The 109,780-nt window shown below is 74.3% G+C and carries 104 protein-coding genes, 4 tRNA genes and 1 riboswitch (1 of these 109 cut by a window edge); of the genes, 54 read left to right on the top strand and 54 right to left on the bottom strand.

Features of this window, described 5'->3' with window-relative positions; translation table 11 throughout:
• The 4 genes from ACFQ8E_RS19420 to purD form a co-directional block, all read left to right on the top strand.
• On the top strand, positions 1 to 1,216 hold the 3' portion of the coding sequence (locus ACFQ8E_RS19420; RefSeq protein ID WP_430552204.1) for an adenylosuccinate synthase. 80 nt of this gene lie to the left of the window's left edge; 1,216 of the gene's 1,296 nt are visible here — the last part of the coding sequence; the start codon falls outside the window, past its left edge; its stop codon occupies positions 1,214 to 1,216.
• The gene (locus ACFQ8E_RS19415) at positions 1,213 to 1,935 is read left to right on the top strand and encodes a transporter substrate-binding domain-containing protein (RefSeq protein WP_430552203.1); all 723 of its coding nucleotides are present in this window, start codon (positions 1,213 to 1,215) and stop codon (positions 1,933 to 1,935) included. The genes ACFQ8E_RS19420 and ACFQ8E_RS19415 overlap by 4 nt, the downstream gene beginning before the upstream one ends.
• Positions 1,936 to 1,954: 19 nt before the next feature.
• Positions 1,955 to 2,419, top strand: a complete 465-nt coding sequence (locus tag ACFQ8E_RS19410; protein ID WP_430552202.1) for a PPOX class F420-dependent oxidoreductase — start codon at positions 1,955 to 1,957, stop codon at positions 2,417 to 2,419.
• An 85-nt stretch (positions 2,420 to 2,504) separates the two neighbouring features.
• Positions 2,505 to 3,800 carry a phosphoribosylamine--glycine ligase gene (gene purD, locus ACFQ8E_RS19405; RefSeq protein ID WP_430552201.1) on the top strand — a complete coding sequence of 432 codons (1,296 nt, stop codon included), beginning with the start codon at positions 2,505 to 2,507 and terminating at the stop codon, positions 3,798 to 3,800.
• A 102-nt stretch (positions 3,801 to 3,902) separates the two neighbouring features.
• On the opposite strand, the gene ACFQ8E_RS19400 is transcribed toward purD, so the two are convergent.
• On the bottom strand, positions 3,903 to 5,024 hold the full coding sequence (locus ACFQ8E_RS19400) for a tyrosine-protein phosphatase (RefSeq protein WP_430552200.1): 1,122 nt from the start codon (positions 5,022 to 5,024) through the stop codon (positions 3,903 to 3,905).
• Between the two features lie 127 nt (positions 5,025 to 5,151).
• Between ACFQ8E_RS19400 and ACFQ8E_RS19395 the strand changes: the two genes are divergently transcribed.
• Positions 5,152 to 6,147, top strand: coding sequence for a phosphoribosylaminoimidazolesuccinocarboxamide synthase (locus tag ACFQ8E_RS19395; RefSeq protein WP_430552211.1), 996 nt, complete (start codon positions 5,152 to 5,154; stop codon positions 6,145 to 6,147).
• 31 nt (positions 6,148 to 6,178) lie between these two features.
• On the opposite strand, the gene ACFQ8E_RS19390 is transcribed toward ACFQ8E_RS19395, so the two are convergent.
• Entirely contained in the window at positions 6,179 to 7,069 is an 891-nt protein-coding gene (locus tag ACFQ8E_RS19390) for a DUF4190 domain-containing protein (protein WP_430552199.1), read from the bottom strand.
• Between the two features lie 232 nt (positions 7,070 to 7,301).
• Between ACFQ8E_RS19390 and purS the strand changes: the two genes are divergently transcribed.
• Genes purS through ACFQ8E_RS19375 form a run of 3 tightly spaced genes read left to right on the top strand, consistent with a single transcriptional unit; the run spans position 7,302 to position 8,829 of the window.
• Positions 7,302 to 7,589, top strand: coding sequence for a phosphoribosylformylglycinamidine synthase subunit PurS (gene purS, locus ACFQ8E_RS19385; RefSeq protein ID WP_429766102.1), 288 nt, complete (start codon positions 7,302 to 7,304; stop codon positions 7,587 to 7,589).
• Positions 7,589 to 8,308, top strand: coding sequence for a phosphoribosylformylglycinamidine synthase subunit PurQ (gene purQ, locus ACFQ8E_RS19380; RefSeq protein ID WP_430552198.1), 720 nt, complete (start codon positions 7,589 to 7,591; stop codon positions 8,306 to 8,308). Before purS ends, purQ begins: the two co-directional genes overlap by 1 nt.
• Entirely contained in the window at positions 8,305 to 8,829 is a 525-nt protein-coding gene (locus ACFQ8E_RS19375; RefSeq protein WP_430552197.1) for a GNAT family N-acetyltransferase, read from the top strand. The genes purQ and ACFQ8E_RS19375 overlap by 4 nt, the downstream gene beginning before the upstream one ends.
• A 25-nt stretch (positions 8,830 to 8,854) precedes the next feature.
• Here ACFQ8E_RS19375 and ACFQ8E_RS19370 read toward each other — a convergent pair whose 3' ends face one another.
• The 10 genes from ACFQ8E_RS19370 to ACFQ8E_RS19325 form a co-directional block, all read right to left on the bottom strand.
• Positions 8,855 to 9,241, bottom strand: coding sequence for a VOC family protein (locus ACFQ8E_RS19370; RefSeq protein ID WP_430552196.1), 387 nt, complete (start codon positions 9,239 to 9,241; stop codon positions 8,855 to 8,857).
• A 38-nt stretch (positions 9,242 to 9,279) separates the two neighbouring features.
• Positions 9,280 to 10,185, bottom strand: coding sequence for an LLM class flavin-dependent oxidoreductase (locus ACFQ8E_RS19365; RefSeq protein ID WP_430552195.1), 906 nt, complete (start codon positions 10,183 to 10,185; stop codon positions 9,280 to 9,282).
• A gap of 64 nt (positions 10,186 to 10,249) precedes the next feature.
• A complete protein-coding gene (locus ACFQ8E_RS19360) occupies positions 10,250 to 11,020 on the bottom strand; it encodes an MBL fold metallo-hydrolase (protein WP_430552194.1) in 771 nt (256 codons plus the stop codon).
• Positions 11,021 to 11,046: 26 nt separating this feature from the next.
• The gene (locus ACFQ8E_RS19355) at positions 11,047 to 11,445 is read right to left on the bottom strand and encodes a type II toxin-antitoxin system VapC family toxin (protein WP_430552193.1); all 399 of its coding nucleotides are present in this window, start codon (positions 11,443 to 11,445) and stop codon (positions 11,047 to 11,049) included.
• Positions 11,442 to 11,699, bottom strand: coding sequence for a type II toxin-antitoxin system Phd/YefM family antitoxin (locus ACFQ8E_RS19350; RefSeq protein ID WP_430552192.1), 258 nt, complete (start codon positions 11,697 to 11,699; stop codon positions 11,442 to 11,444). Before ACFQ8E_RS19350 ends, ACFQ8E_RS19355 begins: the two co-directional genes overlap by 4 nt.
• 97 nt (positions 11,700 to 11,796) lie before the next feature.
• Entirely contained in the window at positions 11,797 to 12,870 is a 1,074-nt protein-coding gene (locus ACFQ8E_RS19345) for an LLM class flavin-dependent oxidoreductase (RefSeq protein WP_430552191.1), read from the bottom strand.
• Between the two features lie 51 nt (positions 12,871 to 12,921).
• Entirely contained in the window at positions 12,922 to 14,886 is a 1,965-nt protein-coding gene (gene recD / locus ACFQ8E_RS19340) for an exodeoxyribonuclease V subunit alpha (protein ID WP_430552190.1), read from the bottom strand.
• The gene (locus tag ACFQ8E_RS19335; protein WP_430552189.1) at positions 14,883 to 18,425 is read right to left on the bottom strand and encodes a UvrD-helicase domain-containing protein; all 3,543 of its coding nucleotides are present in this window, start codon (positions 18,423 to 18,425) and stop codon (positions 14,883 to 14,885) included. Before ACFQ8E_RS19335 ends, recD begins: the two co-directional genes overlap by 4 nt.
• Entirely contained in the window at positions 18,422 to 21,835 is a 3,414-nt protein-coding gene (gene recC, locus ACFQ8E_RS19330; RefSeq protein WP_430552188.1) for an exodeoxyribonuclease V subunit gamma, read from the bottom strand. Before recC ends, ACFQ8E_RS19335 begins: the two co-directional genes overlap by 4 nt.
• A gap of 85 nt (positions 21,836 to 21,920) precedes the next feature.
• Complete coding sequence (locus ACFQ8E_RS19325; protein WP_430552187.1) at positions 21,921 to 22,454, bottom strand: DUF1992 domain-containing protein; 534 nt, start codon at positions 22,452 to 22,454, stop codon at positions 21,921 to 21,923.
• A 77-nt stretch (positions 22,455 to 22,531) separates the two neighbouring features.
• On the opposite strand from ACFQ8E_RS19325, the gene ACFQ8E_RS19320 reads away from it, so the two are divergent.
• From ACFQ8E_RS19320 to ACFQ8E_RS19300, 5 genes are all read left to right on the top strand, one after another.
• Complete coding sequence (locus ACFQ8E_RS19320; RefSeq protein WP_430552186.1) at positions 22,532 to 23,134, top strand: TetR/AcrR family transcriptional regulator; 603 nt, start codon at positions 22,532 to 22,534, stop codon at positions 23,132 to 23,134.
• Between the two features lie 168 nt (positions 23,135 to 23,302).
• Positions 23,303 to 24,019 (top strand): ABC transporter ATP-binding protein, encoded by a 717-nt coding sequence (locus ACFQ8E_RS19315; RefSeq protein WP_430552185.1) that lies wholly within the window; start codon positions 23,303 to 23,305, stop codon positions 24,017 to 24,019.
• Positions 24,019 to 24,942, top strand: a complete 924-nt coding sequence (locus ACFQ8E_RS19310) for a hypothetical protein (protein WP_430552184.1) — start codon at positions 24,019 to 24,021, stop codon at positions 24,940 to 24,942. The genes ACFQ8E_RS19315 and ACFQ8E_RS19310 overlap by 1 nt, the downstream gene beginning before the upstream one ends.
• 140 nt (positions 24,943 to 25,082) lie before the next feature.
• A complete protein-coding gene (locus ACFQ8E_RS19305) occupies positions 25,083 to 26,405 on the top strand; it encodes a sensor histidine kinase (RefSeq protein ID WP_430552183.1) in 1,323 nt (440 codons plus the stop codon).
• Positions 26,402 to 27,061 carry a response regulator gene (locus ACFQ8E_RS19300; protein ID WP_430552182.1) on the top strand — a complete coding sequence of 220 codons (660 nt, stop codon included), beginning with the start codon at positions 26,402 to 26,404 and terminating at the stop codon, positions 27,059 to 27,061. The genes ACFQ8E_RS19305 and ACFQ8E_RS19300 overlap by 4 nt, the downstream gene beginning before the upstream one ends.
• Positions 27,062 to 27,070: 9 nt before the next feature.
• Here the strand turns inward: ACFQ8E_RS19300 and ACFQ8E_RS19295 are convergent, their stop codons facing one another.
• On the bottom strand, positions 27,071 to 27,526 hold the full coding sequence (locus tag ACFQ8E_RS19295; protein ID WP_430552181.1) for a hypothetical protein: 456 nt from the start codon (positions 27,524 to 27,526) through the stop codon (positions 27,071 to 27,073).
• A gap of 210 nt (positions 27,527 to 27,736) precedes the next feature.
• On the opposite strand from ACFQ8E_RS19295, the gene ACFQ8E_RS19290 reads away from it, so the two are divergent.
• Positions 27,737 to 29,215, top strand: a complete 1,479-nt coding sequence (locus ACFQ8E_RS19290) for an alpha-amylase family protein (protein WP_430552180.1) — start codon at positions 27,737 to 27,739, stop codon at positions 29,213 to 29,215.
• A 71-nt stretch (positions 29,216 to 29,286) separates the two neighbouring features.
• Here the strand turns inward: ACFQ8E_RS19290 and ACFQ8E_RS19285 are convergent, their stop codons facing one another.
• Complete coding sequence (locus tag ACFQ8E_RS19285; protein WP_430552179.1) at positions 29,287 to 29,865, bottom strand: TetR/AcrR family transcriptional regulator; 579 nt, start codon at positions 29,863 to 29,865, stop codon at positions 29,287 to 29,289.
• A 101-nt stretch (positions 29,866 to 29,966) separates the two neighbouring features.
• Here ACFQ8E_RS19285 and ACFQ8E_RS19280 point away from each other — a divergent pair, with 101 nt between their 5' ends.
• The gene (locus tag ACFQ8E_RS19280; protein ID WP_430552178.1) at positions 29,967 to 30,353 is read left to right on the top strand and encodes a DUF1304 domain-containing protein; all 387 of its coding nucleotides are present in this window, start codon (positions 29,967 to 29,969) and stop codon (positions 30,351 to 30,353) included.
• A 32-nt stretch (positions 30,354 to 30,385) separates the two neighbouring features.
• Complete coding sequence (locus ACFQ8E_RS19275; RefSeq protein WP_430552177.1) at positions 30,386 to 31,402, top strand: NADP-dependent oxidoreductase; 1,017 nt, start codon at positions 30,386 to 30,388, stop codon at positions 31,400 to 31,402.
• Between the two features lie 16 nt (positions 31,403 to 31,418).
• Here the strand turns inward: ACFQ8E_RS19275 and ACFQ8E_RS19270 are convergent, their stop codons facing one another.
• The 4 genes from ACFQ8E_RS19270 to ACFQ8E_RS19255 all read right to left on the bottom strand — a co-directional run bounded on the left by ACFQ8E_RS19270 (position 31,419) and on the right by ACFQ8E_RS19255 (position 34,512).
• Positions 31,419 to 32,150 (bottom strand): class I SAM-dependent methyltransferase, encoded by a 732-nt coding sequence (locus tag ACFQ8E_RS19270; protein WP_430552176.1) that lies wholly within the window; start codon positions 32,148 to 32,150, stop codon positions 31,419 to 31,421.
• Between the two features lie 72 nt (positions 32,151 to 32,222).
• A complete protein-coding gene (locus tag ACFQ8E_RS19265; RefSeq protein WP_430552175.1) occupies positions 32,223 to 32,708 on the bottom strand; it encodes a hypothetical protein in 486 nt (161 codons plus the stop codon).
• Between the two features lie 65 nt (positions 32,709 to 32,773).
• Positions 32,774 to 34,039, bottom strand: a complete 1,266-nt coding sequence (locus ACFQ8E_RS19260; RefSeq protein WP_430552174.1) for an O-succinylhomoserine sulfhydrylase — start codon at positions 34,037 to 34,039, stop codon at positions 32,774 to 32,776.
• Entirely contained in the window at positions 34,036 to 34,512 is a 477-nt protein-coding gene (locus tag ACFQ8E_RS19255; protein WP_430552173.1) for a rhodanese-like domain-containing protein, read from the bottom strand. The genes ACFQ8E_RS19260 and ACFQ8E_RS19255 overlap by 4 nt, the downstream gene beginning before the upstream one ends.
• Before the next feature lie 266 nt (positions 34,513 to 34,778).
• On the opposite strand from ACFQ8E_RS19255, the gene ACFQ8E_RS19250 reads away from it, so the two are divergent.
• Positions 34,779 to 34,949 carry a hypothetical protein gene (locus ACFQ8E_RS19250; RefSeq protein WP_430552172.1) on the top strand — a complete coding sequence of 57 codons (171 nt, stop codon included), beginning with the start codon at positions 34,779 to 34,781 and terminating at the stop codon, positions 34,947 to 34,949.
• 19 nt (positions 34,950 to 34,968) lie between these two features.
• On the opposite strand, the gene ACFQ8E_RS19245 is transcribed toward ACFQ8E_RS19250, so the two are convergent.
• The 3 genes from ACFQ8E_RS19245 to ACFQ8E_RS19235 all read right to left on the bottom strand — a co-directional run bounded on the left by ACFQ8E_RS19245 (position 34,969) and on the right by ACFQ8E_RS19235 (position 37,476).
• Entirely contained in the window at positions 34,969 to 35,505 is a 537-nt protein-coding gene (locus ACFQ8E_RS19245) for a hypothetical protein (RefSeq protein WP_430552171.1), read from the bottom strand.
• Between the two features lie 103 nt (positions 35,506 to 35,608).
• Positions 35,609 to 36,796, bottom strand: a complete 1,188-nt coding sequence (locus ACFQ8E_RS19240) for a protein kinase (protein ID WP_430552170.1) — start codon at positions 36,794 to 36,796, stop codon at positions 35,609 to 35,611.
• Entirely contained in the window at positions 36,796 to 37,476 is a 681-nt protein-coding gene (locus ACFQ8E_RS19235; protein WP_430552169.1) for an RNA polymerase sigma factor, read from the bottom strand. Before ACFQ8E_RS19235 ends, ACFQ8E_RS19240 begins: the two co-directional genes overlap by 1 nt.
• 86 nt (positions 37,477 to 37,562) lie before the next feature.
• Positions 37,563 to 37,679: riboswitch (SAM riboswitch) on the top strand.
• 34 nt (positions 37,680 to 37,713) lie between these two features.
• On the opposite strand from ACFQ8E_RS19235, the gene ACFQ8E_RS19230 reads away from it, so the two are divergent.
• Positions 37,714 to 39,156, top strand: a complete 1,443-nt coding sequence (locus tag ACFQ8E_RS19230; protein WP_430552168.1) for an aminotransferase class V-fold PLP-dependent enzyme — start codon at positions 37,714 to 37,716, stop codon at positions 39,154 to 39,156.
• A gap of 73 nt (positions 39,157 to 39,229) precedes the next feature.
• Here the strand turns inward: ACFQ8E_RS19230 and ACFQ8E_RS19225 are convergent, their stop codons facing one another.
• Entirely contained in the window at positions 39,230 to 39,403 is a 174-nt protein-coding gene (locus ACFQ8E_RS19225; RefSeq protein ID WP_429766061.1) for a CsbD family protein, read from the bottom strand.
• 110 nt (positions 39,404 to 39,513) lie between these two features.
• Positions 39,514 to 40,410, bottom strand: a complete 897-nt coding sequence (locus tag ACFQ8E_RS19220; RefSeq protein WP_430552167.1) for an NAD(P)-dependent oxidoreductase — start codon at positions 40,408 to 40,410, stop codon at positions 39,514 to 39,516.
• Between the two features lie 49 nt (positions 40,411 to 40,459).
• Here ACFQ8E_RS19220 and ACFQ8E_RS19215 point away from each other — a divergent pair, with 49 nt between their 5' ends.
• Entirely contained in the window at positions 40,460 to 40,867 is a 408-nt protein-coding gene (locus tag ACFQ8E_RS19215; RefSeq protein WP_430552166.1) for a MerR family transcriptional regulator, read from the top strand.
• Here ACFQ8E_RS19215 and ACFQ8E_RS19210 read toward each other — a convergent pair whose 3' ends face one another.
• Entirely contained in the window at positions 40,868 to 42,346 is a 1,479-nt protein-coding gene (locus ACFQ8E_RS19210; RefSeq protein ID WP_430552165.1) for an amidase, read from the bottom strand.
• An 85-nt stretch (positions 42,347 to 42,431) separates the two neighbouring features.
• Here ACFQ8E_RS19210 and ACFQ8E_RS19205 point away from each other — a divergent pair, with 85 nt between their 5' ends.
• The 3 genes from ACFQ8E_RS19205 to ACFQ8E_RS19195 are packed head-to-tail and all read left to right on the top strand — an operon-like array spanning position 42,432 to position 46,717.
• A complete protein-coding gene (locus ACFQ8E_RS19205; RefSeq protein ID WP_430552164.1) occupies positions 42,432 to 43,004 on the top strand; it encodes a GNAT family N-acetyltransferase in 573 nt (190 codons plus the stop codon).
• A gap of 57 nt (positions 43,005 to 43,061) precedes the next feature.
• Positions 43,062 to 44,564: a peptide MFS transporter gene (locus ACFQ8E_RS19200; protein ID WP_430552163.1), complete on the top strand. Its 1,503-nt coding sequence runs from the start codon at positions 43,062 to 43,064 to the stop codon at positions 44,562 to 44,564.
• Positions 44,565 to 44,602: 38 nt separating this feature from the next.
• Positions 44,603 to 46,717 (top strand): CocE/NonD family hydrolase, encoded by a 2,115-nt coding sequence (locus tag ACFQ8E_RS19195; RefSeq protein WP_430552162.1) that lies wholly within the window; start codon positions 44,603 to 44,605, stop codon positions 46,715 to 46,717.
• A 3-nt stretch (positions 46,718 to 46,720) separates the two neighbouring features.
• Here the strand turns inward: ACFQ8E_RS19195 and ACFQ8E_RS19190 are convergent, their stop codons facing one another.
• The 4 genes from ACFQ8E_RS19190 to ACFQ8E_RS19175 all read right to left on the bottom strand — a co-directional run bounded on the left by ACFQ8E_RS19190 (position 46,721) and on the right by ACFQ8E_RS19175 (position 51,462).
• Positions 46,721 to 47,641, bottom strand: a complete 921-nt coding sequence (locus ACFQ8E_RS19190; protein WP_430552161.1) for an LLM class flavin-dependent oxidoreductase — start codon at positions 47,639 to 47,641, stop codon at positions 46,721 to 46,723.
• Positions 47,642 to 47,783: 142 nt separating this feature from the next.
• The gene (locus ACFQ8E_RS19185; RefSeq protein ID WP_430552160.1) at positions 47,784 to 48,800 is read right to left on the bottom strand and encodes a MaoC family dehydratase; all 1,017 of its coding nucleotides are present in this window, start codon (positions 48,798 to 48,800) and stop codon (positions 47,784 to 47,786) included.
• Complete coding sequence (locus tag ACFQ8E_RS19180; protein WP_430552159.1) at positions 48,797 to 50,152, bottom strand: 3-oxoacyl-ACP reductase; 1,356 nt, start codon at positions 50,150 to 50,152, stop codon at positions 48,797 to 48,799. Before ACFQ8E_RS19180 ends, ACFQ8E_RS19185 begins: the two co-directional genes overlap by 4 nt.
• An 11-nt stretch (positions 50,153 to 50,163) precedes the next feature.
• Positions 50,164 to 51,462, bottom strand: a complete 1,299-nt coding sequence (locus ACFQ8E_RS19175; RefSeq protein ID WP_430552210.1) for an acetyl-CoA C-acetyltransferase — start codon at positions 51,460 to 51,462, stop codon at positions 50,164 to 50,166.
• Between the two features lie 175 nt (positions 51,463 to 51,637).
• Here ACFQ8E_RS19175 and ACFQ8E_RS19170 point away from each other — a divergent pair, with 175 nt between their 5' ends.
• Both ACFQ8E_RS19170 and ACFQ8E_RS19165 read left to right on the top strand, forming a co-directional pair.
• The gene (locus tag ACFQ8E_RS19170) at positions 51,638 to 52,384 is read left to right on the top strand and encodes a TetR/AcrR family transcriptional regulator (protein ID WP_430552158.1); all 747 of its coding nucleotides are present in this window, start codon (positions 51,638 to 51,640) and stop codon (positions 52,382 to 52,384) included.
• The gene (locus ACFQ8E_RS19165; RefSeq protein ID WP_430552157.1) at positions 52,381 to 54,477 is read left to right on the top strand and encodes an acyl-CoA dehydrogenase; all 2,097 of its coding nucleotides are present in this window, start codon (positions 52,381 to 52,383) and stop codon (positions 54,475 to 54,477) included. Before ACFQ8E_RS19170 ends, ACFQ8E_RS19165 begins: the two co-directional genes overlap by 4 nt.
• A 102-nt stretch (positions 54,478 to 54,579) precedes the next feature.
• Here ACFQ8E_RS19165 and ACFQ8E_RS19160 read toward each other — a convergent pair whose 3' ends face one another.
• Positions 54,580 to 54,924 (bottom strand): hypothetical protein, encoded by a 345-nt coding sequence (locus ACFQ8E_RS19160; RefSeq protein WP_430552156.1) that lies wholly within the window; start codon positions 54,922 to 54,924, stop codon positions 54,580 to 54,582.
• Positions 54,925 to 55,022: 98 nt separating this feature from the next.
• Positions 55,023 to 55,538, bottom strand: coding sequence for a hypothetical protein (locus ACFQ8E_RS19155; protein WP_430552155.1), 516 nt, complete (start codon positions 55,536 to 55,538; stop codon positions 55,023 to 55,025).
• Between the two features lie 266 nt (positions 55,539 to 55,804).
• On the opposite strand from ACFQ8E_RS19155, the gene ACFQ8E_RS19150 reads away from it, so the two are divergent.
• On the top strand, positions 55,805 to 56,413 hold the full coding sequence (locus ACFQ8E_RS19150) for a hypothetical protein (protein WP_430552154.1): 609 nt from the start codon (positions 55,805 to 55,807) through the stop codon (positions 56,411 to 56,413).
• 13 nt (positions 56,414 to 56,426) lie between these two features.
• Here the strand turns inward: ACFQ8E_RS19150 and ACFQ8E_RS19145 are convergent, their stop codons facing one another.
• Positions 56,427 to 57,449, bottom strand: a complete 1,023-nt coding sequence (locus ACFQ8E_RS19145) for a LacI family DNA-binding transcriptional regulator (protein WP_430552153.1) — start codon at positions 57,447 to 57,449, stop codon at positions 56,427 to 56,429.
• Positions 57,450 to 57,605: 156 nt separating this feature from the next.
• Between ACFQ8E_RS19145 and ACFQ8E_RS19140 the strand changes: the two genes are divergently transcribed.
• The 4 genes from ACFQ8E_RS19140 to ACFQ8E_RS19125 all read left to right on the top strand — a co-directional run bounded on the left by ACFQ8E_RS19140 (position 57,606) and on the right by ACFQ8E_RS19125 (position 62,829).
• A complete protein-coding gene (locus ACFQ8E_RS19140) occupies positions 57,606 to 59,528 on the top strand; it encodes a glycoside hydrolase family 127 protein (protein ID WP_430552152.1) in 1,923 nt (640 codons plus the stop codon).
• Between the two features lie 115 nt (positions 59,529 to 59,643).
• Positions 59,644 to 60,969: an extracellular solute-binding protein gene (locus ACFQ8E_RS19135; RefSeq protein ID WP_430552151.1), complete on the top strand. Its 1,326-nt coding sequence runs from the start codon at positions 59,644 to 59,646 to the stop codon at positions 60,967 to 60,969.
• Positions 60,966 to 61,874 (top strand): carbohydrate ABC transporter permease, encoded by a 909-nt coding sequence (locus tag ACFQ8E_RS19130; RefSeq protein WP_430552150.1) that lies wholly within the window; start codon positions 60,966 to 60,968, stop codon positions 61,872 to 61,874. The genes ACFQ8E_RS19135 and ACFQ8E_RS19130 overlap by 4 nt, the downstream gene beginning before the upstream one ends.
• 1 nt (position 61,875) lies before the next feature.
• Complete coding sequence (locus ACFQ8E_RS19125; RefSeq protein WP_430552149.1) at positions 61,876 to 62,829, top strand: carbohydrate ABC transporter permease; 954 nt, start codon at positions 61,876 to 61,878, stop codon at positions 62,827 to 62,829.
• Between the two features lie 25 nt (positions 62,830 to 62,854).
• On the opposite strand, the gene ACFQ8E_RS19120 is transcribed toward ACFQ8E_RS19125, so the two are convergent.
• Together ACFQ8E_RS19120 and ACFQ8E_RS19115 are read right to left on the bottom strand one after the other, a co-directional pair.
• Complete coding sequence (locus tag ACFQ8E_RS19120) at positions 62,855 to 63,373, bottom strand: putative immunity protein (protein WP_430552148.1); 519 nt, start codon at positions 63,371 to 63,373, stop codon at positions 62,855 to 62,857.
• A 37-nt stretch (positions 63,374 to 63,410) separates the two neighbouring features.
• A complete protein-coding gene (locus ACFQ8E_RS19115) occupies positions 63,411 to 63,803 on the bottom strand; it encodes a YrdB family protein (RefSeq protein ID WP_430552147.1) in 393 nt (130 codons plus the stop codon).
• 170 nt (positions 63,804 to 63,973) lie between these two features.
• On the opposite strand from ACFQ8E_RS19115, the gene purL reads away from it, so the two are divergent.
• Positions 63,974 to 66,325, top strand: a complete 2,352-nt coding sequence (gene purL / locus ACFQ8E_RS19110; protein WP_430552146.1) for a phosphoribosylformylglycinamidine synthase subunit PurL — start codon at positions 63,974 to 63,976, stop codon at positions 66,323 to 66,325.
• Positions 66,326 to 66,535: 210 nt separating this feature from the next.
• The gene (gdhA, locus tag ACFQ8E_RS19105; protein ID WP_430552145.1) at positions 66,536 to 67,873 is read left to right on the top strand and encodes an NADP-specific glutamate dehydrogenase; all 1,338 of its coding nucleotides are present in this window, start codon (positions 66,536 to 66,538) and stop codon (positions 67,871 to 67,873) included.
• A 92-nt stretch (positions 67,874 to 67,965) separates the two neighbouring features.
• On the opposite strand, the gene ACFQ8E_RS19100 is transcribed toward gdhA, so the two are convergent.
• Complete coding sequence (locus ACFQ8E_RS19100) at positions 67,966 to 68,451, bottom strand: Dps family protein (protein WP_430552144.1); 486 nt, start codon at positions 68,449 to 68,451, stop codon at positions 67,966 to 67,968.
• Between the two features lie 103 nt (positions 68,452 to 68,554).
• Positions 68,555 to 69,490 (bottom strand): alpha/beta hydrolase family esterase, encoded by a 936-nt coding sequence (locus tag ACFQ8E_RS19095; RefSeq protein WP_430552143.1) that lies wholly within the window; start codon positions 69,488 to 69,490, stop codon positions 68,555 to 68,557.
• A 66-nt stretch (positions 69,491 to 69,556) separates the two neighbouring features.
• On the opposite strand from ACFQ8E_RS19095, the gene ACFQ8E_RS19090 reads away from it, so the two are divergent.
• Positions 69,557 to 69,955 carry a hypothetical protein gene (locus tag ACFQ8E_RS19090; RefSeq protein ID WP_430552142.1) on the top strand — a complete coding sequence of 133 codons (399 nt, stop codon included), beginning with the start codon at positions 69,557 to 69,559 and terminating at the stop codon, positions 69,953 to 69,955.
• A gap of 79 nt (positions 69,956 to 70,034) precedes the next feature.
• On the opposite strand, the gene ACFQ8E_RS19085 is transcribed toward ACFQ8E_RS19090, so the two are convergent.
• Positions 70,035 to 72,266, bottom strand: coding sequence for an NADP-dependent isocitrate dehydrogenase (locus tag ACFQ8E_RS19085; RefSeq protein ID WP_430552141.1), 2,232 nt, complete (start codon positions 72,264 to 72,266; stop codon positions 70,035 to 70,037).
• A 170-nt stretch (positions 72,267 to 72,436) separates the two neighbouring features.
• Here ACFQ8E_RS19085 and ACFQ8E_RS19080 point away from each other — a divergent pair, with 170 nt between their 5' ends.
• Positions 72,437 to 73,933 carry an RNB domain-containing ribonuclease gene (locus tag ACFQ8E_RS19080; RefSeq protein WP_430552140.1) on the top strand — a complete coding sequence of 499 codons (1,497 nt, stop codon included), beginning with the start codon at positions 72,437 to 72,439 and terminating at the stop codon, positions 73,931 to 73,933.
• A gap of 28 nt (positions 73,934 to 73,961) precedes the next feature.
• Here the strand turns inward: ACFQ8E_RS19080 and ACFQ8E_RS19075 are convergent, their stop codons facing one another.
• On the bottom strand, positions 73,962 to 74,399 hold the full coding sequence (locus tag ACFQ8E_RS19075) for a YybH family protein (RefSeq protein WP_430552139.1): 438 nt from the start codon (positions 74,397 to 74,399) through the stop codon (positions 73,962 to 73,964).
• Positions 74,400 to 74,683: 284 nt separating this feature from the next.
• On the opposite strand from ACFQ8E_RS19075, the gene ACFQ8E_RS19070 reads away from it, so the two are divergent.
• The 10 genes from ACFQ8E_RS19070 to purM all read left to right on the top strand — a co-directional run bounded on the left by ACFQ8E_RS19070 (position 74,684) and on the right by purM (position 87,023).
• The gene (locus ACFQ8E_RS19070) at positions 74,684 to 76,432 is read left to right on the top strand and encodes an ABC transporter substrate-binding protein (RefSeq protein ID WP_430552138.1); all 1,749 of its coding nucleotides are present in this window, start codon (positions 74,684 to 74,686) and stop codon (positions 76,430 to 76,432) included.
• 74 nt (positions 76,433 to 76,506) lie between these two features.
• On the top strand, positions 76,507 to 77,502 hold the full coding sequence (locus tag ACFQ8E_RS19065) for an ABC transporter permease (RefSeq protein WP_430552137.1): 996 nt from the start codon (positions 76,507 to 76,509) through the stop codon (positions 77,500 to 77,502).
• Positions 77,495 to 78,499 (top strand): ABC transporter permease, encoded by a 1,005-nt coding sequence (locus tag ACFQ8E_RS19060; RefSeq protein WP_430552136.1) that lies wholly within the window; start codon positions 77,495 to 77,497, stop codon positions 78,497 to 78,499. The genes ACFQ8E_RS19065 and ACFQ8E_RS19060 overlap by 8 nt, the downstream gene beginning before the upstream one ends.
• Positions 78,496 to 79,422: an ABC transporter ATP-binding protein gene (locus tag ACFQ8E_RS19055; RefSeq protein ID WP_430552135.1), complete on the top strand. Its 927-nt coding sequence runs from the start codon at positions 78,496 to 78,498 to the stop codon at positions 79,420 to 79,422. The genes ACFQ8E_RS19060 and ACFQ8E_RS19055 overlap by 4 nt, the downstream gene beginning before the upstream one ends.
• Complete coding sequence (locus tag ACFQ8E_RS19050) at positions 79,419 to 80,234, top strand: ABC transporter ATP-binding protein (protein ID WP_430552134.1); 816 nt, start codon at positions 79,419 to 79,421, stop codon at positions 80,232 to 80,234. Before ACFQ8E_RS19055 ends, ACFQ8E_RS19050 begins: the two co-directional genes overlap by 4 nt.
• Before the next feature lie 193 nt (positions 80,235 to 80,427).
• A complete protein-coding gene (locus ACFQ8E_RS19045; RefSeq protein WP_430552133.1) occupies positions 80,428 to 80,802 on the top strand; it encodes a sterol carrier family protein in 375 nt (124 codons plus the stop codon).
• A 193-nt stretch (positions 80,803 to 80,995) separates the two neighbouring features.
• The gene (locus tag ACFQ8E_RS19040) at positions 80,996 to 83,806 is read left to right on the top strand and encodes an ExeM/NucH family extracellular endonuclease (RefSeq protein ID WP_430552132.1); all 2,811 of its coding nucleotides are present in this window, start codon (positions 80,996 to 80,998) and stop codon (positions 83,804 to 83,806) included.
• A 42-nt stretch (positions 83,807 to 83,848) separates the two neighbouring features.
• Positions 83,849 to 84,262, top strand: coding sequence for a hypothetical protein (locus ACFQ8E_RS19035; RefSeq protein ID WP_430552131.1), 414 nt, complete (start codon positions 83,849 to 83,851; stop codon positions 84,260 to 84,262).
• 48 nt (positions 84,263 to 84,310) lie between these two features.
• Positions 84,311 to 85,858, top strand: a complete 1,548-nt coding sequence (purF, locus tag ACFQ8E_RS19030; RefSeq protein WP_430552130.1) for an amidophosphoribosyltransferase — start codon at positions 84,311 to 84,313, stop codon at positions 85,856 to 85,858.
• 58 nt (positions 85,859 to 85,916) lie between these two features.
• Positions 85,917 to 87,023 (top strand): phosphoribosylformylglycinamidine cyclo-ligase, encoded by a 1,107-nt coding sequence (purM, locus tag ACFQ8E_RS19025; protein WP_430552129.1) that lies wholly within the window; start codon positions 85,917 to 85,919, stop codon positions 87,021 to 87,023.
• A 120-nt stretch (positions 87,024 to 87,143) separates the two neighbouring features.
• On the opposite strand, the gene ACFQ8E_RS19020 is transcribed toward purM, so the two are convergent.
• Positions 87,144 to 87,344, bottom strand: coding sequence for a DUF3073 domain-containing protein (locus ACFQ8E_RS19020; protein ID WP_430552128.1), 201 nt, complete (start codon positions 87,342 to 87,344; stop codon positions 87,144 to 87,146).
• A gap of 396 nt (positions 87,345 to 87,740) precedes the next feature.
• On the opposite strand from ACFQ8E_RS19020, the gene ACFQ8E_RS19015 reads away from it, so the two are divergent.
• Positions 87,741 to 87,947 carry a BldC family transcriptional regulator gene (locus tag ACFQ8E_RS19015; protein WP_079575713.1) on the top strand — a complete coding sequence of 69 codons (207 nt, stop codon included), beginning with the start codon at positions 87,741 to 87,743 and terminating at the stop codon, positions 87,945 to 87,947.
• Positions 87,948 to 87,992: 45 nt separating this feature from the next.
• Here ACFQ8E_RS19015 and ACFQ8E_RS19010 read toward each other — a convergent pair whose 3' ends face one another.
• From ACFQ8E_RS19010 to ACFQ8E_RS18990, 5 genes are all read right to left on the bottom strand, one after another.
• Positions 87,993 to 88,310: a DUF3618 domain-containing protein gene (locus tag ACFQ8E_RS19010; RefSeq protein WP_430552127.1), complete on the bottom strand. Its 318-nt coding sequence runs from the start codon at positions 88,308 to 88,310 to the stop codon at positions 87,993 to 87,995.
• The gene (locus ACFQ8E_RS19005; RefSeq protein ID WP_430552126.1) at positions 88,307 to 88,723 is read right to left on the bottom strand and encodes a phage holin family protein; all 417 of its coding nucleotides are present in this window, start codon (positions 88,721 to 88,723) and stop codon (positions 88,307 to 88,309) included. The genes ACFQ8E_RS19010 and ACFQ8E_RS19005 overlap by 4 nt, the downstream gene beginning before the upstream one ends.
• A 123-nt stretch (positions 88,724 to 88,846) precedes the next feature.
• Positions 88,847 to 88,922, bottom strand: a tRNA-Phe gene (locus ACFQ8E_RS19000).
• Positions 88,923 to 88,973: 51 nt separating this feature from the next.
• Positions 88,974 to 89,047, bottom strand: a tRNA-Asp gene (locus ACFQ8E_RS18995).
• A gap of 149 nt (positions 89,048 to 89,196) precedes the next feature.
• A tRNA-Glu gene (locus ACFQ8E_RS18990) sits at positions 89,197 to 89,269 on the bottom strand.
• A 58-nt stretch (positions 89,270 to 89,327) separates the two neighbouring features.
• Between ACFQ8E_RS18990 and ACFQ8E_RS18985 the strand changes: the two genes are divergently transcribed.
• A complete protein-coding gene (locus tag ACFQ8E_RS18985; protein WP_430552125.1) occupies positions 89,328 to 89,690 on the top strand; it encodes a metallopeptidase family protein in 363 nt (120 codons plus the stop codon).
• 86 nt (positions 89,691 to 89,776) lie between these two features.
• Here the strand turns inward: ACFQ8E_RS18985 and ACFQ8E_RS18980 are convergent, their stop codons facing one another.
• Entirely contained in the window at positions 89,777 to 91,009 is a 1,233-nt protein-coding gene (locus ACFQ8E_RS18980; RefSeq protein WP_430552124.1) for a M15 family metallopeptidase, read from the bottom strand.
• A gap of 275 nt (positions 91,010 to 91,284) precedes the next feature.
• Between ACFQ8E_RS18980 and ACFQ8E_RS18975 the strand changes: the two genes are divergently transcribed.
• Positions 91,285 to 91,860, top strand: a complete 576-nt coding sequence (locus tag ACFQ8E_RS18975) for an antibiotic biosynthesis monooxygenase (protein WP_430552123.1) — start codon at positions 91,285 to 91,287, stop codon at positions 91,858 to 91,860.
• A gap of 15 nt (positions 91,861 to 91,875) precedes the next feature.
• Here the strand turns inward: ACFQ8E_RS18975 and ACFQ8E_RS18970 are convergent, their stop codons facing one another.
• Together ACFQ8E_RS18970 and ACFQ8E_RS18965 are read right to left on the bottom strand one after the other, a co-directional pair.
• The gene (locus tag ACFQ8E_RS18970; RefSeq protein ID WP_430552122.1) at positions 91,876 to 92,640 is read right to left on the bottom strand and encodes a glycerophosphodiester phosphodiesterase; all 765 of its coding nucleotides are present in this window, start codon (positions 92,638 to 92,640) and stop codon (positions 91,876 to 91,878) included.
• 46 nt (positions 92,641 to 92,686) lie between these two features.
• Positions 92,687 to 92,759: transfer RNA gene (locus ACFQ8E_RS18965), tRNA-Lys, on the bottom strand.
• Positions 92,760 to 93,043: 284 nt separating this feature from the next.
• Here ACFQ8E_RS18965 and ACFQ8E_RS18960 point away from each other — a divergent pair.
• A complete protein-coding gene (locus ACFQ8E_RS18960) occupies positions 93,044 to 93,328 on the top strand; it encodes an iron-sulfur cluster biosynthesis family protein (protein WP_430552121.1) in 285 nt (94 codons plus the stop codon).
• A gap of 196 nt (positions 93,329 to 93,524) precedes the next feature.
• Entirely contained in the window at positions 93,525 to 94,340 is an 816-nt protein-coding gene (locus ACFQ8E_RS18955) for a DUF1206 domain-containing protein (RefSeq protein ID WP_430552120.1), read from the top strand.
• A 21-nt stretch (positions 94,341 to 94,361) separates the two neighbouring features.
• On the opposite strand, the gene ACFQ8E_RS18950 is transcribed toward ACFQ8E_RS18955, so the two are convergent.
• Positions 94,362 to 95,108, bottom strand: coding sequence for a M50 family metallopeptidase (locus ACFQ8E_RS18950; RefSeq protein WP_430552119.1), 747 nt, complete (start codon positions 95,106 to 95,108; stop codon positions 94,362 to 94,364).
• A 171-nt stretch (positions 95,109 to 95,279) separates the two neighbouring features.
• Between ACFQ8E_RS18950 and ACFQ8E_RS18945 the strand changes: the two genes are divergently transcribed.
• The 3 genes from ACFQ8E_RS18945 to ACFQ8E_RS18935 all read left to right on the top strand — a co-directional run bounded on the left by ACFQ8E_RS18945 (position 95,280) and on the right by ACFQ8E_RS18935 (position 98,058).
• Positions 95,280 to 96,761 (top strand): DEAD/DEAH box helicase, encoded by a 1,482-nt coding sequence (locus tag ACFQ8E_RS18945; protein ID WP_430552118.1) that lies wholly within the window; start codon positions 95,280 to 95,282, stop codon positions 96,759 to 96,761.
• Positions 96,762 to 96,827: 66 nt separating this feature from the next.
• Complete coding sequence (gene msrB / locus ACFQ8E_RS18940) at positions 96,828 to 97,232, top strand: peptide-methionine (R)-S-oxide reductase MsrB (RefSeq protein WP_430552117.1); 405 nt, start codon at positions 96,828 to 96,830, stop codon at positions 97,230 to 97,232.
• 49 nt (positions 97,233 to 97,281) lie between these two features.
• A complete protein-coding gene (locus ACFQ8E_RS18935) occupies positions 97,282 to 98,058 on the top strand; it encodes a tyrosine-protein phosphatase (RefSeq protein ID WP_430552116.1) in 777 nt (258 codons plus the stop codon).
• A 79-nt stretch (positions 98,059 to 98,137) separates the two neighbouring features.
• On the opposite strand, the gene ACFQ8E_RS18930 is transcribed toward ACFQ8E_RS18935, so the two are convergent.
• The 4 genes from ACFQ8E_RS18930 to ACFQ8E_RS18915 all read right to left on the bottom strand — a co-directional run bounded on the left by ACFQ8E_RS18930 (position 98,138) and on the right by ACFQ8E_RS18915 (position 102,516).
• On the bottom strand, positions 98,138 to 98,623 hold the full coding sequence (locus ACFQ8E_RS18930; protein ID WP_430552115.1) for a MarR family winged helix-turn-helix transcriptional regulator: 486 nt from the start codon (positions 98,621 to 98,623) through the stop codon (positions 98,138 to 98,140).
• A 112-nt stretch (positions 98,624 to 98,735) separates the two neighbouring features.
• Positions 98,736 to 100,361: an MDR family MFS transporter gene (locus ACFQ8E_RS18925; protein ID WP_430552114.1), complete on the bottom strand. Its 1,626-nt coding sequence runs from the start codon at positions 100,359 to 100,361 to the stop codon at positions 98,736 to 98,738.
• Complete coding sequence (locus ACFQ8E_RS18920; protein WP_429765971.1) at positions 100,358 to 100,834, bottom strand: MarR family winged helix-turn-helix transcriptional regulator; 477 nt, start codon at positions 100,832 to 100,834, stop codon at positions 100,358 to 100,360. The genes ACFQ8E_RS18925 and ACFQ8E_RS18920 overlap by 4 nt, the downstream gene beginning before the upstream one ends.
• Positions 100,835 to 101,079: 245 nt before the next feature.
• Complete coding sequence (locus tag ACFQ8E_RS18915) at positions 101,080 to 102,516, bottom strand: sugar porter family MFS transporter (RefSeq protein WP_430552113.1); 1,437 nt, start codon at positions 102,514 to 102,516, stop codon at positions 101,080 to 101,082.
• A 179-nt stretch (positions 102,517 to 102,695) separates the two neighbouring features.
• Here ACFQ8E_RS18915 and ACFQ8E_RS18910 point away from each other — a divergent pair, with 179 nt between their 5' ends.
• From ACFQ8E_RS18910 to ACFQ8E_RS18900, 3 genes are all read left to right on the top strand, one after another.
• On the top strand, positions 102,696 to 103,295 hold the full coding sequence (locus ACFQ8E_RS18910; protein ID WP_430552209.1) for a hypothetical protein: 600 nt from the start codon (positions 102,696 to 102,698) through the stop codon (positions 103,293 to 103,295).
• Between the two features lie 281 nt (positions 103,296 to 103,576).
• Entirely contained in the window at positions 103,577 to 104,197 is a 621-nt protein-coding gene (locus ACFQ8E_RS18905; RefSeq protein WP_430552112.1) for a DUF47 domain-containing protein, read from the top strand.
• A gap of 2 nt (positions 104,198 to 104,199) precedes the next feature.
• Positions 104,200 to 105,204, top strand: a complete 1,005-nt coding sequence (locus ACFQ8E_RS18900; RefSeq protein ID WP_430552111.1) for an anion permease — start codon at positions 104,200 to 104,202, stop codon at positions 105,202 to 105,204.
• 15 nt (positions 105,205 to 105,219) lie between these two features.
• Here ACFQ8E_RS18900 and ACFQ8E_RS18895 read toward each other — a convergent pair whose 3' ends face one another.
• The 3 genes from ACFQ8E_RS18895 to mshD all read right to left on the bottom strand — a co-directional run bounded on the left by ACFQ8E_RS18895 (position 105,220) and on the right by mshD (position 109,682).
• On the bottom strand, positions 105,220 to 106,191 hold the full coding sequence (locus tag ACFQ8E_RS18895; RefSeq protein WP_430552110.1) for an NUDIX domain-containing protein: 972 nt from the start codon (positions 106,189 to 106,191) through the stop codon (positions 105,220 to 105,222).
• Positions 106,192 to 106,273: 82 nt separating this feature from the next.
• On the bottom strand, positions 106,274 to 108,652 hold the full coding sequence (locus ACFQ8E_RS18890) for an RNA degradosome polyphosphate kinase (protein ID WP_430552109.1): 2,379 nt from the start codon (positions 108,650 to 108,652) through the stop codon (positions 106,274 to 106,276).
• A 49-nt stretch (positions 108,653 to 108,701) separates the two neighbouring features.
• Positions 108,702 to 109,682, bottom strand: a complete 981-nt coding sequence (mshD, locus tag ACFQ8E_RS18885; protein WP_430552208.1) for a mycothiol synthase — start codon at positions 109,680 to 109,682, stop codon at positions 108,702 to 108,704.
• Positions 109,683 to 109,780 lie beyond the last annotated feature (98 nt).

The following is a 109,780-nucleotide window of genomic DNA, read 5'->3' as shown; positions in this document are numbered from 1 at the left end:
CGACTACGTCGTGAAGTTCAACGGCGGCAACAACGCGGGTCACACCGTCGTCATCGGCGACGAGAAGTACGCGCTGCACCTGCTGCCCTCCGGCATCCTGTCGCCCGGCGTCGTCCCCGTCATCGGCAACGGCGTGGTCGTCGACATCGACGTGCTGTTCGAGGAGCTCGACGACCTGATCGCGCGGGGCGTGGACGTCTCCCGCCTGCTGGTCTCGAGCCAGGCGCACGTCATCGCCGGCTACCACCGCACGCTCGACAAGGTCACCGAGCGCTTCCTCGGCAAGCGCCGCATCGGGACCACGGGCCGCGGCATCGGGCCGGCGTACGCCGACAAGATCAACCGCGTCGGCATCCGCATCGCCGACCTGTTCGACCCCAAGATCCTGCGGGAGAAGGTCGAGGGCTCCCTCGACCAGAAGAACCACCTGCTGGTGAAGGTCTACAACCGCCGTGCCGTCGACATCGACGAGACGGTCGACGAGCTGCTCGCGCACGCCGAGCGCCTGCGCCCGATGGTCGCGAACACGCCGCTCGTGCTCAACGAGGCGCTCGACCAGGGCAAGAACGTGCTGTTCGAGGCCGGCCAGGCCACCATGCTCGACATCGACCACGGCACGTACCCGTTCGTCACGTCGTCGAGCGCCACGGCCGGCGGCGCGGTGACCGGCTCCGGCATCGGGCCCACCCGGGTGGACTCCGTCATCGGCGTCATCAAGGCGTACACGACGCGGGTCGGCGAGGGCCCGTTCCCCACCGAGCTGTTCGACGACATGGGCGAGTACCTGCTCAAGACGGGCGGCGAGTACGGCGTCACGACCGGCCGTGCGCGCCGCTGCGGCTGGTACGACTCCGTCATCGCGCGCTACGCGTCGCGCATCAACGGCCTCACGGACCTCGTGGTGACCAAGCTGGACGTGCTCACGGGCCTGGAGAAGGTGCCGGTCTGCGTGGCCTACGACGTGGACGGCACCCGGTACGACGAGATGCCCGACGACCAGTCGGCGTTCCACCACGCGAAGCCGATCTACGAGGAGATGCCGGGCTGGTGGGAGGACATCTCCGGTGCCCGCACCATCGAGGACCTGCCCGCCAACGCGCAGGCGTACCTCGCGCGCCTGGAGGAGCTGTCCGGCTGCCGCATCTCCGCGGTGGGCGTCGGCCCGCGGCGCGACGAGATCATCCCGGTGCACGACCTGATCCACGCGCGGGCATGACGGCGACGGGCCAGGTCGTCGACGCGCTCGCCCCCACGGGGGTGCTGCGTGCGGTGGTCAACCTCGGCAACCCGGTGCTCGCGCAGGGCACCCGGCACGACCCGTCCGGGGTGACCGTCGACCTCGCCCGCGAGCTGGCCCGGCGCCTCGGCGTCGAGGGCGTGCTGGAGTGCGTCGACGCCGCGCGGCACTCGTTCGCGGCCGTGGCCGACGGGCGGGCCGACGTCGGCTTCCTCGCCGTGGAGCCGGAGCGGGCCGAGCAGGTCGCGTTCACCACGCCGTACGTGCTGATCGAGGGCGTGTTCGCCGTTCCCGAGGGCTCGCCCGTCCGCACGGCCGACGACGTCGACCGGCCGGGCGTGCGCGTCGGGGTGAAGGAGGGCTCCGCGTACGACCTGTTCCTCAGCCGCACCCTGACCCGGGCCGAGGTGGTGCGCGGCGCCGACGGCACGGTCGCGTTCGAGGAGCACGGCCTGGAGGTGGCGGCCGGCATCCGGCAGCCGCTGACCCGGTACGTCGCCGAGCACCCCGGCCTGCGCGTCGTCGAGCCGCGGTTCACCGAGATCCGGCAGGCCGTCGCCACCGGTCGCGACCGCGACCCCGTCGCCGTGACCTGGCTGCGCGACGCCGTCGCCGAGCTCACGGCCGACGGCTTCGTGGCGGAGGCGCTCGCCCGGTCGGGGCAGGACGCCACCGTGCCCGGGGGAACAACGGCCTGACCTGGCGGGTTGTCCCGTCATGACGACGACGGGGACGACCGAGACGGACGACCAGCGGGCCCTGCTCGCCCTGGTGGCGGAGGGCAACAAGGGGGTCCTCACGACCCTGCGGAGGGCCGGCCGGCCCCAGCTGTCCAACGTGCTCTACGCGTGGGACGAGGAGACGCGGACGGCGCGCGTGTCCGTCACCGCGGACCGCGCCAAGACCCGCAACGCGGCGCGCGACCCCCGCGTGTCGCTGCACGTGAGCGCCCCGGACTTCTGGAGCTACGCCGTCCTCGACGGCACGGCGGAGCTGAGCGACGTGGCGACCGACGTCCACGACGCCGCCGCCGACGAGCTCGTCGAGACCTTCCGCGTCGCGGCCCGGCAGGAGCACCCCGACTGGGAGGAGTTCCGGCGGGCGATGGTGGCCGACCGGCGCCAGGTGCTGCGCCTGCGCGTCGACCGCGTCTACGGGATGGCTCGCCTGCCGCAGCCCTGAGCGGACCGGCGCGGTCGCGGGCCCCGGGGCGGCCGCCGCGGACGCCGCGACCCTCCCGCCGCGAGGGTCGTTAGCATGGTCGCCCGTGAAGATCCTCGTCGTCGGGACCGGTGCCCGCGAGCACGCCATCGTCCACGCCCTCGCGTCCGAGGCCGCCGAGGGCGCGCAGCCGGCGCACGAGCTGCACGCCGCCCCCGGCAACCCGGGCATGGCCGCGCAGGCCGACCTCCACCCGGTGGACGCGAACGACGGCCGTGCCGTCGCCGCCCTCGCCCGCACGCTCGGCGTCGACCTGGTCGTCGTCGGGCCCGAGGCACCCCTGGTGGCAGGGGTCGCCGACGCCGTCCGGGAGGCCGGGATCCCCGTCTTCGGGCCGTCGGCCGAGGCCGCCCGGCTCGAGGGGTCGAAGGCGTTCGCGAAGGACGTCATGGCCGCCGCGGCCGTCCCGACGGCGATGGCCCACGTGTGCACCACGGTGGAGCAGGTCGCCGACGCGCTCGACGCCTTCGGCGCCCCCTACGTCGTCAAGGACGACGGTCTCGCCGCCGGCAAGGGCGTGGTCGTGACCTCCGACCGCGACGCCGCCCTCGCGCACGCCCGCGAGGCGCTCGATACGCGCGGCGACGAGGGCCGCGTGGTGATCGAGGAGTACCTCGACGGGCCCGAGGTGTCGCTGTTCTGCCTGTGCGACGGCGCCAGCGTGGTGCCGATGGTGCCCGCGCAGGACTTCAAGCGCGTCGGCGACGACGACGCCGGCCCGAACACCGGTGGCATGGGCGCGTACACGCCGCTCGACTGGGTGCCGTCCGGCCTGGTCGCCGAGGTGGTGGACCGCATCGCGCAGCCCACCGTGGACGAGATGGCCCGCCGCGGCACCCCGTTCTCCGGCGTCCTCTACGTGGGGCTGGCGCTGACCAGCCGCGGCACTCGCGTCGTGGAGTTCAACGCCCGCTTCGGCGACCCGGAGATCCAGGCCGTCCTCGCGCGACTGCGCACCCCGCTGTCCGGCGTGCTGCTCGCCGCCGCCACCGGCCGCCTCGACGCCATCGAGCCGCTGCGCTGGTCGGACGACGCCGTGGTCAACGTCGTCGTCGCCTCCCAGGGCTACCCCGAGTCGCCGCGCAAGGGCGACCCGATCACCGGCATCGCCGACGCCGAGGCGCTGGACGACGTGCACGTGCTGCACGCCGGCACCGCCGTCGTCGACGGCGCGCTGGTGTCCGCCGGCGGGCGCGTGCTGTCCGTCGTCGGCCGTGGCGCGGACCTCGCCGCCGCACGGGCGGCGTCCTATGCCGGGGTCGAGAAGATCGCGCTGGACGGCTCCCACCACCGCAGCGACATCGCGCTGAAGGCCGAGCGGGGCGAGGTCGCCGTCCCCTGACGCTGGTCTGTTCGGCAGGAGGTCGATCTCTTCGGCACCGACCCATGCCGAAGAGATCGACCTCATACCGAACAGATCGGACGGGTGTGGTGGGTCAGCCGGTCAGCCGACGAGCAGCTCGTCCCGCACGTCGCGCACCTCGCGAGCGCTGAGGCCGAGGCCCTGGCGGAGGTACCGGTCGAACGAGCGGTACTCGTCGTGCACCTCGTCGAACCCGGCGGCCAGGTACTCCGGCCGCACGTCGAGCAGCGGCCGGTAGATCGCGGCCTGCTCGGCTGGCATCGATGCGAGCGCGGCGGCGTTCGCCTCGGCGCGGTAGTCGTTGCTCAGCAGGTAGTCGTCCTCGACGACGTCGCGCGGCACGCCCGCCGTGGTGAGCAGGGCGGCCGCCGCCCAGCCCGTGCGGTCCTTGCCCGCGGTGCAGTGGAACAGCACCGCGCCGTCGTCCGCGACCGCGTCGAACAACGTCGCGTACGCGGCCCGGCCCGTGTCGCTGGAGACCATGGAGCGCTCCCCGTCGACCATCATCTGCGCGGCCGCGGCCGGTGACGACAGGTCCGGGATCGTCGCGGTGCCGCCGCCGAGCACGTCAGCCACCTCGTACCGGGCGCCGTCGGGCACGCGGTCGGGTGCGGTGGCGCGCTCCGACCTCGTGCGCAGGTCGACGACGGTGCGCACGTCGAGTCCCTCGAGGGTGTCGAGGTCCGCCTCGCTCAGCCGGTCGAGGGCGTCGGACCGGTAGGCCTCGCCCATGGCGACCCAGTCGCCGTCGGTGGTGCGGTAGCCGCCCAGGTCGCGGAGGTTCACCGTGCCGTCGAGCCGCACCAGGCGGTCGGCGATCGTCAGGCCCGCGCCGCGGTCGGGGACGAGCCGGAACCAGCGGCGGTCGGCGTCGGACAGGTCGGTGACCGTCACCGTCCCGGAGGACCCGCCGCGCGCCACGACGTGGCGCGTGTCGATGCGGTCCCGGTCGGTGCCCGCGTAGAGGCGCACGTCGCCGGCTCCGCGCGGCGCCGACCAGGTGACGGTGAACGAACCGTCGTCGTGGGTCGTCACCGTCGCCGCGGTGAAGGGGATGTGCCCCGTGGCGGCGCCGTGCTGAGGGGCGGACGGGTGTCCGGCCGCCGCGTGGGGCGGGCGCGGGGCCGCGACGGACGCGGCGGCGGGAGCGGCGACGAGGGCCGCGACGAGCAGGGCGGCGGTGTGCCGGGTGCGGAGTCTCATGGGCTGCACGGTGGACGCCGCCGGCGAACGGGCGGTGAACGGACGGGGCTGTCCGGTAGGGGACCCGATGAACTCCGCGCGGCGGGACCGCGGACGCGTGCGGCCCGGCCCGACGCCGGATGCGAGACTGAGCATCGTGACCGAGACGCACGATGTCGACCAGCCCGGTGCCGACCAGGACGACGCCTTCGCCGGGGGACCGCTCGACCTGCCGGGGTGGCGCCACGTCTACTCCGGCAAGGTGCGCGACCTGTACGCGCCGGACCTGCCCGCCCTGGGCGGCGTGCACCCGCTGGGCGACGTCGTCCTCGTGGTCGCCTCGGACCGCCTCTCGGCGCACGACCACGTGCTCACCCCCGGCATCCCCGACAAGGGCGTGGTGCTCACCCAGCTGAGCCTGTGGTGGTTCGAGCAGCTCGCCGACGTGGTGGACAACCACGTCGTGTCCACCGAGGCGAGCGCCGAGCCGGGCGACGGCCTGGTGCCCGACGTCGTCGCGGGCCGCGCGATGATCTGCCGCCGGCTGGAGATGTTCCCCGTCGAGTGCGTGGCCCGCGGCTACCTCACCGGCTCCGGCCTGGCCGAGTACCGTGCGTCCGGCGAGGTCACGGGCATCCCGCTGCCGGCCGGCCTGGTCGACGGGTCGCGCCTGCCGGAGCCGATCTTCACCCCCGCGACGAAGGCCGAGGTGGGGGAGCACGACGAGAACGTGCCGTTCGAGGAGGTGGCGCGCCGGATCGGCGACGACGCCGCCACGCGCCTGCGGGACCTCACCCTCGCCGTCTACGCCCGCGCCGAGGAGATCGCGCGCGAGCGCGGCGTGATCCTCGCGGACACCAAGCTGGAGTTCGGCGTCGACCCGGCGACCGGGGCCACGGTGCTCGGCGACGAGGTGCTCACGCCCGACTCGTCGCGGTTCTGGCCCGCGGACGAGTGGGAGCCGGGCCGTGCCCAGCCGAGCTTCGACAAGCAGATCGTGCGCGACTGGCTGACGTCGCCGGCCTCCGGCTGGGACCGGGCGTCCGACGTGCCGCCGCCCGTGCTGCCGCCCGAGGTGGTCGAGCGCACCCGCGACCGGTACCTCGAGGCGTACGAGCGGCTGACGGGGGCGCCCCTGCGCTGAGGGCGCCCCCGCGTGCCGGCGGGCCGGCAGGTCAGAGGCCGGAGCCCTGGACGCTGGCCTCGAGCGGCGAGCCGTCCGGGTTCTGCGCCCAGCACATGAGGCGCCGGTCGCCGAACGCCCACGACGCCTGGGTGGGGTAGAGGTACATCATGTCGAGGCTGGACGCGTCGTAGTCCGTGCCGACGTACGCGGCGAACTCCTCGAAGCAGAAGTCCTCCGTGGTGGCGACCACGGAGGACTCGCCCGGGTACTCGGCGTCCGTGAGCTCGTCGACGCCCACCATCTCCGCCCCGTGCGCCGACGCGCAGTCGGTCGCGACGATGCCGGTGAGGTCGGTGGCGTCGTCCGGCAGCTCGAAGCAGTCGCCCAGGTCGAGGTTCGCGCCCGTGCGGTCGGCGTAGGACTCCTCGAAGCCCTGGCTGAACCCCTCCTGGACCTCGTCGTTCGTCGCGAGCAGGGCGAGCAGCCCGACCACCAGGAGCCAGCCGAGGATCCCCAGGGCACCGAGCACGACGCCGGCGATCGCCATGCCGCGGCCGCTCTGTCCCGTGCGCCGGGTGCGCCGCATCCCCGCGATGCCGAGCCCGAGCGCCACGGGGCTGATGCCGAGGATGCCCGTGATCAGCGCGGCGATCGAGAACCCGTCCGTCCCGGGCGCCGGCTGCCCGTACGGGGACGGCGCGCCGTACGGCGCGGGCTGGTCGTACGGCGTCGGCCGGCCCCCGTACGGGGCCTGCTGGTCGTACGGCGTCGCGGGGGACGGGGTGCCGGGCGCGGTGTACGGCGCGGGCGGTCCGTTCGGTGCGGTCCCGTTCGGTGCGGTCCTGTTCGGTGCGGTCCCGGTCGGGGGCGTCGCGCCCGCCTCGGGCGTGGCGTACGGGTCGGGCGTGCCGCCGGAGGGCGGAGAGGTGGGTGCGGACATGCTTCCTCGGGGTCGGTGCGATGGTGGACGACGCGGCGTCGGCGGCGCCGTCGACCGGCTGCGCTCCGCGGCGTCAGAAGGCTAGCGCGCGGGCGGTAGACTCGTCGCGGAATCCCGCCGTCGTGCTCCCGCCCCCACGCGCGCGCCTCCGTTGCGCCGCCCGTGCCGGGACCTCGGAGCCGCGGCCGCTGGACCACCCGGCCAGCTACCGGTCACGATCCAAGGAGCACCCGTGGGACGCGTCGTCGTCGAGGTCATGCCCAAGCCCGAGATCCTGGACCCCCAGGGCAAGGCCGTCGTCGGGGCGCTGCCCCGCCTCGGCTTCACCCAGTTCAGCGGGGTGCGCCAGGGCAAGCGGTTCGAGCTCGAGGTGGACGGCGACGTCACGCCCGAGGTGCTCGCCGCCGCGCAGCAGGCCGCGGAGACGCTGCTGTCCAACCCCGTCATCGAGGACGTCGTGCGCGTCGCGGACGCCGCGACCGACGCCGCCGGGACGATCACCTCCGAGGGCGTGGCCTGATGACCGCCGGCACCCTCGCGTCGGCGCGGATCGGCGTCGTCACGTTCCCCGGCACCCTCGACGACCGGGACGCGGCTCGCGCGGTCCGGCTCGCGGGCGGGGAGCCCGTGTCGCTGTGGCACGCCGACGGCGACCTCCAGGGCGTCGACGCCGTCGTCCTGCCGGGCGGGTTCTCGTACGGCGACTACCTGCGCGCCGGCGCCATCTCGCGCTTCGCGCCCGCCATGGACGCCCTGGTGGACGCGGCGAAGGGCGGCATGCCCGTGCTCGGCATCTGCAACGGTTTCCAGGTGCTGACCGAGGCGCACCTGCTGCCCGGCTCGATGGTGAAGAACGACCACCTGCACTTCGTGTGCCGCGAGCAGGTGCTGTCGGTCGAGAACGCGTCGACGGCGTGGACCAACCGGTACCGGCCCGGCCAGCACATCACCATCCCGCTGAAGAACCAGGACGGCCAGTTCGTGGCCGACGACCGCACCCTCGACGAGCTCGAGGGCGAGGGCCGCGTCGTGTTCCGCTACCAGGGCTGGAACCCGAACGGCTCCCGTCGCGACATCGCGGGCATCAGCAACGCGCGCGGCAACGTGGTCGGCCTCATGCCGCACCCGGAGCACGCCGTCGAGGCGGGCTTCGGCCCGGACGGCGAGGACGGCCCGCGCACCGGCACGGACGGCCTCGGATTCTTCACGTCGGTGCTGGCGTCGCTCGTCTCGGCATGACCGCCACCACCGTCCTCCCGTCGACCGTCGGGCCCGAGGGCCTGGCGGTCGACGTCGTGGCGTGGGACGACCCCGTCGCGGCGACCCTGCGTGCCGCCCAGGAGGCCGAGATGGCCGTGCGGTACGGCGGGGACGACGAGGCACCCACGATCGACCCGCGGACGATCGTCGTCACGCTCGTCGCGCGCCTGGACGGCCGCCCCGTCGGCACCGCCGCCGTGCGCGACGTCTCCGGCACCGACGACCGGCGCGGCCGCGGCACCACCCACCCGGCCGCGACCGGCGAGGTCAAGCGCCTGTACGTGGACGGCGACGTGCGCGGGCGCGGCGTCGCACGGCGGCTGATGGCCGAGCTCGAGCGTGCCGCCCGCCAGGTCGGCTTCCGCCGGTTCGTGCTCGAGACCGGCACCGCGCAGCCCGAGGCGATCGCGCTGTACGAGGCCATCGGCTACGAGCCGATCGAGTCGTTCGGCGACCACGCCGGGTTGGAGCAGCAGCGCTGCTACGGCAAGCGGCTCTGACGTCGAGGGCTTCGTCCTCGCGGGCTCAGCCCCCGGCGCCCGCGGACCACGCGGGCAGCTGCTGCAGGGTCCAGGCGTTGCCGTCGGGGTCGGCGAACGTGACGAACCGGCCCCACGCCTGGTCGTCCACCCCGTCGGCCTCGACGCCCACGCCGCGCAGGTGCGCCAGCGCCTCGTCCGCGTCGGGCACCACCACCTGGATCGCGTCCAGCTGCCCCGGCTGCAGCGTGCCGCCCAGGCCCGTCCCGAACGCGATCGAGCAGGCCGAGCCCGGCGGTGTCATCTGGACGAACCGCAGGTCGTCGTTCACCTGCTGGTCGTGGTCGGGGTGGAAGCCGACGCGCTCGTAGAACTCCTTCGCCCGGTCCACGTCGCTCACGGGCACGTGGATCAGCTCGATCTTCCAGTCCATCGTGTGCTCCTCGGTGCTGTGCGGCGGGACCCGGGTGGTCACGCCTGGTCGAGCAGGGGCCGTACCTCGCGGCCGAGCAGCTCGACGAACCCGGCGAGGTCGGGCTCGTCGGCGGTGGGCTGCACCGCGACGGCGGAAGCACCGGCGGCCGCCAGGCGGAGCACGGCGTCGGCGATGGCGCGGGCGTCGCCGGCCGCACCGATGCCGCTCCCGGCCTCCGCACCCCACAGCGGGAGCTCGGCGTCGAGCCGCTGCTGCGCGCCGTCGCCGGTCGCTGCGATGAGGGTGGCGTACACGCCCGGTGCGGGCCGGCCCGCGGCCTGCGCGGCCGTCCCGGCCGTCTCCGCGGCGGCACGCACGTCGTCGGGGGTGAGCGCGTTGGCGAGGATGACGCCGTCGCCCAGCTCGCCCGCCAGCGCGAGAGAGCGGGGGCCGACGCCGCCGAGCAGCAGCGGCACCTGCGGCGCGGGCCAGTCGAGGCGGACGTGGTCGAGGGTGACGTAGCGGCCCGAGACGGTCACCTCGTCGCCGGCGAGCAGGGCGCGCAGCGCCTCGGTGTGCTCGCGCAGCAGGGTGAGGGGCGACTTCGCGCGCACCCCGGCCTGGTCCATCCAGGCCTGCACGCCGTGGCCGACCGCCGGCACGAACCGGCCCGGGAACATGCGGCCGAGCGTGGCGACCTCCATCGCCGTCACCGCCGTGCTGCGCAGCGGCGCGGGCATGAGGCCGATCCCGACGCGCACTCGCTCGGTCCAGGCCAGCGCGGCGGCGGCCGACGCGACACCGCTCTGCTTGAAGCAGTCCTCCCACACCCACAGGTCGTCGAGGCCAGCGGCCTCGACGGCGGTGGCGAGCGACCGCAGGGACTCCGGCGGCATCGTCGGGACGAAGGCGACGCCGAGGTGCACGGCAGGGCGGACTTCCGGAGCGGGGGTGACGGTCATCACGCCATCGTGCCGCGGGACACCGACACCTGCCCGGGAGCCGGCCGTGGGCCGCGGCGGCCGGTCAGGCGGTCTCGTCGCGCAGGTAGGCGAGCTGCGCGACGACGGACTGCCGCGCCGCGCGCCGCACCGACGGGTCCACGTCGGCGTAGACGTGCGCGACGACGGCGTCGGCGTCCGCCGCCGGGCCGAGCGTCGCGAGCACCGACCGCACCTGGTCGAGACGCTCCAGACGGTGGGCCCGGTAGGCGCGGACCGCCGTGCCGAGGTCGTCCAGCGCGGGGCCGTGACCCGGCAGCCCGACCCGCCCGGCGCCCACGCGTTCCAGCAGGTCGAGGCTGGCGAGGTAGTCGCGCAGCGAACCGTCCGGCTCGGCGATGACGGTGGTGCCCTGCCCGAGCACCGTGTCGCCCGTGAGCACGACCGGCTCGCCGGACCCGGCGCCGTCGGGCACGGTCACGACGAACGACACCGAGTCGGCGGTGTGCCCCGGCGTCGCGAGGACGTCGACCCGGAGGCCGCTGGCGTCGATCGTCTCGCCGCCGCGCAGCGGCTCGCCGCCGTGGCAGTGCTCCGGGTCGGCGGCGCGGACCGGGGCGCCCGTGAGCGCGTGCAGGCGCGCCGAGCCGGCGGTGTGGTCCGCGTGCCGGTGCGTGACCAGCACGAGCTCCACGGGACCCGCCTCGGCCAGGGTCGCCAGGTGCCGTTCGTCGTCGGGGCCCGGGTCCACGACCACGCACGACGACGAGCCCGGCGCGCGCAGCACGTACGAGCGCGTCCCGTCCAGCGTCATCGGGCCGGGGTTGTCCGCACGGACGACGGTGACGTGGGGCATCGTGCAGGTCCTCTCTCGGTCGTGCATCAGCCGCGGCGACCGACGTGGCGGATGGGGCCCTGATACGCGGCGACGGTGGCGTCGCTGGTGAGCAGGGTCGAGCCCGTCATGATCGCCTGCGCCACCAGCATCCTGTCGAACGGGTCTCGGTGGACGGGGGGCAGGCGTGTCGCCGTCACGGCGTGGGCGCCGTCGACGGCCAGCTCCACGAAGCCGAGGGCCAGGGTGGTCGCGCGGGCGACGTGGGGGTCGAGGTCGAAGTCGGCGCGGCCCAGAGCGGACTTGATGCCGATCTCCCAGATGTTGACGGCGCTGAACCAGATCTCGGGTTCGGGGTCGGCAAGGATCTCTGCGACGTCGTCGGGCAGTCGCTCGGGGAACCCGAGCGTCCACACGAGGACGTTCGTGTCGAGGAGATACCTCACCGGGCGTCCGCCGGCTCGTCGTTCTCGAACAGGGAGGCCACCTCGTCCTGCGCCCAGTGGTCGAAGTCGTCGGGCATCGTGAACCGGCCGCGCAGCGGGCCGAGCTCTCGCCGCGGCCGGGCGGCGGGGTCGATCCCGACCAGGCGAGCGACCGGGCGGCCCGCACGCGCGATCACGACGTCCTCTCCCGCCTCGGCCTCCGCGAGGAGGCGGGAGAGATGGGTCTTGGCCTCGTGCACGTTGACGGTCTTCACGGGGGGCCTCCTGGACCAGGCTGGACTAAGTCGAGGCTAGTCCGACGTGCCCTCGGTGGCAACGGCGGCTCGGTGGTTCCGTGGCCGTCTCCCGGTGTCAGGCGGCGAGCGCCTCGGCGAGGAGCTCGAGGGTGCGGACCCGGCCGGGCGTGGCGTCCAGCGGCTCGGACTCGTAGGACCCGGCCACCGGTACCACCATGACCTCGTCCACGCCGTGCCGGGTGGCGAGGTCGCGCAGCTGGGCGGCGGCCTGGTGCGGCTCGCCGACCACCCAGCGCGACCGCATGTCCGCGACGATCTGCTCGGCCATCGGGTCCAGCGGCTCGGCGGCGGCCTGCTCGACCGTCTCCGCGCGGCCCATCGGCTTGCCGGTGCGCAGCCGCGCCATCGACCGCAGCTGCGGCAGCGCACGCTCGTGCGCCTCGACCGCGGTCGGCGCGACGACGACGTTCGCGGTGAGGAACGTCCGCGGCTCCGGGTGGTCGGGGCTCGGGCGGTAGCCGTCGCGGTACAGCGCGAGCACCTGGTCGACACCCGCGCCGGAGAAGTGGTTGGCGAACACGTACGGCAGGCCCAGCTCCGCGGCGAGGCGGGCCGAGTAGTCGCTGGAGCCGAGCAGCCACACGGTCGGGGTGCCGTCGGCGGCGGGGGTGGCGTGCACGTCGTAGAGGTTGCCGTCGCCGAGGCGCAGGGCCGCGCCGTCGGGGCTCATGAGCGACAGGATGTCGCGCACGTGCTGCGGGAACCGCTCGACGTCCGACGTCGGGCCGGACTGCCGCAGCAGCGCCGTGACGACCGGGTCGGAGCCGGGCGCGCGACCGAGGCCGAGGTCCACCCGCCCGGGCGCGAGCGCCTCCAGCGCGGCGAACTGCTCCGCCACCACGAGCGGCGCGTGGTTGGGCAGCATGACCCCGCCCGAGCCGACGCGGATGCGTTCCGTGACGGCGGCGGCCGCCGCGATCATCACCGGAGGCGTCGACGCCGCGACCGCGGGCATGTTGTGGTGCTCGGCGAACCAGTACCGCTCGAAGCCCAGCTCGTCCGCCCGGCGCACCAGCGCGAGCGAGGCGGCCAGCGCCTGGGGGCTGGACTGGCCCGTGCGGACCGGGACGAGGTCCAGCACGGACAGGCGGGGGGACGTGGGCGCGGGGGTGGGGGCGTCGGCATTCATCGCCTGGGACAACCCGCAGGAGCGCGACTCCTATTCCGTGGTGGGCGGGCGTCAGGGGAGCGGCTCGCGGAGGCCGCTCGCCCGGCGGACGGGATGTGCGACGGCGGCGCGCACGGCGTCGGCGGTGCCCACCACGCGCACGAACTCCTGCGCGCGGGTGACGGCCGTGTACAGCAGCTCGCGGGTGAGCAGGGGCGACGTCGGCGGGGGCAGCACGAGCGAGACGCGGCGGAACTGGCTGCCCTGCGCGCGGTGCACGGTCATCGCGTGCACGGTCTCGACCGGGGGCAGCCGGTGGGTGCGCACCCGCAGCGGGGCGCGCGGGTCGCCGAACACCGCGACGACCGCGACCGCCTCGTCCTGAGCGTGTGCCGGGTCGCCCTCCGCGACGAGCACGCCGGTGTCGCCGTTGTACAGGCCGACGTCGGCGTCGTTGCTCGTGACCAGCAGCGGACGGCCCACGACCCACGGCGACCCGGGGACGGCCGGGGCGAGGGTGCCGTCGGCGGTCGCCTCCTCCACCCAGGCCTCGACCTGTGCGGCCCAGCGGGCCACGCCGACCGGGCCCCGCCGGTGCGCCACCATGACGCGGTGCGCGTTGAGCGCCTCGAGGGCGCCGGCCGCGTCGCCCTCCCGCGCCGCGGCCACGAGCCGTCGGCCGGCGTCGACCGCGTCGTCGTGCAGTCCCTGCACGGCGTGCTCGTCGAGGCGCTCGGTGTCCGCCTCGACGAGCTCGACGCCACCGACCCCGGCACGCAGGACGTCGAGCACGGCGTCCGCGTCCCCGTCGCGGATGGCGGCCGCGAGCGGCAGGATCGCGGAGTCCTCGCCCTGTCGGTGCACCGTGACGAGCCGCACGACGCCGTTGGCCAGGGCCGTGTCGTCGTCCCCCGCGGGCTCGTCGGGCGGCGTGGTGGTGACGTGCGCGGCGAGGCTCCCGACCACCGGCGGCCTGGCGACGAGGTCGCCCAGCACCGCCCCGGCCTCGACCGACGCGAGCTGGTCCGGGTCGCCGACCAGCACCAGCCGCGCGTCCGGGCGCAGCGCCTCGAGCAGCCGCGCCATGAGCGACAGCGGCACCATCGAGGTCTCGTCCACCACGACGACGTCGTGCGGCAGGTGGTGGCCGGCGTGGTGCCGGAAGCGGGTCGCGCTGCGGTAGCCGAGCAGCCGGTGGACGGTCGTGGCCTCCGGTCGGCCGGTGCGCTCGCGGTCCTCGGGCGGCAGGGCGCCGACGACGTCGCGGACCGCCTCCTGCAGCCGGGCGGCCGCCTTGCCCGTCGGCGCGGCGAGCGCGACCCGCAGGGCGGGCTCCCCGGCGACGTCCTGCAGCACGGCGAGCAGCCGCGCGACCGTCGTCGTCTTGCCCGTGCCCGGCCCGCCCGTGAGCACCGTGAGCCTGCGGCCGGCGGCGTGCGCGGCCGCGAGCCGTTGCCGTACGTCGCCGGCCTCGGGGAACAGCCGGGCGAGCGCCGCGTCCAGCCGGTCGGCGCCGGTGGGCACGAGCGGCGGGGCCTGGAGCCGGGCGTCGACCAGCCGTCGCACCGTGAGCTCGTCCCTCCAGTACCGGTCGAGGTACAGCCGCCCGCCGACCCAGCGGGCCGGCCGGTCCTCGGGGCCGTCCGCGCCGACCGTCACGAGCGGGCTGGCCTCGATCGCCCGCACCCAGGCCTCGTGCTCCGGCCAGGGCGGGGGAGCGGCGGCGTCGGGACCGTCGGCGGCGTCGCCCCGGTCGGCGTCCTCGGGCAGCGCGAGCGCCGCGAGCTCGTCCGGGTCGTCGAGCCGCACGCACACCGACCCGCCCCGCAGCGCCCGGACGGCGAGCGCGACGGCGAGCAGCACCGTCGCGTCGTCCTCGCCCGTCAGCCGCCCGAGCCGCGTCGCGACGTGCACGTCCGTCGCGGCGACGAGTCCGGCCGCGTTGAACTCCCGCAGCAGCCCGGGCGCCGCGGCGGCGAGGCGGACGTCGCCGGAGGCCTCGACCGGGCCGCCCGGGAGCGTGGAGGTGTCGGTCATGCGTCGTCTCCGTCCAGCAGCGCGGACAGCGCGGGCACCAGGCCCCGCGGCGGCACCCACGACACCACGCCGTGCGGCGCGCCGTCGGGCCCCGTGGGCGTGGCCGGGCCGCACATGCCGCGCACGAACAGGTAGAGCCCGCCGCCGAGGTGCACGTCCGGGTCGTAGCCCGGCAGCCGCCACGCCAGGTAGCGGTGCAGCGCCACGAGGTAGAGCACGAGCTGCAGCGGGTAGTGGGCGTGCAGCATCGCGTCGACGGTGGCCTCGGGCCGGTAGTCGTGCGCCGTGAGCGGGGCGTCGAACGCGCCGAGGCGGTTCGTCTTGTAGTCGACGACGAGGAAGCGTGGCGCACCGTCGTCCGCGGGCACCCGCAGCACCGCGTCGATCGACCCGGTCAGGTAGCCGCGCAGGGGGCGGGCCGTGGGGTCGGCCGCCGCCAGCTCGGCGAGCACGGCGGGGTACGCGGCGAACGCGTCGTCCGCACCCAGGTAGCGGCCCAGCAGCGCCGCGATCCCGGCCAGGGTGGCGCCCTCGGCCGGGGGACCGCCCACGTCGCCGTCGCCCCCGGCGAGCGGGAGCTCGAACTCCAGCTCCGCCAGGCGGTCGCGCGGCGTGAGGTCGGCGAGCGTGCGTCCGCCCGCGAGGGGCCCGAGCGGCGTGCGTGCGACGACGCCCAGCGCGGCGGCGAGCTCGGCAGGGTCCGTGCCCGGCACCCGCGTGGTCGCCGCCGCGGCGCACCGCGCGAGCAGCTCCGCGTCGAGGTCGGGGGCCGCCGTATCGGCGTACTCCAGCACCTCGTGCACGAGGGTGCCGAAGCCCGTGCCGGCCGGCAGGCCCGACATCGGGGACGGCAGATCGGCGCCGGGCGCCTCCCCGGGTTCGCCGACGGCGCCGACGGGACGGACCGCCGTCGGCGCGGCCTCGGCCGGCTCGTCCTGCAGGCCGCCGCCCTCCGGCTCGGACTCGACTCCCCCCGTCGCGGGTTCGGCCGGGCCTGGCGCGGGCGAGAGGCCGCCCGGGCGACCGACGTGCGCCGCGGCGGTGAGCGCGGAGTACGACGCGCGCCGCCACGTCGGGTCGGGTACCCGGTCGAGGTGCGCGACGCCGAGCGTGGGCACGTCGTCCACGGGCGGGCGCCAACGCTCGGTGGACGGCGTGGCGGGCGCCTCCTCGACGGCGATCGTGCCGCCCGAGCCCTGGGCGAGGGCACCGAGCGCCGTCCGTACCGCGTCGTCGCGCATGGCCTGCTGGGGCGCGTGCGGCGCGGGCTCGCCGCCGAGCGTGCGGTCGCCCAGGACGACGCGCGTCAGGCCCGCCTTCGCGGAGTTCGCTTTCGACGGCGCCCAGTGCGCCACCACCTGGTGCCGGGCGCGGGTCAGCGCCACGTACAGCAGCCGCAGGTCCTCGCCGCCCTCCTCGCGGCGGTGGCGCTCCAGGGCGGCGTCGTACCCGAACGAGCCCGGGCCGCCCACGTGGAGGATGCGGCGCCCGTCGCCGGCGTGGAAACGCAGCACCTCGGGCTGGCGCGGCTCGAACCGGTCCCACGCGAACGGCACGTACACGACGCCGAACTCCAGGCCCTTGCTGGCGTGCACCGTGACGACCTGCACCGCCGCGGCGTCCGTCTCCAGGCGGCGGCTGCGCTCCTCGTCGTAGTCCTGGGCGGCTTCGCGGATGCGCCGCCGCAGCCATGCAGTGAGCGCGGAGGCGCCCAACCCCTCCGTGACCGCTGCGGCGTGCAGCACCTCGCCCACGTGCCGCAGGTCGGTGAGGTGGCGCTCGCCGGTGCTGGTGCGCATCAGCCGCTCCGCCAGGCCGTCGCGGGTCACCGCCTCCTGCAGCGCGGCGATCCCCCGCGACCACAGCAGCCGCGACCAGCGCCGCACCGTGTCGGCGAGCGCGTCGTGCGCGGCGTCGTCCGCCGTGGCGAGCCGCTCGGCGTCCCAGCCGACGAACGGCGTCAGCGCCAGGGCCGCGGCCCGCCCGTGAGCGCCCGGCTGCTCCAGCGCGGCGAGCAGGGTGAGCCAGTCGCGGGCCGACGGCGTCGCGAACACGCTCGACAACCCCGAGACGACGGCGGGCACCCCGCGCTTCGTCAGCTCCGACCGGACCGCCTCGGCCTGCGCGTTGGTGCGGGTGAGCACGGCGACGTCGCGCGGCTCGAGCGGTCGCCACGCGCCGGTGTCGCTGCCGTCGCCGCTCGTGTCGTCCGGGTCCACCAGCCGGTCGCGGCCCAGGCGCGCGGCGATGTCGGCCGCGACGTCCGCGGCGACGAGCTGGCGCGGCGGACCGACCGGCGGCGTCTCGCCGGGCGACATCCCGAGCGCGGCACGCGTCACCTGCCGCAGCCGCAGCGGCGCGCCGCCGTCGAAGCGCGACCCGCGGTGCGCGGCGTCCACCGGCCGCACGACGATGCGCTCGTCGCCCAGCGCCGCCCCGCCCAGCAGGGTGTCGAGGGCCCGCAGCAGCGGCTCGTCGCTGCGCCAGCTGGTGCCGAGCGTGGCGACGGCGGTCGCGTCCTGCTGTGCGTCGAGGTACGCGACGACGTCGGCGCCGCGGAAGGCGTAGATCGCCTGCTTGGGGTCGCCGATGAGCACCAGGGTGCGGTGCCCGTGGAACGCGGTGCGCAGGATCTCCCACTGCACGGGGTCGGTGTCCTGGAACTCGTCGACCATGACCACACGGAACCGGGAGCGCACCCGCTCGGCGGCGACGGGGCCGTGCACCGGGTCGGCGAGCGCGTCGCGCAGCATGACGAGCAGGTCGTCGTAGTCCAGGAGGTGCTGCGCGCGCTTGCGGCGCAGCGTCTCGTCGCGCGTCTCCTGGGCCACGGCCCGCCGCAGCGCGCCCGGTGTGGACGGGGGTGGCGTGGACGGCGCGCCCCCGCCCGGCTCGGCGGGTTCGACACAGGCCTGGTGGTCGCTGACGGCGGCCCGGCCCAGGTCGGCGGCCATCGTCGGGGTGAGTGCGGGGTGCGCCTCGCCGGAGAAGCGGCGCACGTACAGGTCGTCGGACACCTCCCGCACGAGGTCGGCGACGTCGGCGACGAACGTCGCCGCGGGGTCGACGTCGGCCGCGATGCCGAGCGACGTGAGCATCTGCTGGCAGAAGCCGTGCGTCGTCGTGATGGTCGCGGCGTCGAGCTGCGACAGGGCGGCGGCGAGCCGGGCGCGCCGGCGGTCCAGCTCCTCGCCGTCGACGTCGGCGAGCAGCGCCACGACCGGGTCGTCGCTGGAGGCAGGGTCCGGGCCGCGCAGCGCGCGCTCGGCGCTCACCAGCCGCTCGCGCACGCGGTCACGCAGCTCGGACGTGGCCGCCCGGCCGAACGTCACGAGCATGAGCTCGCGCAGCTCGGCGCGGCCCTCGGCGACGAACCGTGTGGCGAGCGCAGCGATGGTGAACGTCTTGCCCGTACCGGCGCTGGCCTCGAGCACCGTGGTGCCCTCCGGCAGCGGGCCGCAGACGTCGAAGACCGGACGGTCCGGGACGCCCGCCAGACCGCCGGTCGCGTCGGTGTCGAAGCCCGCCCCGGCCGTCATTTGGTGCCCTTCTGCTCGTGCGCCAGCAACGGGTCCCAGACGCGGCGGGCGAGCGCCCCCAGCCGCGAGGGCTCGTCGGGGAACCTGCGCCGGTCGTCGTCGTCCGGCACACCAGCCATCGCGTCGAACGACCCAGGTCCGCTCGGGTCACCCCAGACCATCAGGTGATACGCGTCGGACTTCTCGAAGCCGCCGTTCCAGGTGAAGCGGGCCTCGCTCGTCGCCTGGCCGGGGTCGCCCGTGCCGCCTCCGCGGGAGACGGCGTACGCGTGCGACGCGTCCGGGGGCAGGGGGAGAGGAGCGCGGGCGGCCTGGGCGCGCAGGGCGACGAGGTCGTCGAGGAGGCGCGCCGCGTCGGCCGGGTCGGGCGCCTGGATCAGGCTCCACGCCGCCTTGGCGCCCCGGCCGGGGGCCCGGCCCACGGTGCCGGCGTGCCACTGCTGCCCGTCGGGCAGCCCGCCGCCGCCGCCCGACGCCGCGAGGGCGAGGGTCTGCACCCAGGCGCGCAGGCGGTGCTTCGGGCCGAGCTTCGAGTACTCCGCGCGCACGACGCGGCCGCCGTGCACGCCGGGGACGGTGCCGGTGACGAGGACGCCGGAGGGCAGCGCGGCGGACACGTCGACGGCGCGGGCCGCGTGCTCGGCGCGGACCTGTCGCGCCATCGTCTCGACCGGCTGCACGCGCTCGACGACGTCCCGCAGCGCGGTGCGGCCCAGCTCGCGCGGCGGCGCCTGGCCGCGGCGCCACTCCGCCTGGAACGCGCGCCCCGGGTCGGTGCCCCCGAGCACGGCGGTGAGGATCCGGTCGCCCGCCCCCCACGCGGCCAGCGGCGCCATCGTCAGCGGCAGGCGGTCGTCCACCTCGTCCTCGTCCTGCGCGACGCGCACGTCGAGGGTGGTCCGCAGGAACCAGCGGACCGGGTGCTCGAGCATCGCGACGAGGTCGTCGAGGTCGACCTCCGTCGGGGCGGCGGCGTCGAGGACCAGCGGCGCGGGCACGAGCAGCCCGGGATCGACGCGGTCTCCTCGACCTGCCTCCGCGCCGCGGAACGCCGCCGTGTCGAAGCTGAACGGGCCGGAGGTGCCGAGCGCGCCGGACTCGAAGTTGCGCTCTCCCACGACCTGCAGCGGGTGCCGCACGACGACCTGCCGTCGGACGGGCCCGCCGTCCGCCGCCGCGCCGACGCGGTCGAGCGCGTCCAGCAGCTCCGCGACGGGGACGGCCGGCGGCCGGGCGGCGCCGGTGCGCTCGTCGGCGCCCGAGTGCAGCACCACCAGGTGCTCGCGCGCCGCCGTGAGCGCGTCGAGGAAGATCTGCCGGTCCTCGCTGCGCCTGTCCCGCTCGCCCAGCAGGGCGTCGCGCGCGAGGAGGTCGTCGCCGTCCGGCGTCGCGGACCGGGGGAACGCGCCGTCCTCCATGCCCAGCAGGCACACCACGCGGTGCGGGACGGCGCGCATCGGCTCCAGCGAGCACACGGTGAGCGCGCCGGTGCGGAAGCCCGCGCGCGTGGGGCGGCCCGCCAGGCGGTCGGCGAGCAGGGCGCGCACGTCCTCCAGCCGCAGCCCGTCGCCCGCGGTGGCGCGCCCCGCGCCCGCGGCCCGGACGTCGCCCAGCACGCGGCGCGCCTGCACCGACTGCCACGCGTCGTCCGGCGCCGGGTCGGCGAGCAGCGTGACGGCCCGGTCCAGGGCGTCGAGCCAGTGCTCCAGCGGGTGCGTGCCCTCGAGGTCGGCGAGCAGCCCCGTGAGCCGGGACACCAGCTCCGCGAACCGGCCCGCGACGTCCACGTCGGTGGACCCGACGTCGTCCAGTGGCAGCGCCGGGCCCACGAAGCGCGAGTCCTCCTCGGCCATCGCGACGCCCAGCAGCACCCGGTCGAGCGCCGCGTCCCACGTGCCCTGCCGCACCCGCGGGTCGATGCCGAAGCGCTCGCGCCGCGACCCGTCCTCGCCCCAGCGCACCCCGACCTCGACGGCCCAGTCGCGCCAGCGGTCCAGGTCGTCGTCGGAGAGGCGGAAGCGGCGGCGCACGGGCTCGCTGGTGGCGAGGTCGAGGACCTCGGACGCCGTGACGCGGCCGTCGGCCAGGCGCAGCAGGGTCGCCAGCACACCGAGCACGGGGTTGACGACGCCGGGACCGCGGTCGGCCAGGCTGACGCGCAGCCGCTGCCCGGGGTGGATCTGCGTGACGCCGTCGGGAGCGGCGCCGAACGTGGCCGTCACGAGCGGGGCGAATGCCTCGACGTCGGGGCACAGGACGATGACGTCGCGCGGCTCCAGGGTCGGGTCGGCGGCGAACAGACCGGTGAGCACCTCGCGCAGCACCTCGACCTGGCGCGCCCGGCCGTGGCAGGCGTGCACCTGCACGCTGCGGTCGTCGGGACCCACCGGCGCGGGCGCGACGTCCGGGTCGTCCGCGCGCAGGGCCGACTGGAGCGCGCCCAGCAGCGTGCCCGGGGGCGGCGGCGCCGGATGGTGCGCGACCCGCACGTCGGGGGCGTCGTCGGCGGGTGGGTCGAGGACCCCCGAGAGGCGCAGCTGCAGCTCGACGGAGTCGCGCGCCGTGGAGGCCAGCAGGGGGTGGCGGGCGGCCGGGGGCAGGGCGTCACGACGCGCCCCGGCGGCGGCGCCCCGGGCGCCAAGGCCCTCGACCGAGGCCCACAGCGCGGGCGACGGGTGCGGCAGCCACAGGTGGACGTCGCGGTGGCGCGCGAGGGCGGCGAGCACCTGCCGCTGGTCCTCCGGCAGCCGGGTGGGGCCGAAGACGGAGAGCCGGGCGGGCAGGTCCACGGCGCCCGGGTCGGTGCGCAGCACGCCGACCGCCTCCGCCAGCACCTCCGCGGGGCCGGGCGCGTCCACGCGCTCGCGGACCCGCCGCCACAGCCGGGGCTGCCACGCGAGGTCGTCGGGGACGCCGTCGTCGCGCCCCTCGAGCCAGCCGGAGAGCAGGCCGGGCCGCTGCTGCGCGTACGCGGCGAACAGCTCCGCCACACGCTGCGCGAGCGCGACGCGGCGCGACCGGCGCACGCCGTCGCCCGCCTCGCCGACGTACCGCGCGAGCGGCGCGGCCCAGCCCTCGTCGAGGGACGCGTCGACGGTCTCCAGCACCGGCCACACGAGGCGCGCACGGCGCCACGGGTCGTCGTCGGGCTCGACGCCGGTCACCGCCGTCACCGCCGACGCGACCAGCCGCGACGGCGAGGAGAAGTCCACGTTGGCGCACACGCCGGCGCCCGACGCGCCGTCCACCCCGAGCCGGTGCGACAGCCGCTGCGCCAGCCACCGCTCGATGCCACGCGTGGGCACCGCGACGACGTCCGGGGTGAACGGGTCGTCCGGAGGCTCGGCGAGCACGTCGGCGAGGGGAGCGACCAGCGCGTCGGAGCGCTCGGACCGGTGGACGTGCAGCACGTCGGCCAGGTTACGGGTCCGCGCCGACAGGGGCAGTCGGTCCTCCACAGGGACCACCGGCGGAGGGCTTCCGTCAGCGTCCCCGTCAGCGTGCCCGGCGACGAGCCCGGCCAACCCTCCGGCGAGGACGGTCCTCCTCGGCCGCCGCCTCGGCCCGTGCCTGCGCGCGCGTCTCCGCGGCCCGGGCGGCGCGTCGCTCCGCCCAGGCGGCCACCGTCGCCTCGACGTCGCGCGGCATGGTGACCAGGGGCGGCCCGGCCGCGGGCTGGTAGCGGGCGCGCAGGACGCTCTTGTTGAACTCCTCGACCTCCTCGCGCACGTCCTCCTCGCTCCACAGCTCGTCGAGGCGCCCGTCCAGCGCGGCGTCGTCCTTGCGCAGCTGGATCGAGGGCGGCAGCACCACGAGCTTCTCGCGCCGCATGAAGGCCTTCAGCCACCAGTCCGGGTCGTGGAGGTCCTGCAGGTCGAGCGGCTTGCCGCTGCCGGGCAGGTCGTCGAACTCCCCGCGTTCGATCGCCCTGCGGATGTGCATCTCGGCGAGCAGCGCGATCGCCACCTCGTCGTCGATGGCCACCGCGTACGGGTTGAAGAACGCGGGGGGCACGCTCGGCTCGGTCATCGTCCCTCCCGTCGGCCATTGTTTTCGGTCAACTGTATTATTTCCACGGTACGACACACACGGGGAAGGGGAGCCGGTTGCCGAAGCTGGTGGACCACCAGGAACGACGCGAGGCGATCGCGCACGCGCTGTGGCGGGTCGTGGACCGGGACGGCTGGACCCGGGCGACCCTGCGCGACGTCGCCCGCGAGGCCGGGGTCTCGCTGGGGCAGCTGCAGCACTACTTCGCGTCCCGCGCGGCGATGCTGACCTTCGCGATGGAGTTCGCCGCCGAGCAGACCTCGGACCGGGTCGCCCGGGGACTGGCCGACCTCGACCGGCCGCCGCACCCCCGGGACGTGCTGCGCGTGGTGCTCACGGAGATGCTGCCCCTGCACCCCGACGCGCGTGCGTCGAGCCGCATGAGCGCCGCGTACGTCCTGGAGGCGCTGCACGACCCGGCGCTGCGCAGGCAGGCGGCCCTGGGGCTCCGCGAGGGGCGCGCACTGGTCGGGCGGCTCGTCCGCGAGGCGGCGACGCAGGGCCAGATCTCCCCGGACCGGGACCCCGACGTCGAGACCGACCTCCTCCTGGCGCTGACCGGGTTCACGCCCCTGCTCGAGCTCGACGTCATCGAGCCCCGGGCCGTGCTGGCGGCGATCGACCAGCACCTCGACCGCCTCTTCGCCGCGTCGTCGTGACCCGGACGGCGCGACGTCCGACCGGGTCCTGACCCGCGCGTCCTCCCCCGAAAGGCGCAACCCGGGTTCCCCCCTCCGCCTCAAGACCCGGCCCCCTGCCGCCGGGGAGGCTCGGGGTACCGGCGCCGGTGAGACGACGGGAGCGCCGGACGACGAGGGAGGGGACGGATGACCACCATCCGGATCGAAGGGCTGCACAAGTCCTACGGCGGCTTCGAGGCCGTGCACGACGTCGGCTTCACGGCCGAGCCGGGCCGGGTCGTGGGCCTGCTGGGCCCGAACGGCGCCGGCAAGAGCACGACGCTGCACGTGCTGCTCGGACTGGCCCGCGCGGACGCCGGCACGGCGACGTTCGACGGCCGACCGTACGCCGACCTGGAGCACCCGGCGCAGGTGGTCGGGGCCCTGCTGGACGCGGGCGGGCTGCACCCCGGGCGTACCGGCCGCGACCACCTGCGGGTGCTCGCCGCGGCGTCGCGGCTCCCCGCCCGCAGGGTCGACGAGGTGCTGGCGGCCGTCGGCATGATCCCCGCCGCGGACCGCCGTGTGCGCACCTACTCGCTGGGGATGAAGCAGCGCCTCGGCATCGCCACCGCGCTGCTCGGCCGCCCCGAGGTCCTGGTGCTCGACGAGCCCGCCAACGGCCTCGACCCCGCCGGCATGCGGTGGCTGCGCGAGCTGCTGCGCACCTTCGCCGACGACGGCGGCACGGTGCTGCTGGCCAGCCACGTGCTCGGCGAGGTGGCGCAGGTCGCGGACGACCTGGTCGTCATCGGCCAGGGCCGCGTCGTCGCCGCGGGCACGCTGGGCGAGCTCGTCACCACCGACCGGAGCCTCGAGGACGTGTACCTCGATCTCACCGCCGCCACCGAAGGAGTCCGCTGATGTCTGCCGTGTTCAGGGCCGAGCTGCTCAAGCTGCGCAGCACCCGGACGCCCTGGGTCATCGGGGTCGTCGCCCTCGCGGGCATGGCCCTGGTGCAGGTCCTCACCCTCGTGCTGCCGCGCACCCTGCGCACCCTGGAGTCGCTGGGCGGGGCGGACGCCGGGTTCCACGTCGGGCCGCAGATGTCCCCGGCGGACACGAGCGAGCTCCTGTCCGGGCTGGCCGCCGCCACCGACCTCGGGTCCGCCGCGGCCCAGCGCTCGCTGCTCGACCTCATGGGCACCGGCCCCGGCGGGTCGGCCTCCAGCGGCGTCACCGCCCTCTGCCTGCTGCTGCTCGGCGCGCTGGCGGCCACCACCGACTTCCGCACCGGCGGCATCGTGCCCACGGCGCTCGCCGTGCCGGACCGGCTGCGGATCCTCGCCGGCAAGGCGGGCGCGACGGCGACGGCGGCGCTCGCGATCGGGGTGGCGCTCGCGCTGGTCACCGCGGTCGGGCTGGTCCTCGCGGTCGCGACGACGCCCGGCGCGAGCCTGGCGATCGGGCCCGGCGAGGCGTTCGGCGTCTGGGCGCGGGGCCTCGCGGTGATGGTCCTGCTCTCGTGGCTGGGGCTGGCCGTCGGTACCCTCGTGCGGGGGCAGGTCGCGGCGATCGTCGTGGTCGTGGCGCTCGCCCTCGTGGAACCGATGATCCAGGCCGCCGCGCTCGTCCTCACCGGCGGCGCGACGGCGGCGACGTCGTGGCTGCCGATCACCCTCGGCTCCCTCGCGTCCGCAGGGCAGGGCGCCGCGCAGCTCTTCGGCGCGACGACGGACGCCGGCCCGGCGGTCGGGGTCGCCGCGGCGCTGACGGGGCTGCTCGCCTGGGCGGCCGTGCTGCTCGTCACGGCGGGAGCGGTGTTTCGTCGCCGTGACCTCGCCTGATATCAGATCGATACCCGCCTGACCAGCGGAGACGTGTCTCGCCCGGCCCCGGGACGGCGTACCGTGGGCCGGGCTCGACAGCCATCCGAGATCCATCCAGACAGCCATCCAGACAGCCATCCGACACCGACGGAGGACCCGTGCTCGACGTGCTGCGCCGGCGGCTCGACGCCCTCGGCGTCCGGACCCCCACGGGCCGCGACGCGCTGCTCGGCGGCGTGGTCGCGACGCTGTCCGTCGCGCTGCTCCTGGTGCTGCTGGAGGTCGTGTCGTCGAGCCTCGGCGAGTCGTTCGGCGCCCAGGCCTCGGTCGACGGGATGAGCACCGGTGCGCTGGTGGCGGCGTGCGTCGTCCTCGTCGGGCAGGCGATGGCGCTCACGCTGCGCCGCCGGTTCCCGATGCTGTGCCTCGCGCTGGTGCTGCTCGGGCAGCTCGCCCTGGCGCCCTTGCTGCCCCCGTACATGAACTTCCAGGCGCCGGCCACGCTGATCGCCGCCTACTCGGTGGGGGTGCACGCCCCGCGACGGCCGGCCCTCGGCGCCGCGGCGGGCGCCGCCGTCGTGCAGGTGCTGCTCGGGTACGTCCTGGGCGGCCCGGCGTCGTCGGCGGAGCTCGGCGTGCCCGTCGGCACCCAGCTGTGGGGCGGCCTGGTGTCCGCGCTGGTGGTCTACCTCGGCGCCGTCCTCGTCGGCGCGTACATCGGCACCCGGCGCGAGCTGCTGGCGCAGCTGCGGGCGCGCGTCGCCCAGGCGGAGCGGGAGCGCGAGGCGCTCGCGGCCCAGGCCGTCCTCGCGGAGCGCGGCCGCATGGCCCGTGAGCTGCACGACGTCGCGGCCCACCACCTGTCCGGGATCGTCGTGCAGGCGGCCGCCGCCGAGCGGCTCGTCACGGGCGACCCCGAGCGGGCGAAGGAGTCGCTGCGCTGGATCCGCGGGCAGGGACGGGAGACGCTCGACAACCTGCGGCTCGTCGTCGGGATCCTCCGCGACACCGGCGAGGGCGACGACGCGCCCTCCGCCCCGCAGCCGACGCTCGCGGACGTGCCCCCGCTGCTCGACCTCGCCCGCAGCACGGGTACGCGCGTCCAGGAGACGCGACGTGGCGAGCCCTACGACCTGCCGCCCACGGTGCAGCTCACGGTGTACCGGGTGCTCCAGGAGTCGCTCGCCAACGCCCGCCGGCACGCACCGGGCAGCGCCGTCGACGTCGAGACCGTGTACGACGAGGACGAGCTGGCGATCACCGTGCGCAACGGGCCCGCCGACCGGTCGGCGGCGACCGCCCCGCCGCAGGAGGCGGGCCCGGGGCACGGCGTCATCGGCATGACCGAGCGCGCGGAGCTCGTCGGCGGACGGCTCACCGCTCGGCGCACGTCCGGCGGCGGCTGGCTGGTACGGCTGGTCGTGCCGCGCCCCGCGGACGCCGAGGACCCGCGGGTGCCTGTCGGGCAGGGCGCCCGATGACGCGCGTCGTGCTCGTGGACGACCAGGCGGTGGTGCGCGCCGGGTTCACCGTGATCCTGCAGAGCGAAGGCCTCGAGGTGGTCGGGGAGGCGTCGAACGGAGCGGACGCCGTGCGCGTGGCCCGCCGCGAGCGGCCCGACGTCGTGTGCATGGACGTGCGGATGCCCGGAGGCGACGGCATCACCGCGACGCGCGAGCTCGCCGGTCCGGGCGTCACCGACCCGGTGCCCGTGCTGGTGGTGAGCACCTTCGACCTCGACGACTACGTGTTCGGTGCCCTCGAGGCCGGCGCCTCCGGCTTCCTGCTCAAGGACGCCGAGCCCGAGGTGCTCGTCGACGCCGTGCGCCGCGTCGCGGCGGGCGACGGCCTGGTGGACCAGACCCTCACGCGCCGCGTCATCGACGAGTTCGCGCGCCGCCGGGGCCCGGTCGTGGCCGACCCGCGCGCGACCGGTCTGCTCACGGCGCGCGAGCAGGAGATCGTCGCGCTGCTGTGCCGCGGGTCGTCCAACGCGGAGATCGCCGCGGCCCTGTTCCTCGAGCCCAGCACGGTGAAGTCGCACCTCAGCCGGATCATGACCAAGACGGGCGCGCGCGACCGCGTGCAGCTCGTCGTGTGGGCCTACGACTCCGGGCTGGTCGTCCCGGGCGCCTGATCTGCCCGGTCAACCGTTCCCGGCGTCCTCGATGAGCCACCCGTCGTCACCCTGCGTGAGGTAGTACGTCCAACCGAACCCGCCCTCGGGGATGGAGCCGTCCTCGGCGAAGAGTCGCCAGTCGACGTCGAACCCGGCGTTGACCTGGCCGGTGCCGACGGTCTCCAGGCCGGTGACCGTCAGGCTCGCGGCGTCGTGGCACATGGACTCCGTGGTCGTGGCGAACGACGGCGCGGTGAGGTCCTGCGCGGTGCCGCAGTCGTGCGCGTCGATCGCGTCCAGGTAGGCGCGCACGACGTCTTCGGCCGTGGCGTCCGCGGGCGGCGCCGCGACCTCGGCGGTCCGGGGGAGAGGGAGGATCTGCGCCACCCCGAACCCGACGACCACGACGACGAACGCCAGGGGTAGCCATCGTCCGACGCGACGTCGTCGTCCCACGGTGGCGGGGACGGTCTCGGCCGACATGCTCGGAGGCTAGCCGCGCACCTCACCGTGCGCTCTGCCGTCGCCCGGGTAGACAGTTCCGCAATTCTCTGCAATGTTGCTGCAAGGCGACAATGCGCACTCCCGCTTGTCGCCACCGCGGCCACCCGCCGTGCACGACACCCCGGCACCGCCGCCGGGGGAGAGCCGGCGGGCCCTCACGGGGGTCCGTCCGACCCGAAGGAGACAGCAATGACGCACGCACGCACCACGCGCTCCCGACGTCGACAGGCCGGGCGAGCGGTCGCCGCCATGGCGGCAGCAGGACTCACCGCCGCAGGCCTGGTCGCGACCGCGACCCCTGCCAGCTCCGAGCCGTCGTCGGCCGCCGAGGAGCCCGCCGCCGCGGCCGACGTCGCGCACGGGGACGTCATCCTCACCATGTTCCAGTGGACATGGACGTCCGTCGCCGAGGAGTGCGCCAGCACGATCGGCCCGGCCGGGATCGACGCCGTCCAGGTGTCGCCGCCGCAGGAGCACATCCAGGGCGCCGCATGGTGGACGTCGTACCAGCCGGTGAGCTACCGGATCGAGTCCAAGCTCGGCACGCGCGAGGAGTTCGAGGCGATGGTCGACGCCTGCGGCGAGGCCGGTGTCGGCGTCGTCGCGGACGCCGTCATCAACCACACCACCGGCGCGGACCAGGGAGCCGGGACCGGGGTGGCGGGCACGTCGTTCGCCGTCGACGACTTCCCCGGCGTCCCGTACACCGCCGCGGACTTCAGCGACTGCCGCGAGAACATCGCGAACTACGGCGACCGGGACGAGGTGCAGAACTGCCGCCTCGTCTCGCTCCAGGATCTGCGCACGGGCTCGCCCGACGTGCAGGACAAGATCGCGGGCTACCTGAACGACCTGCTCGACCTGGGCGTGCAGGGCTTCCGCATCGACGCCGCGAAGCACATGCCTGCGGAGGACCTCGCCGCCATCAAGGCGAAGCTGAGCGACCCGGACGTCTACTGGGTGCAGGAGGTCATCGGCGCGGGCGGCGAGCCGATCCAGCCGTCCGAGTACGTGGGCAGCGGCGACGTGCACGAGTTCGACTACGCCCGCCAGCTCAAGAACGCGTTCGGCGGCCAGCTGGCCGGCCTGCGGGGCGTCGCCGACGGCAAGCTGCCGTCGGACCAGGCCGGCGTCTTCGTGACCAACCACGACACCGAGCGCAACGGCGAGACGTTGACGTACAAGGACGGCGACGCCTACCGGCTCGCCACCGTGTTCATGCTCGCGTTCCCGTACGGCTCGCCGTCGCTGTACACGGGCTACACGTTCGACGACAAGGACGCCGGCGCGCCCGGTGCCACCGCGACGAGCGTGCCCGACGCCGACTGCGACGGCGGAGCCTGGAGCTGCATCCAGCGCGACCCGGCCGTCGCGGGGATGGTGAGGTTCCACCACGCCGTCCAGGGCACCGACCTCACCGACTGGTGGGACGACGGTGGCGACCGGATCGCCTTCGGCCGCGGCGACGCCGGTTTCGTCGCCCTCAACAACGGTGACGGCGAGGCGGAGCACACCTACACGACCTCGTTGCCCGCGGGCGAGTACACGAACGTCGCGGCCGGGGAGGGTGCGGCTGCGACGTACACCGTCGCCGCGGACGGGACCTTCACCGCGACCGTCCCCGCCAACAGCGCGGTCGCGCTGCTGCCGGCAGGCGCCGACGGCTGAGCTCCCCGGCACGGCGGGCGGGCGGTCGCGGCCGCCCGCCCGTCGCGCCTGCGAGGACCTGCCGGGTGCGGTCAGTGCTCGAGGACCTCGACGGCGGTGTCCAGGCAGTGCAGCGCGCTCGGCGGATCCACGCGCACCAGGGTGAACGCGCTGATGACGAGGGCCGTGCAGACGTCGGCGAGCCGGTCGACGTCGGCGTCCGCGGCGTCCGGGCGCCTCGCGACCACCCCGCGCCGGAGGGCGGCGCGCAGCTCGGCGCGGTAGTCGGCGACGGTCCGCCGCACGGCGTCGTCGGCCGCGATGGGCGAGCTGGACGTGTTGACGAGCAGGCAGCCCGAGGTCCCCTGGACCTCGTCCGCGCGGGCGAGTGCCGCGCGCAGCCCGGTGAGGTACTCGACGAGCGCGCCGGGGGCGACGTCGTCGGCCACGAGCGGGCGCAGGCGCGGCCGCACGACCTCGTCCAGGTAGCTCTGCACGGCGGCGTCGAAGAGCCCGCGCTTGGAGCCGAAGGCGTGGTAGATGCTCGACCGGTTCAGTCCCGTGGCGCGCTCCAGAGCGGGGACGGACGCCTCCGCGTAACCGTCGCGCCAGAACACCTCGCGGGCCGCCCGGACCGCCTGCTCGGTCTCGAACCCCTGCGCCCTGCCCATCGTGCCTCCAAGTTGTGCAACGCTCGTTGCAGTATATACAGTGGACCGACCGTTACAGAATCGAACCGGCCGACCGTGCCGGGCAGGCAGCAGGGGGACCGATGGTCGTCGCAGGGCTCGTCCTGGCAGGGATCGCCGCCGCGCTCCACGTGTACATCTTCTGGCTCGAGTCCCTCGCGTGGACCACGCCGCGGGCGCGCGCCACGTTCGGCACGACGGAGCAGGAGGCCGCCGCCACGCGCGAGCTGGCCTTCAACCAGGGGTTCTACAACCTGTTCCTCGCCGTCGTGACGACGGTCGGCATCGTGCTCGTCGCCGCCGGCAGCACGGGCGCCGGCGCGGCCCTCGTCCTGGCCGGCACGGGCAGCATGCTCGCGGCCGCCCTCGTCCTGTTCCTGTCGTCCCCCGGCAAGCGCGCTGCCGCCGTCAAGCAGGGCGCCGTGCCTCTGCTCGCCGTCCTCGCGCTGGTCGTCGGCCTCGCGTCCTGACCCCCCGTCACCGGAAGAAGGCACCACCCCGCATGTCCTCGATCGTCAGCACCCAGGTCCAGCTCGCCGCCCGCCCCACCGGGTGGCCGGCGCCGGACGACTTCCGCACCGTCCAGGTCACGTACGGCGACCTCGAGCCCGGTCAGGTCCGCGTCGTCAACGAGTTCGTCTCCGTCGACCCCTACATGCGCGGTCGCATGAACGACGTGAAGAGCTACACCCCGCCCTACGCGCTGGGGGAGACCATGACGGGTGGCGCGGTCGGCCGCGTCGTCGAGTCCACGTCCGACGACGTCCCCGTGGGTGCGGTCGTGCTGCACCAGCACGGCTGGCGCGACGTCGCGCAGGAGGACGCGCGCGGCTTCCGGGTCGTGCCCGAGATCCCGGGCGCGCCCCTGTCGCTGCACCTCGGCATCCTCGGCATGACGGGTCTCACGGCCTACGTCGGCCTCACCGCGATCGCGGGCATGAAGCCGGGCGACACGGTGTTCGTCTCGGGTGCCGCGGGGGCCGTCGGCACCGCCGCCGGCCAGATCGCGCGGCTGCTCGGCGCCGAGCGGGTGGTCGGGTCGGCAGGGTCGGCCGAGAAGGTCGAGCTGCTCACCTCGAAGTACGGCTACGACGCGGCCCTCGACTACAAGGACGCGCCCGTGCGAGAGCAGCTCCCCGCGCTCGTGCCGGGCGGCGTCGACGTCTTCTTCGACAACGTCGGCGGCGACCACCTCACCGCGGCCCTCGACGTCATGAACGACGGCGGACGGGTCGCGCTCTGCGGCGCCATCGCCGGCTACAACTCCACCGACCGCCTGCCCGGCCCGGACAACATGGCGAACCTCGTCACCCGCGGGCTCCGGCTCGAGGGCTTCACGCTCGGCGGGTACCTGCACCACGCGCCCGCGTTCCGCGAGCACATGGCGGGCTGGTTCGCCGACGGGAAGATCGCCTACGACGAGACCGTCGTCGACGGCATCGAGAACGCCCCGCAGGCGTTCCTCGACATGATGCGCGGCGCCAACACCGGGAAGATGGTCGTCCGCACCGCGCGCTGAGCTCGCGTCAGCCGCGTCAGCCGGGCTCGGCCGCCCGGGCGACGAAGACCCACTCCAGACCCGGGCGGTCGGGGGCGTCGCGCACCTGCTCGACGACGTAACCGGCGTCCTCGAGCGACGCCACCAGCTCGCCGTGCTCCCGGAACCGGAGCGTCGAGTCCGAGCGCAGCACGCGCCCGTCGGCCAGGACGAACGTGCCGCGGAACGTCACGAACGGCAACGAGACGTCGACCAGGTCGGTCCACGTCTCGACGACGCCGAACCCCGGCACGTCGTCGCGGCGGTGCGTGCGCTCGCGCGTCCAGCGCTCCCAGAACCGCTGGGCCGGGTCGCGGGTCTCGAACACCAGGTGCCCGCCGGGGACGAGGGCGGCGTGGGCGCCCCGCAGTGTCGCCGACCACGCGTCGTCGGTGCCGAAGACCTGCGCGACGTTGCCGGTCATCGTCGCGAGGTCCGTCTGCAGCGGCGGCAGCGTGGTGGCGTCGCCGTGCAGCCACCGCACGCGCTCGGCGCCGGGCTTGCCGCGTGCTACCTCGAGCGAGGCGCCCGCCGGGTCCACCCCGACGACCTCGAACCCCTCCGCCGCGAGCAGGCACGCCAACGTGCCCGTCCCGCAGCCGACGTCGAGCACGCGGCGCGCGCCCAGCTCGTGGGCGAGCGTCAGGTACGGGACGAGGTCGCCGCGGTCCGGGTCGAGCGGGTCGTACAGCCGGGCGAGCGTGGGGTCGGCGAAGACGGCGTCGGGCACCCATCGACCGTAGGCCGGGCCGTGCCGCGCGGTCACAGGGAATTCCGCGGGGTGCGGGACGTCCGGGACGTCTCAGCGGATCCGGGTGTGGGTCATGACCCAGTTCACCGGCTCCCAGGTACGGCCTTCGTCGAAGGAGAAGTCCTGCTCCCACCGGGGACGCGGAGAGTCTGTGTCGAGCCACCGGAACCGGGCGAGGATCGTCCTGCCCTCGTGCTCGAAGGGGCCGACGAAGGTGCCGACGCCGTCCGTGAACGTGCCCTCGACCGGGGGGTCCAGCCGACCGGGCTGGCTCGTGGATGCCCACCAGATCCGCCACACGTCACGTGACGGGTCGTACAGGCGGAGGCTGTGACCGCTGAACCGGGACCCGTCGGGCAGCGTGCCGGACGTGTCGTCGGCGTTGCCGAGGCCGTCGAGGATCGGCCCGGCGACGGCCTCGGTGTCGAACTCGGCCCAGGTGCCCGTCGTCGACCCCATGGCCAGGGGCTCGGTCCAACGGCGATGACGGACGTGCCACGCGCCGAACAGGAAGTCGAAGTCGTGCTGCGTCCCCACGGGTCCTCCTCGTCGAACGTGCCGGGCCCCGAGCATGGCAGGGGCCTCCGACACGTCGCAGGAGGTCAGGCGTGCAGCGCCTGCTCGACGTCCTCGACGATGTCCCGCGGGTCCTCGAGGCCGATCGACAGCCGCACGGTGGTCTCGGCGATGCCGACCTTGGCGCGGCCCTCGGGGCCGAGCTTGCGGTGCGTCGTCGTGGCGGGGTGCGTGATGATCGACTTCGCGTCGCCGAGGTTGTTGGAGATGTCGACGACCTGGAGGGCGTCGAGGAACGCGAACGTGCGCTTCTTCGCCTCGGCCGCCTCCGTGCCCTCGGGCACGGCCAGGTCGAACGTCACGACCGTGCCGCCGCCCGACTGCTGCGCCTTGGCGAGCTCGTGCTGCGGGTGCGACGGGAGGAACGGGTAGCGCACCCCGGTCACTCCGTCGAGCTCCTCGAGCGCGGTCGCGACCTGCAGCGCCGCCGCGTTCTGGGCTCGCACGCGCACGTCGAGCGTCTCCAGGCCCTTGAGCAGCACCCACGCGTTGAACGGGCTCAGCGACGGGCCGGTGTTGCGCACGAACGTCTGCACCGGCCCGGTGAGGAACTCCTCCGTGCCGAGGATCGCGCCGCCGAGCACGCGCCCCTGCCCGTCGATGTGCTTGGTGGCCGAGTACACGACGACGTCGGCACCGAGCTCGAGCGGCTTCTGCAGCACCGGCGTCGCGAACACGTTGTCCACCACGACGACGGCGCCGGCGGCGTGCGCGAGCTCGGCCACCCGCCGCACGTCCACGAGGTCCTGCATGGGGTTGGACGGCGACTCGAAGAACACGACGTCTGCCGGCGTGGCGAGGGCCTCCTCCCACTGCGAGGTCACGTGCCCGTCGACCAGGTCGACGCGCACCCCCCACTTGGCGAAGATCTCGTCGTAGATGACGTTGGTGGACCCGAACAGGGCCCGCGCCGAGACGATGCGCGAACCGCTGGAGACCAGCGCGGCGAGGGCGTTGAACACCGCCGACATGCCCGACGCCGTGGCGTAGCAGGCCTCGGCACCCTCGATGAGGCGCAGCCGCTCCTCGAACGTGTGCACCGTCGGGTTGCCGTACCGCGAGTACAGGAACTGCGAGCGCTCGCCGGCGAACGCCGCCTCGGCGTCCGCCGCCGAGGCGTAGGTGTACCCCTGGGTGAGGAACAGGCCCTCGGACATCTCCTGGAAGTCCGACCGACGGTGCCCGCCGCGCACGGCCAGGGTCGCGGGCCGGGCCGTGGCGGGCAGCGGGCGCGAGCCGCCGAAGGTCGTGGGGTCGGCGCCAGGGCCGGTCGGGACCTGCACGCCGCTCATCGGGCCTGCTCCGGGTCCTGCTGCCGGGCGGCGTCGTACGCGCCCCACGGCAGGCCGCGCACCTTCCAGCCCTCGCGGTCGCGGACGCCGTCGAAGCCGGGGCCGCCCTCGAAGCCCTCGAGCACGTTGTACGCCGGGCCGAGGCCCGACGACGTCGCGAGGCGCGCCGCGCCGATCGAGCGCTGGCCGGAGCGGCACAGGAAGACGACGGGGCGGTCCGCGGTCACGCCCGCGGCGGCGAGCTCGGCGAGGAAGCCGGCGTTCGGGCGCCCGCCCGCCTGCACCCACTCGACGAAGACCGGGGTCTTCCCGGCGGTCGCGGTGTCCGGCACGCCGATGGCGCGCCACTCGCCCTCGGTGCGCACGTCGACGAGGACGGCGTCCGGATCGCCGGCGAGCAGGTCCCACGCCTGCTGCGGGGTGAGGTCGCCGGCGTAGCCCTCGGCGGGGCGGGGATCGATCTGGGTGCTCATCGCAGTCCTCCCATCGGTCGTGGCGGTAGCACCCTCGTCCGGACGGGCCGCCGTCGCCGGCGGCCGGCCCGCGGGTTGCTGCGGCGTCGACGTGCCACGTCACTCGGCCGCTCGGGATGGTCCTGGCGATCGTACGACAGCCGTCCGCGTGCTGGTCACCCCGTCTCGGGACGCGAACGCCGCGCGTCCCCGGTGTGCCCAGGCGCGGCCGAAGGTAAAGTCTCCGGCAGGACTCGGGCTTGGCCGCACCTCGAAGGAGACGGACGATGGCAATCCTCGCCACGATCAAGGGGTGGTTCCGGCGCGAGCGCAGGGAGCCGTTGGAGCGTCCGCGCGACCTGCCGCCGCCGCGTCCCGAGGGCGGTCGCCCGCACGAGGCCCCCTACCCCCAGGGCGCGGACAACGTGCTCGGCTGGCGGGACGGCCCTGGCGTCTGACCCGCGGCACACCTGGGGGTCAGTCGTCGTCGTCCTCGCCGAAGTGCGCCACGTGGGCGTCCTGGTGGTGCTTGACGAACAGCCGCAGCTCGACGTCGCGGCCGTCCGCCTGCTGCGTGAGCACGCGGTCGATCCGGTCGGACTCGCGGGTCGCGGCGTCGACGATGACGTCGGCGTGCTCCTTCGTGTCCGCACCCGACCAGGTGCCGGGTTCCGCGAGCACGGCCTGGGCGTCGGCGGTGCCGGCGGCCAGGTCGGTGCCGGTGAGCTGCTCCACCTGGGCCCGGTCGAGGGTGATGACGGTCTTGTCGCTGTCGGCGTAGCGGACGGTGTACGCCGAGGGATCCTTCGCCGCCGGCGCGTCGGCGGTCTCCTCGGTCCCGTCGGCCTGCTCGTCGGCGCCCGCGGCGTCGTCGGCGGGCTGCGTCGCCGTCGTGTCCGACGCCGAGGTGCCCGGGTCGTCGAACTCGGCGTCGGGGGTCGGGGACGCGCACGCGCTCAGGGCGAGGAGGCTCGCGAGGGCGATCGGCGTCAGTCGGCGGGGAAGGTGTCGCATGGTCTCTCCTGGTCGATGGGGCCAGCCCCGTGCGGTGCTGACCCCCGTGAGTCGTCCGCGGCGGCGGAAAGGTTGCACGCGGACCGAGATTTCTTCGTCCGGGTCAGGACCCGGCGCCGACCCGCAGCCGGTGCACGGCCGTGAGGGCGGTCCCGTCCGGGGCGCGGGCCTCGAGCACCACCTCGGCGGCGCCGGCGCTGCTGGCGGTGAGCCGCACGCGCTCGTCGTCGGCCACGTAGGTGCCCGTGGGCAGCGTCCACACCCAGTGCTCCGCGCCCGCGACGTCGGCCGTGAGGGTGACCGGCTCGCCGACGGTCGCCGCCCCGGGCCCGGAGATCGCGACGCTCGCGCCGCCCGCGGCCGAGCGAGGCCGGTCGAGCCAGGCCGTGACGCCGGCGCCCGCGCCCAGGCCGAGGACGGCGGCGGTGACCGCGGCGACGACGACGGCGGCCGGGCGGCGTCGCGCGCGGTCCGGGCCGCCGGTCGTGCCCGGGCCGAGCGCCCCCTCGACGTCGGCCAGCCAGGCTGCGGCGTCGGGGTGCCGCCGGGCGGGGGCGTCGGCGAGGCTGCGGCGCAGCGCGGCGTCGAGGGAGCGCGGGAGGTCGGCGCCGTCGACGAGCCAGGACAGCAGCGCGGACATCGCCCACAGGTCGGCGCGGGTGTCGACCGTGCCGGGGCCGTCCTGCTCCGGCGGCCGGAACCCCTCGGTGCCGCCCGCGACGGTCAGCCCGGAGCTGCGGGCCAGGTCCTTGCTCATGCCGAGGTCGGCCAGGACGAGGCGCTCGTCCGGCCGGACGACGGCGGCGGGAACGCCCTCGACCGCGCCCTCCGGGCCGGTGCGCAGCAGCACGTTGCCGGGGCTGAGGTCCCGGTGCACGAGGCGCGCGGCGTGCACGGCCTCGACCGCGGCGGCGAGCCCCCGGGCGACGGCGAGCACGTCGGCGGGCGTCGCCGTCCACCCGTCGGCCCGCAGGGCCGCGACGCGGGCCGCAAGGGTGCCGCGGTCGGCGAGCTCGAGGACGAGGTAGGGCTGCTGGCGGTCGCTCTCGCCGATGTCGTGCACGGCGACGACGTGCGGGCTCGCCACCCGCCGCAGCGCCCGGCCCTCCGCGATGAACCGCTCGCGGACCTCCGGGTTGAGGCTGTGGTTCTCGGCCAGCACCTTCACCACGACGACGTCGTCCAGGCGCTCGTCCACGGCGCGGTGCACGGTGGCGAACGACCCGACGCCGATCACGTCGCCCACCCGGTACCGCCCGAGCAACGGCTCGGGCGCGGCCGGCGCGGCCATCAGGACAGGCTCCCGAGGGCCGCGGCCACGAGCGCGCGGCCGCGCGAGACCTGTGACTTCACGGTGCCGACGCTGCGACCCAGACGGTCGGCCACCTCCGCGTAGGGCAGGCCCTCGATGTCGCGCAGCGTCACGGGCTCGCGGTAGAGCTCGGGCAGGGCGGCGAGCGCGTCACGCACGGTGGCGCGCGTGGCGATGAGGGAGCTCATCCGTTCCGACGGCCCGACGTCGTCGTCGGGCAGGGGAGCGGTGGCGCGCTGCCGACGCAGGTGGTCGACCACCCGGTGGCGCACGATCCCGTGCACCCACGTGGTGACCCGCGACCCGCCCGCGAACGACCGGACCGACGTCGCCACGGAGACCAGCACGTCCTGGGAGACGTCGTCCACGGCGGCCTCGTCGAGCAGGGCGCCGCGCACGAAGCGCCGGACGACGCCGGACGCGTCCAGCAGCTCCACCAGCAGCTCGGTCGCGGGCGCGGAGCCCGCGGCGGCCCGCCCGCCGACGAGGTCGAGGACGTCGGCGGCGTCGTCCCCGGTCGCCGCGCGGGCGGCGAGCCCTGCGGCGTGGAGGTCGCCGCCGGCGAGGGCGCGGGCGACCAGCTCGGCCGGGGTTCCGACGGGGCTTCCGACGGGGCCTCCCGGAGGCGCGCCGGAGGCCGGAACGGTGCGATCGGGCATGCATCCAGCGTCTCACGCGACCGCATCGTGAGAAGGGGGCGGGCTCCGCTTGACCGTGTGGTGCTGCGCACGCACGATGGGCGGCAGGTCAAGAGCGCCAGCGCGAAGCCCCGGCTCGCTGGCCGGCAACCCTCCTCTCGCGGCGGGGTGCCCCGGGTGACGACCTGGCCCTGCGCCGTCCGGCGCGCGGGCAAGCGCGGGGAGCCACCTCCCCGGCACGACCGAGGAGGACCACGCATGACCACGCTCACCCCCGCGCCTGCGGTGCCCGCCGTGCGCGTCGGCGCCGTGCAGGACGTCGCACCCGTGCTGCCCGTCGTCGGCGGCGACACGCTCGTGCCGCTCGTCGACGGCCGTCAGCTGCCGTACGCCAACCTCGACGTCGCGGCGTCGGCGCCCGCCCTGCAGGCCGTGGCCGACCGGGTCGCGCGCGTGCTGCCGCTGTACGCCAGCGTCCATCGCGGCGCCGGCTACCTGTCGCAGGTCTCGACGGCCCTGTACGAGACGGCCCGCCGCACGATCGGCGCGTTCGTCGGAGCCCGCGAGGACGACCTCACGATCGTCACCCGCAACACGACGGACTCGCTCAACCTGCTCGCGGGCTGCGTGCCCGCCGACCCGGCCACCGGCGAGCCCGGCCGCGTCCTCGTGCTCGACATCGAGCACCACGCCAACCTGCTGCCCTGGCAGCGCGTCACCGACGCGACCGTCGTCGCGGGCGGCCCGTCCGTGGCCGCCACCCTCGCGGAGATCGAGGAAGAGCTGGGGTCGGCCGCTGCCGCGGGCCGCCCCTACGCCCTCCTGGCGCTCACCGGCGCGTCCAACGTGACCGGCGAGGCGCTGCCCGTGGCCGACGTCGTCGCTGCCGCGCACGGCGCCGGCGCGCGCGTCGTGCTCGACGGCGCCCAGCTGGTGCCGCACCGCCGCTTCTCGCTCGCGGAGACGGGCGTCGACTACGTCGCGTTCTCGGGCCACAAGACGTACGCGCCGTTCGGGGCCGGTGCCCTGGTCGGCCGGCGCGACTGGCTCGACGCCGGCACCCCGTACCTGGCCGGCGGCGGCGCCGTGCGCCGGGTGCGCACCACCACGACCGACTGGCACGAGGGCCCCGCCCGGCACGAGGCCGGCTCGCCCAACGTCGTGGGCGCGGTGGCGCTCGCGGCCGCGTGCGACGAGCTCGCCGCCCTCGACCCGTGGGTCGCGGCCGGGCACGAGGACGCCCTGCGACGCCGGCTCGTGGACGGGCTCGGCGAGATCGAGCGCGTCGAGGTCGTCCACGTCTGGGACGACGCCGTCGACCCGGTGGGCGTCGTGACGTTCACGGTCACCGGGTACGACCCCGGCCTCGTCGCCGCGTACCTGTCCGCCGAGCACGGCATCGGCGTGCGCGACGGCCGGTTCTGCGCCCACCCGCTGCTCGGCCGCCTCGGCTTCGACGCCGGCGCCGTCCGCGCGTCGGTGGGCCTCGGCACCGCGGGCGAGGAGGTCGAGCGGCTCGTCGCCGCCGTCCGCTCGCTCGTGACCGAGGGGCCGCAGGCGCAGTACGACGTCGTGGACGGGCTGTGGGTCGTCGTCGACGACCCGCGCCCCGTGCCCGAGGGCTCCGGCCTCGAGGGGCTGCTCGCCACCGCCGCGCTGGGCGCCGACGAGGCGTTCGGCTGCCTGCCCGACGACCTCTGAGCCGTCGGCCCCGCCCCGGGCGGACATGACGACGGGGCGCCACCGTGCGGTGGCGCCCCGTCGTGTCAGCGGGTCAGCCCTTGAACGCGTCCTTGACGTCGTCGCCCGCCTGCTTGAGGTTCGCGCTGGCCTGCTGGGCCTTGCCCTCGGCCTCTTTGCTCTCGTCGTCGGTGAGCTTGCCCGTGGCTTCCTTGGCCTTGCCTTCGGCCTCTTCCGCCAGGTGCTTGGCCTTGTCTCCCAGTCCCATCGGGGCTCCTTCCGTCGGACGAACGACCTCGAGGACCGACCGTAGGCGCGTGCTCGCCGGCTCGCACGCCGACGTCTCAGGTCGTGGTCCTCCGGGTGGCGACCGGCAGGTCAGGGCGTCGGGCGGCCGAACTCCTCGATCAGCACCGGGTACTGCTCGTGACCGTGGCCCGCGGCGACGCCACGGTCGGCCACGGCCTTGAGCAGTCTCGGCAGCTCGGTGCTCACGCCCAGCGCCGCGCTCTCCTCGACGAGGTGCGCCATCGCGCGCGCGTCCGTCTCGAGGGCCGAGGCCTCCGCCGGGAACCTGCCGCTGTCGACCTGCTCCGCGTAGCCGGGCAGCCAGGCGGCCACGCCCTCCGCGATCTGCCGGGCGAACGGGGCGAAGGCGGCGGCGTCCACCCCGGCCGTGCGGAGCATGGCGGTGCCGTGCAGCCACGCGTCGAGGACGCTCCACATCATCGTGAGGCCGGCCGCGTCGTAGAGGGACGCCAGCCCGGGGTCCTCGCCGAGGTGGGTGACGGTGCCGAGCGCGGCGAGGGTGGCGGCGTGCGCGTCGAAGTCCGTCCGGGGCCCGCTGTGCAGGACGACCGCGTCCGCCGTCCCGATCGCGGGCGGCACGGCCATGATCGCGCCGTCGAGGTATCGCGCGCCGCGGCGGGCGGCCCACCGGGCGGTCTCCCTGGCCTGCGAGGAGCTGCTGGACGTGAGGTTGACCAGCGTGGCGCCGGCGAGGTCGACGTCGTCGTGGCCGAGCAGCTCGCGCACGGCGGCGTCGTCGGTGAGGCAGACGATCGTCAGGCCGCCGGGACGGACCGCCGCGGCCGCCGTGGGCGCCAGGTGCGCGCCGTCCGCCACCAACGCGTCGGCCCTGGCGGGGGTGCGGTTCCACACGGTGGTGGGGTGCCCGGCCCGCAGGAACGCGCCGGCGAGCGCGCGACCCATGAGGCCGAGTCCGACGACGGAGACGGGGGCGGGGGACGACGGCTTGTGGGTTCTGGTGACCATGGCAGCATCGTCGACGTTCATACCGGTGTGAAGGTCAAGGGGGAGCGGGATGCGGATCGGTGAGCTGAGCCGCCGCACGGGCGTGCGGACGCACCAGCTGCGCTACTACGAGGCCCAGGGCCTGCTGGACGTCGCCCGACGCTCGAACGGCTACCGCGAGTTCGACGAGGGGGCCGTGCTGCGGGTGCGCCAGATCCGGCACCTGCTCGACGCGGGCCTGTCGTCCGAGGACATCGCCTACGTCCTGCCGTGCGCGGTCGGCGAGGAGCCGCAGCTGCCCGGTTGTGTCGAGCTCCTGACCGCGATGCGCTCCCGCCTGCGGCGTCTGGAGGACCAGATGGCGAGGCTCGCCCGCTCGCGCTCGGCCCTGGCCGGGTACATCGCGGCGGCGGAGCGGGTGGGTGGCGAGACCTACCCGCCGCTCGAGGGCGCGACGGCGGAGAGGGTTCCCGCCTGATCACCAGGCCGGAGGGTGCCGGTCCGCCCAGCGCAGCCGGTCCTCGAGCTGGGCGGCGAGAGCGAGGAGCGTCGTCTCGCCGCCCGGCCGCCCGATCAGCTGGACGCCCATCGGCAGCCCGTCGTCGGTCCAGCGGGTCGGCAGCGTGATCGCCGGCAGCCCCGCCACGTTGAGCATCGACGTCCACGGCGTGTACTGGCACTGCTGCTCGAAGTTGCGCTCGGGGTCCTCGGGGTCGAACCAGCCGAGCGGGCGGGGCGTCGTCGCGAGCGCGGGGGTGACGACGGCGTCGAACCGTGACACCTGCGCGACCAGCCTGCGCTCGAACGCCGTGAGCGCACGCAGCGCCTCGGCGAGCTCGCGGGCGGGCACCTGGCGGCCGCGGCCGATGAGCCACCGGGTGAGCGGCTCGAGCCGGTCGAGCCGTGCGGGGTCGTCCAGCGGGACCGCGGAGGCGCCCGCCATCCACAGGGTGCGGAAGGCGGGGCCGTACGTCGGGTCGGGCTCGAGGGACAGGTCGTCGACCTCGTGCCCCAGGCCGGCGAGCGTCGCCACGCCGGTGTCGAGCGCGGCGCGTGCCTCGTCCGACGTCGTGATCGTGTAGAAGTCGTCCCAGGCGGAGTCGGTCGTGACACCGATCCGGAACCGGCCCCGCACGTCCTCGCCCCCGACGCCCGCCACCTCTCCGCGGCGCGCCGCGGCCAGGTACTCCCCGGCGCGGGCCGACGGCGCGCGCAGCGTGAGCGGGTGCGCCACGCGGCCGTCCGGGGTCCAGGTGAGCATGCCCTCCAGCAGCAGCGCGGTGTCCTCGGTGGTGCGGGCGAGCGGCCCGTTGACGACCAGCCCGCCCAGCGACTCCTGGCCCGACCCCGCCGGCACGAGGCCGCGGCTCGGCTTGAGCCCGACCACGCCGCACGCGGCGGCGGGGATGCGGACCGACCCGCCGCCGTCCGACCCCGGTGCGCACGGGAGCAGGCCCGCCGCGACGGCGACGGCGGCGCCGCCGCTCGACCCGCCCGCCCCGAGGCCCGGGTCCCACGGGTTGCGTGCCACCGGCCCCGCCAGCGGCTCGGTGTACGCGGGGAAGCCGAGCTCGGGGGCGGTCGTGCGGCCGAGGCTCACCATGCCGGCGGCGTCGAGGACGTCGACGATCTCGTCGCTCACCGGCGGCACGACGGCGTCGTCGCCGGCGAAGGCGCGGGAGCCGAACCGGGCGGGCACACCGGCCCGCATCCACAGGTCCTTGTCCCCGCCGGGCAGCCCCCACAGGGTCGCCCGGCCGTGCGCGCCGTCGCGCTCGAGGGCCGCCGTCCGCGCGCGCGCCGCCTCGGGGGCGACGGTGGCGAACGCCCCCAGGTCGGGGTTGGCGCGCTCGATCCGGGCGAGGAAGTGGTCGGCCACCTCGGTCGGCGTGAGCTCTCCCGCGCGCAGCAGGTCGCGCAACCGGGTGGCGGTCATCTCGTGCAGGGCGTCGTCCATGCCCCCATCCTGCGCCGAGCATGGGGTGGTGCTCGGAATGCGGCGCGAGAACGTGCGCACGGGCATGGTCGGCGAGGATGGGCCGGTGATCCACGACCTCGTCCTCGCCGGCCACGGCGTGCGCCTGGAGCCGCTCGGCCCGCAGCACGCCGAGGCGCTGCTCCCCCTGATCGACGCCGACCTCTGGTTCGGCATGACGTCGCCGGTCCCGTCCGGGGTCGCGGACCTCGAGGCGTGGATCGAGGCGGGCGTCGCGACGCCCGGCACGACGGCGTTCGCCGTCGTGGGCGACGACGGCGCGGTGCGCGGGTCCACCCGGTTCTACGAGCTGGCGCCGGGCCCGCGCCGCGTGGAGATCGGCACCACCTTCTACGGTCGCGACTGGTGGGGCGGCACGACCAACCCGGCGTGCAAGCTCCTGCTGCTGCGGCACGCGTTCGACGAGTGGGGCATGCGCCGCGTCGCGCTGCGCGCCGACTCCCGCAACACGCGCTCGTGCGCGGCCATCCGGCGCCTCGGCGCCACGCCGGAGGGCGTGCTGCGCAAGCACCGCGTCGCCGCCGACGGCACGGTGGGGGACACCGCCTACTTCTCGATCGTCGACGACGAGTGGCCCGGCGTCCGCGCCGGCCTCGAGGCCCGGCTCGCCGGTCGCTGACGTCCGCACCCCCGTGCTCGGCAGGTCGGCGGGCGCGGGCGGTGGGAGTCTGGACGGGTGACCACCGAGGACGCTCCCGCCGTCGACCCGGCCCCCGGCTCCGACGCCCACGACGACCGGGCGTTCTTCGGCCACCCCCGCGGCCTCGCGACGCTCTTCAGCCTGGAGGTCTGGGAGCGGTTCTCGTTCCTGGGGATGCAGGCGATCCTCGTCCTCTACTTCACCGCCTCGGTCGCCGACGACGGCCTCGCGATGGAGCCCGGCAACGCGGCGTCCATCGCCGCCGGCTACGGCACGATGGTCTACCTCGTGTCCGTGGGCGGCGGCTGGATCGCCGACCGCGTCCTCGGCTCCTACCGCGCGGTGCTGTGGGGCGGCATCCTCATCGCCGCCGGCCACTACACGATGGCGGTACCGGCGGAGATCTCCACGTGGATCGGGCTCGTGCTCATCAGCCTCGGCACCGGGCTGCTCAAGCCCAACGTGTCGACGCTCGTGGGCAAGCTCTACTCCACCGACGACGACCGCCGCGACGCCGGGTTCGCCCTGTACTACATGGGCATCAACGTGGGCGCGTTCGTCGGTCCGCTGGTCACCGGCTGGCTGGGCGCCGAGGTCGGCTGGCACTGGGGCTTCTCCGCCGCCGCGATCGGCATGACGGCGGGGCTGATCCAGTACGTCGTGGGGCGCCGGCGGATCCCGGGCTACGGCCGGCCGGCCGAGGCGCCCCTGCCGCCCGACGCCGCGCGCCGGACCCGCCTGCTCCTGCTCGGCGCGGCGGCGGCCGTGGTCGTCGTCCTCGTGGTGCTCGCCCTGGTCGGGCGGCTCAGCATCGCCGGGGTCGTGGACGCCCTCACCGTGATCGCGATGGTGGCGCCGATCGTCTACTTCACGGTGATGTTCCGCAGCCCGCGCGTGACGACCGAGGAGCGCGGCCGCCTGCGCCCGTTCCTCGTGCTGTGGATCGCGTCGGTGGCGTTCAACTTCGTGCTGTTCCAGGCGTACTCGGTGCTGATCCTGCTGGCCGAGGACCACGTGCAGCGGACCATCTTCGGCTGGGACGTGCCGTCGGCCTGGTTCAGCTCCTACCTGGGCGCCGCCGAGGTGCTCGTCGCCCCGCTCGTCGCGGCCCTCTGGACGTGGCTGGGGCCGCGCCAGCCGCACGCGTCCAAGAAGGTCGCCTTCGGTGCCCTGCTCGGCGGCCTGTCCTACCTCGTCCTCGTGCCGGCCGTGAGCGGGCAGTCCGGCGACTGGCGGATCGCCGTCTGGTGGCTGCTGGTCTCCCTGACGCTGCTCGGCCTGGGTGACGTCCTGCTGCAGACCACCGGCCTGTCGGCCACCACGAAGCTCGCCCCGCTCGCGTTCTCCAGCCAGTCGATGGCGGTGTGGTTCCTGTCGATCGCGCTGGCCAACGGCATCCAGGCGCAGACCGTCCGCTTCTACGGCGAGGTGCCCGACGGCGTCTACTTCGCCGTCAACGGCGCCGTGCCCGTGATCGTCGCCGTCGTCGTGCTCGCCCTGTCGCCGTGGATGAAGCGCACCATGCACCCCGTCCACTGAGACACCCGTCCACTGATCGTCCGAGCGCCGGAGGACCCATGCGCCACGTGACCGACCTGCCCTACGAGACCCTCGTCGAGGACCTGTGGATCCCCCTGGCCGACGGCACGCGCCTCGCGGCCCGCGTCTGGAGGCCCGTCGACCCGACGCCTGTCCCGGCGATCCTCGAGTACCTGCCCTACCGGCTGTCCGACTGGACGGCCCCGCGCGACGCCCAGCGCCACCCCTACTACGCGGGGCACGGGTACGCGTCGGTGCGGGTGGACATCCGGGGCAGCGGCAACTCCGACGGGTTCCAGGACGACGAGTACTCGCCCACCGAGCTCGCGGACGGGGTGGCCGTCGTGGAGTGGCTGGCGGCGCAGGGCTGGTGCGACGGGTCGGTCGGCATGTTCGGCATCTCGTGGGGCGGCTTCAACTCGCTCCAGATCGCGGCGCTCGCGCCCGAGCCGTTGAAGGCGATCGTCACGGTCTGCTCCACCGACGACCGCTACGACAACGACGTGCACTACACGGGCGGCTCCGTGCTGGCCGTCGACATGCACGCGTGGGCGGCCACGATGCTCGCGTTCTGCTCGCGCCCGCCGGACCCGGTGTACGTGGGGGAGGGCTGGCGCGAGCAGTGGCTCGACCGGCTGGAGCGCACCGAGCCGTTCGTGCACACCTGGCTGGACCACCAGAGCCGCGACGACTACTGGCGGCACGGCAGCGTCATCGAGGACTCCTCGACGATCTCGGCGGCGGTGCTCGCCGTCGGCGGCTGGAACGACCCGTACCGCGACACCGTGCTGCGGCTCGCCGCGGCGGGCGACGACGGCGCCCTGCGCGCCCCCGTGCGCGGCATCCTCGGCCCGTGGTCGCACCAGTACCCCGACCGCGGTCTGCCGCCGGGCCCGGCCATCGGCTTCCTGCAGGAGACGCTGCGCTGGTGGGACCACTGGCTCAAGGGCGCCGACCGCGGCGTCCTCGACGACCCGCCGCTGCGCGCGTGGATCAGCGAGTCCGTGCCGCCCGCCACCGTCTACGACGAGCTGCCCGGCCGGTGGGTGGGCGAGCCGTCGTGGCCGTCGCCGCACGTCTTCCCCCGCGAGCTGCCGCTCGTCGCCGTCGACGCCGACGACCCGCCCGAGGGCGGCCTGCGGACGACGGCGCCGACGGTCGGGGCGCTCGCGGGCGGCCACCCCGTGCCGACGTCGTGGCTGGTGGACTCGCCGTCGCACACCGGCGTGGACGCCGGCCGGTTCTTCCCGTTCGGCAACGACGCGGACCTGCCGCCCGACCAGCGGGAGGAGGACGGGCGGTCGCTCTGCTTCGACTCCGCCCCGCTCACCGCGCCGCTGGAGATCCTGGGGCGCGCCCGCGTGCGGCTGCGGCTCACGTGCTCGGGGGAGAAGGGGCAGGTCGTGGCGCGCCTGTGCGACGTCGGCCCGGACGGCTCGTCGACGCTCGTCACGCGCGGCGTGCTCAACCTGTCGGCCCGGCACGGTCGCGACCGCGTCGTGCCGTGGACGCCGGGCGCGACGGAGGAGGTGTCGTTCGAGCTCACCGGCACCGGCTACGCGCTGGCGCCCGGGCACCGGCTGCGCCTCGCGGTGTCCTCCGCGTACTGGCCGTGGGTCTGGCCGCAGCCCGGCGACGCCGTGCTCGCCGTCGCGGTCGGCGACGGTGCGCTGGAGCTGCCCGTGCACGACCGGGCGTCGTCCCACCCGCCCGTCGTCTTCGAGGAGCCCGAGCAGACGCCGCCGCTGGGCGTCGTCTTCGGCGAGGCGGGCGAGGCGCGGCCGGAGCGGCGGGTCGTGCGGGACGTCGCCGAGGGCCGGTGGCTGCTGGAGGTGGACCCGCGCTACGGCGGCACCCGCACCTACCCCGACGGCCTGGAGTTCACCGAGGACGCGCTCGAGCGGTACTGGATCGGCCGGGACGCCACCAGCGCGCGCACCCGCTCGGACTGGACGGTGCGGCTGCGCCGCGACGCGGGCGACCCGCTGCCCGCGGGGATGGCCGGCGGCTGGGACGCGAGCGTCGTCACCCGGTCGGAGATCTCCTGCGACGACCACGCCTTCCACACCGAGAACGAGGTGGTGGCGCGCGACGGCGACGAGGTCGTCTTCGAGCGGCGGTGGACGCGGTCGATCCCGCGGACCGCGGGCTGACGGCTACCGCAGCAGCGGCGCGACCTCCTGCCCGAGGAACGCCGCGAACCCGTCGAGGTCCGGCTCGTCCTGCGTCGGCTGCGCGACGACGGTCGTGACGCCGAGCGCGGCGAAGCGGCGCAGCCCGTCGGCGACCTCCTCCGCTGAGCCCCACGTGGCGTGGTCGGCGAGGACCTCGTCGGAGGTCGCGTCGACGTCCCACTTCGCGAGCGAGGCACGCAGCCGGTCGGCCGCCCCGGCGCCGGTGGCGACCTGCGCGAACGCCACCGCCCGGAACGGGTGCGCGCTGCCCGGCCCGGACTCCGCGACGGGCGGCAGCCCGGCGGCCGCACGCCCCTCGTCGAGCAGCGCGATCGCCTCGCGGGCCCCCTCGACGCCGGCGTCCCCGTCGATGACGACGCCGTCGGCGATCTCGCCGACCAGCCGCATCGTCCTCGGGCCCTTCGCCGCCGCGACCACGGGCGGCGCGACGGCGGGCGGCCAGTCGAGGGCGACGCCGTCGAGGGTCACGTAGCGGCCGGACGTCGTGACCCGCTCCCCGGCGAGCAGCGCGCGGAGCGCGGTGACCTGCTCGCGCATGAGCGTCAGCGGCGACGCCACCCGGGCGCCGACCTGGCCCATCCAGTCCTGCACGCCGTGCCCCACGCCCGGCAGGAACCGACCGGGGAACATGCCGTCGATCGTCGCCGTCTCCATCGCGGTGAGCGCCACGTTGCGCAGCGGCAGCGGCATGACGCCGATCCCGACGCGCAGGCGTTCGGTGGCGCTCAGCATCGCCGCGGCCGCGGACGGGCCGGACTCGAGGAAGCAGTCCTCCCACAGCCAGACCTCGTCGAGGCCGGCGGCCTCGGCGGTGCGGGCGAACGGGACGAACCGCGAGGGCGGGTTGCCGTAGGGCGCGAGGATGCAGCCGAGGGTGGTCATGCACCCGATCCTGCCCCAGGCCCGCACGCCGAGGTAGTGCCCAGCGCCGCGAGGTAGTTCGAGGCGCCGCGAGGTAGTTCGCACTACCTCGCGGCGCTCCGAACGACCTCGGCAGCTCTCGGGCTACCTCGCGGACACCAGGTCAGAGGGGGGTGACCGTGCCGCGGAAGTGCTGGCGGCCGCGGCCGCCGTTCCAGCCGACGTAGGCGAAGCCGCCGCCGTCGTCCGGGGTCACGGCCACGTCCACCGTGCCGGGCAGCAGCACGGGCGAGGCGAACTCGACCGTCCAGCGGTACGCCTCGCCGCGCGCGTGCCCGACGTCGGCCAGGGCGCGCGCCGCTGTGTACATGCCGTGCGCGATGGCGCGCGGGAAGCCGAACGCCTTGGCGGACAGCGCCGACAGGTGGATCGGGTTCCGGTCGCCCGAGACCGCGCCGTACGCGCGGCCGGTGCCCGGCCCGAGCGCCCACCGGCCGGTGGGCAGCGGGGGCGTCCACGTGCCCGTGGGCGCGCGGTCCTCGCCGTCGTGGTCGTCCTCCGCGTCCGTCCCGGGCGCCGTCCACGGCAGGTGGAAGCCCTTGGCGAGGTAGGTCGACACGCCCCGCCACACCGGGGCGGAGCCCGGGTCCGCCTGGCGGCGCACCTCGGCGACGAGGTCCACCTGCACGCCGCGCTTGTGCGGGCGCAGGTTCTCGGCCCAGGCGCGCACCTCGAGCGCGTCGCCCAGGACGACGGGCCCGCGGAGCTCGACGTCGTTCGCCAGGTGCACCATCCCCAGCAGCGGCAGCGGGAAGTCCCCACGCACCATGACCGCCGTCGCGAGCGGGAACGCGAGCACGTGCAGGTACCCCGCCGGCAGCACGTCGGTGACGGGCTCGTGCAGCAGCCGCTGATAGTCGTGCAGGTGGTGGGCGAGGTCCGCCGTCGGCACGTCGGAGACGCGGTACGCGACGTCGGGCAGCGTCAGGGGAGCAGCCTCCCCGTCGCCCTCCGACCGCCCCTGGCCGATGACGGGCAGGCCCGGCATCGCGCGCCCCGCGGCGATGCGGCCGGAGGCGGCGGCGCCGCGCGCGTAGAGGCTGCCGAGGCCCGGCAGGGTGGGCAGGGTCTCGACGCGCAGCGGCTCGCCGGCGCTGGTGGCCGGCGCGCTCGCCGTCACCGCCCCACCAGGTTCTGCCCGCACACGCGCAGCACCTGGCCGTTGACCCCGGCGGACGCCGGCGACGCGAGGAAGACGATCGCCTCGGCGACGTCGACGGGCTTGCCGCCCTGCTGCAGCGAGTTGAGCCGACGGGCCACCTCGCGGGTGGCGAACGGGATCGACGCCGTCATCTCGGTCTCGATGAAGCCGGGGGCGACGGCGTTCGCGGTGCCGCCGCGCGCGGCGACCAGCGGGGCCGTCGCGCGCGTGTGCCCGATGACGCCCGCCTTGGAGAAGCCGTAGTTCGTCTGGCCCTTGTTGCCGGCGATGCCGGAGGTCGACGCGAGCGAGACGATCCGCAGCCCGTCCACGCCCTCGCCCCCGTCGAGGCCGAGCAGCTGGTCGTTGATGCGCAGCTGGGCCTCGAGGTTGACGGCGATGACGGAGTCCCACTGGGCGGGCTTCATGTTGGCCAGCAGCTTGTCGCGCAGGATGCCCGCGTTGTGCACCACGACGTCGAGGCCGCCGTGGCGGGTGCGCGCGTGCTCGAGGATGCGGCGGCCCGCGTCCTCGGCCGTCACGTCGAGCTGGAGCGCCGTGCCGCCCACCGCGTTGGCGGTGCGGGCCAGGCCCTCGCCGGCCGCGGGGACGTCCACGCACACGACGGTGGCGCCGTCGCGGGCGAGGGTCTTCGCGATCGCGGCGCCGATGCCTCGGGCGGCCCCGGTGACGACGGCGACCTTCCCGGCCAGTGGCCGGTCCCAGTCGGCGGGAGCCTCGGCGTCCGCCGGGCCGACCGGCAGCAGCTGGCCGTCGACGTAGGCCGAGCGGGCGGACAGGAAGAAGCGCAGCGTCGCGAGCACCGAGGTGGCGTTCACGGCGGCGCCGTCGGTGAGCACGATCCCGTTGCCGGTGGCGCCCGCGCGCAGCTCCTTGGCGAGCGAGCGCAGGAAGCCGTCGACGCCGTTGCGCGCCGCGGCGAGCGCGGGGGCGTCGCCGTCGGCGGCCGCGCGCGAGACGGTGACGACGCGCCCGTTCGTGGCGAGCCGGCGCAGGACCGAGCCCGTGGCCAGCACGGCCGCGGAGACGTCGGTGGGTCGCTCCGACTCGGTGAGCACGAGGAGCACGGCGCCCCAGCGCGCGTCGTCGGTGGGCTGACGGCGCACGTCGAGGCCCCAGCCGTGGAGCTCCTTGGCGAGGGTGTCCGCGTCGCCGGTGGACGCGTCGTCCGAGACGACGAGGACGGGCCCGACGGTGAGCGGGTCGCCCGCGCGGAAGCGCCGCAGGATCGCGGGGCGCGGCAGGCCCAGCTTCTTCGCGAGCGTCTTGGTGAAGCCGGAGTTGACGGCCTTGGTGTAGGAGTCGGTCACGGGGCTCCCTCTCAGACGGACTCGACGACGGCGGTGGCCCCGAGGCCGCCGGCGGCGCAGACGGAGATCAGGGCGCGGGCCGGCCGGCCGGTCTCGGCGGCCTTCGCGGCGACCAGCTTGGCCGCCGTCGCAAGGATGCGCCCGCCGGTGGCGGCGAACGGGTGGCCGGCCGCGAGCGACGAGCCGTTGACGTTGAGCTTCTCCCGGTCGACGCTGCCGAGCGGCGTGTCGAGGCCGAGCTCCGCCTTGCAGTAGTCGGCGTCCTCCCACGCGGCGAGCGTGGTGAGGACGGTCGACGCGAACGCCTCGTGGATCTCGAAGAAGTCGAAGTCGTCGAGGGTCAGGCCGTTGCGGGCCAGCAGGCGCGGCACCGCGTGCACGGGCGCCATGAGGAGTCCGTCGTGGCCGTGCACGAAGTCGACGGCGGCGGTCTCGGCGTCGACGAGACGCGCGAGCACCGGCAGGTCGCGCTCGGCGGCCCACGCGGCCGACGACAGCAGCACGGTGGAGGCGCCGTCGGTCAGCGGCGTGGAGTTGCCGGCCGTCATCGTGGGCTCGGCGGGCTCGGCGAGGCCGCGGCCGAACACCGGCTTGAGCTTTGCGAGCTTCTCCAGCGAGGTGTCCGCGCGGAGGTTGTCGTCACGGGTCAGGCCGCGGAACGGCGTGACCAGGTCGTCGAAGAACCCGGCGTCCCACGCGGCGGCGAGGTGCTGGTGGCTGGCGAGCGCGACCTCGTCCTGCGCGGCGCGGGAGATGCCCCAGCGGGCGGTGGTGATCGCCTGGTGCTCACCCATCGACAGGCCGGTGCGCGGCTCGTCGGTGGCGGGGGTGAGGGGCTTGAGGTCGGCGGGGCGGATCTTCGCGAAGGCCTTGAGGCGGGCCTGGAGCGTCTTGGCGTGCGACGCGTCGAGCAGCGCTCGGCGCAGCCCCTCGCTCACGGCGACCGGGGCGTCGGAGACGGTGTCGGAGCCGCCGGCGACGCCGGACTCGATCTGGCCGAGGCGGATCTTGTTCGCGACGGTGATCGCGGCCTCGAGGCCGGTCGCGCACGCCTGCTGCAGGTCGAACGCGGGGGTCTGGGGCGACAGCGAGGAGCCGAGCACGGACTCGCGGATCAGGTTGAAGTCGCGCGAGTGCTTGAGGACCGCGCCGCCCACGACCTCGCCGAGGCGCTCACCCTGCAGCCCGTACCGGGCGACGAGCCCTTCGAGCGCCGCGGTGAACATCTCCTGGTTGGAGGCGTCGGCGTACTTCTTGCCGGCGCGCGAGAACGGGATGCGGTTGCCGCCCACGATCACGGCGTCGCGCACGCCCGCGGGGGCGGACGGCGACGGGGCGGGGGTGGTCCTCCGGGACGTGCTCCGGGGGGAGCCGTCGGACGGCTTGCGTGTAGCCACAGCGATAGATCCTTCACTCCGTCGGTCAGGTAGGACTCACAGTACCTGATACTCTCAGTCCCGTGAGACGAGTCACAAGGTGCGGCCGATGAGGGCCGCGGAACAGCTCGACGCCCGTTCGACCCCGGACGGCCGCGCGGCCCTCGACGGTCGTTCGACGCGCTGGGACGATCATCGCGCCGCACGCCGGGCGCAGCTCGTCAACGCCGCGCGCAAGGCCGTGCACCGCGGCGGCCCCGGGGTCTCGATGGACGAGATCGCGGGCGAGGCGGGCACGTCCAAGTCGATCGTCTACCGGTACTTCGAGGACAAGGCGGGGCTGCGCCTCGCCGTGGCCGCGCACGTCGTGGCGACGATGCACGACGCCCTCCGCGAGGCGGCCGAGGCCGCGCCCACCCCGCACGCGGCCCTGCGCGCGATGGTCCGGGTGTACCTCGAGATGATCGAGCACTCGCCCAACGTCTACTGGTTCGTCACCCGTACCGCCATCGGCGGCAACGAGCCCGCCCCCGGCGCCGTCGGGACCGGGCAGGTCGAGGCGCTCGGCGCGTACCTCGACTCCGTGATCGAACTGGTGGCCGAGCCCTTCGCCAGGGCCGTCCAGGTGCCCCCGGCGCTCGCCGCCGCCTGGGCCGCCGGGGCCGTCGGCTTCGTACGCGGCGCCGGCGAGTGGTGGCTCGGCCATGACGGAGCCGACCGGCTCACCCGGGAGGAGCTCACCGAGCAGGTGACGCTCTGGCTGTGGACCGGCCCCGTCGGCGTCCTCCACCACGAGGGCATGACGCCTCCCGACCCTTCGACCCCCATCCCCGCACCCCCGCAGGAGAACCGATGACCACGACGTCCGACCGTCCCGCGACGACGCAGGCCGCCGGCAGCGTGCCCGCCCCCAAGGCGACCCCGCGCGTCGACGTGGCCGGCCTGTCCGAGCAGCTGCTCGGCCGGTGGCCGGAGTGGCGCCGCCACGCCCGCGCGCGCTCGACCGACCCGACCTTCTGGAAGGACGAGTCGCTCTCGATGGCGGAGCACCGCGAGCGCGTGCTCGAGCAGATGAAGCTGCTCGCCACCGACGAGAAGCACCAGGTCTGGCTCGGGTACCCGACGCGCCTCGGCGGGGCCGACGCCCCGGGCGCGAACCTGGCGGGCTTCGAGGAGCTCGCCGTCGCCGACCCGTCGCTGCAGATCAAGGCGGGCGTCCAGTGGGGCCTCTTCGGCTCGGCGATCCTCCACCTGGGCACCCCGGAGCAGCAGGACCGTCTGCTGCCGGGCGCCATGGACCTGTCCGTGCCGGGCGCGTTCGCGATGACGGAGATCGGGCACGGCTCGGACGTCGCGTCGGTGGCCACGACCGCCACCTACGACCCGGAGACCGAGGAGTTCGAGATCCACACGCCGTTCCGCGCGGCGTGGAAGGAGTTCCTCGGCAACGCGGCGGTGCACGCCACGGCGGCCACCGTCTTCGCGCAGCTGATCACGAACGGCGTCAACCACGGCGTGCACTGCTTCTACGTGCCGGTGCGCGACCCGGAGACCATGGAGTTCCTGCCCGGGATCAGCGGGCACGACGACGGCCTCAAGGGCGGCCTGCGCGGCGTCGACAACGGGCGGCTCGCCTTCGACCACGTGCGCATCCCGCGTACGGACCTGCTCGCCCGCTACGGCGCGGTCGCCGCCGACGGCACGTACTCGTCGTCGATCGACAGCCCCGGCCGCCGCTTCTTCACCATGCTCGGCTCGTTGGTGCAGGGCCGCGTGTCCCTGGACGGCGCGGCGTCGACGGCGTCCAAGCTGGGCCTCGCCATCGCCGTGAAGTACGGCGCCGAGCGCCGGCAGTTCACCTCGTCGTCGCCGATCGAGGAGACGGTGCTGCTGGACTACGCGACGCACCGCCGCCGCCTGTTCCCCCGCATCGCGGAGACCTACGCGACGCACTTCGCGCACGACCGCCTCCTCGACCTGTTCGACGACGTCTTCTCCGGCGAGAAGGACACCCCCGAGAACCGCGAGGACCTCGAGACGATGGCGGCGGCGCTCAAGGCGACGTCGACCACGTTCGTGCTGGAGACGCTGCAGGAGGCCCGCGTCGCCTGTGGCGGCGCCGGCTTCATCACCGAGAACCGCATCACGAGCCTGCACCACGACATGGACGTGTACGCCACGTTCGAGGGCGACAACACGGTGCTGCTGCAGCTCGTCGCCAAGCGCCTCGTGGGCGACTACGCGAAGGCGCTCAAGGGCGCCACGTCGACGCCGGCCGGCATCGCCCGGTTCGTCGTCGACCGCGCCGCGGACGCCGCGCTGCACCGCACCGGCCTGCGCCGGGCCGGCCAGGCCCTCGCCGACGTCGGCGACCCGCGCCGCGCGGCCGGGCACCTGCGCGACGCCGAGACGCAGCGCGAGCTGCTCGCCGACCGCGTCGCGACGATCGTCGAGGACGTCGCCATGGCGCTGCGCCCCGCGCAGAAGGCCGACCCCGTCACGGCCGCGCGGATCTTCGACGAGAACCAGGTGCAGCTCGTCGAGGCGGCCAGGGCGCACGCGGACCTGCTGCGCTGGTCGGCGTTCACCGACGCCCTCGAGCAGATCGAGGACCCGGGTACGCGCCGCGTGATGACCTGGGTGCGCGACGTCTTCGGGCTCACGCTCATCGAGCGCAACCTCGCCTGGTACCTCATCAACGGGCGGCTGTCCGCGCAGCGTGCCCGCACGGTGACGTCGTACGTCGACCGCCTGCTCGACCGCCTGCGTCCGCACGCCGTCGACCTCGTCGACGCGTGGGGCTACGGGCCGGAGCACCTCCGGGCGGTCATCGCGTCCGGCATCGAGGCGGAGCGGCAGGACGAGGCGCGGGCGTACTACGCCCAGCAGCGGGCCGACGGCACCGCGCCGGTCAGCGAGAAGGCGCTGAAGAAGCAGAAGCGCTCCTGACGGCGAGAGAGAAGCCCGGACGGGACTGCGGTCGACGCAGTCCCGTCCGGGCTTCTCGCTCGGCTTCTCTCTCGCGTGCTCGCCCGCTCCCTGCGCGCGCCGTCAGGCGGCGGCGGGCGTCGGCTGGGCCGCGCGCACCGGCTGCGGGTAGTCCTCGACGACGGCCGGCGGGCTCTCGACCGTTCCCGGCGTCGTGCCGGGTACCGGGGCGGGCACGACGCTCGCCTCCTCGGCCGCCTGCTCGTCACGCAGCGGCAGGCCGAGCGTGACGGTGGCCGGTCGTGCGACGCGCGCCGGCGGGACGGACATCGCCACGACCGCCGCGCCCCCGAGCCCGGCCAGCAGGGCGGCCCACGCCACCCACGTCCAGCCGAGCGCCGCCGACGCGCCCAGCAACGCCCCGTCCACGACCCCTACGACGAGCCCGACGACGAGCACCCGTCTCATGCCTACCTCCCACGGTCCGCCTCATCCGTGCCTTTCCAGGAGACGACACGACGGCCGGTCGTGCATCTGCTGGGCGGATCGTGCAGGTCACAGGTGGGTCACGGTAGGCGGTCGCGCCCCGCCGTGTCCCAGGTGAGGGCCGGAGCCGGGGGGTCGACGTGCCCGAGCAGCAGGGGCGAGGGCGACGGGTCCAGCGTCGCGCGCAGCTGGTGGTGCATCTCCCCGGTGAGCCGCAGCGCGAGCTCGAACCGGAGCGGGGCCACGTGGTCGGCGTGGAGCCGTCCGCCGATCGCGGGGTGCGGGGAGAAGGCGAGCACCTCGTCCGGGCGGGGGTGGGTGCCGGCGTCGAGCACCTCTCGGCAGAGGTCCTCCAGGAGGAGGTCCGCACGCCCGTCCGCCGAGTCGAGCTCTGTGTACATCTCGACGGCGGTGGCCCAGCGGAGCTCGAGCGACCCCTCGATCGTGTCGAGGAACCACCAGCCCTCCAGGGACTCGAGGAAGACGTCGCCGAAGACGGTCGTGAAGCGGGGCGTCTTGCCGTGGACCCCCAGCCACGACCAGGACGCCAGCCCGTACGCGAACGCACCGGGAGCGAAGGTTCTGAGCAGTTCCACGTGCGCATCAAACCACCTTGTGGTAACCGACGAAACCCCCGGCTCCACCGGGGCCACGCGTGGCCCCGCTCACGAAGAATCGTCACCTGGTGATGATCCTGGTCAAGGATCGAGGGCCGCAGGTCAAGAAAGCGTCATCCGTGCAGGTCGGCCTCGCGCCGGACCGGAGTCGCGGAACTCTGCCCCGGTGCCGCCCGTTGTCCCACGGGCGGCCCGAGGACCTCGGTGCCGCCGCTCGCACGAGCCCCCGACCCGGAGGTGGACCCATGGACACGCCCGCCGCGCGCAGGCAGGTCGACGCCCGGAGCGTCGCGATCACCGGACTCACGACGCTGGCCTGGTACGCCGTGCCCGACGTCGTCCGACCGCGCTGGGCACGCGCCCTGGCCAAGGTGGGCGTGCTGGCCGGGGGGCTCGGGCTCGGGATGGCCCTGACCAGCGAGGGCCGCTCCGCCGTCGACGGGATGCGTGAGGTGCGCGACGAGCTGCGCGACCTGCGCGACGCCGACGAGAACGCAGCCGGCGAGAACGCCTCGGAGCCGGACGAGGGGATCGCGCCGGCCGACGGGCGGGACGACCGCGAACCGGACGACAACGTGCTGGCGGCCGACGTGGCGCTCGACGGCGCCGACCCGCTGCCGGGCCCGGCCGTCGCGGGAGCGGCCGCGGCGGGCGCGCTCGCCCTCGCCGTGACGATCGCCGTGGCGGGGGAGAAGTGGGCCTACCGGCGCGGCGAGCGCTGGCGCGCGCAGGGGCGGCGGCTGCCGCACACGCGGGTCGGGCTGATCCTCGGGGCGCTCGCGGCCGTGGCGACCGCCCTCGACCCGTCGATCTCCATGGTCCCGCCGGTCGAGGACGAGGCCCCCGCGAGCTGACGCGGCTCCCGGCTCAGGAGTCCCCGGCGGTGGACCCTCGTACGACGAGGCGTGGCGGTGAGAGCTCCGTGCCGTGCGCGGGGCGACCGTCGATCGCGGCGAGCAGGAGCTCGGCGGCCCGCTGCCCCAGCCGGTCGAGCTGCGGATCCACGGTGGTCAGCGGCGGCCTGCTGGCGAGCGCCATGACCTCCCAGTCGTCGTAGCCGGTCACGGCCACGTCCTCGGGCACCCGCACGCCGCGGTCGCGCAGGCGGTCGCAGCCACCCCGGGCGAGCTGGTCGGAGGCGAACACGACGGCGTCGACCGGCAACGGGTCGCCGGCCCGGTGGTCGCCGAGCACGACGTCGACCGCGAGGCGGCCCCACCGCTCGGACCACTCGCCGAACTGCGGCTCGCCGACGATCGCGGCGCCGCGCGCCCCGAGGGCGGCTGCCAGGGCGGCGTGCCGCTGCACGGAGGCCGCCTGGTCGCCGCGACCGCCGACGTAGGCGACGCGGGTGCGTCCGAGGGAGAGCAGGTGCTCCGCGACGGCGGTCATCCCGGCGGTGTCGTCGGGCACGACCGACGCGTCGTCGGGGTCCGAGGACGGCGAGTAGGCGTAGACCACCGGCATCGGCACCTGGATGGGAGGGCGCGGGTCGGTCGTGCGGCCGGTGACGATGATGCCGTCCACCCGCCGGGCGACGAGGCTGCGCACGTGGTGCTGCTCGCGGACCGGGTCGTGCCGGGCCGTGGCCAGCAGCGCGGAGATCTGACCCCCGACGAGCGCGTTCTCGGCGCCGAGCACGACCGGCAGCGAGAACCGGCCCGCCGAGTCCGTGCTCAGCAGGCCGACGGTGAAGCTGCGCCGGGCCGAGAGCGACCGTGCCTGGGCGTCGGGCACGAAGCCCAGGCGCTCGGCCGCCTCGCGCACGCGGGCCCGGGTGGCGGGCCGCAGGGACCCGGTGTCGTTGAGGGCTTTGGAGACGGTGCTGGGGGACACCCCCGCCAGTGCGGCCACGTCGGTGATCCGCACGACGCCCGGAGTCTCCGCCATCAGGCCTCCTCTGCTTTCCTGCTGTTCCGCCGACCGGCGGCCGGCCGTGCCGATGGTACGCGATTTCGCCTGTCGGGACAGCGGTTGACGGCTTCGGCAACGCTCCCTACGGTAAGGAAAACGGATTCCTAGTTTCCTTCCTCGAGGGAGAGGTGCATGACGACCACGACGTTCGGGACCGTCCGCGGACCTGCCGAGCCCACCGCTGCGGCGGTGGCGACCCTGCGACCGCTGCCGCCGGGTAGCGCGACCCTCGACGGCGGGCTGTGGGGCCACCGGCTCCGCGTGAACCGCGAGGCGTCGGTGCCCGAGGGCCTGGGGCACCTGCGGGAGTACGGGAACCTGCGCAACCTCGAGATCGCCGCCGGGCTGGCCGAGGGCGAGGCGCAGGGGCCGATCTTCGCGGACTCCGACGTGCACAAGTGGCTCGAGGCCGCGGCCTGGGAGTACGGGCGCGAGCCCGACGAGGCGCTGCTGGCCGACATCCTCGAGGTGACGCGCGCCGTCGCGGGCGCCCAGGCCCCCGACGGCTACCTCGACTCGGTGCCGCAGCTGCGCGGCGTCGAGCGCTACTCCGACCTGCCGTGGAGCCACGAGCACTACTGCGCGGGCCACCTCATGCAGGCGGCGGTGGCGCAGGTACGGGCGACAGGCCGGCGCGAGCTGCTCGACGTCGCCGTCCGCCTGGCCGACCACCTCGTCGAGACGTTCGGCGACGGCGAGGGACAGCTGCGCGAGGTCGACGGGCACCCCGTGATCGAGACCGCGCTCGTGGAGCTCTACCGGGAGACGGGGACGCGCGCGTACCTGGACCTGGCGTCGTGGTTCGTCGAGGCCCGCGGCACGGGGATCGTCGCGGCCCACGGCAAGCAGCCCACCTACTTCTCCGACCGGGTGCGCGTCCGCGAGGCGACGACCGTCGAGGGGCACGCCGTGCGCGCCGTCTACCTCGGCGCGGGCGCCACCGACGTCGCGGTCGAGACGGGCGACCGCGAGCTCCTCGCGGCGCTCGAGGCGCAGTACGCGGCGATGGTCGACGGCAAGCAGTACCTCACGGGCGGGCTCGGCTCCCGCTGGGACGGCGAGTCGTTCGGCGACCCGCACGAGCTGCCCAACGACCGCGCCTACGCGGAGACGTGCGCCGCCATCGGCGGGGTGCAGTGGGCGTGGCGCCTGCTGCTCGCGACCGGCGACGCGCGGTACGCGGACCAGATCGAGCGCATGCTGCTCAACGGCTTCCTCTCCGGGCTCTCCCTGGGCGGCACCGAGTACTTCTACGTCAACCCGCTGCAGGTGCGCTCCGGCGCGCACGCGGAGGAGGAGCGCAACCCCGCCGCCGGGCGCCGGCCGTGGTTCGGCTGCGCCTGCTGCCCGCCGAACATCATGCGGACGCTGTCCAGCCTCGAGGGCTACCTCGCGACGTTCACCGACGACGCGCTCCAGCTGCACCAGTACGCGCCCGGCACCATCGCCGCCGCGCTTGCGGGGGGCACGCTGCGCGTGCGCGTCGAGACGCAGTACCCGTACCGGGGTCGCGTGACGCTGCACGTCGAGGAGGCACCCGCGGGCGCGGGTCTCGCGCTGCGGATCCCGGGCTGGGCCGAGGGCGCCACGCTCGACGGCGCCCCGGTCGCGGCGGGCGCGTACGCCACGGTGGGCCGGCCGCTCGCGGCGGGCGACGCCGTCGTGCTGGAGCTGCCCGTGACGCCCCGCCTGACGGCCGCCGACCCCCGGGTCGACGACGTGCGCGGCTGCGTCGCGATCGAGCGCGGCCCGCTGGTGTACGCGCTGGAGCAGGTGGACCAGGAGCCGGGCGCCGTCGTGGACGACGTCCTGATCGACGTCGCCGGACCCCTGGGCGAGGAGGACCGCCCCGACCTGCTGGGCGGTGCCGTCGTCGTCACCGCCACCGGCACCGTGCAGGGCCGGCCCGCGACCGAGCCGGGCGACGGTCCCTACCGCCCGGCGACGACGGCTGCCCCGGCCGTCACCGGCACCGTGATGCTGCGGGCGGTCCCGTACCACCTGTGGGCCAACCGCGGCCCGCAGGCCATGCGGGTCTGGATCCCCGTGGCCTGACCGGCAGCACCACTCGCGGGGCGCCCGGGCACGGGCGCCCCGCCCCCGCGGGCAGCGCCGCCCGCGGGCAGGACCTGGAGGACACGGCGCCCGACGGGCGCGGAGGAGGAGAGCGATGGAGCTCACCAGACGGCAGCTGCTCGCGCTGCTCGGCGTGGGCGGCGCGACGGCCGCCACCGGGGTCGGACTGGCCGGGTGCGCGAGCCCGGTCACCGCCGTCGACGTCGGTGCCCCGGGGTTCGGTGGGGGTGCCCGCGGCACGGTGGAGATGTGGTGCCGCTCGGACACGGTCAACGGCGTCCAGGCCGTGGTCGACGCGTTCCACGCGGCGCAGGACCGCGTCCGGGTGCGGCTCACGCCGATCCAGAACGGTCAGTACGTCACCAAGGTCGCCACGGCGATCCGCGGTGGCCGGGTGCCCGACGTCATCGACATCGACGACATCTACTCGACGATGTTCGCGTTCCGCGACGTGTTCACCGACCTCACGCCACTGGTGGAGGACCTCGCCCTCGGCGACGCCCTCAGCCCCGGCCACCTCGCCCTCGCGACCAAGGACGGGAAGCACTACGGGGTGCCCTTCCTCGGCGACTTCTCGGTGCTGTTCTGCAACACCGAGCTGTTCGACCGCGCCGGCCTGGACGTCGACGAGCACACGGCGTCCTTCGACGGGATCCTCGAGGCCGCCCGCGCGATCGCCGCGCTCGACGACGACACCTACGCCTGGTCGTTCCCCGGCAACGCGTCCGGCGCGCTGGGGTTCACCGTGCAGCCGCACGTGTGGGCCACGGGCACCGACCTCATCGTCGGCGACGTCGGCGACCAGCGGGGGAACGTCGCCGGCAACGAGGCGCTGCGGCGCACCCTCGACCTCGAGCGCACGCTCTGGGACGAGCAGCTGGTGCCGCCCGGCTGCTTCGCCGACGATGCCTCGCGCTGGTCGGCCGACTACGTCGCCGGACGGCTCGGGATGTTCCCGGGCGGCTACGGCGTCGTCGCGCCGAACGCGTCGCCCGAGCTCCTGGAGCGCAGCCGCGTGGTGCTGCTGCCCGGGCCCGACGGCGGCCGCGCGTTCTTCGACGGCGGCGACAACCTGTGCATGCCCGCGGGCGGGAAGAACCCCGAGGGCGCGACCGAGCTGATCCGCTTCGCCGTTGCCCTCGAGCAGCAGGCGCGCATGCCCGACGGGTTCTACTCGCCGATCCGTTCCGACGTCGTGACGCCGGAGTTCGAGGCCGAGCACCCGCTCGTCACCCCGACGCTGAAGTCGCTCGACGCGGGCTACGCCCCCACCACGCTCGCCTACAACCTCATCTACAACCAGCAGGACGGGCCCTGGCTGCGCATGTTCCGCCGGGCCGTCTTCGACGGGGAGGTCGATGCCGCCATGGACGAGGCCCAGACCACGTACGACCGCATCCTCCGGCAGGCCCAGGCATGAGCGCCGCGGCCGTCGCCCGGCCCGCACGACGCCACGGCACCCTCACCCACCCCGCCCGCACCGGCCTGCTGCTCGTCGCGCCGGCGGTCGCGTTCGTCGTCGTGTTCGTGCTGGTGCCGCTCGTCTCCGCCGTGGGGATCTCGTTCACCAACCTCCCGCTCATCGGGACGTGGCGGTTCGTCGGCCTGGAGAACTACGCGTCCGTGCTCACGGACCCCACGTTCTGGCGGGCCGTCGGCTACACCCTGCTCTACACCGCGATCGTCACGCTGCCGATCCTCGCGCTCGGCTACACGCTGGCGGTGGTCGTGCGGTCCAACCGCCGCGGCGCCACGGTGCTGCGCACGATCTTCTTCGTCCCGTACGTCATCGGCCTCACGACGCTCAGCTTCCTCATGCTGCTCGAGGCGCAGCCGAACAGCGGCATGGTGAACGTGGTGCTCAAGGCCCTCGGGATCACCGACGGCTCGACGGCGTGGCTCGTCGACGGGCCGCTCGCCACCGGGCTCCTGTGCGTCATGGTGATCTGGGCGGTGTCGGGCCTGACGATGGTGCTGCTCATGTCCGGGATGCAGGGCATCCCGCGCGAGGTCTACGAGTCCGCGGAGCTCGACGGCGCGTCCTGGTGGGTGCGGGAGCGCTCGATCACGATCCCCATGCTGCGGCGCACCATCGCCATGACCGTCGTGCTGTCGGTCATCGGGTCGCTGCTCGCGTTCACGCAGTTCTACATCCTGACCCAGGGCGGCCCGGGATCGGACACCACCACCGTGGTGATGGCGATCTACCGGCGGGCGTTCGTGCAGCTGCAGCTGGGGGCGGCGACGGCGATGTCGCTCGTCCTGGTCGTCATCACCGGACTGGTCACCGCGGCGCAGTTCTGGCTGCTGCGGGAGAGGAGCTGACATGGCGGTCACGACGAGCGCACCGGGCACGACCGGGCTGGGTGCACCGGGCGGGAGCTCCCGCGGCACGAGCCCGGGCCGCGGGTCCTCGCCCGGCGCGGCGGGGCCGGCGTCCGGCCCCGAGCGCGACACGCGCGTGCGCCGCACGCTCTACGCGGTCGGCGGCATCCTCGCCGCCCTCGTCTTCGTGGTGCCGCTGCTGCTGGCGCTGGTGCGTTCCGGCCAGCCGGGCGACGTCGTCGTCGCCGCGCCCGACGGGCGCTTCCTCGACCTGTCGTGGGTCAACTTCCGGCTGATCCTCGACCAGCCGGAGATCTGGCGCGGCATCGTGAACTCCGTCGTCGTGTCGGTGTCGACGGCCGTGCTCACCGCCGTCCTCGCGACGCTCGCCGGCTACGGGTTCGCCAAGTTCGGCTTCCGCGGGCGGGGCCTGCTGTTCGGGCTGGTGCTGGTGACGCTCATGGTGCCGTTCCAGGCGATCCTCACCCCGCTGTACCTGCAGATGAACGCCATGCGGCTCACGGACAGCCTGTTCGGCCTCGTGCTCTTCTACACGACCGTGAACCTGCCGTTCTGCGTCTTCGTCATGCGCAACGCGTTCGAGTCGGTGCCCGGCGAGATCGAGGACTCGGCGCACGTCGACGGCGCGGGGACGGTGCGCATGATCGTCTCCGTGCTGCGGCCCCTCGTGCTGCCCGGCGCCGCGACCGCCGCTCTGTACGCGTTCCTCGCCTCGTGGACGGAGTTCCTCGGGGCGCTGACGTTCCTCACCGACTCGTCGCTCTACACGCTGCCGGTGTCGCTGGTGAACCTGCAGCAGGGTGCCTACGGCCAGGTGAACTTCGGGCTCCTGGCCGCCGGGTCGGTGGTCGCGATGATCCCGTGCGTGGTGCTGTACGTGGCGCTGCAGCGGTACTACGTGGCGGGGCTCGCATCGGGGTCGGTCAAGGGCTGACCCGTCGGCCGGGGGCTGGTGGGCGTCAGTCGTCGAAGACGTCCCAGCAGATCGCGGAGCGCGCCCGCTGGTCGTCGAGGACCAGGTCGAGCAGCTCGGCGGGCACCTGCTCCCGCTGCCAGTCCCGCTCGGCGAGGCGGACGACCTCCCTCTCGGGCCCCGGGGCGGCGGCGCTCGCGGCCCGGACGGCGTAGGCGGCGGCACCCAGGTCGTGCGCCGGGACGTGGGCCACGGCGACGGCCTGCCCGGCCGCGAGGGCCGCGAACCGTGCGGGGTCGGGCCGGCCCTTGCCGGCGGCGTTCGCGACGAAGGCGGTGCGGTGCGCCTCCCGCATCGGCACCTCGCCCCGGATCCACCCGCGGGCGACCTCGAGGGCGTCGCGCGGGCGGGCGTCGTCGGGCGCCTCCCGCTCGAAGAGCGGCAGCACGTGGTCGGCGCAGGCCACCGCCCACTCGGCCAGCATCCGGTGGTGGTCGTCGGAGAGGGACCCTCCCCGGCGCACGGTGATCAGCCGGGGGTCGCGGTCGGTGGGCAGGATCGGCACCGACCCATCCTGCCCGGTTCCCGCCCGGCGCGGGAGGTCACGACCTCCGGGTCAGCGCGAACGCGAGGACGCCGACGGCGGCGACCCCGAGGCCCCATCCGGGCAGGCCGGACGCCGCGGCGAGCGCTCCCGCCACCACGAACAGCGCGGCCTGCACGACGAACCGCGCGGGCTGGCGGAGGCGGCCCGGCGCGTTCCGTGCCAGCCACCGCCCCCAGACGGCCACCGCGACCGCGGGGAGCCCGACGGCCAGCAGGACGCCGGTGACGACGGTTGTCGCGCCGTCGCCCACCTGGGAGCCGAGGCGCCAGCCGGACACGGCCAGGAGCGCCAGCAGCGCGAGCTCGCAGGCGAAGGCGAGGAGGTCGGCGGGCCCGACTCCCCGCGCGTCCGCCGGGTGCGCCGGTCCGTGCCCCTCGGGTGCGGTCATGCGCGCACCCTAGCGGCGCCGTCGGGAGTGCCGGCGGGCGCCGGTAGACTGGCGGCGCGCCGCGAGGCGCCCCCGCACGGACCGACGCCGGATACCGGCACCCCGCGGTGCGGTGATCACCCGGTCCGAGCCCTGAGCTCTGCAGTACTCGCGCGACCCGAGGGAAGTTGATGACCGCCGCTGCCGACCGTGCTGAAGCCGTGTCCGCCCCCCGCCCCCAGCTGGACACCGTCGAGAACGCCGCGTCCACGCCCGACGAGGCCCAGCCGTACGCCGAGCTCGGCCTCAAGCCGGACGAGTACCAGCGCATCCGCGACCTGCTCGGGCGCCGCCCCACGGCTGCCGAGCTGGCCATGTACTCGGTGATGTGGTCCGAGCACTGCTCGTACAAGTCGTCCAAGGTGCACCTGAAGAAGTTCGGCGACCGGGTCACCGAGGAGATGAAGGAGCACCTGCTCGTCGGCATCGGCGAGAACGCGGGCGTCGTCGACGTCGGCGACGGCTGGGCGGTGACCTTCAAGGTCGAGTCGCACAACCACCCGTCGTTCGTGGAGCCGTACCAGGGCGCCGCGACCGGCGTCGGCGGCATCGTCCGCGACATCATCTCGATGGGCGCGCGCCCCGTGGCCGTCATGGACCAGCTCCGCTTCGGCGCCGTCGACCACCCGGACACGGCGCGCGTCGTGCACGGCGTCGTGTCGGGCGTCGGTGGCTACGGCAACAGCCTGGGCCTGCCGAACATCGGCGGCGAGCTCGTCTTCGACGGCTCGTACCAGGGCAACCCGCTCGTCAACGCGCTGTGCCTCGGGGTGCTGCGTCACGAGGACATCCACCTCGCCAACGCGTCCGGCGTCGGCAACAAGGTGGTGCTGTTCGGCGCCCGCACGGGCGGGGACGGCATCGGCGGCGCGTCGATCCTCGCGTCGGAGACGTTCGAGGACGGCGTGCCGGCCAAGCGGCCGAGCGTCCAGGTGGGCGACCCCTTCATGGAGAAGGTGCTCATCGAGTGCTGCCTGGAGCTCTACGCCGCCCAGGTGGTCGAGGGCATCCAGGACCTCGGGGCCGCGGGCATCTCCTGCGCCACGAGCGAGCTCGCCTCGAACGGCGACGGCGGCATGCACGTCTGGCTCGACGACGTGCTGCTGCGCGACCCCACCCTGAACGCCGGCGAGATCCTCATGTCGGAGTCGCAGGAGCGCATGATGGCGGTGGTCACGCCCGAGAAGCTCGAGCAGTTCCTCGCGATCACCGGCAAGTGGGACGTCGAGACCGCCGTCATCGGCGAGGTCAACGACTCCGGCCGCCTCACCATCGACCACCACGGCCAGCGGATCGTGGACGTCGACCCGAAGACGGTCGCGCACGAGGGCCCGGTCTACGAGCGCCCCTACGCCCGCCCGGCGTGGCAGGACGGCCTGCAGGCCGACACCACCGTGGCCGCCGGTCTGGCCCGCCCCACCTCGGCCGACGACCTGCGCGCCACCGCGCTGCGCCTGCTCGCGTCGCCGAACCTCGCCTCCAAGGCGTGGGTCACCAACCAGTACGACCGCTTCGTGCAGGGCAACACGGCGCTCGCCCAGCCCGACGACGGCGGCGTGGTCCGCGTCGACGAGGCCACGGGCCGCGGCGTCGCCCTCGCGACCGACGCGAACGGCCGCTACGGCAAGCTCGACCCGCGCACGGGCGCCCAGCTCGCGCTCGCGGAGGCGTACCGGAACGTCGCGACGGCCGGCGCCACGCCGCTCGCCGTGACGGACTGCCTCAACTTCGGCTCGCCGGAGCACCCGGACTCGATGTGGCAGCTCGTCGAGGCGATCGAGGGCCTCGCGGACGCGTGCCAGGAGCTCGGCGTCCCGGTCACGGGCGGCAACGTGTCGCTGTACAACGGCACGGGCGAGCCCGGCCAGATCGACTCCTCGATCCACCCGACGCCGGTCGTCGGCGTGCTCGGCGTCATCGACGACGTGCGCACCGCGGTGCCGTCGGGCTGGCGCACCGAGGGCCTGTCGATCCTGCTGCTGGGCCGTACCGCCGACGAGCTGGACGGCTCCGCGTGGGCCGACGTCGAGCACGGGCACCTGGGTGGCCTGCCGCCGCGCGTGGACCTGGCGGCCGAGCGCGCGCTCGCCTCGGCGCTGGTCGAGGCGCGCGAGCAGGGCCTCGTCGCCGCCGCGCACGACCTGTCCGAGGGTGGTCTCGCGCAGGGGCTGCTCGAGGCGTCGCTGCGCTACGGCGTCGGCGCCGACGTCGCGCTCGACGGCGTCACCGGCCGCGACGGCGTGACGCCGTTCGCCGCGCTGTTCAGCGAGTCCACCGCGCGCGCCCTGGTGGCCGTCGACGCGGAGCACGAGTCCGAGCTCGTCGCGGTGGCCGAGGCCGCCGGCGTGCCGGTGCTGCGCCTCGGTCGCACCGGCGGCGAGGAGCTGGCCGTGGCCGGTGGCTTCGACGGCGAGACCTTCACGGTGTCGCTCGCCGAGGCCCGCGAGGCGCACGAGGGCACCCTGCCGCGCATCTTCGGCTGACCACGCGACCCGCTTCGAGCGGGCGTCCCGCCCTGTTGCGCGACCGGTACAGGGCCGGACGCCCGCTCGCGGCGTGTCGGGCGGGCACCAGGCGACGTCTCGGGGCGTGAGACGTCGTCTCGGGAACGTCTAGGCTGCGATGGTCGTGCGTGTGCCGTGCCGCCCTTGGGGCCCCGCGGGCGCGCTCCCCAGAACTCGGGAGGAGCCCCCATGGAAGACCGTCTGCAGCCTGTGTTCGCCGAGGTGCTGCGTCGCAACCCCGGCGAGGTGGAGTTCCACCAGGCGGTACGAGAGGTCTTCGAGTCGCTGGGCCCGGTGCTGCGCAAGAACCCGCAGTACGTCGAGGCCGCCGTGCTCGAGCGCATCTGCGAGCCCGAGCGGCAGATCATCTTCCGCGTGCCGTGGGTGGACGACACGGGCCGCGTGCGGATCAACCGCGGCTTCCGCGTCGAGTACAACTCGGCCCTCGGCCCGTACAAGGGCGGCCTGCGCTTCCACCCCTCGGTGTACCTGGGGATCGTGAAGTTCCTCGGCTTCGAGCAGATCTTCAAGAACGCCCTCACCGGCCTGCCGATCGGCGGCGGCAAGGGCGGCTCCGACTTCGACCCGCGCGGCCGCTCCGACGGCGAGGTCATGCGGTTCTGCCAGTCGTTCATGACCGAGCTGTACCGCCACATCGGCGAGTACACGGACGTGCCCGCCGGTGACATCGGCGTGGGCGCCCGCGAGGTCGGCTACCTGTTCGGCCAGTACAAGCGGATCACCAACCGCTACGAGTCCGGCGTGCTCACCGGCAAGGGCCTCACCTGGGGCGGCTCGCTGGTGCGCCGGGAGGCCACCGGCTACGGCGCGGTGCTGTTCGCGCAGAGCATGCTCGGCACGAAGGGCGAGAGCCTCGACGGTCGCCGCGTCTCGGTGTCCGGCTCGGGCAACGTCGCGATCTACGCGGCCGAGAAGGCGCAGCAGCTCGGCGGCCGCGTGATCACGTTCTCCGACTCGTCCGGGTACGTCGTCGACGAGGCGGGCATCGACCTCGACCTGCTCAAGGAGGTCAAGGAGGTCCAGCGCGGCCGCGTGTCCGACTACGTCGACCGGCGCCCCGGCGCCCGCCTGGTGTCCGACGGCAGCATCTGGGACGTCCCGACGGACGTCGCGCTGCCCTGCGCCACCCAGAACGAGCTCTCCGAGGCCGACGCCAAGCAGCTCGTCGCGAACGGTGTGCTCGCCGTCGCCGAGGGCGCCAACATGCCGACGACCCCGGAGGCCGTGGCCCTCCTGCGCGACGCCGGCGTGCTCTTCGGCCCGGGCAAGGCCGCGAACGCGGGCGGCGTCGCGACGTCGGCGCTGGAGATGCAGCAGAACGCCTCGCGCGACTCGTGGAGCTTCGACTACACCGAGTCCCGCCTCGCGGAGATCATGACCGGCATCCACGACAGCTGCCTCGCCACCGCCGAGGAGTACGAGGCGCCCGGCGACTACGTCGTCGGCGCCAACGTCGCCGGCTTCACCAAGGTGGCGGACGCGATGATCGCCTTCGGCGTCATCTGACGGTCCGCAGCACGCACGACGACGGCGCGGCCCCCGGTGGGGGACCGCGCCGTCGTCGTGAGCGGGAGGGGCGCAGCGGCCCGTGCCGTCGATCAGACCTCGGTGTTCTCCGACGAGATCATCCAGGCCTGCTTCTCGAGGTCCGTGATGATCTCGTGCAGCAGGTCGGCCGTGGTCGGGTCCTCGGCGTCGACGTCGTCGTGCACCTCGCGGGCGACCTCGACGGTCTGCGCGACGCGCTCGACGATCGCGTCGACCGTGTCCTCGACGGAGACCAGGCCGGCGGGGTAGGGCGACAGGTCGGTCGTGGTGGCGACGGTCTCGGTGCGGCCGTCGGGCACGGCCTGGAGGGCGCGGAGCCGCTCGGCGACGGTGTCGCTGTGCTCCCGCGCGACGTCGACCAGCTCGTCGAGCTGGAGGTGCAGGTCGCGGAAGCCGCGGCCGGTGACGTTCCAGTGGGCCTGCTTGCCCTGGACGTGCAGGTCGACCAGCGCGACGAGCACGCGCTGCAGGTGGGCGCGGAGCTTGTCGGACGCCTCGGCCCGCGGAGTGTTGCGCTTCATCGTGGGAGTGGTCATGGGTGTGAACCTCGCTTCCGGTGACGATCGCTCTCTTGAACCATTCCAGGTTAAGGAGCCTTCCCGGCGACCGCCAGCAAGGGCAGGCGAGCCTTGGTCGTCGTCAGGGTGTGCCGGTCACGAGGTCGAGCACCGCCGTCGCGAACGACCGGGTGAGGGCGGGGGAGTGGTCCGCCCCGGCGATCGACCACAGCTCGACCGTGGCGGCGCCCGAGCACCCGGCCCATGCCGTCACGGTGGTCTCGGCACCGGGGACCGTGCCGTCGAGGTCGCGCCGGGCGGGGGCGGTGGCGGGTGCCGTCGCGCACCCGTCGAGACGTGCCCATCCGGCTGCCGACTCCGCCGCCGACGGATAGGCACGACCGTCGCGCAGGCCTCCGCCCGCGCGGATCACGGGGTCGTCGGCGCCGTGCGCCTGCACCACGGTCACCGGCCGCGACGGCCGGCAGGTACCGTCGTCCGCCGGCATCGCGCCCGCGAGCGACACGGCGACGGACACGAGGTCGGCGTGGTCGCAGGCCGTGCGGTAGGCCATGAAACCGCCGTTGGAGTACCCGACCACCGCGACCCGGTCCGGGTCCACGGCGTACGTGGCCACGAGCGTGCGGATCACCTGCGCCAGGTAGGCGGAGTCGTCGACGCCGGCGCGGTCGACGCCGCAGCAGGCGTCGGTCGCGTTCCAGAACCGGCGTCCGTCGGGCCCCTCGGTGCCCTCGGGGAGGGCGTAGAGCACGCCCCGCGCGAGAGCCTCGTCGCGCAGCCCGAGCCGGGCGTCGACGCGCGCGGCGTCGGAGCCGTAGCCGTGCAGGACGACGAGCAGGGGCGCGGGGTCCGCGGCGTCGTACCCGTCCGGCACGTGCACCTCGACGGGGCGGCCGGCGACGTCGAGCGCGCCGACCGCGCCGGCCGGCAGGGGCTCGACGGCGGCGAGCACCAGGGGCTGCGCGTCCGTCTGCGGTGGGGTGGCGGAGCTGCAGGCCGCCAGGAGCAGCGTGACCAGCGCGACGATGGTCGCCAGGAGTGGGCGGTGCGCCGGCATGCCGTCGATTGTCGCGTGCGCGCGACGCCCGGCATAGGCTGAAATCGGTGCAGAGGTGGTGCTCCGATGACGTGGCAGCTGGCGCTCGTGACGGCGTCGTTCGCGCTGGTCGCGACCGTCGCCGCCCGGTCGTGGCTGCGTTCCGACGCCCACCGTGACGCCGTCGCCCGCCGTGCGCACCGTCGTCGTGCCCCCGCCGCCGACCCGCTCCTGACGCTCACCGTCCAGGTGCGGCTGGGGGAGCTGGCGCGCGAGCTGCGGGCCATCGACGACGACCCGCAGGTCTACGCCCGCGCGCACCACGCCCGCGCCGCGCAGGGCGCGTACGACGCCCTGCTGCGCGAGGCGTGCCGTCTCGCCGGGCTGAGCGTCGTCGACCTGCCGATGCGCGCCGGCGAGCGCGCCGAGTCCGCCGAACGGCTCCGCGAGGAGCTGGAGCTCAGCGCCCGCGGCTGGTCCTGGTGACCCCTCGAGGTGGTCGGGAACCCCGCGAGGTAGCTCGCCTTTGCCGAGCTACCTCGCGGAGTCCGGGACCACCTCGACGTCAGAGGGCCTCGAGCGCCGTGTTGAAGGTGGCGGACGGGCGCATCACCGCGGCGGCCTTGGCGGCGTCGGGGCGGTAGTAGCCGCCGATGTCGGCGGGCGAGCCCTGGACGCCGACGAGCTCGTCGACGATCGTCCGCTCCTGCTCGGCGAGCGACGCCGCGAGCGGGCCGAACGCGGCGGCCAGCTCGGCGTCGTCCGACTGCGCGGCGAGCTCCTGCGCCCAGTACAGGGCGAGGTAGAAGTGCGAGCCGCGGTTGTCGATGCCGCCCACGCGACGCGTCGGGGACTTGTCCTGGTCGAGGAACGTGCCCGTGGCGCGGTCGAGGGTGTCGGCGAGCACCTGGGCGCGCGCGTTGCCGGTGACGGTCGCGAGGTGCTCGAACGACGCGGCCAGCGCGAAGAACTCGCCGAGCGAGTCCCAGCGCAGGTAGTTCTCCGCGAGGAGCTGCTGCACGTGCTTCGGGGCGGAGCCGCCGGCGCCGGTCTCGAAGAGGCCGCCGCCGTTCATCAGCGGCACGACCGACAGCATCTTGGCCGACGTCCCCAGCTCGAGGATGGGGAACAGGTCCGTGTTGTAGTCGCGCAGCACGTTGCCGGTCACCGAGATGGTGTCGAGCCCCTGGCGGATGCGCGCGAGGGAGAACGCCGTCGCCTCGGCCGGCGCCATCACGTGGATGTCGAGGCCGTCGGTGTCGTGGTCGCCCAGGTACTCCTCGACCTTGGCGATGAGCTGCGCGTCGTGGCCGCGCTGCGCGTCGAGCCAGAACACGGCGGGGGAGCCGGTGGCGCGGGCGCGGTTCACGGCGAGCTTGACCCAGTCGCGGATCGCGACGTCCTTGGTGGTGCAGGCGCGCCAGATGTCCCCGGCCTGGACGTCGTGGGAGAGCAGCACGTCGCCTGCCGCGTTCACGACCTCGACGGTGCCGTCGGCGGGGATCTCGAACGTCTTGTCGTGCGAGCCGTACTCCTCGGCCTTCTTGGCCATGAGGCCCACGTTGGGCACGGAGCCCATCGTGGCCGGGTCGAGGGCACCGTTCGCGCGGCAGTCGTCGATGACGGTCTGGTAGACGCCGGCGTACGACGAGTCCGGGATGACGGCGAGCGTGTCGTGCTCCTTGCCGTCGGGGCCCCACATGTGGCCGCCGCCGCGGATCATCGCGGGCATGGACGCGTCGATGATGACGTCGGACGGCACGTGCAGGTTGGTGATGCCGCGGTCGGAGTCGACCATCGCGAGCGCCGGGCCGTCGGCCAGACCCTGCTCGACGGCGGCGCGGATCTCGGCGCCGTCGGGCAGCGTGTCGACGGTCGCGAGGAGCCCGCCGAGGCCGTCGTTGGGGGAGATGCCCGCGGCCTTGAGCTGGTCGCCGTACTTCTCGAAGAGGGCGGGGAAGAAGGCCTGCACCACGTGGCCGAAGATGATCGGGTCGGAGACCTTCATCATCGTGGCCTTGAGGTGCGCGGAGAACAGGACGCCCTCGGCCTTGGCGCGGGCGACCTGCTCGGCGAGGAAGGTGTTCAGCGCGGCGACGGACATGAAGGTCGCGTCGACGACCTCGCCGGCCTCGACCTTCAGGCCGTCCTTGAGGACGGTCGTGCCGGCCGGGGTGACCAGGCGGATCGTCAGGGTGTCGTCCGCGGGGACGACGAAGGACTTCTCGTTGGAGAAGAAGTCGTCGGAGCCCATCGTCGCGACGTTCGTCCTCGAGTCGGCCGACCAGGCGCCCATGCGGTGCGGGTGCGCCTTCGCGTAGTTCTTCACCGACGCGGGGGCGCGACGGTCCGAGTTGCCCTCGCGCAGCACCGGGTTCACGGCCGAGCCCTTGACCTTGTCGTACCGGGCGCGCACGTCCTTCTCGGCGTCGGTCTGCGGGTCCTCGGGGTAGCTCGGGACGTCGTAGCCCTGGGCCTGCAGCTCGGCGACCGCGGCCTTGAGCTGCGGCACGGACGCCGAGATGTTCGGCAGCTTGATGATGTTGGCGCCGGGGGTGGTGGCCAGCTCACCCAGCTCGGCGAGCGCGTCGCCGATGCGCTGGTCGTCGGTGAGCCGCTCCGGGAACTGGGCGAGGATGCGGCCCGCGAGGGAGATGTCGCGCGTCTCGAGCGTGACCCCGGCCTGGGCGGCGTACGCCTCGACGATCGGGAGGAACGAGTACGTCGCGAGCAGCGGCGCCTCGTCGGTGTGCGTGTAGATGATCGTGGCGGCCTCGGGCCGGGACTCGGTGGTCATGCGGCGATGCTCCCTTGGCAGGGCAGTGGTGGACGAGAGATTGTTTGACATCAAGATATCTGGCCGCGGCGGAGCCTGTCGAAAACGCGGGCGCACTCCGTCGCCGTGCCGTGCCTCACGGTCCGGACCCTCGCCGCGCGGCCCGGGGCGTGCGCCGTTACCGTCGAGCCGTGCCGACGCGTCAGCTCCATCTCGCCCAGGCGGGCCCTGCCGAGGTCGCCGACGCCCTCGCCGCGCTCCGCGCCGAGGTCGGCCTGCCCGCCATGTTCCCCGCCCAGGTGCGGGAGGAGGCGGAGAAGTCCGCCGCGGAGGGCGGGTCCGCCCTCGGCGGCAAGAGCCGGCGGGGCCGTCAGGACCGCCGCGACGTCGAGCTCGTGACGATCGACCCGCCGGGCTCGATGGACCTCGACCAGGCGGTGCACGTCGCGTCGTCGGGGCGCGGCTACATCGTCCGGTACGCCATCGCGGACGTCGCCGCGTTCGTTCGCCCGGGCGGCCCGCTCGACGCCGAGACGCACCGTCGTGGCACCACCGTCTACGGCCCGGACGTGCGCACCCCGCTGCACCCGCCCGTCCTGTCCGAGGGTGCCGCGAGCCTGCTGCCCGACGAGGACCGGCCGGCGGTGCTGTGGACGATCGGGCTCGACGCGGACGGCGAGATCACCAGCAGCTCCGTGACCCGCGCGACCGTGCGGTCGCGTGCCCGCCTCACCTACGGCGAGGTCCAGGGCCAGCTCGACGCGGGGACGGCGTCGGACTCGTTGTCGCTCCTGGCGGACGTGGGTCGTCTGCGGCAGGAGCGCGAGCGGGACCGCGGTGGGGTGTCGCTGGAGGTCCCCGAGCAGGAGATCGTGCCGGGGCCGGACGGGTCGTTCGCGCTCGAGCTGCGCCGCACCCTCCCGGTCGAGGGCTGGAACGCGCAGATCTCGCTGCTCACCGGCATCGCCGCGGCGGCCATGATGCGCGAGGCGGGCGTGGGCCTGCTGCGCACGTTGCCCCCGGCGGACGACCGGGACGTCGCGCGCCTGCGCCGCACGGCCGCGGCCCTCGGCATCGACTGGCCCGACGAGGTCTCGTACGCACAGCTCGTCCCGACCCTGGAGTCCCGCCGGCCCGCGCACGCGGCCTTCCTCGCCGAGGCGACCTCGCTCTTCCGCGGCGCCGGCTACCTGGCGTTCGGCGTGCCGGGGCCCGACGGCGCACTGCCGGTCGCGCTGCCCGCCGACGCCCGGCACGCGGCGATCGCGGCCGAGTACGCCCACGTGACGGCGCCGCTGCGGCGGCTCGCCGACCGCTATGCCGCCGAGGTGTGCCTCGCGCACGCCGCGGGCAAGGAGCCGCCGGCCTGGGTCACCGAGGCGCTGCCCGACCTGCCCGAGACGATGGCGGCGGCCTCCCGGACGGCGGGCGCCTTCGAGCGCGGCTGCGTGGACGTCGTCGAGGCGGCGCTGCTCGCCGGCCGTGAGGGAAAGACCTTCTCCGGCGTCGTCGTCGACGTGCGCGGCGACGGCAAGGACGACGGCCCGCAGCGCGGCGAGGTCATGCTCGAGGACCCGGCGGTGCGGGCCCGCATCGAGGGGGCCGAGCTGCCGCTCGGCGAGCGCGTCCGGGCCACGCTGGCCGAGGCTTCGGTGCCCGACCGGCGGGTGCTCTTCACGCTGGGCTGACCGGACCCCTGGGGCCCGGCGCCCACGGTCAGGGCTCGAGGTCCGTGGCCGCGGCCCCGGTGCGGACGTCCACGGGCACGGACACCTGGTCGTGGGCGACCAGCCAGCGGTCGTCGTCGCGGCGCAGGCCGAAGGTCCCGCGGACCCAGGTCCCCGGCACAGGCGTGCCGTCGGCGAGGGTGCCGCCGAGCCGGCCGAAGGCGTGCCCGAAGGCGACGTGGTCGTCGACGGTCAGGGCGAGGTCGCGCAGCTCGTAGTCGACGGTGGCGAAGGTGTCGAACACCCGCACCCAGTTCCGCAGCTTCGCGTCGATGCCGACGTGCTGCAGCGGGGGCTCGACGTCGAACGAGACGACGTCGGGCGCGTAGATCTCGCGCACCGCGTCGAGGTCCTTGGCGCGCAGGGCGCCGACGAGCGACTCCAGCAGCTGCCGGATCGCGTGCTCGTGGTGGTGGGTCGCGGTCATGGTCGCTCCTCGGGTCAGGGAGTCTCGGTCGAGGCGAGGACCGGGCCTCACCCGACCGACGTCGGCGGGCGCGGAGACGTGACGGTCCGGGACCTGCCGCGGCCGACCTCGTCCTTCCCGCAGTCCGGCTCCCCGGGCCAGAGCCGCAGGTGACGGTTTGATAACACTCCTGCCTTATAACGATTCAAGGTCTGGCGCTGCCCCCGTGAGTATTCGTTAAGGTTCCTTCCCTAAGCGTGAGCGATCGCGGCGTGAGGGTGCGCTGCCGACTGGAAGGACCAACGATGATCCGAGGGAAGATCCGCGGACGGTGGCTCGCAGCCGCCGCCGCCCTGACGAGCGTGACCCTCCTGGCCGCCGGGTGCTCCGGTTCCGCCGAGGGCGGTGACGGTGGCGACGCCACCAGCGCCCCTGCCGCGGAGGGTCAGGCCACCGACCGCGAGCTCGTGGTCTGGGCCGGTTCCCAGACCCCGATCACGCCGAACTTCAACCCCTACAACCCCGCGGCCGTGCTGCACCTGGCCAACGGCGGCATCTACGAGCCGCTGTTCGTCTACAACAAGATCGCCGACGAGCCGCCCACGCCGATGCTGGGCCTCGAGTGGGAGTGGAACGAGGACGGCACGGAGCTCACCGTGAAGCTCCGCGAGGGCGTCCAGTGGAACGACGGAGAGCCGTTCACCGCCGACGACGTCGTCTACTCCTTCACGAACGAGACCGCCAAGCCGCCGTACCTCAAGGACGCGAAGGCCAGCGACGACACGACCGTCGTCTTCACGTTCGACGGCCCGTCGTTCACGAACGAGTTCGCGATGCTCGGCAGCACGCTCATCGTGCCGAAGCACGTCTTCTCCGAGCACGAGAAGGACTCGGGCGAGGACGGCGACGGCAACGCCCTCACCGGCCTCGTCGCGTGGGCCAACGCCGAGAACCCGGTCGGCACCGGCCCGTACATGGTGAACACGACGTCGGCCGCCGCGTACACGGCCAAGGCGAACCCGAGCTACTGGGGCGGCGAGCCCAAGATCGCCAGCCTGCGCTACATCGGCATCGACTCGAACCAGTCGGCCGAGGACCTGCTGAGCACCGGCCAGATCGACTGGGCCACGATGTTCGTGCCGGATCCCGACCGCATCACCGCCTCGGGCGTGTACGGCTACCTCAACACCCCGAAGGACCCGACGGTCCTGTACACCTGCGCCAACGAGGACCGGGGCTGCGAGGGCGAGCAGACCGACGTCGCCGTGCGGCAGGCGCTCAACCTCGCCGTCGACCGCGGCACGATCAACGAGAAGGCGTTCGTCAACCTGGCCAAGCCGGTCTCGCCGACGTACGCGCTCCTCGGCCGCGACGACAAGTGGATCGCCGACGGCATGCCCGCCGAGGCCCCGCAGGCGGCCGACCCGGCCGCCGCCGCGAAGATCCTCGAGGACGCCGGTTACACCAAGGACGCCGACGGCTTCTACGGCAAGGACGGCAAGGCCGTCGAGCTGACGCTGGCCTCGCCCGACGGGTGGACCGACTACAACAACGCCGCCAAGCTCATCGAGGAGCAGGCCCGCGAGGCCGGGCTCAAGGTCGTCGCGACGACGATCTCCGAGGCGGAGTACGGCGACCAGCGGTTCTCGGGCAAGTTCGAGCTGCTCGTCGGCGGCGTCGTCGGCACCTCGATCGCCGACCCGTACCAGATCTACCGCGACTGGTTCACGGGCGACTTCACCCAGGACGTCGGCACCGCGCTCGGCTCCGGCGAGTGGAACTTCTCCCGGTACGACAACCCCGAGGTCAACGACGCGGTCCAGACCGCCAGCGAGACCAACGACGAGGCCGTCAAGAAGGAGGCCTACGCCGTCGTCCAGGAGCACCTCGTCGAGGACCTGCCGTTCATCCCGCTCGTCGTGAATGCCACCCAGACCTTCTACAACCAGAAGGACTACACGGGCTGGCCCACGGAGGAGAACCCGTACGCGTTCCCGCCGGCCTGGGAGAACCCGTCGTCCGGCCTGGTGCTGGGCAAGATCGCCGGCAGCTGACGCGCCAGCCGGCACCGCACGAACGACTCGAGGAGGAGCCGAATGCTCTCGACGACGAAGGGGGGCGTGACCCCGTGACCTTCTACCTGCGACGACTCGCGTTCTACGCGATCACGCTGTGGGCGGCCATCTCGCTGAACTTCCTCATCCCGCGCCTGCTGCCGGGTGACCCGTTCACGATTCTCCTGGCCAAGCTCCAGCGCAGCGGTGGGATCTCGCCGTCCGTCGAGAACAGCATCCGGCTCCTCCTCGGAGCCGTGGAGGACCAGACGATCTGGGAGCAGTACGTCCACTACTGGGGCAACCTGTTCCGCGGCGACCTCGGGGTGTCGGTGACCCAGTTCCCCACCCCCGTGACCGAGCTGATCGCCGGGGCGCTGCCCTGGACGATCGGGTTGGTCGGCACCGCCACCGTGATCTCGTTCGTCCTGGGCATCGGGCTCGGCGCGTTCGCCGGCTGGAAGCGTGGCACCTGGGTGGACAGCCTGATCCCCAGCACCACGATGATGCAGTCGCTCCCGTACTTCTGGGTGGCGCTCCTGCTGATCTTCGTGTTCAGCGTGACGCTGGGCTGGTTCCCCATCATCGGCGCGTACGACGTGTTCACCTTCGACGCCCCGGAGTGGAGCTGGGCGTTCGTCGGCTCCGTGCTCTACCACGCGTTCCTGCCGGCGCTCACGATCGTCATCTCGGCGGTGGGCGGCTGGCTCCTCGGGATGCGGAACATGATGGTCTCCACCCTCTCCGAGGACTACATCACCACCGCGGAGGCCAAGGGCCTCCGGCCGCGTCGGATCTTCATGACCTACGCGGTGCGGAACGCGGCGATGCCGTCGCTCGCCGGGTTCGGCGTCTCGCTCGGGTTCGTCGTCGCGGGCTCCCTCGTGATGGAGCAGGTCTTCACCTACCCCGGCGTGGGCAAGCTCATGATCCAGGCGGTGCGGAACAACGACTACGCCCTGATGCAGGGCGTCTTCCTGGTGATCACGCTCGCCGTCCTCGCGGCGCTCTTCATCATGGACCTGATCTACGGCTTCATCGACCCGAGGACGCGGAGCAACAATGGCTGATCGACGCAAGCGCTTCGCGCTGAACTGGTCGGGCAAGCTGATCGCCGGGGTCGTCATCGTCGGTGCGATCCTCCTGTTCGCGCTGATCGGCCCCTTCTTCACGCAGGACCCGCGCGACTCCGACAACCCGGCGCTGCTGCCGCCCGGCCCGGACCACCTGCTCGGCACCTCGAGCCTCGGCTACGACATCCTGGCGCAGCTCGCCGAAGGGGCCCGCGGGTCGCTGATCGTCGGGATCACCGCCGGCCTCATCGCGGTCGTGCTCGCCCTGTTCTTCGGCGTCGTCGCCGGGTACCTGCGCGGGTGGACGGACGAGATCCTGTCGCTCGTCACCGGGATCATGCTCGTGATCCCCGGGCTCCCGCTGATGATCGTCATCGCCAGCTACCTGCCGGTGCGCAGCCTGTGGATCGTCGCGCTGATCCTCGGCATCACCGCGTTCGCCGGCCCCGCCGTGGTGCTCCGGTCCCAGGCGCGCTCGCTGCGCGTACGGGACTACGTCGCCGCGGCCCAGGTGGCGGGGGAGAAGACACCCCGCGTCATCCTCGTCGAGGTGCTGCCCAACCTGCTGCCGCTCCTCGCGGCCCAGTTCCTGTTCGCCGTCCTGCTGGCCATCCTCGGCGAGGCCGGCCTGTCCTACCTCGGCCTCGGCCCGAACGGCTCGATCACCTGGGGAACCATGCTGAACGACGCCCAGGGCGGCGGGGCGCTCACCCGCGGCGCCTGGTGGTGGTTCGTGCCCCCGGGTCTCATGATCGCCCTCTTCGGGTGCGGGCTCTCGCTCATCAACTTCGCGATCGACGAGGTCATCGACCCGAAGCTCCGCACCGCCCCCGCCGCCGCCAAGCGCGTCCGCAAGGCGCGCAAGGCCGGGCTCGACAAGCTCGGCACGAGCAGCGGGACCGCGGCGCCGGCCGTCGGTTCGCCGTCGGACCCCGACCGTGACGACCGCTCGGACGACGAGACGACCGAGGAGAAGGAGAGGGTCGAGGCATGACCGTCACGTCGACGCCGACCGCACCCCTGACGTCCGCCGCCCACGACGAGTACCTCGCGGGGCTCGAGCCCGTGCTCACCGCACGCGACGTCTCGATCGAGTACGAGGTCACGCCGCCCGTGCACGCGGTCAAGCACGCGTCCCTCACGCTGCACCGCGGCGAGATCCTCGGCCTGGCGGGGGAGTCGGGCTGCGGCAAGACGACCCTCGCCTACGGCCTCAACCGCCTGCTCAAGCCCCCGGCCATCCTCCGCACCGGAGACGTGACGTTCCACGACGCCGACGGGTCGGACATCGACGTCGTGGGCCTCACCGGCGACTCGCTCCGGGCGTTCCGCTGGGACAAGGTCTCGATGGTGTTCCAGGGGGCGATGAACTCCCTCAACCCCGTGATCAGCGTGCGCAGCCAGCTCCACGACGTCATGACCACCCACCGCCCCCAGATGACGAAGGGCGAGCGGGAGGACCGCGCCGCCGAGCTGCTCCGGCTGGTGGGGGTCGACCCCGTCCGGCTCGACAGCTTCGCGCACGAGCTGTCCGGCGGCATGCGCCAGCGCGTCATGATCGCCATGGCTCTGGCGCTGGGCCCGCAGGTCATGATCATGGACGAGCCGACGACGGCGCTCGACGTCGTCGTCCAGCGCGGCATCCTGCGCGAGATCATGCGCCTGCGCGAGCGGTTCAACTTCGCCGTCGTCTTCATCACCCACGACCTGCCGATGCTGCTCGAGATCAGCGACCGGATCGCCGTCATGCGGGCGGGCGAGATCGTCGAGATCGACACCGCCGAGTCCATCTACCTGCGGGCCCAGCACCCGTACACGAAGAAGCTGCTGTCGTCGTTCCCGAGCCTCACCGGCGAGCGGGGCTCCTTCGTCCGCGGCGACGCCCGGTCGGCGGCCGCAGAAGGGGAAGAGTCGTGAGCACCCTCGAGGTTCGTCACCTGATCAAGGACTTCAAGCTCAAGAAGGGCAAGCTCCGCGCCGTGAACGACGTGTCGTTCACGCTCGAGCCCGGCAAGACCATCGCCGTGGTGGGCGAGTCCGGTTCCGGCAAGTCGACCGTGGCCCGCATGATCGCCCAGCTCGAGACGCCGACCCGCGGGGAGATCCTGCTCGACGGCGCACCGATCGGCCGCCGCGGCCGGGCTATGGCGGCGTACCGCCACCAGGTGCAGATGGTGTTCCAGGACCCGTTCGCGTCCCTGAACCCGTACCACTCCGTGGCGCACCACCTGGAGCGCCCGCTGAAGATCCACGGCGTGGCCAAGGGCGCCGGCCTGACGCCGGCCGTCCACGAGCTGCTCGAGCGCGTGAACCTCACGCCCGCGGAGGTCTTCGCCGCCAAGCAGCCGCACGAGATGTCCGGCGGCCAGCGGCAGCGCGTCGCCATCGCCCGGGCGCTCGCCCCTGGCGCGCGCTTCGTCATCGCGGACGAGCCCGTCTCCATGCTCGACGTGTCCATCCGGCTCGACGTCCTCAACCTGCTCGCCCGTCTGCAGCGCGAGGAGCAGCTCGGCGTCCTGTACATCACCCACGACCTCGCCACCGCCCGCCACTTCAGCGACGAGATCCTCGTGATGTACCGGGGGGACGTCGTCGAGCGGGGGCCCTCCGACGACGTCATCCTCGACCCGCAGCACGAGTACACCAAGACGCTGCTGGCGGCCGCCCCCGACCCCGCGCGGCACGGGCGGCTGCGGGACGAGGTGCGGGCGGAGCTGGCTGCTTCCTGACGGTCGCTGCCCGTGGTTGCGGCCGCGCGGGTCGGGGATGGCGTCGCGCGGACGCGTTCACGGGCGCCAGGGCGCCCTCCACTTCGGGAGGGATACGTCCTCGCGACGCCATCCCCGACCCGTGCTCGTTCGTCGGCCCGCTCGGGTCAGGGTCAGGAAGCTGCCAGCCGGTGGGTTGGCCTAAGGTGCTGGCGTGCCTGCGCGACGACGGACCGAACCTGCTGCCGGACGGGCGGCCGTGGCCGCGTGGCTGGGCGGCGACACCTCGCGGCCGGTCGTGACGACGGCGGTGCGGTTCACGCTGGAGGAGCTGGCCGACGTCGCGCCCGGGAACTCGGTGGAGGTGCGGGTGCCGCCCGCCGGGGCCGTGCAGGCCGTGGCCGGGCCGCGGCACACGCGTGGGACGCCGCCCAACGTGGTGGAGACGGACGTCGAGACCTGGCTCGGGCTCGCGACCGGGCGGCTGACGTGGGACGACGCCGTCGGGTCCGGGCGGGTGAGCGCCTCGGGGGAGCGGGCCGACCTGTCCGGGCTGCTGCCGCTCCAGGCCGCCCGGCCCCGCCCCTGACCGGACCGACGAGGCCGGGGAGTCGGCGGGCCCCATGGCGCGCGGGTGTCGGTCCGGTCCGCTACGTTCGGCGGCACCGGGCAGGCACGCACCACGACAGCCGGACGACGACGTCCCGTGACGTGGGGTTCAACAACGGTTCACGCGGGTCTGCTGAGGTGACGTCACCCACGTCCGCCGCGAAGGAGCCACCGTGAGCCCTACCCGTCCCGCCCGTCATCGAGGACCGTTCGCGGCCGCCGCCGCGGCCGCGCTCGTCCTCCCCCTGGGGGCCGCCCTCGCCGCCCCGGCGTCCGCCGCCGTCTCGCCCGACGCCCCCGTCGTCATCGACGAGGTGTACGGGGGCGGCGGCAACAGCGGCGCCGCGTTCAACCAGGACTTCGTCGAGCTGTACAACCCCACGGACGACGCCGTGTCGCTCGAGGGCTGGTCCGTGCAGTACGCGTCCGCGGCCGGCACCTGGGCCAACGGGGCCCAGACGAACCTCTCCGGGGAGATCCCGGCGGGCGGGTCGTTCCTCGTCGCGCAGGCGCTGGGCGGGAACACGGCGCTGCCCGCGCTGCCCGCCCCCGACGTCACCGGCACCATCGCGATGTCCGGCACCGGCGCCAAGGTCGCGCTGGTGCGCTCGACCGACCGCCTCTCCTGCGCGGGCGCCGACTGCGCGGCGGCCGAGGCCGTCGTCGACCTCCTCGGCTGGGGTCCGACCGCCAGCGCCTTCGCGGGCTCGGGACCGGCGCCCGCGACGACGAACGCGACGTCCGTCGCGCGCCGCGACCACGCGCACACCGCCGACAACGCGGCCGACTTCGCCGCCGGGGCGCCGACGCCGACCGCGAGCGGCACCGACCCGGGCACCGACCCGGGCCCGGGCGAGGACGCGACGATCGCCGAGATCCAGGGCACCGGCGCGACGTCGCCGCTGGCCGGGACGACGGTGACGACCACCGGCGTCGTGACCGCCACCTACCCCACGGGCGGCTTCGACGGGCTCTACCTCCAGACCGCGGGCAGCGGCGGCGACCCCGCCGACGACGCGACGCCCGGCGCCTCCGACGCGGTGTTCGTGTACTCCCGCGCCGCCGCGGCCGAGCTCGAGGTCGGCGACCACGTGGAGGTCACGGGGAAGGTCAGCGAGTACTCCGGCCTGACGGAGGTCACCGCCGACGCGTGGACCCTGCTCGACGAGCCTGGTGCCGTCGAGCCGCTCGCCACGACCTGGCCCGCGACCGACGCCGAGCGCGAGGCCCTGGAGGGCATGCTGCTCGCCCCGCAGGGCGACTTCACCGTCACGGACAACTACGACACGAACTTCTACGGCACCATCGGGCTGGCCGCGGGCGACGCGCCGCTGGTCCAGCCGACCACGGCGGGGCGCCCCGGGTCCGTCGAGGCGAAGCAGCAGGCCGAGGACAACGCGGCCCGCGCCGTCCTGCTGGACGACGGCTCGTCGACCAACTACAGCTCGGCCGCGAACTCCTCCCAGCCGCTGCCGTGGCTGACCGGCGGAGACCCGGTCCGCGTCGGCGCCGCCGTGACGTTCACGAAGCCCGTCGTCCTCGACTACCGCTTCGACGCCTGGGGGCTGCAGCCGCAGCACCGGCTCACGCCCGACGTCGCCGCCGACGTCCAGCCCGCCACGTTCGAGGACACGCGCGAGGCGTCGCCGCAGGACGTGGGCGGCACCCTGCAGGTGGGCACGTTCAACGTGCTGAACTACTTCACGACGACCGGCGACCAGCTCACCGGATGCCGGTACTACACCGACCGCGCGGGGGACCCGGTCACCGTCCGTGACGGCTGCGACGCCCGCGGCGCCGCGGAGGCCGAGGACCTGGAGCGGCAGCAGACCAAGATCGTCGCCGCGATCTCCGCCCTGGGGGCGGACGTCGTCGGGCTCGAGGAGATCGAGAACTCCGCGGCGTTCGGCAAGGACCGCGACCAGGCGCTGTCCGACCTCGTGGACGCGCTCGACGCGCACGACGGCGCGGGCACGTGGGCGTACGTCGCGTCCCCGGCCGACCTCCCGGACAGCGAGGACGTGATCCGCACGGCGTTCGTCTACCGGACCGCGGGCGCCGAGCCCGTCGGGGCCTCCCGGATCCTCGACGACCCGGAGGCGTTCGGCAACGCGCGCCAGCCGCTGGCGCAGGTGTTCCAGCCGGCCGGCGGTGTGGACGCGGACCCGGGCGACGACGTCGTGGTCATCACCAACCACTTCAAGTCGAAGGGGTCCGCCGGCCCGTGGCCCGGGGACGAGGACACGGGTGACGGCCAGGGCGCCTCCAACGAGTCGCGCGTGCGGCAGGCGACCGCGCTGGTCGCCTTCGCCGACGACGTCGCGGCGGACGCGGGCACGGACGCCGTGCTGCTCGTGGGCGACCTCAACTCCTACGAGCAGGAGGACCCGGTCGTGGTCCTCACGGACGCCGGCTACACGGACCTCGGGCCCACCACGGGCGAGTACACCTACGCGTTCGACGGCGCGGTCGGCTCGCTCGACCACGCGCTCGCGTCGTCGGCCCTGCTCGACCGGGTGACCGGCACCGACATCTGGAACGTCAACGCGTACGAGCCGGTGGCGAACGAGTACAGCCGCTACAACTACAACGCGACGATCCTCTACGACGAGACGCCGTTCCGGTCGTCGGACCACGACCCGCTGCTCGTCGGGCTGGACCTGGTGCCGTCCGCGCACGCGTGGGAGGCGAAGGCCACCTACGGCAAGGGCGACCGGGTCGCCTTCGAGGGCGGGCTCTTCGAGGCGCTGTGGTGGTCGCGCGGCGACCGCCCCGGGGCGTCGGCGTACGGGCCGTGGGCCGAGGTCGGGGCCCCGGTCGTGACGTCGGCCGGGACCTTCCCGGCGTGGACGGGAACCTGGGTGTACGGCAAGGGCGACGTCGTCGTGCACGACGGGCACCGTTGGCAGGCGCAGTGGTACTCCCGGCACGACGAGCCCGGCGCGACGTCGTGGGGCCCCTGGAAGGACCTGGGAGCTGCCTGACGGGCGGCCGTCGGGTGCCGGCAGGTGGCTTAGGCTCGAGGGGTGAGCAGCTCGACCCCCGACCAGGACGCCCCGGCACCCGACGGCGCCACGCCCGACGGCACGCCGCCCGACCGCGAGGCGGCGGCGGAGCAGACCGCGCCGTCGGAGGCGGGGTCGACGACCGATGCCGTGGACGACGTCGAGCAGCCGCAGGACGTGACGCTGCTCGTCGACCCGGACCGCGTACGCCGCGCGCCCAAGTACCCGGTGTTCCTGTGGATCGGCGCGCTGGTGGGCGGTGTCGTCGGGCTGATCTTCTCGACGTGGCTCATCGACGCCACCGACTCGGCCGGCGTCCTGATGAAGCCGGGCGTCTACGTGTCGGTGATGATCTTCGGCGGGATCGCCCTCGGCCTGGGCGTCGGCGGGCTGATCGCGGTGATCTCCGACCGGCGCAGCCTGCGTCGTCGCTGACGCGTCCGGGCAGGTCGACGCACCGGGGCCCTGTGGGATACTCGAGGCATGCCCTTGCGCCCTGACGGCCGCCTGAACCATGACCTCATGCCCGGCGAGAAGGGCCCCCAGGACGCGTGCGGCGTCTTCGGGGTCTGGGCCCCCGGCGAGGAGGTCGCCAAGCTCGCCTACTTCGGCCTGTACGCCCTGCAGCACCGTGGACAGGAGTCCGCGGGCATCGCCACCAGCAACGGTGAGCAGATCCTCGTCTACAAGGACATGGGCCTCGTGTCCCAGGTCTTCGACGAGACGGCGCTCGACGCCCTCACCGGCCACCTCGCGGTCGGCCACTGCCGCTACTCCACCACCGGTGGCGTGACCTGGGAGAACGCCCAGCCGACGCTCGGCGCCACCGCGGGCGGCACCGTCGCCCTCGGGCACAACGGCAACCTCACCAACTCCGCAGAGCTCGTCAACCTCGTGGCCGAGCGCTACGGCGCCCAGCGGCGCGGCGAGCTCGCGCGCGGCAACACCACCGACACGGCGCTCATCACGGCCCTGCTGGCCGGCGACGCCGACCACACCCTCGCGCAGACGGCGCTCGAGGTGCTGCCGAAGCTGCGCGGCGCGTTCTCCCTCGTCTTCATGGACGAGGGCACCCTGTACGCCGCGCGCGACCCGCAGGGCGTGCGCCCGCTGGTCCTGGGCCGCCTGCAGCGCGGCTGGGTGGTCGCGTCGGAGACGCCGGCCCTCGACATCGTGGGTGCGTCGTACGTGCGCGACGTCGAGCCGGGCGAGCTCCTCACCATCGACGCCGACGGCCTGCGCTCCGAGAAGTTCGCCGAGCCGGAGCGCGCGGGCTGCGTCTTCGAGTACGTCTACCTCGCCCGCCCCGACAACACGATCAACGGGCGTTCCGTGCACGCGGCGCGCGTCGAGATGGGCCGCACTCTCGCCCGGGAGCACCCGGTCGAGGCGGACCTCGTCATCCCGACGCCCGAGTCCGGCACGCCGGCCGCCGTCGGGTACGCCGCGGAGTCCGGCATCCCGTTCGGGCAGGGCCTCACCAAGAACGCCTACGTGGGTCGCACGTTCATCCAGCCGTCCGACACGCTGCGCCAGCTCGGCATCCGCCTCAAGCTCAACCCGCTCAAGGAAGTGATCCGCGGCAAGCGCCTCGTCGTCGTCGACGACTCGATCGTGCGGGGCAACACGCAGCGGGCCCTGATCCGCATGCTCCGCGAGGCGGGCGCGGCCGAGGTGCACGTGCGCATCTCGTCGCCGCCGGTGAAGTGGCCGTGCTTCTATGGCATCGACTTCGCGTCGCGCGCGGAGCTCATCGCCAACGGGCTCAGCCCGGACGAGATCGGTCAGTCCCTGGGCGCCGACTCCCTCGGCTACATCTCGACCGAGGGCATGATCGCGGCCACCGAGCAGCCGGCGTCCCAGCTGTGCGCCGCCTGCTTCACGGGCAAGTACCCGATCGAGCTCCCCACCGCCGACCAGCTCGGCAAGCATCTCCTCGAGCAGGCCGAGCTTCCGCTCGGCGCGCCGGAGGACGGTCTCCGCACGGTCTCCGTGGGGGCCGGCGGCGGCACCGCGCTCGACCACCCCTGACTGACAGCCGACCCCGCCTGACAGCCGACCGACACAGCCGACGAACGGTGAGCCCCACGTGACGAACGAACCCCTGACCTACGCCGCGGCCGGCGTCGACACCGAGGCCGGCGACAAGGCCGTCGAGCTGATGAAGGACGCCGTGCGCCGCACGCACGGGCCCGCCGTCCTCGGCGGCGTGGGCGGCTTCGCGGGGCTCTTCGACCTCTCGGCGATCCGCGAGTACCGCAAGCCGCTGCTCGCGACGTCGACCGACGGCGTCGGCACCAAGGTCGCGATCGCGCAGGCGCTCGACAAGCACGACACGATCGGCTTCGACCTCGTCGGCATGGTCGTGGACGACATCGTCGTGGTCGGCGCGGAGCCGCTGTTCATGACGGACTACATCGCCACCGGCAAGGTCGTCCCCGAGCGGGTGGCCGACATCGTGCGCGGCATCGCGCAGGCGTGCGAGGTGGCCGGGACGGCCCTCGTGGGCGGCGAGACGGCCGAGCACCCGGGCCTCCTGGCGCCGGACGAGTACGACGTGGCGGGCGCCGCCACCGGCATCGTCGAGGCGGACGCCGTGCTCGGCCCGGAGCGCGTGCGCGCGGGCGACGTGCTGGTCGCGATGGGCTCGAGCGGCCTGCACTCCAACGGCTACTCGCTGGTGCGCGCCGTCGTGAAGCACGCCGGCTGGTCCCTGGACCGCCACGTCGAGGAGTTCGGTCGCACCCTGGGCGAGGAGCTGCTGGAGCCCACCCGGGTCTACGCGCGGGACGTGCTCGCGCTCGCCGAGGACCCGGCCGCGCAGGTGCACGCCGTCACGCACGTGACGGGCGGCGGGCTCGCGGCGAACCTCGCGCGCGTCCTGCCCGCCGGCACCGTGGCGACCGTGGACCGCGCGTCGTGGGAGGTGCCTGCCGTCTTCCGCACCGTCCGGGAGCTCGGCTCCGTGCCGCGGCGCGACCTGGAGAACACGCTCAACCTCGGCGTCGGCATGGTGGCCGTCGTCGGCGCGGACGGCGTCGACGCGGCGCTGGCGACGCTCGCCGCGCGCGGCGTGCCGGCGTGGGTGCTGGGCTCGGTCGAGGACCTGGACCCGGCCACGCCGGCGGAGGACCTGGTCGCCGGGACCAAGGGCGTGCAGGGCGGCGCCGTCCGCCTCACCGGCGACTACCGCTGACCACCCGGCGCGGGGGAGGGGGACCTTCCCCGCGCACGACGAAGGGCCGGACGGCTGCTGCCGTGCGGCCCTTCGCGCGCGTCGCCGGAACCCGTGGGACACGGGGTCCGACGCTGGGACTCAGCGCTCGTCGCCCCAGGAGTTGTATCGGTTGTCGTACTCGTCGTCGTCGGAGAAACGATCCTCCGTGGCGACATCCGTGCGACTGCCCTCGCTGCTCCTGAGCTCCTGCTCGAGCGCGTGGTAGTTCGTCTCGGGGCTGTAGTACTTCAGCTCGCGAGCGACCTTAGTCTGCTTTGCCTTCTGACGGCCGCGGCCCATGGCTGAGACCCCCTCAACGTAGGAGCGGGGCTTGCGCCGTCCGTGACGGCGGCCCCGTGCGTAAGTAGTCTGTTCAGACCCCAACGGTACATGCTCGCGCGCCATTCCCTCCACTCCGCGACACGTGCCGCGCGCATCGACGGACGTGGGAGCGGGTGATCCTCGTCGGATGGTGTCTCAGGTCACGAGACCGTCCGGTGCGCGGAGCGGTCCGTGGCGGCCGACGACCGGCAGAACGGACGCACGAGCACGACTCGGTCGATGCCAGGACGATCCGGACGATTTCATCCGGCTCCCAAGTCGCCTCAATCCCGCTTTCTGCACACAATGGATGAGCGAGACCGTGTCCGCACACCGGGCGCCGCCCGGGCCGGTCCGTACCAGGAGGTGCAGGGGATGTCGCTCCACGGAGACTCCGAGGTTCTGCTGACGCCTGCCGAGGTGGCCAGCCTGTTCCGCGTCGACCCGAAGACCGTGACCCGCTGGGCGAAGGCGGGGAAGCTCTCGTCGATCCGTACGCTCGGTGGTCACCGCCGCTACAAGGAGTCGGAGGTGCGCGCGCTGCTCGGCGCCGCCTCCGAGGAGGCGACGCCGGACAAGTAGGGACGTGCTCAGGGGTGCCGCAGCGCTGCTCGAGCGCGGCGGCGTTCAGTGGCGCCGGGCCCTGACGACGACGATCACGACCAGCGCCAGCCCCGCCGCCGCGGCGCCGAGGAGCACCTGGGCGTTGCGCTTGCGCCGCGGGTCGGTGGCGGGGAGACCCCCGCCCGTGACGAACGTGCCGGCGTCGCCGGCCGCCTGCCTGGTCGCCCGTGCGAACTGGTTCGCCTGGTACCTGGGCGACAGTCGTGTCGCGAGCTGGTCGAGGGTCGCGCCGAGCTCCGCGCGGGTGCGGGCCACCTCGTCCTCGAGCTCCCGGGCGGTGGGGGGCGGGGTCCTGTTCTCGGGCGTCGTGGGCTCGGTCACCGGCGCACCCCCTTCTTGATCGTCTCCACGTCTTCCTTGACCCGGTCGATCGTCTCGGGCCGCCGGGCCGCCTTCTTGAGCTGGCCCACCGCGATCGCGACGGCCAGGCCGGCGACGAGCAGCATGGCGACGCCGACGACGAGCGCCGACAGCCACGGGGCCCACACCTCGGACAGGCCGAGGATCCCGGCCCAGATGAGCACGCCCACCGCATACAGCACGATGACGAGCGCCGCGGCGACGAGCCCGATCCCGATGCCGGACCGCTTCGCCTTCTCGGTCATCTCGGCCTTGGCGAGCGCCACCTCGGCGCGCACGAGCCGGGTGGTCTGTTCCGACAGCTGCTCCACGAGCCGACCCATGGAGGGTGGCTGCTCGGCGGGCGGCGTGCGTCCGTCGTCCCAGTCCGTCATCGGCTGCTCCGATCCTGCGTGTGGTGATCGTCCGTGCGGTCCCACTCAACCCGTCCCCGCTGGTCCAGGCAATTCCTGGCGCAAAACGACGAGACCCCCACGCCCGGGGCGTGGGGGTCTCGATGGTGGCTCCGACCGGCGTCGATCCGGTGACCTTTCGATTTTCAGTCGAACGCTCTACCAACTGAGCTACAGAGCCTTGGACACGAACGCCCGGGCGCCGTTTCCGACGAACCGGGCGCATCATGCGCGACCCTGACGGGACTTGAACCCGCGACCTCCGCCGTGACAGGGCGGCGCGCTAACCAACTGCGCTACAGGGCCATGGTGGGGAGTGGACTCCCACCGAGGAAGCTCGTTTCGAGCCGAGAAGAAGCGTACCCCATGCTCGCCGGGATCTTGAAATCGGATCCTGACCAGCAAGGACGCGCCGTTTCGCGGGGCTGCCGACGCTGCCGGCGTCCCCGCGGACGTACCCCCAACGGGATTCGAACCCGTGCTACCGCCGTGAAAGGGCGGGGTCCTAGGCCGCTAGACGATGGGGGCTGGACCCGGCAAGCATACCCAGCCGTCCGGGACGGTCCTCGCCCCGTCGTGGGCGAGGATGGGACCCGTGGTGGAGATGACGCGCGAGGAGTTCGAGGACGCCGTCCGGGACGGCCTCGACCAGGTCCCGGCCGACCTGGCGGCGATGATGGACAACGTCGTGGTCCTCGTGGAGGACGACGCCCCCGCCGACGACCCCGAGCTCCTCGGGCTGTACGAGGGGGTGCCGCTGACGGAGCGGGGGCTGCATTGGGCCGCGGGCTCGCTCCCGGACCGGATCACCGTGTACCGCAACCCGACCCTCGCCATCTGCGACACGCGCGACGACGTCGTCGAGGAGGTCGCCATCACCGTGGTGCACGAGATCGCCCACCACTTCGGGATCGACGACGACCGGTTGCACGAGCTCGGCTGGGCCTGAGCCGCTCCCCGACCGACGACGACGGACCCGTGACGCACGGGTCGTCACGGGTCCGTCGGGGACATGCTGCGGGGGAGCGTCGAGGCTCAGGGGCGGTACTCCCAGTGCCAGGCCTCGGGCTTGCGGCCGTCGGCCTGGGCCCAGGCGGGGTTCTTCCACCCGAACTTCGCCGCGTTCGCGACCAACCACCGGTGCTGCGCGCTCGAGCGCTCCTCCACGCCGCCGTTGAGGTCGACGGCGATGCCCCAGCCGTGGTCCGAGTAGCCGGGCACGGCGGCGAGGTAGCCGCGGCTGGCCTTGACCGACACCTGCGACTCGTAGGAGCGGTAGGAGTCGCGGATCTGCAGGTGCTCGCCGAAGCGTGCCCGGTAGGCGGCGTCGAGGCGCTCGAGCTGCTCGGCCGCGTCGCGACGCAGGGACTCGCCCGACGCGAAGGACAACCCCTTGAGGTCGGCGGACGCGAGGCGACCGTTCTCGTACCCCTCGGTGTCGTCCGCGAACTTCTTGAGGGAGCCGGCGGCCTTGCGGGCCGCCGCGGCCTGCGCGTCCAGGACCTCGGCCGGCGTCGCGGGGGCGGGCGTGATGCTGATCGCGCTCGTGTCGGTCTTCTCGATCAGGGTGGTGAGGTCCTCGGTCGCGTCGGTGACGTCGGCCGCGCCCTGCCCGCGGACGTCGAGCGCGGTGCGCTCGCCGGCGCGCGACGCCGCCTCCCCGCCGGAGCGGTCGGACACGACGTCGCGCAGGTGCGCCGCGCTCTTCGCGACGGCCTTGCGCTGCTTGGCGGGGACGCCGAGGGACTCGGTCGTCACCTGGTCCGCGCGGGCGAGCGCCTCCTGGGCGGCGGAGAGCGCCTCGTCGCCGGACGCGGCGGCGCTCTTCGCGGCGCCCTTCGACGCGGCCTGCTCGGTGTCGGCCTTCGCCGCGCCCGAGCCCGCGGTGTCCGAGCCGACGGCGCCCGACGTCGCGCCTGCGGCGCCCGACAGCGCGGGCCGCACGATCGCCGTCGTGGCGGAGGCGGTCGGGGACACGATGCCGAACGTCCCGGTCTCGATGGTGCCCACCGAGGACGAGCCCTGGTCGGTCGACCCCGCGGTCCGGGTCTCCCCGGAGGCGGACGAGTTGCCGGTGAGGACCACCCCGGTCGTCAGCGCCATCACGGTGAGCGCGACGGGGACGCCGGCGTGCACGGCGCGGCGCCCGAGGCGCGGCGTCGTGGGACGGGCGGCGGGCTCGGCGGCGCGGCGCTGCCGGGCCGGACGGTGGATGTCGCGGCGCCGGGGCAGGGGCGCAGGGGTGTGCTCGGTCGTGTGCTCGGTCATGGGAGAAGGTCCTCGGGGGTCGGGAGCTCGAACCTGTCGGGAGCTCGCACCGGTCGGAAGCTCGTTCCATCTTCAACCGTTTCAACCGGTGCTCCGGGCCAACGAGGGGACCAGACGACACGAATCCGGTGCGGGCCGCGAGGACGAGATGTGAAGGACGGGACATCCCGGCGAAACCCCGGGCCGCGCGCCGGGGCGCCCGGATGGTGGGACGCGCCGTCCCGCGCGCCCGCGCCGCCGGGCCCGGGAGGCCACGCGCACCCCAGGATGCTCGGATGACTTCCGCACCCGTGACGGTCGCGATCCACCGCGCCGTCAGCCCCGACCGCGTCCCCGAGGTCACCGCCTGGGTGCAGTCCGGCGTCCGGCTCGCGAACCGTTGGGACGGCTTCCTCGGCTCGGGCTGGATCCGCGCCTCCGAGGGTGCCGCGGACTGGATCATGCTCTACCGGTTCGCCGACGCCGCCCGGCTCGAGGCGTGGGAGGAGTCGCCGGAGCGTCGGCGCTGGCTCGCCGCCGGTGAGGGCCTGGTCGAGGAGCGCCGCGTCGAGAGGCGCACCGGCATCGAGGGGTGGTTCGACCCGCCCGTGCGGCAGGACGAGCCCACCGGGCCGCCCCTGCTGGCCGCGCCGCCGCGGTGGAAGCAGTCCGTGGCCATCTGGCTCGGCTTCTTCCCGGTGAACCTCGCGTTCACCGTGCTGGTGGGCTGGCTCGTGCCGCCGTTCGCCGACCTGCACGTCGTGCTGCGCGTGCTCGTCTCGACGCTGGTGCTCACGCCGATCATGTCGTTCTGGGTGCTGCCCTGGGTGACCGGGCGTCTGTCGGGCTGGCTGCACGCGCCGCGGCGCTGAGCCGCGGCCGGCGCGTCAGCCCCGGGCGGGGACGTGCGCCGTCGCGAGCCACTCGCGCAGGGCGGCCGGGCGGTCGGTGATGATGCCGTCCACGCCGGCGTCCACGAGCAGGCGCCAGGCCGCCTCGTCGTTCGCGGTCCAGCCGAAGACCCGCAGCCCCGCGTCGTGCGCGGCCGGGACCAGGCCCGGGTCGTCGCCGATCAGCGCCGCCCCGGGGCTCACGGCGGCCGCGTCGAGCTCGTCGAGCAGCGCGGGCAGGCCCTCGCGCGGGTGCTCGACCAGCAGCGACCGCGGCACCTGCGGCGCGACGTCGCGCAGGGCGGCGACCGTCACCGGGTCGAAGCCCTGGACGACGAGGTGGCCGGCGAGCTCGGGCGCGTCGAGCACGCGCATCGTCACGGCGACGTCCTCGGCGCTCCAGCGGCCCTTGTACTCGCACAGGACGCCCAGGCCGGGATGCCGCGCGACGAGCTCGAGCACCTCGGCCAGGGTGGGGATGCGCTGCCCGGCGAACTCCGGTCCGAACCACGAGCCGGCGTCGAGGGCCTGCAGCTCGTCCCGGGTGCGGCCCCGGACCTCGCCGTTGCCGTCGGTGGTCGCGTCGACCGTGCCGTCGTGGATGACCATCGGGACGCCGTCGGCGCTGAGGTGGACGTCGATCTCGATCATCGCGGCGCCCGCCTCCCCGGCGGCGTCGAAGGCCGCCAGCGTGTTCTGCGGGGCGTCGGCGGAGGCGCCCCGATGGGCGATGACGACGGGGGCCTGGGCGCGGACGGGCACGGAGCTCCTTCGGGCGACGACGACCTGCGACGGTGACGTGCAGGGGTGGGCCCCCAGGGGCTCGAACCCTGAACCCGCGGATTAAAAGTCCGCTGCTCTGCCAGTTGAGCTAGAGGCCCGCCGCCGTCCGCCCGGAGGTCGGTAGCGGCTGCGGGACAGCGTACGCGGGGCCGCGGGCGTCCCGTGCGCACCGGACCGCGCCGCCGCCCGTGATGCCACCCGCGACGCCACCGGGAAAGTCACGATCCGGTCACGGAGGGCAACCTATCGACGCGCGGGGACGGCTGTCACGCGGGGTCTCACCCACCGGGAGATCTCGTCCCGATCGCGTCTCATCGTTGCGCCGGGCCCCCTCCTGCTGTTTCGGTGGACGGGTTCGCAAGGACCGACGAGAGGAGCGTCCATGCTCACCGTGACCGACAACGCCCGTACCGCCGTCGAGGACCTCGCCCAGCAGGCAGGAGTGCCGGACGAGGGCGGGCTGCGGATCGCGCAGTCCGCCGGCCAGCCCGGCAACTTCGAGCTCGCGCTCGTCCCGGCTCCCCAGCCCGACGACCAGGTGGTCGACGAGGAGGGCGGCACGCACGTCTTCGTCGAGGCGCAGGCCGCGCCCGCCCTCGACACGCTGACCCTCGACACCGACCCTGCCGCGCAGGGTCCGGGATTCGTGCTCACGCCCCAGGCGTGACGTCCGGGCGGGTACACCGCGCGTCCCGAGGGCGCGCCGCCCCCGCCTGACCGGTCCTCCGACGGCCGGGCACGGAGATCGCTCCGTGCCCGGCCGTCGTCGCGCCGGGAACGGCATGGCCGTGGGAGTGGCGTCCAAGGCCCGGTTGCGCCATCGTGTGGTGCCGCGACCCCCGCGGCACCGACGGAGGTGACCTGTGTCCGACCCCGCCCGCGCCGCCCGACGCACCTCGCGCAGCGCGAACGACAGCACCGCGCTGCAGGCCCTCGCGCGGGCCGGCTACGTCGCGTCCGGCGTGCTGCACCTGCTCCTCGGCTGGTTGGCCGTCCGCCTGGCCTTCGGGTCCTCAGGAGGGAACGCCGACCAGCAGGGCGCCTTGCGTGAGCTGGCCGACGCCCCGGGCGGCGCGCTGCTCCTGTGGCTGACGGCGGCGGGCTTCGCCGGCCTCGCCCTGTGGCAGCTCACCGAGGCGGTGGCGGGCGTGCCCGGGACGGACAAGGCGAAGCAGGTCGGTGCCCGGGCCAAGGCCGCGGCGAAGGCCGTGCTGTACGGGGTGCTCGCCGGCACCGCGGTGCGGGTCGCGACCGGGTCGTCCGGCGGCGGCTCCGAGGAGGGGCTCACCGCCGACCTCATGCGCGCCCCCGCGGGCCGGTGGCTCGCCGCGGTGGTCGGCCTCGTGATCGTCGGGGTGGGCGTCTTCCACGTCGTCAAGGGGTGGCGGAAGTCGTTCCGCGACGACCTGCGCGCGACCGGGGGCGGCGGCGTCGGGCAGGCGGTCGTGCGGCTCGGCCAGGTCGGCTACATGGCCAAGGGGATCGCGCTCGGCGTCCTCGGCGGCCTCTTCGTGGCGGCCGCCGTCACGGCCGACCCCGAGAAGGCGGGCGGCCTGGACGACGCGCTGCGCACGATCCGCGAGCAGCCGTTCGGGGTCGTGCTGCTCGTCGCGACGGGCCTGGGCATCGCGGCCTACGGCGTGTACTCGTTCGCGCGGGCCCGGTACGCGCGGCTGTGACGCGTCGGCGGGGAGCCGTCGTCAGGTCGCGGGCTCCACGATCCAGGTCGCGCCGAGCAGCAGGCAGCCGACGGTGACGAGCAGGAAGACCACGACCCACAGGATGCCGGTCGTCCGGGTCAGGGTCGCGAGCTGGTCGGCGTCGGACCGCCGCGCCCGACCCCGGGACCGCTGGGCCTGGAGCTCGAGCACGGGGCGCACCGACCCGATCAGCAGGAACCACGTCACCGCGTAGGCGACCGTCGCCTGCGCGGCGGGCTCGAGCCACCACGAGACCGCGACGAGCGCGGCGCCGGAGACGAGGATCGACCAGAGGCCGAACCAGTTGCGGATCTTCAGCAGCAGGAGGGCGAGCAGCAGCACGAGCAGCCACAGCAGCCCCACCGCGTAGCCGTGCCGCAGCAGCCAGGCGGCGCCGAGCCCTGTCAGGCCGGGGCCGACGTACCCGGCGAACGCCGTGACGATCATCCCGAACCCGCGCGGACGCCCGGCGGACACCGTGAGCCCGGAGGTGTCGGAGTGCAGCCGGATGGCGTCCAGGCGGCGCCCGGTGAGCATGGCGGCGACGGCGTGCGCGCCCTCGTGCGCGATCGTCACGACGTGCCGTGCCACCCGCCACACGGGGGACACGAGCACGACGGCGAGCGCGGCGAGGCCCGCGGCCAGCACCACCGGCTGCGCCGGCGGCGGCACGGGGGTGGTGGCGGCCGTCCAGATCTGCGTCAGTACGTCGCCGACGGTCGCGAGGAAGTCGTCCACGGCGGCCATTCCACCATGCGCCCCTGAGAGGTCGGGTGGTCGACCCGGGCGCCTGTCGTGAGAGACTGGGGGCAGGTGGCTGCGCGTTGCGCGCCCCGCGTCGTGGAGATCCCCCCGGATTGCGTGCGGCGGACCCCGACCCCGACGTCCGAGACGTCCCTGCCCGAGAGGCCCTTTTTCTTGACTACCTTTGCCGACTTCGGCCTGCCCGCCCCTGTCGTCCGCCAGCTGACGGACCAGGGCATCACCACCCCCTTCCCGATCCAGACGGCGTCGCTGCCGGACACGCTGGCCGGCACCGACGTGCTCGGCCGCGGCCGCACCGGCTCCGGCAAGACGCTCGCGTTCTCGCTGCCCGTCGTCACGCGTCTGGCGACGTCCGCGGCGAAGGCCGCCGCCGCGGGCCGCCCGCGTCGTCGGCCCGGCCGCCCGCGGGCGCTCGTGCTCTGCCCGACCCGCGAGCTCGCCAACCAGATCAACGCCACGATGGAGCCGCTCGCGAAGGCCCTCGGCCTCGTGACGACCACCGTCTTCGGCGGCGTCGCCCAGTCCCGCCAGGTCACCGCCCTGAACGCCGGGGTCGACGTGCTCATCGCGTGCCCCGGCCGCCTCGAGGACCTGCTCGGCCAGAAGCACCTCACGCTGGACGAGGTCGAGATCACGGTGCTCGACGAGGCCGACCACATGGCCGACCTCGGCTTCCTGCCCGGCGTGAAGCGGATCATGGACCGCACGCCCACCGTGGGCCAGCGCCTGCTGTTCTCCGCGACGCTGGACAACGGCGTCGACGTGCTCGTGAGGCGCTACCTCAAGAACCCGGTGACCCACTCCGTGGACGAGGCCGCCGCCCCGCCGCCGCAGATGACGCACCACATCCTCGCCGTGGCGGACGCCGACGCGAAGAAGCACGTGGTCCACGCGCTCGCGTCCGGCACCGGCCGTCGCGTGCTGTTCACCCGCACCAAGCACCAGGCGAAGAAGCTCGCCAAGCAGCTCACCGGCGCGGGCGTCCCCGCCGTCGACCTGCACGGCAACCTCGGCCAGGGCGCGCGCGAGCGCAACCTCGCCGCGTTCTCCTCCGGGGACGTCAAGGTGCTCGTCGCCACCGACATCGCCGCGCGCGGCATCCACGTCGACGACGTCGAGCTCGTCGTGCACGTGGACCCGCCCGCCGAGCACAAGGCGTACCTGCACCGCTCGGGCCGCACGGCCCGCGCCGGGTCCGGCGGCGACGTCGTCACCGTCATGCTGCCCGAGCAGCGCGGCGACGTCCGCGACCTCACGCGCAAGGCGAAGATCGACGCCCGCCCGCAGCCCGTGGCCCCGGGCGACGCGACCGTCACCGCGCTGGTCGGCGAGGTCGCGCCGTACGTGACGCCGCCCGCCCCGACGGCGCCGCAGCAGCCGCAGCGCCGCAAGGGCGGCGGCCAGCAGCAGGGCGGCCAGCGCGGACGTGGCTCGGGCGGCGACGCGCAGCGCGGGCAGGGGCAGCGCGCCCAGGTGCAGCAGGGGCAGCAGGGCCAGCGCTCGCAGGCGCAGCCCGCGTCGTCCGGCGGCCGCGCTCCGCAGACGGTCCGGGCGGACGGGTCCGCACCGGCCCGTCGCCGGCGCCGCCGCGGCGGCCGCGGCCGCGGACAGGGCGGCTCGGCGCCCGCGGCCTGACCGCACCAGCGGCAGCGGCAGGAACAGCCGCGCCCCGGTCCGGGTTGAGCACGACGGAGGTGTCAGATGACGTACGAAGTCACGAAGTCCGACCAGCAGTGGAAGGTCGAGCTGAACCCGCAGGAGTTCGCCGTGCTGCGGCAGGCGGGCACCGAGCGGCCCTGGACCGGTGAGCTGCTCGACGAGAAGCGTGTCGGCGTGTACCGCTGTCGCGCGTGCGGCAACGAGCTGTTCCGGAGCGAGACCAAGTTCGACTCGCACTGCGGGTGGCCGTCGTTCTACACGCCGCTCGCCGGCGACGCCGTCGAGCTGCTCGAGGACCGGTCGCACGGCATGGTCCGCACCGAGGTGCGCTGCGCCCGGTGCGGCTCGCACCTGGGGCACGTCTTCGACGACGCGCCGCAGACGCCCACGGGCGACCGGTTCTGCATGAACTCGCTCAGCCTGACGTTCGAGCCCGTCGAGGCCTGAGCGTCCGGCCGCGGCGCCCCGGGCGCGGGGCGCCGCTAGGGTCGACCAGGTGACCGACTCCGCGCCCTCCGCGCCCTCTGCGGCCGACGCCGCCGCGGCCTGGACCGCCGCGCCGGCGTCCGTGCCCGACCATCTCGTCAACCTGCGCGACGTCGCGACGGCCGCCCCGGGCCTGGTGCCCGGGGCGTTGCTGCGTTCCGACGCACCCCGCTCGGGCGACGTCGCCCCGGCCGACGTGGCGTGGCCGCCGCGCACGGTGCTCGACCTGCGCGACCCGGGGGAGAACGGGGAGCCGCACCCGCTGACCGGCGTCGCGCACGTGGTGCCGCTGCCGCTGCTGGACGGGACCGCGATGCAGGGCGCCACCGCGCCCGCTCCCGTCCCGGGCCTCGGGGAGCTGTACCTGCAGATGCTCGACGGCGTGGGCGCCGGGCACCTCGTGGAGGCGGTGCGCCTCATCGCCGTCGACGACGCGCCCGTGCTCGTGCACTGCACCGCCGGCAAGGACCGCACGGGGGTGACGGTCGCGCTGGTGCTGTCCCTGCTGGGCGTCGACCGGTCCGCGATCGTCGCGGACTACGAGCGGACCGGCCCCCACATGCCGCAGGTGCTGGCGCGTGCCGCCGTCACCGCGAACCTCGCCGTCCCCGACGCGCACGTGCTGGCGAGGCTGCCGCCCGAGCTGGTCACCGCGCCGGGCTGGGCGATCGAGACGGTGCTCGACCGGTTCGCCGAGCACGACGACGGCGCGTCGGGCTGGTTCCGCGCGCACGGCGGCAGTGCCGCGACGCTGGACGCGCTGCGGGCCCGCCTCCTCGAGGGCTGACCCGGCCCCGGACACGCGTCGAGCCTGCCGGGACAGGTCCCGACAGGCTCGACCGGCGACGTCTCGGGCGGACGCCGGCTCAGGAGCGCGTGTCGCGCCAGCGCACGAAGTCCTCGGAGTAGCGGTGCAGCAGCGTCGCGAGCTGCGAGACGTCCGCCTCGTCCCACTCGCCGAAGGCGTCCTTGTACATCTCGATGCGACGGTCGCGGGCCCGGGCGAAGCGCTGGGCGCCGTCGGCGGTCAGGGTGATCCGCTGGCCGCGGGTGTCCTCCGGGTCCACCTCGCGGTGGACGAGGCCCAGGTCCACGAGACGGCTCAGCTGACGCGACACGGTGGCCCGGCCGACACCGAAGTGGGCCGCGAGGTCGGAGCCGCGGATCCCGGGGTGGGAGTCGATGTGCGCGAGGATCGGGTACGCCGACGCCTCGAGCTCGGGGTGCACCCGCCTGGCGGTCTGTGCCGCTGACGACTGGGCGCGCCGGATCAGGACCCGGATCTCGCGTTCGAGAGCACCGAACGGGTCGGTGGCCGGGTCGGGCAGGGGCTGGGCGGCTACGTCGTGCATGCGCCCATCATGAGGCTTCGCCGAGGCAAACGGGAGTGGCCTAGCAGGCGAACTTGCACCCGGACGGCGTCTCAGCGGGTGAAATCGACGCCGTCCGGGTGCTGGGCCGTTGTCAGGCCCGGTCGGCGACCGGAGCGGCGACGTCCTGCTCGGCGGCCTTCTCCTCGTCGAGCACCTGCTCGATGCCGGAGCGCTGGCCCAGCGGGATCTCCTTCATGAAGAGCACCGCGATCAGCGAGACGACGGCCATCGGCACGGCGTACAGGAAGATCGTCGTGATGCCGTCGGCGTAGGCGCCCTCGACCACCGTCTGCACGGGGGCGGGGAGCGAGGCCAGGTCCGGGACCGCGCCCGAGCCGGCACCCATCGCGTCGGAGGCGATGCCGAGCTTCGCCAGGCCGGTGGAGAGGTCCGTCTTGATCTGCGCGGCCATCACGGCGCCGAGCGCCGAGACGCCGATCGCGCCGCCCAGCGAGCGGAAGAAGGCGACGCCGGAGGTACCGGCACCCATCTCGTGCACGTCGAGGGTGTTCTGCGTGGCGAGCACGAGGTTCTGCATCAGGGCGCCCACCGACAGCCCGAGACCGAACAGGAAGACCGAGATGAGCACGAAGCTCGTGTCCACCTCGATGGTCGACAGGCCGAACAGCGACCCGGTCAGGAGGACGGCGCCGCCCACCATGATCGCCTTGTACCGGCCGGTGTTCGAGATGATCCGGCCGAGCACGATGCCCGCGAGCATGGTGCCGACCACCATCGGGATGGTGAGCAGGCCGGACTCGGTCGGCGTCTTGCCGCGGGCGAGCTGGAAGTACTGGCTGAGGAAGACCGCGGTGCCGAACATGGCGACGCCGACGGACGCCGAGGCGACCACGGCGAGCACGAACGTGCGGTTCTTGAACAGGTGCAGCGGGATGATCGGCTCGGCGGCGTTCTTCTCGACGAAGCCGACGACGACGAGCGCCAGGAGGGCGCCGCCGACCATCGCGCCGGTCTGCCAGGAGAGCCACTCGAACTGGTCGCCGGCGAACGTGACCCACAGGAGCAGCAGCGCGACGGCGACGGCGATGAGGCCGGCACCCGCGTAGTCGATCTTCACCTCGCGCTTGGCCAGCGCGGGCAGGTGCAGCGTCTTCTGCAGCACGATGAACGCGGCGACGGCGAAGGGGACGCCGACGAAGAAGGTCCAGCGCCAGCCGATCGAGTCGGTGAGCACGCCGCCGAGCAGCGGGCCGCCGATCTGCGCGACGGCCATGACGCCGCCCATGAGGCCCATGTACTTGCCGCGCTCGCGCGGGCTGATGATGTCGGCCATCAGCACGGTCGCGAGGGCGGTGAGGCCGCCCGCGCCGATGCCCTGCAGGGCGCGGAAGCCGATGAGCATCTCGATGTTCTGCGACAGGCCGGCCGCGGCGGCGGAGACCACCGTGATCGCGAGGGCGACCTGCATGAGGACCTTGCGGTTCGTGAGGTCGGCGAGCTTGCCCCACAGCGGGGTCGAGATCGTCATCGTCAGCAGCATGGCCGTGACGACCCAGGTGTAGGAGTGCTGGGAGCCGCCGAGCTCGCTGACGATCTTGGGGAGCGAGGTCGAGACGATGGTGGTGGCCAGCAGCGAGACGAAGACGCCGAGGAGGATGCCCGAGAGGGCCTCGAGCACCTCGCGGCGGGTCATCGCCGGGGCAGGCGTGGCGGAGAGGGCCGGCGCGGCGGGCGCCGGACTGGGGGACTGACTCATCGGGCGGGGATCTCCTCCTGCGCCGTGGCGCGGTCGTGGGTCGTGGTGAGTGCGGCCGCGACGCTGCGGATCCGGGAGATGGCGTCGGCCAGGTCGTTCTCCGACCAGTCGGAGAAGGACTCGGAGACGAGGTCGTCGATGCGTTCGAAGGAGGCCTCCGCGAACTCGCGGCCGGCGTCCGTCAGGGCGAGGTAGCGGGCCCGCCGGTCGTCGTCGTCGACCGTGCGCTCGACGAGACCGGCGTCGACGAGGGCGCTGATCTGGCGGCTCGCGACGGACACGTCGACGCGGAGCTTCGCGGCGACGTCGGTGATCTGGACGCGCCCGCACCGCGTGAGCAGGTGCAGGGCCCCGAGGCCGGCCCGGGGGAGGTCCAGGTCGCGCGCCACGCGCATGGCGGCCTCGCGCTGGGCGCGGGAGAGCTCCTCGAGCGTCTCCACGAGCTCACGGGCCGCGGTGCGGTCAACGGGCATGGCAGGGCCTTTGCTGGAAGGGGGTGGGTGCTCGGGGCCGGACGGCCGGAGCGGAGCGGCCCGGTGGGCGGGCCGAGTTGTTGCAGGGTGCAAACATACGCCTGGTGCTTGCAGCAAGCAAGTGTCCTGGTGAGGACTTCACCCGGTGCACGACGACGGCCCGCGACGCCCCGGGCGGGGGTCGCGGGCCGTGCGGTCGGACCGTACGGACGCGCCGTGCTGACGGGCGCCCTCGGCGGCGCGGTTCAGGCGCGCTTGTACGCCTCGCCCGCCATGTCCTCGAGCTCGACGCCCTTCGTCTCCGGGATCTTGCCGAGCACGAAGAAGAACGACAGCACGGCGAAGACGGCGTACATGAGGTAGGGGATCGCGGGGCCGAAGGTGTCGAGCATCGGCGGGAACGTGAGCGTGATCGCGAAGTTCGCGATCCAGTTCGCCGCCGCGCCGACGCCGAGGGCGGCCGCGCGGATCCGGTTGGGGAACATCTCGCCCAGCAGCACCCACATGAGCGGGCCCCACGTGGCGCCGAAGAAGACCACGAAGGCGTTCGCGGCGACCAGCGCGATGATGCTCCACGGATCCGGGAGGCTGATCGACTCGCCCGAACCGGTGGCCTGCGTGAAGCACACCGCCATCAGGCCCAGGGAGACGGCCATGCCCGCCGAGCCGATGAGCAGCAGCGGGCGCCGGCCCACCTTGTCGATGAGGGCGATGGCGATGAACGTCACGGCCACGTTCGTCACGGCCGTGATCGTCGAGACGAGGAACGCCTGCGACTCGTCGAACCCGACCGCCTGCCACAGCGTCGTCGAGTAGTAGAAGATCACGTTGATCCCGACGAACTGCTGGAAGATCGCCATGACGATGCCGACCCAGACGATGGGCTTCAGGCCGAAGCGGTCGCCCCTGAGGCTCCCCAGCTCGGCGTTCTCCTCGTCCACGGCGATCGAGCGGCGGATCTCGCCGATCCGGTCGTCGGGATGCTCGTCGGGGCCGAGCACGGACGCCAGCACGGACCGCGCCTCGTCGTCACGGCCCTTCGTCACCAGATAGCGCGGGGACTCGGGCATCCGTAGCGCGAGGATCCCGTACACGGCCGCCGGGACCACGGCGACGAGGAACATCCAGCGCCACGCCTCCCAGCCGAACCACAGCTCGTTCGCCGCGCTGCCGGCCGCCGTCGCGAGGATCTGGTCCGACAGCAGGGCCGCGAAGATACCGACGGTGATCGCGAGCTGCTGCAGCGAGCCGAGGCGCCCGCGCATCGCGGCGGGGGCGATCTCCGCGATGTACGCGGGGGCGATCACGGACGCGATACCGATGCCGACGCCCGCCATGAACCGCCAGATCGCCAGGTCCCAGGCGCTCCACGCGATCGCCGACAGGATCGACGAGACGAAGAACAGCACCGCGCCCAGCACCATCACGTGGGTGCGGCCCCACCGGTCGGCGAGCTTGCCGCCCGACCATGCGCCGAGGGCGCAGCCGAGCAGCGCGATCGCCACGACGAGACCCGTCACGGTGGAGTTGAGGTCGAACTGGCCCTCGATCGCGTCGACGGCGCCGTTGATCACCGACGAGTCGAATCCGAAGAGGAATCCGCCGACCGCCGCGGCGAAGGCGAGCGCGGTGGCCTTCCGGTGCGCGCTGTGCGCTGCGGAGCCTGGTGCTGGGCTTGTCATGATCGTCCTCGGTTCGCTCGGCAGACCTGTTCTCGATCCTTCTCGATGCTAGGTCGGGGTCGCCCTGTCGGCGCGCTGAGCAGGTCGGACGCGCGACCGGTCCACGAGCCCGCGCCGTCGGGGGTGAGACTGGAGGGGTGAACGACGCTCCCGAGCCGCGCAGGCACCGCCGACCCGCCATGCTCGATCCGCAGACCGCCGAGCAGATCCCCGGGTCGCTCGACCCCGCGCTGCGCGACGAGGTGGCGCACACCACCGCGCGCGCCGTCGTGCACCGGGCGCGCGCCGCCGAGGACCCGGAGGTGGTGGACCGCCTGGTGCGCCTCGTCGAGCGCGAGGGGCTCGACGTCGTCGCCGCCCTCTGGTCGGACGCCGCGCCCGCGTCGCTGCCCGGCGCGCTGTGGCGGCTGTACGTGCTGCGCGAGTGGGTGCGCCGCGACCCCCGCACCGTGGGGCTGCGCTACCGCCTCGGCGTCGACGCCGCCCCCGTGCACGAGGCGGTGGCCGGCGTGCCCCGCCCGCCCGCGCCGGAGGACCTGCGGGCGCTCGCCGACGACGTCCTGTCCGGCGTCTACGCCGGAGACCTGGCCGTGGCGCTCGAGCGGGCCGCGTCGTTCTGCCGCATCCTCGCGACCGGGGCGGCCTTCGACGCCGACGCCCGCGAGGTCGCGGACCCCGACGGGGCCACCCGGATGACGCGCGGCGCCGCCGACCTGGTGCGCACCGCCGAGGAGCTGGAGCGCGCGGCGGCGGGCTGGCGGACGGGCACCCTCGACTGACGCTCCGCGGCCGCGAACGGCGGGGCTGACCTGCGTGTTCGGAGCACGCCGACGCCCGGGCTTACGATGTTCGGGCGACGTCGGGCCGCGGTAGCCCCGGGCTCCATCTTCAGCCGCTACGAGCGGCCACGCGCCGAGAGGCGCTCCCGGTCCGGCGTCGCACCTCACCCGAGTTTCCCGCAGCCGCGAGGCGGATCGTTCAGCGCGCGTTCAACTAGTCGCGCCAGGATGGCCACCTCTAGTCTGTGAGAGTCTCAGCGTCCTCGATCCGGGAGCCACACGTGCGCCTGCGCCTCACACCGCGCGACACGACCTACTTCGACATGCTGGCGACGCTCGCGCAGCACAACGTCACGGGGGCCTCGCTCCTGGCGGAGCTGCTCGGGGCGTCCCGGCAGGAGAGGGAAGGGATCGTCCGCCGGCTCAACGAGGCCGAGCACATCGCCGACGACGCCACCCACTCGATCATGCGGCGGCTGAACCAGACGTTCGTCACCCCGTTCGACCGGGACGACATCTACGGCCTGGCGTCCGCGCTCGACGACTGCATGGACGCCATGGAGGAGGCCGGCGACCTCATCGTCCTGTACAAGGTCGACGAGCTCCCGCTGCGGGTCTCCGAGCAGGTGCAGGTGCTGCAGCGCTGTGCCGAGCTCACCGCCGAGGCCATGCCGCGGCTGCGCTCCATGGACCAGCTGTCCGACTACTGGGTCGAGATCAACCGCCTCGAGAACCAGGGCGACAAGCTGCACCGCGAGCTCATCGCACAGCTCTTCGACGACACCACGGACCCGGTGCTGCTCATCAAGCTCAAGGAGATCGTCGACATGCTCGAGGAGGGCGCCGACGCCTTCGAGCGGGTCGCGAACATGGTCGAGACCATCGCCCTCAAGGAGTCCTGACCGTGGAGGTGGCGCTGGTCGTCCTCGTCGTCGCGCTCGCGCTCGGCTTCGACTACACCAACGGCTTCCACGACGCGGCCAACGCGATCGCCACCTCGGTCTCGACGCGGGCGCTCACGCCCCGGGTGGCGCTCCTCATGGCCGCGGTCATGAACTTCGTCGGGGCCCTGCTGGGCACCGAGGTCGCCGAGACCATCGCGACGTCGATCGTCGACCTGCAGGACGCGTCGAACCACACCGCGCTCGTCGTGGTGCTGTGCGCCCTGGTGGGCGCCATCGTGTGGAACCTCATCACCTGGTGGTTCGGCCTGCCGTCGTCGTCGACGCACTCGCTCATCGGCGGTCTCGTCGGTGCGGGGCTCGCGGCCGGGCTGCCGATCTACGGGCAGGCCATCATCGACAAGGTCGTGCTGCCGATGGTCTTCTCGCCGCTCATCGGCTTCGTCGGCGCGTACTTCGTCATGGTCGCGGTGCTGTGGATCTTCCGGAACGCGTCCCCGTCGCGGGTCACCCGCCGGTTCCGCCTGGCGCAGACCGCGTCGGCCGCCGCGATGGCGCTCGGGCACGGCCTGCAGGACGCGCAGAAGACCATGGGCGTGATCTTCATGGCGCTGCTCACGGTCGGCTGGGCGGACCCGGACGCGGGCATCCCGCTGTGGGTCAAGCTCGCCGCGGCGGGCGCCATCTCGCTCGGCACGGCCTCCGGCGGCTGGCGGATCATGCGCACGCTCGGCCGGCGCATCATCGAGCTGGACCCGGCACGGGGCTTCGTCGCCGAGACGGTGTCGGCGCTGGTGCTCTACGCCAACGCGTTCATCCTGCACGCGCCCGTCTCGACGACGCACACCATCACCTCGGCGATCATGGGCGTCGGCGCCACGCGCCGGCTGTCCGCCGTGCGCTGGGGCGTCGCCAAGAACATCGGTGCCGCGTGGGTGCTGACGATCCCCGCCGCGGCGCTCGTGGCCGCCATCACCACCTGGATCCTGCACCCCTGGCTCACCTGACGACCGGGCGCGACCTCAGTAGACCGGGGGAGTGACCTTCTCGACGGCGACGACGCGCGGACCCTTGCCGGTGGTGGCGACGTGGGCGACGAGCAGGTCGCCCGGCTCGAGGAACGGGTCGCGCGAGGGCAGGACGTCCGCGACGGCGCGGCGGGAGTGCTGGCCCAGCACGTCCAGCACCGTCGGCAGGACCGGCCGGTGCGTGCACAGCACCGACGACCGGCCCGACTCGAGCAGGTCGCGGACCGTCGCGGCGACGCGGGACGGCGAGCGCTCGTGCTCGGCCTCGCCCAGCTGGTCGCTGAGCTCCGGCCGGGCGTGCGACGCCCGCACGTACGGCTCGATCGTCGCCGCACAGCGTTCCCAGCGGCTCGAGACCACCGACGTCACGCCGTAGGCGGCGAGGACCGGGACCAGCGCCGCGCCCTGGGCGTGCCCCACCGGCGTCAGCGGCCGGTCGTGCTCCGTGCCGTGCCAGGCCGCCCGGGTCACGGCCTTGCCGTGCCGCACGATGACGACGGCGTGCGTGGCGAGCCGGCCCTGGGCGTGCGCCGCCACGAGGGCCTCGAGCGGCCCGCGGTCGGCGCGGCGCGTCAGGCGGGCGGCGGCGGCGTCGACGTCGAGCCACGCCTTCCTGTCGACCTCGTCCTTGGACGGGGGCTGCACGGGGAACCGCGCGGCGAGGGCCGCGGCGTCGTCCGACCGCGACGCCCGCTGCGCCGCCCAGTAGTGCACGCGCTTCACGCGGCCCTCGGGGGTCAGGTACTGCAGGCCCGGGAGGGGGACGCCGAGGACCACGGGCTTGCCGGTCTCCTCCGCGACCTCGCGCGCAGCGGCCGTGTTCAGCGACTCGCCCGGCTCGAGCTTCCCCTTGGGCCAGGACCAGTCGTCGTACCGGGGCCGGTGCACGAGCTGCACCTGGAGGCGCCCGTCGCGCTCGCGCCACACGAGCCCGCCCGCCGACTCGATCACCGGGGCGTGCTCCACCGAGGTCGCTCCCAGCCTGTCCACGAGCGGGGAGGCCGTCGTGCCCGCCGCCCGACGCACCCGCGCCGCCCTCACCACGCCCTCATCGAGCCCGCTCGGGCCGACGGCGGTGCCGGTCGACGAGCTGCGCCTGGAGGTCCACGAGCGGTTCGCCGTCCGGCCCGACGGCGTGCCGCACCCAGGTGTCGTCCGGCTGCAGGTGCCACGTGGAGGTCTTGTCCGACATCGACGCGTCCATGAGCTCCAGGAGCTCCGCGACCTGGCCCTCGTCGGCGATGCGGACCAGCGCCTCGACGCGGCGGTCCAGGTTGCGGTGCATGAGGTCGGCCGAGCCGATGTACACCTCCGGGCCGGACTCCGGCCCCTCGCCGATGGCCGGGCCGGCCGCGTTGGCGAACGCGTAGATCCGGGAGTGCTCCAGGAACCGGCCGAGGATGGAGCGCACGCGCACGTTCTCGCTCAGGCCCGGCACCCCCGGGCGCAGCGCGCAGATGCCGCGCACCACGAGGTCCACCTTCACCCCCGCCTGCGAGGCGCGGTACAGGGCGTCGATCGTGGCCTCGTCCACGGCGGAGTTCACCTTGATGCGTACCCACGCCTCGTGCCCGGCGCGGGCGGCGTCCGCCTCGCGCTCGATGCGCTCGATGAGGCCCGCCCGCACGGCGCGCGGTGCGACCAGCAGCCGGTGGAAGCGCGACTGCGGGGCGTAGCCGGAGAGCTGGTTGAACAGGCGCGTGAGGTCCTGGCCGACGTCGCGGTCGCACGTGAGCAGGCCGTGGTCGGTGTACATGCGGGCCGTCTTCGGGTGGTAGTTGCCGGTGCCGACGTGGCAGTACCGGCGCAGCCCGTCCGACTCCTGGCGGACCACGAGGGACAGCTTGGCGTGCGTCTTGAGACCGACGATCCCGTAGACGACGTGCACCCCCGCCTCCTCGAGCTTGCGCGCCCAGGAGATGTTGGCCTGCTCGTCGAACCGCGCCTTGATCTCGACGAGCGCGAGCACCTGCTTGCCGGCCTCGGCGGCGTCGATCAGGGCGTCGACGATCGGGGAGTCGCCCGACGTGCGGTACAGCGTCTGCTTGATGGCGAGCACGGCCGGGTCGGCGGCCGCCTGCTCGAGGAACGTCTGGACCGACGTGGAGAAGGAGTCGTACGGGTGGTGCAGCAGGACGTCCCGCTCGCGGATCGCGGCGAAGACGTCGCGCGCCGTCGCGGACTCCACCTCGGCGAGCTGGCGGTGCGTCGTCGGGACGAACGGGGGGTAGTGCAGCGTCGCGCGCTCGATGTCGGCGATGACGTTGAGGCCCGTGAGGTCGAGCGGCGCCGGCAGCTCGTATACCTCCTCGTCGGCCACGCCGAGCTCGCGGACCAGCAGCTCGCGGATGCGGGGCGAGATGCCGTGCGCCAGCTCGAGCCGCACGGGCGGCCCGAAGCGGCGGCGAAGCAGCTCCTTCTCCATCGCCTGCAGGAGGTTCTCGGCGTCGTCCTCCTCGACCTCCACGTCCTCGTTGCGCGTGACGCGGAACGTGTGGCTCTCGCGCACCTCCATGCCGGGGAACAGGTGGTCGAGGTGCTGCGCGATGACCTCCTCCAGCGGCACGAACGACGTCTGCGTGCCGCCGCCCTGCGTGGGCGTGGGCGCCGACGGGCGGCCGCGGTCGTCGACCGCGATGAACCGCGGCAGCAGCGGCGGCACCTTGACCCGGGCGAAGTGCTCCTTGCCCGTCAGCGGGTTCGCGACGACGACCGCCAGGTTGAGCGACAGCCCCGAGATGTAGGGGAACGGGTGCGCCGGGTCCACCGCCAGCGGTGTGAGCACCGGGAAGATCTGCTTGCGGAAGAACTTGTGCAGGCGCTCCTGCTCGCGGACCTCGAGCTGGTCCCAGTGCACGATCGTGATGCCCTCGGCGTCGAGCGCGGGCTGCACGTCGGAGCGGAACACCTCCGCGTGCCGGGTCATGAGGCGGTGCGCGCCCTCGCCGATCGACTCCAGCACCTGCCGCGGGCTCATCCCCGACGCCGCGGTGACGGCGATGCCCGTGGCGATGCGCCGCTTCAGGCCCGCCACCCGCACCATGAAGAACTCGTCCAGGTTGGACGCGAAGATCGCGAGGAACCGGGTGCGCTCGAGCAGCGGCAGCGACGGGTCCTCCGCCAGCTCCAGCACCCGCTCGTTGAACGCCAGCCAGCTCAGCTCCCGCTCCGCGAACCGGTCGTCGGGCAGCGGCTCCGCCTCGACCGCGCGGACACCGTCCGACCCCGGTTCCTCCGCGATGTGCTCGGCGATGTGGGCCGCGAGCTGTGGATCCAGGGGGCGCGACGGCGCGACGGCCGTCGAGCGCGGGCGGCTGTCCGTCACCTCGGCGGCCGCGACGGCGGCGTCCGGTGCGACGGGGGCGTACCGACCGCGTCCGTCGCGGGTCCGGGAGGTACGGGGGCGCGACGCTGTCATGGCACCCATCGTGGCACCGATAGGTGAACGGCGGGTGACGAAGTCCTCCGTCCGGTCGCTAGGCGCCGGCGGGCCGCGCGTACTGGACGTCGACGGCGGCGCGCTCGAAGCCGGCGCCCGCGTACGTGGCCAGCGCCGCCGCGTTGTCCCCGTCCACGTACAGCACCGCGCGGTCGCACCCCGTGCGCGCCAGGTGGCGCAGCCCGACGGCGGTGAGCGCGCGGCCCAGGCCGCGGCCCTGCGCGTCGGGGGAGACGCCGACGGCATAGATCTCTCCGGAGCGGCCCTCGCCGTCCTGGGCGCCGGACGGCTGGTCGTTCTCGACCTTGGTCCACAGGTAACCCAGCGGCTCGCCCGCGGCGCCGTCCGACGGGTCGTCGGCCGGCACGACGAGGAAGAACCCGTCGGCGTCGAACCAGGGTTCGCGCCGCCGGTCATGCAGGTCGGCGACCGTGAGCCGGCCCTGCTCCGGGTGGTCGGCGAACGCACGGGCGTTGAGCCGCACCCACGCGTCGTCGTCGGCGCCGGGGCGGAACGTGCGCAGGGCGAGGCCGGGCAGGTCCGGCACGTCGCGGGCCGCGTCGTCGGGCCCGAGCGGCCGCGCGAGCACGAGCAGCTCGCGCGCCACCTCGTACCCGCGGGCGGCCGCGAACGCCTGCGCCGCGGGCAGGTCGCCGTGCGCCCACACCCGCAGCGGCTTGCCGCGCTGGCCGGGGGCGCCCGAGAACATCGGCAGCCGTGCGTCGCGCTCGGCGGTGCGCAGCAGGACGCCCCCGACGCCCCGGCGCCGGTGGTCCGGGTGCACGACCAGCTCGGCGCTCGCGTCGTCGCCGCCCCGGTCCACCTGGAGGTAGCCGACGACGGCGCCGTCGTCGCCGCGGGCCACGACGTGCGTCAGCCAGTCGGCGTCGGTCCCCAGGCGGAGCAGGGGCTGCTCCGACAGCGGGGCGACGCCGTCGTGGGCGGCGGCCGCCGCGGCGAGCGCGCGCACGTCGTCCTGCGCGGCGGCGTCGAGGGGCTCGAAGGACAGGGCGGGCAGGGCGGGCGAGGTGATCGTGACGGCCGGCGACGCCGCCGTCGACGGCTGGGACGTCGCGTTCGCGCTGCCCACGGGCGTCACGGTCGCCCAGGTCTGGG

The organism is Isoptericola sp. NPDC056573, from assembly GCF_042793335.1.
In the GTDB taxonomy this organism is placed as follows: Bacteria; Actinomycetota; Actinomycetes; order Actinomycetales; family Cellulomonadaceae; genus Isoptericola.
The sequence above is the reverse complement of the archived record's forward strand: the minus strand, read 5'-3'. Positions and strand labels throughout refer to the sequence as shown.

Excerpts from the sequence above, each read along its gene's own strand:
- ACFQ8E_RS19415 (WP_430552203.1), top strand. The coding sequence starts at position 1,213 with ATGACGGCGACGGGCCAGGTCGTCGACGCGCTCGCCCCCACGGGGGTG.
- ACFQ8E_RS19410 (WP_430552202.1), top strand. The coding sequence starts at position 1,955 with ATGACGACGACGGGGACGACCGAGACGGACGACCAGCGGGCCCTGCTC.
- ACFQ8E_RS19400 (WP_430552200.1), bottom strand. The coding sequence starts at position 5,024 with ATGAGACTCCGCACCCGGCACACCGCCGCCCTGCTCGTCGCGGCCCTC.
- ACFQ8E_RS19390 (WP_430552199.1), bottom strand. The coding sequence starts at position 7,069 with ATGTCCGCACCCACCTCTCCGCCCTCCGGCGGCACGCCCGACCCGTAC.
- purQ (WP_430552198.1), top strand. The coding sequence starts at position 7,589 with ATGACCGCCGGCACCCTCGCGTCGGCGCGGATCGGCGTCGTCACGTTC.
- ACFQ8E_RS19375 (WP_430552197.1), top strand. The coding sequence starts at position 8,305 with ATGACCGCCACCACCGTCCTCCCGTCGACCGTCGGGCCCGAGGGCCTG.
- ACFQ8E_RS19370 (WP_430552196.1), bottom strand. The coding sequence starts at position 9,241 with ATGGACTGGAAGATCGAGCTGATCCACGTGCCCGTGAGCGACGTGGAC.
- ACFQ8E_RS19365 (WP_430552195.1), bottom strand. The coding sequence starts at position 10,185 with ATGACCGTCACCCCCGCTCCGGAAGTCCGCCCTGCCGTGCACCTCGGC.
- ACFQ8E_RS19360 (WP_430552194.1), bottom strand. The coding sequence starts at position 11,020 with ATGCCCCACGTCACCGTCGTCCGTGCGGACAACCCCGGCCCGATGACG.
- ACFQ8E_RS19345 (WP_430552191.1), bottom strand. The coding sequence starts at position 12,870 with ATGAATGCCGACGCCCCCACCCCCGCGCCCACGTCCCCCCGCCTGTCC.
- recD (WP_430552190.1), bottom strand. The coding sequence starts at position 14,886 with ATGACCGACACCTCCACGCTCCCGGGCGGCCCGGTCGAGGCCTCCGGC.
- ACFQ8E_RS19335 (WP_430552189.1), bottom strand. The coding sequence starts at position 18,425 with ATGACGGCCGGGGCGGGCTTCGACACCGACGCGACCGGCGGTCTGGCG.
- ACFQ8E_RS19325 (WP_430552187.1), bottom strand. The coding sequence starts at position 22,454 with ATGACCGAGCCGAGCGTGCCCCCCGCGTTCTTCAACCCGTACGCGGTG.
- ACFQ8E_RS19315 (WP_430552185.1), top strand. The coding sequence starts at position 23,303 with ATGACCACCATCCGGATCGAAGGGCTGCACAAGTCCTACGGCGGCTTC.
- ACFQ8E_RS19310 (WP_430552184.1), top strand. The coding sequence starts at position 24,019 with ATGTCTGCCGTGTTCAGGGCCGAGCTGCTCAAGCTGCGCAGCACCCGG.
- ACFQ8E_RS19300 (WP_430552182.1), top strand. The coding sequence starts at position 26,402 with ATGACGCGCGTCGTGCTCGTGGACGACCAGGCGGTGGTGCGCGCCGGG.
- ACFQ8E_RS19295 (WP_430552181.1), bottom strand. The coding sequence starts at position 27,526 with ATGTCGGCCGAGACCGTCCCCGCCACCGTGGGACGACGACGTCGCGTC.
- ACFQ8E_RS19290 (WP_430552180.1), top strand. The coding sequence starts at position 27,737 with ATGACGCACGCACGCACCACGCGCTCCCGACGTCGACAGGCCGGGCGA.
- ACFQ8E_RS19285 (WP_430552179.1), bottom strand. The coding sequence starts at position 29,865 with ATGGGCAGGGCGCAGGGGTTCGAGACCGAGCAGGCGGTCCGGGCGGCC.
- ACFQ8E_RS19280 (WP_430552178.1), top strand. The coding sequence starts at position 29,967 with ATGGTCGTCGCAGGGCTCGTCCTGGCAGGGATCGCCGCCGCGCTCCAC.
- ACFQ8E_RS19275 (WP_430552177.1), top strand. The coding sequence starts at position 30,386 with ATGTCCTCGATCGTCAGCACCCAGGTCCAGCTCGCCGCCCGCCCCACC.
- ACFQ8E_RS19260 (WP_430552174.1), bottom strand. The coding sequence starts at position 34,039 with ATGAGCGGCGTGCAGGTCCCGACCGGCCCTGGCGCCGACCCCACGACC.
- ACFQ8E_RS19255 (WP_430552173.1), bottom strand. The coding sequence starts at position 34,512 with ATGAGCACCCAGATCGATCCCCGCCCCGCCGAGGGCTACGCCGGCGAC.
- ACFQ8E_RS19250 (WP_430552172.1), top strand. The coding sequence starts at position 34,779 with ATGGCAATCCTCGCCACGATCAAGGGGTGGTTCCGGCGCGAGCGCAGG.
- ACFQ8E_RS19245 (WP_430552171.1), bottom strand. The coding sequence starts at position 35,505 with ATGCGACACCTTCCCCGCCGACTGACGCCGATCGCCCTCGCGAGCCTC.
- ACFQ8E_RS19240 (WP_430552170.1), bottom strand. The coding sequence starts at position 36,796 with ATGGCCGCGCCGGCCGCGCCCGAGCCGTTGCTCGGGCGGTACCGGGTG.
- ACFQ8E_RS19235 (WP_430552169.1), bottom strand. The coding sequence starts at position 37,476 with ATGCCCGATCGCACCGTTCCGGCCTCCGGCGCGCCTCCGGGAGGCCCC.
- ACFQ8E_RS19230 (WP_430552168.1), top strand. The coding sequence starts at position 37,714 with ATGACCACGCTCACCCCCGCGCCTGCGGTGCCCGCCGTGCGCGTCGGC.
- ACFQ8E_RS19225 (WP_429766061.1), bottom strand. The coding sequence starts at position 39,403 with ATGGGACTGGGAGACAAGGCCAAGCACCTGGCGGAAGAGGCCGAAGGC.
- ACFQ8E_RS19220 (WP_430552167.1), bottom strand. The coding sequence starts at position 40,410 with ATGGTCACCAGAACCCACAAGCCGTCGTCCCCCGCCCCCGTCTCCGTC.
- ACFQ8E_RS19215 (WP_430552166.1), top strand. The coding sequence starts at position 40,460 with ATGCGGATCGGTGAGCTGAGCCGCCGCACGGGCGTGCGGACGCACCAG.
- ACFQ8E_RS19210 (WP_430552165.1), bottom strand. The coding sequence starts at position 42,346 with ATGGACGACGCCCTGCACGAGATGACCGCCACCCGGTTGCGCGACCTG.
- ACFQ8E_RS19195 (WP_430552162.1), top strand. The coding sequence starts at position 44,603 with ATGCGCCACGTGACCGACCTGCCCTACGAGACCCTCGTCGAGGACCTG.
- ACFQ8E_RS19190 (WP_430552161.1), bottom strand. The coding sequence starts at position 47,641 with ATGACCACCCTCGGCTGCATCCTCGCGCCCTACGGCAACCCGCCCTCG.
- ACFQ8E_RS19170 (WP_430552158.1), top strand. The coding sequence starts at position 51,638 with ATGAGGGCCGCGGAACAGCTCGACGCCCGTTCGACCCCGGACGGCCGC.
- ACFQ8E_RS19165 (WP_430552157.1), top strand. The coding sequence starts at position 52,381 with ATGACCACGACGTCCGACCGTCCCGCGACGACGCAGGCCGCCGGCAGC.
- ACFQ8E_RS19160 (WP_430552156.1), bottom strand. The coding sequence starts at position 54,924 with ATGAGACGGGTGCTCGTCGTCGGGCTCGTCGTAGGGGTCGTGGACGGG.
- ACFQ8E_RS19150 (WP_430552154.1), top strand. The coding sequence starts at position 55,805 with ATGGACACGCCCGCCGCGCGCAGGCAGGTCGACGCCCGGAGCGTCGCG.
- ACFQ8E_RS19145 (WP_430552153.1), bottom strand. The coding sequence starts at position 57,449 with ATGGCGGAGACTCCGGGCGTCGTGCGGATCACCGACGTGGCCGCACTG.
- ACFQ8E_RS19140 (WP_430552152.1), top strand. The coding sequence starts at position 57,606 with ATGACGACCACGACGTTCGGGACCGTCCGCGGACCTGCCGAGCCCACC.
- ACFQ8E_RS19135 (WP_430552151.1), top strand. The coding sequence starts at position 59,644 with ATGGAGCTCACCAGACGGCAGCTGCTCGCGCTGCTCGGCGTGGGCGGC.
- ACFQ8E_RS19130 (WP_430552150.1), top strand. The coding sequence starts at position 60,966 with ATGAGCGCCGCGGCCGTCGCCCGGCCCGCACGACGCCACGGCACCCTC.
- ACFQ8E_RS19125 (WP_430552149.1), top strand. The coding sequence starts at position 61,876 with ATGGCGGTCACGACGAGCGCACCGGGCACGACCGGGCTGGGTGCACCG.
- ACFQ8E_RS19115 (WP_430552147.1), bottom strand. The coding sequence starts at position 63,803 with ATGACCGCACCCGAGGGGCACGGACCGGCGCACCCGGCGGACGCGCGG.
- purL (WP_430552146.1), top strand. The coding sequence starts at position 63,974 with ATGACCGCCGCTGCCGACCGTGCTGAAGCCGTGTCCGCCCCCCGCCCC.
- gdhA (WP_430552145.1), top strand. The coding sequence starts at position 66,536 with ATGGAAGACCGTCTGCAGCCTGTGTTCGCCGAGGTGCTGCGTCGCAAC.
- ACFQ8E_RS19100 (WP_430552144.1), bottom strand. The coding sequence starts at position 68,451 with ATGACCACTCCCACGATGAAGCGCAACACTCCGCGGGCCGAGGCGTCC.
- ACFQ8E_RS19095 (WP_430552143.1), bottom strand. The coding sequence starts at position 69,490 with ATGCCGGCGCACCGCCCACTCCTGGCGACCATCGTCGCGCTGGTCACG.
- ACFQ8E_RS19090 (WP_430552142.1), top strand. The coding sequence starts at position 69,557 with ATGACGTGGCAGCTGGCGCTCGTGACGGCGTCGTTCGCGCTGGTCGCG.
- ACFQ8E_RS19085 (WP_430552141.1), bottom strand. The coding sequence starts at position 72,266 with ATGACCACCGAGTCCCGGCCCGAGGCCGCCACGATCATCTACACGCAC.
- ACFQ8E_RS19075 (WP_430552139.1), bottom strand. The coding sequence starts at position 74,399 with ATGACCGCGACCCACCACCACGAGCACGCGATCCGGCAGCTGCTGGAG.
- ACFQ8E_RS19070 (WP_430552138.1), top strand. The coding sequence starts at position 74,684 with ATGATCCGAGGGAAGATCCGCGGACGGTGGCTCGCAGCCGCCGCCGCC.
- ACFQ8E_RS19060 (WP_430552136.1), top strand. The coding sequence starts at position 77,495 with ATGGCTGATCGACGCAAGCGCTTCGCGCTGAACTGGTCGGGCAAGCTG.
- ACFQ8E_RS19055 (WP_430552135.1), top strand. The coding sequence starts at position 78,496 with ATGACCGTCACGTCGACGCCGACCGCACCCCTGACGTCCGCCGCCCAC.
- purF (WP_430552130.1), top strand. The coding sequence starts at position 84,311 with ATGCCCTTGCGCCCTGACGGCCGCCTGAACCATGACCTCATGCCCGGC.
- ACFQ8E_RS19020 (WP_430552128.1), bottom strand. The coding sequence starts at position 87,344 with ATGGGCCGCGGCCGTCAGAAGGCAAAGCAGACTAAGGTCGCTCGCGAG.
- ACFQ8E_RS19015 (WP_079575713.1), top strand. The coding sequence starts at position 87,741 with ATGTCGCTCCACGGAGACTCCGAGGTTCTGCTGACGCCTGCCGAGGTG.
- ACFQ8E_RS19005 (WP_430552126.1), bottom strand. The coding sequence starts at position 88,723 with ATGACGGACTGGGACGACGGACGCACGCCGCCCGCCGAGCAGCCACCC.
- ACFQ8E_RS18985 (WP_430552125.1), top strand. The coding sequence starts at position 89,328 with ATGGGACCCGTGGTGGAGATGACGCGCGAGGAGTTCGAGGACGCCGTC.
- ACFQ8E_RS18980 (WP_430552124.1), bottom strand. The coding sequence starts at position 91,009 with ATGACCGAGCACACGACCGAGCACACCCCTGCGCCCCTGCCCCGGCGC.
- ACFQ8E_RS18975 (WP_430552123.1), top strand. The coding sequence starts at position 91,285 with ATGACTTCCGCACCCGTGACGGTCGCGATCCACCGCGCCGTCAGCCCC.
- ACFQ8E_RS18960 (WP_430552121.1), top strand. The coding sequence starts at position 93,044 with ATGCTCACCGTGACCGACAACGCCCGTACCGCCGTCGAGGACCTCGCC.
- ACFQ8E_RS18950 (WP_430552119.1), bottom strand. The coding sequence starts at position 95,108 with ATGGCCGCCGTGGACGACTTCCTCGCGACCGTCGGCGACGTACTGACG.
- msrB (WP_430552117.1), top strand. The coding sequence starts at position 96,828 with ATGACGTACGAAGTCACGAAGTCCGACCAGCAGTGGAAGGTCGAGCTG.
- ACFQ8E_RS18930 (WP_430552115.1), bottom strand. The coding sequence starts at position 98,623 with ATGCACGACGTAGCCGCCCAGCCCCTGCCCGACCCGGCCACCGACCCG.
- ACFQ8E_RS18925 (WP_430552114.1), bottom strand. The coding sequence starts at position 100,361 with ATGAGTCAGTCCCCCAGTCCGGCGCCCGCCGCGCCGGCCCTCTCCGCC.
- ACFQ8E_RS18920 (WP_429765971.1), bottom strand. The coding sequence starts at position 100,834 with ATGCCCGTTGACCGCACCGCGGCCCGTGAGCTCGTGGAGACGCTCGAG.
- ACFQ8E_RS18915 (WP_430552113.1), bottom strand. The coding sequence starts at position 102,516 with ATGACAAGCCCAGCACCAGGCTCCGCAGCGCACAGCGCGCACCGGAAG.
- ACFQ8E_RS18910 (WP_430552209.1), top strand. The coding sequence starts at position 102,696 with ATGCTCGATCCGCAGACCGCCGAGCAGATCCCCGGGTCGCTCGACCCC.
- ACFQ8E_RS18890 (WP_430552109.1), bottom strand. The coding sequence starts at position 108,652 with ATGGGTGCCATGACAGCGTCGCGCCCCCGTACCTCCCGGACCCGCGAC.